Annotated in this window: 101 protein-coding genes, 1 other RNA gene and 2 pseudogenes (2 of these 104 cut by a window edge); 58 read left to right on the top strand and 46 right to left on the bottom strand. The window is 67.9% G+C overall.

Annotated elements, in window-relative coordinates; translation table 11 throughout:
- The 11 genes from QFZ47_RS09015 to QFZ47_RS08965 all read right to left on the bottom strand — a co-directional run.
- Positions 1-795, bottom strand: the 5' portion of a protein-coding gene (locus QFZ47_RS09015) for a TRAP transporter large permease (protein WP_307655318.1). The gene continues 504 nt to the left of window position 1, outside the view; the window shows 795 of its 1,299 coding nt (coding positions 1-795); the start codon lies at positions 793-795; its stop codon lies off the left edge, out of view.
- A complete protein-coding gene (locus QFZ47_RS09010; protein ID WP_307655317.1) occupies positions 792-1,376 on the bottom strand; it encodes a TRAP transporter small permease in 585 nt (194 codons plus the stop codon). The genes QFZ47_RS09015 and QFZ47_RS09010 overlap by 4 nt, the downstream gene beginning before the upstream one ends.
- 110 nt (positions 1,377-1,486) lie before the next feature.
- Complete coding sequence (locus QFZ47_RS09005) at positions 1,487-2,485, bottom strand: Bug family tripartite tricarboxylate transporter substrate binding protein (RefSeq protein WP_307655316.1); 999 nt, start codon at positions 2,483-2,485, stop codon at positions 1,487-1,489.
- A gap of 63 nt (positions 2,486-2,548) precedes the next feature.
- Positions 2,549-4,525: an acyl-CoA synthetase gene (locus QFZ47_RS09000; RefSeq protein ID WP_307655315.1), complete on the bottom strand. Its 1,977-nt coding sequence runs from the start codon at positions 4,523-4,525 to the stop codon at positions 2,549-2,551.
- Between the two features lie 46 nt (positions 4,526-4,571).
- Positions 4,572-5,570 carry a Bug family tripartite tricarboxylate transporter substrate binding protein gene (locus QFZ47_RS08995; RefSeq protein WP_307655314.1) on the bottom strand — a complete coding sequence of 333 codons (999 nt, stop codon included), beginning with the start codon at positions 5,568-5,570 and terminating at the stop codon, positions 4,572-4,574.
- Positions 5,571-5,603: 33 nt separating this feature from the next.
- A complete protein-coding gene (locus tag QFZ47_RS08990) occupies positions 5,604-6,812 on the bottom strand; it encodes a CaiB/BaiF CoA transferase family protein (RefSeq protein WP_307655313.1) in 1,209 nt (402 codons plus the stop codon).
- 73 nt (positions 6,813-6,885) lie between these two features.
- A complete protein-coding gene (locus QFZ47_RS08985) occupies positions 6,886-7,701 on the bottom strand; it encodes an oxepin-CoA hydrolase, alternative type (protein WP_307655312.1) in 816 nt (271 codons plus the stop codon).
- Positions 7,698-8,840, bottom strand: a complete 1,143-nt coding sequence (locus QFZ47_RS08980; protein ID WP_307655311.1) for an acyl-CoA dehydrogenase family protein — start codon at positions 8,838-8,840, stop codon at positions 7,698-7,700. The genes QFZ47_RS08985 and QFZ47_RS08980 overlap by 4 nt, the downstream gene beginning before the upstream one ends.
- Positions 8,841-8,850: 10 nt before the next feature.
- Complete coding sequence (locus QFZ47_RS08975) at positions 8,851-10,059, bottom strand: acyl-CoA dehydrogenase family protein (protein ID WP_307655310.1); 1,209 nt, start codon at positions 10,057-10,059, stop codon at positions 8,851-8,853.
- Positions 10,060-10,069: 10 nt separating this feature from the next.
- Entirely contained in the window at positions 10,070-11,260 is a 1,191-nt protein-coding gene (locus QFZ47_RS08970) for an acetyl-CoA C-acyltransferase (protein ID WP_307655309.1), read from the bottom strand.
- A 29-nt stretch (positions 11,261-11,289) separates the two neighbouring features.
- The gene (locus tag QFZ47_RS08965; RefSeq protein WP_307655308.1) at positions 11,290-13,425 is read right to left on the bottom strand and encodes a 3-hydroxyacyl-CoA dehydrogenase NAD-binding domain-containing protein; all 2,136 of its coding nucleotides are present in this window, start codon (positions 13,423-13,425) and stop codon (positions 11,290-11,292) included.
- A gap of 151 nt (positions 13,426-13,576) precedes the next feature.
- Between QFZ47_RS08965 and QFZ47_RS08960 the strand changes: the two genes are divergently transcribed.
- Complete coding sequence (locus QFZ47_RS08960) at positions 13,577-14,509, top strand: LysR family transcriptional regulator (protein WP_307655307.1); 933 nt, start codon at positions 13,577-13,579, stop codon at positions 14,507-14,509.
- On the opposite strand, the gene QFZ47_RS08955 is transcribed toward QFZ47_RS08960, so the two are convergent.
- Positions 14,494-14,733 (bottom strand): hypothetical protein, encoded by a 240-nt coding sequence (locus tag QFZ47_RS08955; RefSeq protein ID WP_307655306.1) that lies wholly within the window; start codon positions 14,731-14,733, stop codon positions 14,494-14,496. The two genes, QFZ47_RS08960 and QFZ47_RS08955, sit on opposite strands and share 16 nt — an antisense overlap.
- Positions 14,734-14,780: 47 nt before the next feature.
- Complete coding sequence (locus QFZ47_RS08950; RefSeq protein WP_307655305.1) at positions 14,781-15,350, bottom strand: YbhB/YbcL family Raf kinase inhibitor-like protein; 570 nt, start codon at positions 15,348-15,350, stop codon at positions 14,781-14,783.
- Positions 15,351-15,457: 107 nt separating this feature from the next.
- Between QFZ47_RS08950 and QFZ47_RS08945 the strand changes: the two genes are divergently transcribed.
- The gene (locus QFZ47_RS08945; protein WP_307655304.1) at positions 15,458-15,967 is read left to right on the top strand and encodes an ureidoglycolate lyase; all 510 of its coding nucleotides are present in this window, start codon (positions 15,458-15,460) and stop codon (positions 15,965-15,967) included.
- Here QFZ47_RS08945 and QFZ47_RS08940 read toward each other — a convergent pair.
- From QFZ47_RS08940 to QFZ47_RS08910, 7 genes are all read right to left on the bottom strand, one after another.
- Entirely contained in the window at positions 15,964-16,419 is a 456-nt protein-coding gene (locus QFZ47_RS08940; protein ID WP_307655303.1) for a TfoX/Sxy family protein, read from the bottom strand. The genes QFZ47_RS08945 and QFZ47_RS08940 overlap by 4 nt on opposite strands.
- Positions 16,388-17,569, bottom strand: coding sequence for an amidase (locus QFZ47_RS08935; protein ID WP_307655302.1), 1,182 nt, complete (start codon positions 17,567-17,569; stop codon positions 16,388-16,390). Before QFZ47_RS08935 ends, QFZ47_RS08940 begins: the two co-directional genes overlap by 32 nt.
- A gap of 34 nt (positions 17,570-17,603) precedes the next feature.
- On the bottom strand, positions 17,604-18,593 hold the full coding sequence (locus QFZ47_RS08930; RefSeq protein WP_307658909.1) for an ABC transporter ATP-binding protein: 990 nt from the start codon (positions 18,591-18,593) through the stop codon (positions 17,604-17,606).
- 52 nt (positions 18,594-18,645) lie between these two features.
- A complete protein-coding gene (locus QFZ47_RS08925) occupies positions 18,646-19,683 on the bottom strand; it encodes an ABC transporter ATP-binding protein (protein ID WP_307655301.1) in 1,038 nt (345 codons plus the stop codon).
- 376 nt (positions 19,684-20,059) lie between these two features.
- Entirely contained in the window at positions 20,060-20,968 is a 909-nt protein-coding gene (locus QFZ47_RS08920) for an ABC transporter permease (protein WP_307655300.1), read from the bottom strand.
- Between the two features lie 5 nt (positions 20,969-20,973).
- Positions 20,974-21,927, bottom strand: a complete 954-nt coding sequence (locus QFZ47_RS08915; RefSeq protein ID WP_307655299.1) for an ABC transporter permease — start codon at positions 21,925-21,927, stop codon at positions 20,974-20,976.
- Entirely contained in the window at positions 21,927-23,585 is a 1,659-nt protein-coding gene (locus tag QFZ47_RS08910) for an ABC transporter substrate-binding protein (protein WP_307655298.1), read from the bottom strand. Before QFZ47_RS08910 ends, QFZ47_RS08915 begins: the two co-directional genes overlap by 1 nt.
- 98 nt (positions 23,586-23,683) lie before the next feature.
- Here QFZ47_RS08910 and pyrC point away from each other — a divergent pair, with 98 nt between their 5' ends.
- The 4 genes from pyrC (at position 23,684) to htpX (ending at position 27,306) form a co-directional block, all read left to right on the top strand.
- Complete coding sequence (gene pyrC / locus QFZ47_RS08905) at positions 23,684-24,715, top strand: dihydroorotase (RefSeq protein ID WP_307655297.1); 1,032 nt, start codon at positions 23,684-23,686, stop codon at positions 24,713-24,715.
- Complete coding sequence (locus tag QFZ47_RS08900) at positions 24,712-25,542, top strand: NYN domain-containing protein (protein WP_307655296.1); 831 nt, start codon at positions 24,712-24,714, stop codon at positions 25,540-25,542. The genes pyrC and QFZ47_RS08900 overlap by 4 nt, the downstream gene beginning before the upstream one ends.
- On the top strand, positions 25,539-26,279 hold the full coding sequence (locus tag QFZ47_RS08895; protein WP_307655295.1) for a DUF3025 domain-containing protein: 741 nt from the start codon (positions 25,539-25,541) through the stop codon (positions 26,277-26,279). The genes QFZ47_RS08900 and QFZ47_RS08895 overlap by 4 nt, the downstream gene beginning before the upstream one ends.
- Positions 26,280-26,430: 151 nt before the next feature.
- Positions 26,431-27,306, top strand: coding sequence for a protease HtpX (gene htpX, locus QFZ47_RS08890; protein WP_307655294.1), 876 nt, complete (start codon positions 26,431-26,433; stop codon positions 27,304-27,306).
- A gap of 99 nt (positions 27,307-27,405) precedes the next feature.
- Here htpX and QFZ47_RS08885 read toward each other — a convergent pair whose 3' ends face one another.
- From QFZ47_RS08885 to cysK, 4 genes are all read right to left on the bottom strand, one after another.
- Positions 27,406-28,215 (bottom strand): ProQ/FINO family protein, encoded by an 810-nt coding sequence (locus tag QFZ47_RS08885; protein WP_307655293.1) that lies wholly within the window; start codon positions 28,213-28,215, stop codon positions 27,406-27,408.
- A gap of 55 nt (positions 28,216-28,270) precedes the next feature.
- Positions 28,271-28,894: a flavin reductase family protein gene (locus QFZ47_RS08880; RefSeq protein WP_307655292.1), complete on the bottom strand. Its 624-nt coding sequence runs from the start codon at positions 28,892-28,894 to the stop codon at positions 28,271-28,273.
- Positions 28,895-28,911: 17 nt separating this feature from the next.
- Positions 28,912-30,564, bottom strand: a complete 1,653-nt coding sequence (locus QFZ47_RS08875; protein ID WP_307655291.1) for an NAD(P)/FAD-dependent oxidoreductase — start codon at positions 30,562-30,564, stop codon at positions 28,912-28,914.
- A gap of 72 nt (positions 30,565-30,636) precedes the next feature.
- Complete coding sequence (gene cysK / locus QFZ47_RS08870) at positions 30,637-31,557, bottom strand: cysteine synthase A (RefSeq protein WP_307655290.1); 921 nt, start codon at positions 31,555-31,557, stop codon at positions 30,637-30,639.
- Between the two features lie 104 nt (positions 31,558-31,661).
- On the opposite strand from cysK, the gene rnpB reads away from it, so the two are divergent.
- Positions 31,662-32,009, top strand: an RNA gene (rnpB, locus tag QFZ47_RS08865) — RNase P RNA component class A.
- 38 nt (positions 32,010-32,047) lie between these two features.
- Here rnpB and QFZ47_RS08860 read toward each other — a convergent pair.
- From QFZ47_RS08860 to QFZ47_RS08850, 3 genes are read right to left on the bottom strand one after another with little or no spacing between them, the layout of a single operon-like run.
- The gene (locus tag QFZ47_RS08860) at positions 32,048-32,596 is read right to left on the bottom strand and encodes a hypothetical protein (protein ID WP_307655289.1); all 549 of its coding nucleotides are present in this window, start codon (positions 32,594-32,596) and stop codon (positions 32,048-32,050) included.
- 58 nt (positions 32,597-32,654) lie between these two features.
- Entirely contained in the window at positions 32,655-33,365 is a 711-nt protein-coding gene (locus tag QFZ47_RS08855; protein ID WP_307655288.1) for an RNA pseudouridine synthase, read from the bottom strand.
- Positions 33,362-35,035, bottom strand: coding sequence for an MBL fold metallo-hydrolase (locus QFZ47_RS08850; protein ID WP_307655287.1), 1,674 nt, complete (start codon positions 35,033-35,035; stop codon positions 33,362-33,364). Before QFZ47_RS08850 ends, QFZ47_RS08855 begins: the two co-directional genes overlap by 4 nt.
- 119 nt (positions 35,036-35,154) lie before the next feature.
- Here QFZ47_RS08850 and QFZ47_RS08845 point away from each other — a divergent pair, with 119 nt between their 5' ends.
- On the top strand, positions 35,155-36,198 hold the full coding sequence (locus tag QFZ47_RS08845) for a Bug family tripartite tricarboxylate transporter substrate binding protein (RefSeq protein WP_370880575.1): 1,044 nt from the start codon (positions 35,155-35,157) through the stop codon (positions 36,196-36,198).
- Here QFZ47_RS08845 and QFZ47_RS08840 read toward each other — a convergent pair.
- On the bottom strand, positions 36,185-37,141 hold the full coding sequence (locus QFZ47_RS08840) for a DMT family transporter (protein ID WP_307655286.1): 957 nt from the start codon (positions 37,139-37,141) through the stop codon (positions 36,185-36,187). The two genes, QFZ47_RS08845 and QFZ47_RS08840, sit on opposite strands and share 14 nt — an antisense overlap.
- A gap of 138 nt (positions 37,142-37,279) precedes the next feature.
- Between QFZ47_RS08840 and QFZ47_RS08835 the strand changes: the two genes are divergently transcribed.
- The 5 genes from QFZ47_RS08835 to QFZ47_RS08815 all read left to right on the top strand — a co-directional run bounded on the left by QFZ47_RS08835 (position 37,280) and on the right by QFZ47_RS08815 (position 42,570).
- Positions 37,280-38,482 (top strand): amidohydrolase family protein, encoded by a 1,203-nt coding sequence (locus QFZ47_RS08835; protein WP_307655285.1) that lies wholly within the window; start codon positions 37,280-37,282, stop codon positions 38,480-38,482.
- Between the two features lie 142 nt (positions 38,483-38,624).
- Positions 38,625-38,909 (top strand): hypothetical protein, encoded by a 285-nt coding sequence (locus QFZ47_RS08830; protein WP_307655284.1) that lies wholly within the window; start codon positions 38,625-38,627, stop codon positions 38,907-38,909.
- A gap of 54 nt (positions 38,910-38,963) precedes the next feature.
- Complete coding sequence (locus QFZ47_RS08825; protein WP_307655283.1) at positions 38,964-39,707, top strand: hypothetical protein; 744 nt, start codon at positions 38,964-38,966, stop codon at positions 39,705-39,707.
- Between the two features lie 253 nt (positions 39,708-39,960).
- Entirely contained in the window at positions 39,961-40,188 is a 228-nt protein-coding gene (locus QFZ47_RS08820; RefSeq protein ID WP_307655282.1) for a hypothetical protein, read from the top strand.
- Between the two features lie 45 nt (positions 40,189-40,233).
- Complete coding sequence (locus QFZ47_RS08815; protein ID WP_307655281.1) at positions 40,234-42,570, top strand: phosphocholine-specific phospholipase C; 2,337 nt, start codon at positions 40,234-40,236, stop codon at positions 42,568-42,570.
- An 18-nt stretch (positions 42,571-42,588) separates the two neighbouring features.
- Here the strand turns inward: QFZ47_RS08815 and QFZ47_RS08810 are convergent, their stop codons facing one another.
- A complete protein-coding gene (locus QFZ47_RS08810) occupies positions 42,589-43,533 on the bottom strand; it encodes an alpha/beta hydrolase (protein WP_307655280.1) in 945 nt (314 codons plus the stop codon).
- Between the two features lie 222 nt (positions 43,534-43,755).
- Between QFZ47_RS08810 and QFZ47_RS08805 the strand changes: the two genes are divergently transcribed.
- Positions 43,756-44,121, top strand: a complete 366-nt coding sequence (locus QFZ47_RS08805; protein ID WP_307655279.1) for a hypothetical protein — start codon at positions 43,756-43,758, stop codon at positions 44,119-44,121.
- 270 nt (positions 44,122-44,391) lie between these two features.
- Positions 44,392-46,527, top strand: coding sequence for an alpha/beta hydrolase domain-containing protein (locus QFZ47_RS08795; protein ID WP_307655278.1), 2,136 nt, complete (start codon positions 44,392-44,394; stop codon positions 46,525-46,527).
- Here QFZ47_RS08795 and QFZ47_RS08790 read toward each other — a convergent pair.
- Complete coding sequence (locus tag QFZ47_RS08790) at positions 46,490-47,431, bottom strand: LysR family transcriptional regulator (protein ID WP_307655277.1); 942 nt, start codon at positions 47,429-47,431, stop codon at positions 46,490-46,492. The genes QFZ47_RS08795 and QFZ47_RS08790 overlap by 38 nt on opposite strands.
- Before the next feature lie 56 nt (positions 47,432-47,487).
- Between QFZ47_RS08790 and QFZ47_RS08785 the strand changes: the two genes are divergently transcribed.
- From QFZ47_RS08785 to QFZ47_RS08755, 7 genes are all read left to right on the top strand, one after another.
- Positions 47,488-47,865, top strand: coding sequence for an I78 family peptidase inhibitor (locus QFZ47_RS08785; protein WP_307655276.1), 378 nt, complete (start codon positions 47,488-47,490; stop codon positions 47,863-47,865).
- 38 nt (positions 47,866-47,903) lie between these two features.
- On the top strand, positions 47,904-48,788 hold the full coding sequence (gene dapF / locus QFZ47_RS08780) for a diaminopimelate epimerase (RefSeq protein WP_307655275.1): 885 nt from the start codon (positions 47,904-47,906) through the stop codon (positions 48,786-48,788).
- Complete coding sequence (locus QFZ47_RS08775) at positions 48,785-49,483, top strand: DUF484 family protein (RefSeq protein WP_307655274.1); 699 nt, start codon at positions 48,785-48,787, stop codon at positions 49,481-49,483. The genes dapF and QFZ47_RS08775 overlap by 4 nt, the downstream gene beginning before the upstream one ends.
- Entirely contained in the window at positions 49,480-50,118 is a 639-nt protein-coding gene (locus QFZ47_RS08770) for a YdcF family protein (protein WP_307655273.1), read from the top strand. Before QFZ47_RS08775 ends, QFZ47_RS08770 begins: the two co-directional genes overlap by 4 nt.
- Positions 50,102-51,145: a tyrosine recombinase XerC gene (locus QFZ47_RS08765; protein ID WP_307655272.1), complete on the top strand. Its 1,044-nt coding sequence runs from the start codon at positions 50,102-50,104 to the stop codon at positions 51,143-51,145. Before QFZ47_RS08770 ends, QFZ47_RS08765 begins: the two co-directional genes overlap by 17 nt.
- On the top strand, positions 51,142-52,362 hold the full coding sequence (locus tag QFZ47_RS08760; protein ID WP_307655271.1) for a class I SAM-dependent rRNA methyltransferase: 1,221 nt from the start codon (positions 51,142-51,144) through the stop codon (positions 52,360-52,362). The genes QFZ47_RS08765 and QFZ47_RS08760 overlap by 4 nt, the downstream gene beginning before the upstream one ends.
- Before the next feature lie 109 nt (positions 52,363-52,471).
- On the top strand, positions 52,472-53,518 hold the full coding sequence (locus QFZ47_RS08755) for a CobW family GTP-binding protein (RefSeq protein WP_307655270.1): 1,047 nt from the start codon (positions 52,472-52,474) through the stop codon (positions 53,516-53,518).
- Positions 53,519-53,587: 69 nt separating this feature from the next.
- Here QFZ47_RS08755 and QFZ47_RS08750 read toward each other — a convergent pair whose 3' ends face one another.
- Positions 53,588-55,060 carry a YdgA family protein gene (locus QFZ47_RS08750; protein WP_307655269.1) on the bottom strand — a complete coding sequence of 491 codons (1,473 nt, stop codon included), beginning with the start codon at positions 55,058-55,060 and terminating at the stop codon, positions 53,588-53,590.
- A 708-nt stretch (positions 55,061-55,768) separates the two neighbouring features.
- On the opposite strand from QFZ47_RS08750, the gene dksA reads away from it, so the two are divergent.
- The 22 genes and pseudogenes from dksA to QFZ47_RS08635 all read left to right on the top strand — a co-directional run bounded on the left by dksA (position 55,769) and on the right by QFZ47_RS08635 (position 80,389).
- Positions 55,769-56,440 carry an RNA polymerase-binding protein DksA gene (dksA, locus tag QFZ47_RS08745; RefSeq protein WP_370880574.1) on the top strand — a complete coding sequence of 224 codons (672 nt, stop codon included), beginning with the start codon at positions 55,769-55,771 and terminating at the stop codon, positions 56,438-56,440.
- A gap of 79 nt (positions 56,441-56,519) precedes the next feature.
- A complete protein-coding gene (locus QFZ47_RS08740) occupies positions 56,520-58,160 on the top strand; it encodes an STAS domain-containing protein (RefSeq protein WP_307655268.1) in 1,641 nt (546 codons plus the stop codon).
- Between the two features lie 77 nt (positions 58,161-58,237).
- Positions 58,238-58,783, top strand: a complete 546-nt coding sequence (gene hslV / locus QFZ47_RS08735) for an ATP-dependent protease subunit HslV (RefSeq protein ID WP_026283873.1) — start codon at positions 58,238-58,240, stop codon at positions 58,781-58,783.
- A gap of 2 nt (positions 58,784-58,785) precedes the next feature.
- Positions 58,786-60,114 carry an ATP-dependent protease ATPase subunit HslU gene (hslU, locus tag QFZ47_RS08730; RefSeq protein ID WP_307655267.1) on the top strand — a complete coding sequence of 443 codons (1,329 nt, stop codon included), beginning with the start codon at positions 58,786-58,788 and terminating at the stop codon, positions 60,112-60,114.
- Between the two features lie 269 nt (positions 60,115-60,383).
- Complete coding sequence (gene mraZ / locus QFZ47_RS08725; protein ID WP_307655266.1) at positions 60,384-60,812, top strand: division/cell wall cluster transcriptional repressor MraZ; 429 nt, start codon at positions 60,384-60,386, stop codon at positions 60,810-60,812.
- Positions 60,813-60,820: 8 nt separating this feature from the next.
- Positions 60,821-61,744 carry a 16S rRNA (cytosine(1402)-N(4))-methyltransferase RsmH gene (gene rsmH / locus QFZ47_RS08720; protein WP_307655265.1) on the top strand — a complete coding sequence of 308 codons (924 nt, stop codon included), beginning with the start codon at positions 60,821-60,823 and terminating at the stop codon, positions 61,742-61,744.
- 1 nt (position 61,745) lies between these two features.
- Positions 61,746-62,093: a cell division protein FtsL gene (ftsL, locus tag QFZ47_RS08715; RefSeq protein ID WP_307655264.1), complete on the top strand. Its 348-nt coding sequence runs from the start codon at positions 61,746-61,748 to the stop codon at positions 62,091-62,093.
- Positions 62,094-62,115: 22 nt separating this feature from the next.
- Positions 62,116-63,864, top strand: coding sequence for a peptidoglycan D,D-transpeptidase FtsI family protein (locus tag QFZ47_RS08710; RefSeq protein ID WP_307655263.1), 1,749 nt, complete (start codon positions 62,116-62,118; stop codon positions 63,862-63,864).
- A 2-nt stretch (positions 63,865-63,866) separates the two neighbouring features.
- The gene (locus QFZ47_RS08705) at positions 63,867-65,441 is read left to right on the top strand and encodes a UDP-N-acetylmuramoyl-L-alanyl-D-glutamate--2,6-diaminopimelate ligase (RefSeq protein WP_307655262.1); all 1,575 of its coding nucleotides are present in this window, start codon (positions 63,867-63,869) and stop codon (positions 65,439-65,441) included.
- On the top strand, positions 65,438-66,880 hold the full coding sequence (locus tag QFZ47_RS08700) for a UDP-N-acetylmuramoyl-tripeptide--D-alanyl-D-alanine ligase (protein ID WP_307655261.1): 1,443 nt from the start codon (positions 65,438-65,440) through the stop codon (positions 66,878-66,880). The genes QFZ47_RS08705 and QFZ47_RS08700 overlap by 4 nt, the downstream gene beginning before the upstream one ends.
- Before the next feature lie 15 nt (positions 66,881-66,895).
- Positions 66,896-68,074 carry a phospho-N-acetylmuramoyl-pentapeptide-transferase gene (gene mraY, locus QFZ47_RS08695; RefSeq protein WP_145740656.1) on the top strand — a complete coding sequence of 393 codons (1,179 nt, stop codon included), beginning with the start codon at positions 66,896-66,898 and terminating at the stop codon, positions 68,072-68,074.
- 19 nt (positions 68,075-68,093) lie between these two features.
- Positions 68,094-70,221, top strand: a pseudogene (murD, locus tag QFZ47_RS28880) (UDP-N-acetylmuramoyl-L-alanine--D-glutamate ligase).
- Positions 70,218-71,516: a putative lipid II flippase FtsW gene (gene ftsW, locus QFZ47_RS08680; protein WP_370880573.1), complete on the top strand. Its 1,299-nt coding sequence runs from the start codon at positions 70,218-70,220 to the stop codon at positions 71,514-71,516. The pseudogene murD and the gene ftsW overlap by 4 nt, the downstream one beginning before the upstream one ends.
- A 76-nt stretch (positions 71,517-71,592) precedes the next feature.
- Positions 71,593-72,657: an undecaprenyldiphospho-muramoylpentapeptide beta-N-acetylglucosaminyltransferase gene (murG, locus tag QFZ47_RS08675; RefSeq protein WP_307655259.1), complete on the top strand. Its 1,065-nt coding sequence runs from the start codon at positions 71,593-71,595 to the stop codon at positions 72,655-72,657.
- Complete coding sequence (gene murC / locus QFZ47_RS08670; protein ID WP_307655258.1) at positions 72,654-74,111, top strand: UDP-N-acetylmuramate--L-alanine ligase; 1,458 nt, start codon at positions 72,654-72,656, stop codon at positions 74,109-74,111. The genes murG and murC overlap by 4 nt, the downstream gene beginning before the upstream one ends.
- Positions 74,108-75,079: a D-alanine--D-alanine ligase gene (locus QFZ47_RS08665; protein WP_307655257.1), complete on the top strand. Its 972-nt coding sequence runs from the start codon at positions 74,108-74,110 to the stop codon at positions 75,077-75,079. Before murC ends, QFZ47_RS08665 begins: the two co-directional genes overlap by 4 nt.
- 2 nt (positions 75,080-75,081) lie before the next feature.
- Positions 75,082-75,873: a cell division protein FtsQ/DivIB gene (locus QFZ47_RS08660; protein ID WP_307655256.1), complete on the top strand. Its 792-nt coding sequence runs from the start codon at positions 75,082-75,084 to the stop codon at positions 75,871-75,873.
- A 23-nt stretch (positions 75,874-75,896) separates the two neighbouring features.
- A complete protein-coding gene (gene ftsA / locus QFZ47_RS08655) occupies positions 75,897-77,126 on the top strand; it encodes a cell division protein FtsA (RefSeq protein WP_013539446.1) in 1,230 nt (409 codons plus the stop codon).
- 169 nt (positions 77,127-77,295) lie between these two features.
- On the top strand, positions 77,296-78,519 hold the full coding sequence (gene ftsZ, locus QFZ47_RS08650; RefSeq protein WP_307655255.1) for a cell division protein FtsZ: 1,224 nt from the start codon (positions 77,296-77,298) through the stop codon (positions 78,517-78,519).
- Positions 78,520-78,724: 205 nt separating this feature from the next.
- Positions 78,725-79,648: a UDP-3-O-acyl-N-acetylglucosamine deacetylase gene (lpxC, locus tag QFZ47_RS08645; protein ID WP_307655254.1), complete on the top strand. Its 924-nt coding sequence runs from the start codon at positions 78,725-78,727 to the stop codon at positions 79,646-79,648.
- Between the two features lie 14 nt (positions 79,649-79,662).
- Entirely contained in the window at positions 79,663-79,839 is a 177-nt protein-coding gene (locus QFZ47_RS08640; protein WP_307655253.1) for a hypothetical protein, read from the top strand.
- Between the two features lie 67 nt (positions 79,840-79,906).
- Entirely contained in the window at positions 79,907-80,389 is a 483-nt protein-coding gene (locus QFZ47_RS08635) for a hypothetical protein (RefSeq protein WP_307655252.1), read from the top strand.
- A 12-nt stretch (positions 80,390-80,401) separates the two neighbouring features.
- Here the strand turns inward: QFZ47_RS08635 and QFZ47_RS08630 are convergent, their stop codons facing one another.
- The gene (locus QFZ47_RS08630; RefSeq protein ID WP_307655251.1) at positions 80,402-81,361 is read right to left on the bottom strand and encodes a LysR family transcriptional regulator; all 960 of its coding nucleotides are present in this window, start codon (positions 81,359-81,361) and stop codon (positions 80,402-80,404) included.
- A gap of 112 nt (positions 81,362-81,473) precedes the next feature.
- Between QFZ47_RS08630 and QFZ47_RS08625 the strand changes: the two genes are divergently transcribed.
- On the top strand, positions 81,474-82,799 hold the full coding sequence (locus tag QFZ47_RS08625) for an alpha-methylserine aldolase (RefSeq protein ID WP_307655250.1): 1,326 nt from the start codon (positions 81,474-81,476) through the stop codon (positions 82,797-82,799).
- A 4-nt stretch (positions 82,800-82,803) separates the two neighbouring features.
- Here the strand turns inward: QFZ47_RS08625 and ruvC are convergent, their stop codons facing one another.
- The 8 genes from ruvC to QFZ47_RS08585 all read right to left on the bottom strand — a co-directional run bounded on the left by ruvC (position 82,804) and on the right by QFZ47_RS08585 (position 90,857).
- Positions 82,804-83,352 carry a crossover junction endodeoxyribonuclease RuvC gene (gene ruvC / locus QFZ47_RS08620; protein WP_145740669.1) on the bottom strand — a complete coding sequence of 183 codons (549 nt, stop codon included), beginning with the start codon at positions 83,350-83,352 and terminating at the stop codon, positions 82,804-82,806.
- A gap of 1 nt (position 83,353) precedes the next feature.
- Positions 83,354-84,343, bottom strand: coding sequence for a phosphatidate cytidylyltransferase (locus tag QFZ47_RS08615; RefSeq protein ID WP_307655249.1), 990 nt, complete (start codon positions 84,341-84,343; stop codon positions 83,354-83,356).
- 354 nt (positions 84,344-84,697) lie between these two features.
- Positions 84,698-85,603 carry a 1-acyl-sn-glycerol-3-phosphate acyltransferase gene (locus QFZ47_RS08610; protein ID WP_307655248.1) on the bottom strand — a complete coding sequence of 302 codons (906 nt, stop codon included), beginning with the start codon at positions 85,601-85,603 and terminating at the stop codon, positions 84,698-84,700.
- Positions 85,604-85,642: 39 nt separating this feature from the next.
- Positions 85,643-86,386: a monofunctional biosynthetic peptidoglycan transglycosylase gene (gene mtgA, locus QFZ47_RS08605; protein ID WP_307655247.1), complete on the bottom strand. Its 744-nt coding sequence runs from the start codon at positions 86,384-86,386 to the stop codon at positions 85,643-85,645.
- Complete coding sequence (gene aroE, locus QFZ47_RS08600) at positions 86,383-87,240, bottom strand: shikimate dehydrogenase (protein WP_307655246.1); 858 nt, start codon at positions 87,238-87,240, stop codon at positions 86,383-86,385. Before aroE ends, mtgA begins: the two co-directional genes overlap by 4 nt.
- Before the next feature lie 21 nt (positions 87,241-87,261).
- Positions 87,262-88,113 carry an energy transducer TonB gene (locus tag QFZ47_RS08595; protein ID WP_307655245.1) on the bottom strand — a complete coding sequence of 284 codons (852 nt, stop codon included), beginning with the start codon at positions 88,111-88,113 and terminating at the stop codon, positions 87,262-87,264.
- A 25-nt stretch (positions 88,114-88,138) separates the two neighbouring features.
- Positions 88,139-90,199 (bottom strand): ribonuclease catalytic domain-containing protein, encoded by a 2,061-nt coding sequence (locus tag QFZ47_RS08590; RefSeq protein ID WP_307655244.1) that lies wholly within the window; start codon positions 90,197-90,199, stop codon positions 88,139-88,141.
- 64 nt (positions 90,200-90,263) lie between these two features.
- Positions 90,264-90,857 carry a YqiA/YcfP family alpha/beta fold hydrolase gene (locus QFZ47_RS08585; protein WP_307655243.1) on the bottom strand — a complete coding sequence of 198 codons (594 nt, stop codon included), beginning with the start codon at positions 90,855-90,857 and terminating at the stop codon, positions 90,264-90,266.
- Between the two features lie 298 nt (positions 90,858-91,155).
- Between QFZ47_RS08585 and QFZ47_RS08580 the strand changes: the two genes are divergently transcribed.
- The 6 genes from QFZ47_RS08580 (at position 91,156) to QFZ47_RS08555 (ending at position 98,446) form a co-directional block, all read left to right on the top strand.
- A complete protein-coding gene (locus tag QFZ47_RS08580) occupies positions 91,156-91,893 on the top strand; it encodes a response regulator transcription factor (RefSeq protein WP_307655242.1) in 738 nt (245 codons plus the stop codon).
- Positions 91,894-91,898: 5 nt separating this feature from the next.
- A complete protein-coding gene (locus QFZ47_RS08575; RefSeq protein ID WP_307655241.1) occupies positions 91,899-93,755 on the top strand; it encodes a sensor histidine kinase in 1,857 nt (618 codons plus the stop codon).
- A gap of 32 nt (positions 93,756-93,787) precedes the next feature.
- Positions 93,788-94,942 (top strand): rod shape-determining protein RodA, encoded by a 1,155-nt coding sequence (gene rodA, locus QFZ47_RS08570; protein WP_307655240.1) that lies wholly within the window; start codon positions 93,788-93,790, stop codon positions 94,940-94,942.
- A gap of 112 nt (positions 94,943-95,054) precedes the next feature.
- Positions 95,055-96,515, top strand: coding sequence for a metalloprotease TldD (tldD, locus tag QFZ47_RS08565; protein WP_307655239.1), 1,461 nt, complete (start codon positions 95,055-95,057; stop codon positions 96,513-96,515).
- Between the two features lie 47 nt (positions 96,516-96,562).
- Positions 96,563-97,102 carry a hypothetical protein gene (locus tag QFZ47_RS08560; RefSeq protein WP_307655238.1) on the top strand — a complete coding sequence of 180 codons (540 nt, stop codon included), beginning with the start codon at positions 96,563-96,565 and terminating at the stop codon, positions 97,100-97,102.
- Between the two features lie 225 nt (positions 97,103-97,327).
- Entirely contained in the window at positions 97,328-98,446 is a 1,119-nt protein-coding gene (locus tag QFZ47_RS08555) for a 3-deoxy-7-phosphoheptulonate synthase (RefSeq protein WP_307655237.1), read from the top strand.
- Positions 98,447-98,452: 6 nt separating this feature from the next.
- Here QFZ47_RS08555 and QFZ47_RS08550 read toward each other — a convergent pair whose 3' ends face one another.
- Together QFZ47_RS08550 and mpl are read right to left on the bottom strand one after the other, a co-directional pair.
- Positions 98,453-98,962 carry a cupin domain-containing protein gene (locus QFZ47_RS08550; RefSeq protein ID WP_307655236.1) on the bottom strand — a complete coding sequence of 170 codons (510 nt, stop codon included), beginning with the start codon at positions 98,960-98,962 and terminating at the stop codon, positions 98,453-98,455.
- On the bottom strand, positions 98,959-100,371 hold the full coding sequence (mpl, locus tag QFZ47_RS08545; RefSeq protein ID WP_307655235.1) for a UDP-N-acetylmuramate:L-alanyl-gamma-D-glutamyl-meso-diaminopimelate ligase: 1,413 nt from the start codon (positions 100,369-100,371) through the stop codon (positions 98,959-98,961). The genes QFZ47_RS08550 and mpl overlap by 4 nt, the downstream gene beginning before the upstream one ends.
- Positions 100,372-100,475: 104 nt before the next feature.
- Between mpl and QFZ47_RS08540 the strand changes: the two genes are divergently transcribed.
- From QFZ47_RS08540 to QFZ47_RS08510, 7 genes are all read left to right on the top strand, one after another.
- Positions 100,476-101,075 carry a hypothetical protein gene (locus QFZ47_RS08540; RefSeq protein WP_307655234.1) on the top strand — a complete coding sequence of 200 codons (600 nt, stop codon included), beginning with the start codon at positions 100,476-100,478 and terminating at the stop codon, positions 101,073-101,075.
- Positions 101,076-101,621 (top strand): TlpA family protein disulfide reductase, encoded by a 546-nt coding sequence (locus QFZ47_RS08535; protein ID WP_307655233.1) that lies wholly within the window; start codon positions 101,076-101,078, stop codon positions 101,619-101,621.
- 100 nt (positions 101,622-101,721) lie between these two features.
- Positions 101,722-102,180: an acetyl-CoA carboxylase biotin carboxyl carrier protein gene (gene accB, locus QFZ47_RS08530; RefSeq protein WP_307655232.1), complete on the top strand. Its 459-nt coding sequence runs from the start codon at positions 101,722-101,724 to the stop codon at positions 102,178-102,180.
- Positions 102,181-102,300: 120 nt separating this feature from the next.
- Entirely contained in the window at positions 102,301-103,650 is a 1,350-nt protein-coding gene (gene accC, locus QFZ47_RS08525; protein WP_307655231.1) for an acetyl-CoA carboxylase biotin carboxylase subunit, read from the top strand.
- 15 nt (positions 103,651-103,665) lie between these two features.
- Positions 103,666-104,550 carry a 50S ribosomal protein L11 methyltransferase gene (gene prmA / locus QFZ47_RS08520; RefSeq protein ID WP_307655230.1) on the top strand — a complete coding sequence of 295 codons (885 nt, stop codon included), beginning with the start codon at positions 103,666-103,668 and terminating at the stop codon, positions 104,548-104,550.
- 43 nt (positions 104,551-104,593) lie between these two features.
- Entirely contained in the window at positions 104,594-105,898 is a 1,305-nt protein-coding gene (locus QFZ47_RS08515) for a zinc-ribbon and DUF3426 domain-containing protein (protein WP_307655229.1), read from the top strand.
- A gap of 58 nt (positions 105,899-105,956) precedes the next feature.
- A complete protein-coding gene (locus QFZ47_RS08510; RefSeq protein ID WP_307655228.1) occupies positions 105,957-106,859 on the top strand; it encodes a carbohydrate kinase family protein in 903 nt (300 codons plus the stop codon).
- A gap of 80 nt (positions 106,860-106,939) precedes the next feature.
- Here QFZ47_RS08510 and QFZ47_RS08505 read toward each other — a convergent pair whose 3' ends face one another.
- The 4 genes and pseudogenes from QFZ47_RS08505 to ampD form a co-directional block, all read right to left on the bottom strand.
- Entirely contained in the window at positions 106,940-107,473 is a 534-nt protein-coding gene (locus QFZ47_RS08505; RefSeq protein ID WP_013539474.1) for a histone H1-like DNA-binding protein, read from the bottom strand.
- A 192-nt stretch (positions 107,474-107,665) separates the two neighbouring features.
- A pseudogene (locus QFZ47_RS08500) lies at positions 107,666-108,839 on the bottom strand (ribonucleotide-diphosphate reductase subunit beta).
- Between the two features lie 179 nt (positions 108,840-109,018).
- On the bottom strand, positions 109,019-111,934 hold the full coding sequence (locus tag QFZ47_RS08495) for a ribonucleoside-diphosphate reductase subunit alpha (RefSeq protein ID WP_307655227.1): 2,916 nt from the start codon (positions 111,932-111,934) through the stop codon (positions 109,019-109,021).
- A 350-nt stretch (positions 111,935-112,284) separates the two neighbouring features.
- Positions 112,285-112,537: the final stretch of a 1,6-anhydro-N-acetylmuramyl-L-alanine amidase AmpD gene (ampD, locus tag QFZ47_RS08490; RefSeq protein WP_307655226.1), read on the bottom strand. Its footprint extends 365 nt past the window's final position; the window shows 253 of its 618 coding nt (coding positions 366-618); its start codon lies off the right edge, out of view; it ends in the stop codon at positions 112,285-112,287.

Below are 112,537 nucleotides of genomic sequence, written 5' to 3'. Positions count from 1 at the left end.
GATGGTCCGGTGAATGCACATGCCCACGAACAGGCCGTAGAACACCGCCACCACCGCGGCTTCGGTGGGCGTGAACCAGCCCGCGCGCATGCCGCCCAGGATCAGCACCGGCGCGGCCAGGCCCCAGATCGCTTCGCGAAAACTCTTCCAGAACGGCGGGCGCGGCAGCGTCGCTTCGAGCGCGCCCATCTTGTGCTGGCGGGCCAGCAGCACGGCCGGGATCATCAGCGCCAGGCCGGCCATCACGCCCGGGATCATGCCGGCCGCGAACAGCGCCGGCACCGAGGCGCCGGGCACCAGCACCGAGTACACGATGAACGCGACCGACGGCGGAATCAGGATGTCGGTGGCCGCCGCGGCGCCCACCACGCTGGCCGAGAACGCGGCCGGGTAGCCCGCGCGCGACATGGCCGCGATCATCACCGCGCCCACGGCCGCGGCATTGGCCGGGCCCGAGCCCGAGATGCCGCCGAGGAACATCGCCACTGCAATGGCCACCAGCGGCAGCATGCCGGGCCCGCGCCCGACGATGGCGACCGCAAAGTTCACGAGCCGCAGCGCCACGCCCGATCGATCGAAGATGGAGCCCACCAGCACGAACATCGGAATGGCCAGCAGCGGGTACTTGCCGAGCCCGGCATAGAAGTTCTGCGGCACGGCCAGCAGGCCGAACCACTGGGCGTCGCTGTTGGCCAGCGCGATGCAGGCGGCGCCGGCCAGGCCCAGCGCGGCGCCGATGGGCACGCCCACCAGCATCATCGCAACGAAGGCGACGAAGAGCAGGGTGGGGATCACGATGCGTCGCCCTTGTCGCCGAGGTTCTTCGTGTCGTTGCGGTATGCCTTGCGGCCGCGGCGGACCATCAGGCCCACCGCGCGCAGCGCGATGGCGAAGGACACGATCGGCAGCCAGATCGAATACCACCAGGCCGGCAGGCCGATGCCCGGCGTGGTCTCGTCGAAGCGGTAGTCGTCCCACACCATGCGGATGCTGAGCGCGCCGATCAGCGTGAACAGGATGGCGATCATGAGCGCGCCGAACTGCGCGAGCCGCCTGCGCCGCGCCATGGAGCCGCTCTCGGAAAAATATTCGATGCGGATGTGCCGGTCGCGCGCCACCGCGGCCGAGCCGGCCACCAGCGCCAGCATGATCATCAGGAAGACCGAGAACTCTTCGGTCCACGCGAACGAAGAGTCGGTGAAGTAGCGCACCAGCACGTTGGCAAAGGTGATGAGCGCCAGCGCGCCCATGATGATGACGGTGAGCCAGTCTTCGATGGCGAGCGGCACCCGGGTGGGCTCGTCGGCGGCTTCGATATCTGGGGGAAGGGGGCTGGCGGCGTCCAGCAGGGGGCCGGACTCGTTGGGAGTGGTCATCGAGAGGGGAAGGGAAGCAGCCAAGGATGGTAACGATTCATGTCCGGCCCGTTCATCGGGGTTTTCCTAAACTGCGGCCCCGTTCCCCGCCCTCTCCGAGGCCCGGGCAGCTATTCGAGCTTGGCGCCCGAATCCTTGATCAGCCGCTCCCAGACCGGGCTTTCCTTCTTGTAGACGGCGGCAAAGGCCTCGGGCGAGCTCTCCTTCAGGTCGAAGCCCATCGCCGCCACGCGCGCCTGCACGTCAGGCTGGCGGGTGGCCTTGCCCACTTCCTCGGCAATGCGCTGCACGATTGGCTTGGGCGTGCCGGCCGGCATGGCAATGGCGAGCCAGCCCGTCACGCGGTAGGCCTCGTCGTCCAGGCCCTGCTCGGCCAGCGTGGGCACGTTGGCGAGCGTGGCCATGCGGCGCTCGCCGCTCACGCCGATGGCCCGGAGCTTGCCGGCTTCGATGTGGGGCTTGGCCACCAGCGCGCTCGCAAAGGCCATCTGGATCTGGCCGCCGATCAGGTCCTGCAGCATCGGCGACTCGCCCTTGTAGGCGACGTGGTTCATCTCGGCCTTCTGCGTGAGGCTCATGTGCGCGCCGGCCAGGTGCGGGTAGGCGCCCACGCCGTATGAGCCGTAGGCCACCCTGCCCTTGTTGGCGGCCACGTACTTCAAAAGCTCGGGCCCGCTCTTCACTGGCACGCTGGGGTGCACCACCAGCACCAGCGGCGCAGTGGCGATCTGGTAGACCAGCGTGAGGTCGCGCTGCGTGTCGTAGGGCAGCTTCTGATAGAGGAACTGGTTGGTGAGAAGCGAATTGCTCAGCGCCAGCACCAGGGTGTAGCCGTCGGCCGGCGCCTTGGCCACCGCATCGGTGCCGATGATGCCGGCGGCGCCGGGCTTGTTGTCGATGATCACGGGCTGGCCCAGGCCCGCCGCCATCTTCTCGCCCACCACGCGGGCCAGCACGTCGGTGGCGCCGCCCGCGGCAAAGGGCACCACCATGCGGATCGGCTTGGTCGGGTAGGTTTGCGCCCAGCCGGTCGTGGTGGTCGTGAGCGCGAGCGATGCAATGGCCAGGCCGTGCAAGGCTCGGCGGGTGGTGAATGCGGCGTTGTTCATGTCTCGATGTCTCCGATGGTTGATCTTTTTTTGTGTGCGTGCCGCCAGCCTGATGGTGCCGGACTATTCGGTCAGCACCTGGGTCTTGAATGGCAGTGGCGCCAGCGCCGTTTCGATCTGCTGCCGCAGCGGGGCTGCAAGCGCGCCCACGGCGGCGGCATCGATGCGAACCTGCACCAGGCGCTCTCCCTGATGGGCGACACGCGGCATGGCTCCTGCGTTGACGCCAAGCTCGCCGCAGACCTGCTCGACGGCCGCGGCCACCACACGGCTCGCCGCCATCGCGCGAAGCTCGGGCTTGTAGATCTTGCCGACGTTGGTCATCGGCATGTGCTCGATGACGATCACGGACTTGGGCTTGGCCGGCGCCTCGTCGACGCGCGCGGCGGTGAAGGCCAGCAGTTCGTCTTCGGTGGCCGAGGCGCCCGGCACCAGCGTTGCGAAGACCACCGGCAGCTCGCCCGCATACGCATCGGGCGCGCCCACTGCGGCGCACAGCTGCACCGCGGGATGCGCGCCCAGCGCGTCCTCGATCACCTTCGGGTCGATGTTGTGGCCGCTGCGGATGATCAGGTCCTTCGAGCGGCCGCTGAGGTTGAGCCTGCCGTCGCTGTCGATCCAGCCCAGGTCGCCGGTCGCGAGCCAGCCGTCGGCGGTGAAGGCCTTGGCGTTGTCGGCCGGATCGACGAAGCCCGAGAACAGGTTGGGCGACTTGAACAGCACCATGCCCTGCTCGCCGGGCGGCAGCTCGCGCTCGCTGGCGTTGCCGTTCTCGTCGAGCGCGACGATGCGCATCTGCATGTAGGGCAGCGCAAAGCCGACGCAGCCCGCGGGCCCGTCCACGCCCGGCGGCGTGATGGTCGAGATGCCGGCCATCTCGGTCATGCCCAGGCTCTCGTGCACATGCAGGCCGAACAGGCGCTCGAAGCGCGCGGCCAGCTCGGGCGAGAGCACGGCGGCGCCGGTGCGGCAGTAGCCGATCGACGAGATGTCGGCGCCATTCAGCGGCACGTTCGCCAGTGCGGCAAGCACGGTGGGCACGGCCGAGAGCGAGGTCGGCCGGTACTTTTCGACCAGCTTCCAGTAGTTGGCGAGCACCTCCTTGTTGCGCAGCAGCGAGGTCGTCGGAATGATCACTTCCATGCCCGCCGAGAGCGATGCCAGCGAGGCCGGCAGCACGCCCGCCACGTGAAACAGCGGATAGCCGTTGATCGAGATGCCCTCTTCGTTCATGCCCGCGACCTGCACGCTGGCCCAGGCCGTGAACACCTGCGCGCCGTGGCTGTGGCGCGCGAGCTTTGGCGCGCCGGTGGTGCCGCCGGTGTGGAAGTAGGCGGCGATGTCGGTGGGCGCGATGTCGCGGCCGCTCACGAGCCGGTCGGCCGGCTGGGCGGCGCGCAGCGCGTCGAAGTCGGCCACGCCCGGCAGCGCGCCAGTGCTGCCCGATCCTGCTTCGGGCAGCGTGCCGGCCGCGCCGGGCGCTTCGTCGTGCGGCGCCACGCGCAGCACCGTGGTCAGTGTCGGCACCTGGCCGCGCAGGCGCATCGCCTTCGACCACATGCCCGATTCGCTGTCCGAGCCGTAGGCGATCAGCACCTTGGCGCGGCCGGCGGTCATCAGCGCCACCAGCTTCTCGTCGGTCAAGAGCGGGTTCAGCGGCTGCACGATGCCGGCCGCCTCGCCGCCCCAGAGCGCGAGGTGGTATTCGAGGCAGCCCGGCAGCAGCACCGCCACCGCGTCCTGCGGGCCCACGCCCAGGGTGTGCAGCATGTTCGCGGTCTGGTGGATGCGCGCGAGCAGCTCGGCGTACGACCAGCGGATCGGCGCGTCGGCCGGGTTGCCGGTGCGAAGAAAGGTCAGCGCGGTCTTGCCGCCGAAGGCCGCGCCCGCGTTGCGGAAGATCTCGTAGGTGCTGCGAACCGTCAGCGCTTCGTCGAGCGGCGTCTCTTCGAGCTTGCGGATGTCGGCAAGGCTGCGGACCGGCAACAGCGGGCGGAACGGCGCGCCGCCCGTATTGATCTTCTTGTCGTTGCCTGTCATGTCGTCTCCTGGATATTGTCTTGCCGGCCGCGCGCGAAGCGCTGTTTTACTGGTTCGTGATCTTGTTGTCGCGAATGACCTTGCCCCAACGCTCGAAGTCCTGGCGCATGCGCACGCCGGTCTGCTCGGCCGTGCGGTAGGCCGCGAAGGAGCCGACGCCCTCGAGCTTGTCCTGCACTTCCTTGTCGGCCAGCGCGGTCTTCAGCTCGGCGCTCATGCGATCGACCACGTCCCTGGGTGTGCCCGCCGGCGCCAGCAGGCCGCCCCAGGAAGTGGCATCGAAGCCCGGGAAGCCCTGCTCGGAGACCGTCTTCACATCCGGCAGCAGGCTCACGCGCTTGCCCGAGCCGACCGCGATGGCGCGCAGCGTGCCCGAGCGAATGTGCGGCATCACCGCCACCAGGTCCGAGAACATCGCAGGCACCTGCCCGCCGATCAGGTCGGTCACGGCCGGCGCGCTGCCGCGGTAGGGCACATGCTGCATCTCGAACTTGCCGATGTTCTTGAGCTGCTCGGTCGTCAGGTGGCCGAAGCTGCCGGCGCCGGCGGTCGTGTAGTTGAGCTTGCCGCCCTCGGCCCTGGCCTTGGCGATCAGGTCCTGCAGGCCGTTCACGCCGGGCAGCACCTTCGGGTTCACCACCATCACGATCGGCAGGTCGTACACCGTGCCCACGGGCGTGAAGCTCTTGAAGATGTCGTAGGGCGTCTGGCCGTAGAGGTGCGCGGCCAGCAGCGTGGGCGTGGCCAGCATCACGAAGGTGTAGCCGTCGGGCGCAGCCTTGGCGGCCACCGCCGCGCCGATGGTGCCCGAGGCGCCGCTGCGGTTGTCGACGAGGATGTTCTGCTTCAGGCCCTGCGACATCTTCTGCGCCACGATGCGCGTGGCGACGTCGGTCGGGCCGCCGGGCGGAAAGGGCACGACGAATGTGATCGGCTTGGACGGCCAGGCCTGCGCGAAGGCGGCACCGGCCAGGAGCGGAAGGGCCAGGGCAAGGAGTGCGCGGCGTGCGGGATTGCGAAGGGAGCGGGAAGAAGGAAATGCCATGGACTTGTTCGAGAGATCGGAAGATGGGCGCCTTCAGACGACGCCGTTCGTTTTCAGTTGCGCGAGCCTGTCGTCCGACAGGCCGAGCAGGGACTGCAGCACCTCGTGCGTGCCTTCGCCCAGTTGCGGCGGTGCGCTGCGCACGGGCAGGCGCTCGCCGTCGAAGCGGTAGGGCGGCGCCAGCACGTTGACCTTGCCGGCGACCGGATGCGGCTGCGTCGTGACCAGGCCCGCGTCGGTCGCGCGCTTGGAGTTGAGCGCCTCGAGCAGGCCGAGCACTTCGCCGCAGGGAATGCCCGAGGCGCTGAGCCTGGCCAGCAGGTCGGCGCGCTGGCGCCTGGCGAGTTCCGCGTGCAGCTCGGGCAGCAACACCGCGCGGTTCGCCGAACGCAGGATGTTGGTCTTGAAGCGCTCGTCGGCCGCGAGGTCGGGCCGCTCGATCACCTCGGTGCAGAAGCGCGCGAACTGCGCGTTGTTGCCCACGGTGATCACGAGCGGGCCGTCGGCCGCGTCGAACACGCCATAGGGCACGATCGACGGATGCGAGTTGCCGTAGCGCGGCGGGTCTTCGCTCATCAGGAGCGCTTCGAGGCCGTAGTAGGCCGTGATCATCAGGCCGCAGTCGAAGAGGGCCATTTCCACATGGCGGCCCTTGCCGGTCTTCTCGCGCTGGTAGAGCGCCGCGAGCACGGCCTGCGCCGAATACATGCCGGTGAACAGGTCGACCATGGCCACGCCGAACTTCAGCGGCGGCTGGCTGGCCTCGCCGTTGAGCGCCATCAGGCCGGCCTCGCCCTGCACCACGAGGTCGTAGCCCGGGCGCGCGGCCTCGGGGCCGGTGCGGTCATAGCCCGAGATCGAGCAGTAGATGAGGCCCGGCTGCTCCTTGCTGAGCTGTTCGTAGCCCAGGCCCAGCTTGTCGATGCCGCCGAACTTGAAGTTCTGGATCACCACGTCGCACTGCTTTGCGAGGTCGCGCGCGATCTGCTGGCCTTCGGGCGTCTGCAGGTCGAGCGTGACCGAGCGCTTGTTGCGGTTCACGCTGTTGAAGTAGGCGGTCTCGGTCTTGCCGACGCGCAGGCCCCAGTCGCGCGTGTCGTCGCCGCGGCCCGGGTGCTCGACCTTGATGACCTCGGCGCCCATGTCGGCCAGCACCATGCCGCACCAGGGGCCCGCGAGGATGCGGGACAAATCGAGGACGCGCACGCCGGCGAGCGGCAGCGAGGAATTCAGCATGGGCATGAGAGCAGCTCCCTTGAAACGAGAAAGCCCCGCAGCGTGCGCGAGGCGTGAAGATGGGTGAGTGCGGGCGGCGTCAGGGCGCGTCCTGCTTCTTGCGGTGCAGCGCGGCGAAATCGGCCTTGCGCTTGCCGAGGAAGGCGCCGATGCCTTCGGCCGCTTCGGCGTCGGCCTGCGACTCGACCATGTACACGGCCTCGGCCTCGAGCTGCTGCTCGAGCGTGGCGCGGTGCGCCTGGCGGCACAGCGTTTTGATGCGTGCGCTTGCGCGCTGCGGGCCGTCGGCCACCTTGGCCGCGAGCGCGATGGCCTCGGCCAGTGCGGCGCCCTTGTCGGTCAGCCGGTTGACCGCGCCCAGCGCATGCAGGCGCTCGGCCGGCATGCGGTCGCCGGTCAGGCACATCTCGGTCAGCACCTGGCGCGAGACGAATTCCGCAAGGAAGGCCGTGGCGCCGCCGTCGGGCGTGAGGCCGACCTTGACATAGGCCACCGTGTAGAGCGCATCGCGCGCCGACACCAGCATGTCGCAGGCCAGCGCCATCGAGAGGCCCGCGCCCGCTGCACCGCCTTCGACGGCCGCGATGACCGGCTTGCCGAAATCGCGGATGTCGCGGATCAGGTCGTGCAGGCCTTCGAGCTTTTCGCGCCGCTCCGAGGCGGGCAGTTCGCGGCGCCTGGCCAAAAGGTTGAGGTCGCCGCCGGAGCAGAAGAAATCGCCCGCACCGGTGAACACGACGGCGCCGACTTCGGGGTCGTTCGCCGCATCGGCGAGCGCGGCGCGCAGCTCCGCGTAGAGCGTCGGCGTGATCGCGTTGCGTGCGCCGGGGTTGCTGTTGGTCAGGATGCGCACGGCGCCTTGCTGCGAGATCAGGACGGTCTTGTCGTCGCTCATTGAACAGCCTCCTGGCCCAGCGCGATGTAGCGCTGCAGGTGGTGGTCTTCGTCGCCGAACTGGTGGTCGATCATCACGAGCCGCTTGGCGTAGTGCGGCAGCGGCAGCTCCCACGTCATGCCGATGCCGCCGTGCATCTGGATGCTCTCTTCGGCCACCAGCGCGCCGATGCGCCCGATGCTGAACTTGGCCGCCGACAGCGCGCGCTCGCGCGCCACGCGGTCCGTGCCGTCGATGGCGGCTGCGGCATTGATCACGGCCGAGCGGGCCTGTTCGATCTCGAGCAGCAGGTCGGCCATGCGGTGCTGCAGCGCCTGGAAGCTGCCGATCAGCGTGCCGAACTGCTTGCGCGTGCGCAGGTAGTCGAGCGTGGCGGTCTTGGCGGCTTCCATCGCGCCGAGCGCTTCGGCGCACAGCGCGAGCACGCCGCGGCCGATGGCGCGTTCCAGTGTGGCGTGTCCCTGGCCTTCGGTGCCGAGCAGCGCGTCGGCGCCGAGCTTCACGCCGTCGAGCGTGAGTTCGGCGACGCGGCCGCCGTCGATGGCGGGGCAGCCGCGCACCGTGAGGCCTGCCGTCTTCGCGGGCACGAGGAACAGCGAGATGCCGGCTTCGTCGTCGAAGCTGCCCGAGGTGCGGGCCGAAACCAGGAACAGGTCGGCCTGCTCGCCCTGCGGCACGACAGCCTTGGCGCCGTTCAGCACCCAGCCATCGCCAGTGCGTTCGGCGCGGGTCTGCACACGCGTGCGTTCGTAGTGCGTATCGGCCTCGTCGTGCGCAAAGGCCGCGACGGTCACGCCGTTGATGATGTCGCCGATCTTTTCCTTCTGCGCATCGCTGCCGGCAGCGCTGAGCGCCTCGCCGACCATCACCGCGCCCAGCAGCGGCTCGACCACGAGCCCGCGGCCCAGCGCCTCGAAGACCACGGCGATGTCGAAGCCACCCCCGCCGAAGCCGCCATCGGCTTCGCTGAACAGCGCGCCGATCACGCCCAGTTCGGCGAAATTCTGGAAGATTTCCTTGCTGAAACCGTGCGCGGACTTTGCGATGCGGTCACGCGCATCGAAGGCGTACTGCTCGGCGATGAAACGGTTCAGGCTGTCGGCGAGCATGCGCCGGTCTTCGGTGTGTGCGAAGTTCATTCCGTTCCCCTTACAGACCCAGAATCATTTTTGAAATGATGTTCTTCTGGATTTCATTGGAGCCGCCGAAGATCGACAGCTTGCGGTTGTTGAAGTAGCGCGCGGCGGCAGCCGATGCGTAGGCCGGACCGAAGGTCTCGCCGTCGAAGCCGTCGTGCAGCGCTTCCTCCACGAAAGGCCGTCCATAGACGCCCATCGCGCGGCGTGCCAGCGACGAGATCTCCTGGCGAATCTCGGTGCCGCGGATCTTGAGCATCGAGCTCTCCGCACCCGGCACGCCGCCGCCGGCCACGGCCGCAATCACGCGCAGGTTCGTCGTCTTCATGTTCTCGAGATCGATCTCGACACGCGCCATGCGTGCGGCAAACGCCGGATCTTCGGCCAGCGGCTTGCCATTCTTCGTCTGCGTCGCGGCAATGCCCTTGAGCTGTTCGAGCGCCGCCACCGAGAAGCCCACGCCCGCGATGTTGGTGCGCTCGTAGGTCAAGAGGTACTTGGCACAGGTCCAGCCCTTGTTCTCTTCGCCGACGAGGTTTTCGGCCGGCACGCGCACGTCGGAGAAGAACACTTCGTTCACCTCGTGCTCGCCGTCGAGCGTGATGATCGGCCGCACTTCGACGCCGGGCGACGTCATGTCGATCAGCAAAAAGCTGATGCCTTCCTGCTTCTTCGCCTCGCGGTTGGTGCGCACCAGGCAGAAGATCATGTTGGCGTGCTGGCCCAGCGTGGTCCAGGTCTTCTGGCCGTTCACGATGTAGTGGTCGCCCTCGGCGTCGATGCCGCGCACGGCCGAGGTCTTCACGGCAGCCAGGTCGGAGCCCGCGCCCGGTTCCGAATAGCCCTGGCACCACCAGTCGTCGCCGTTCAGGATGCGCGGCAGCCAGTGCTTCTTCTGCGCCTCGTTGCCGTACTTGATGAGCACCGGTCCGAGCATGTTCACGCCGAAGGGCACGATGCGCGGCGCGAAGGCCAGCGCGCATTCGTGTTCGAAGATGAACTTCTCCACCGCCGTCCAGCCCGGGCCGCCGTACTGCTCGGGCCAGTGATTGGCGAGCCAGCCGCGCTCGTTGAGGATGGCGTGCCATTCCTCCATGTCGGCCTTGGCGAGGATCTTGCCGCTGCTGACTTTTGCCGAGAGCCGCGCGGGCAGCTTGTCGGCGAGGAAGGCGCGCACTTCTGCGCGGAAGGCTTCTTCTTCGGGGGTGAAGTTCAGGTCCATCGCGCGCTCCTCAGTAAATTTCAAACAGGCCGGCCGCGCCCATGCCGCCGGCAATGCACATCGTGACGACCGCGTACTTCGCACCGCGGCGCTTGCCCTCGATCAGCACGTGGCCCGTGAGGCGCGCGCCGGTCATGCCGAAGGGGTGGCCGATGGAGATCGCGCCGCCGTTCACGTTGAGCAGCTCCGACGGGATGCCCAGCTTCTCCTGGCAGTAGATCGACTGCGAGGCGAAGGCTTCGTTGAGTTCCCACAGGCCGATGTCCTCGACCTTGAGGCCGTGGCGCGCGAGCAGCTTGGGCACGGCGAAGACCGGGCCGATGCCCATCTCGTCGGGCTCGCAGCCGGCCACCGCAAGGCCGCGGAATGCGCCCAGCGGCTTGAGGTTGGCGCGTTCGGCATCCTTCGCTTCCATCAGCACGCAGGCCGAGGCGCCATCGGACAGCTGCGAGGCGTTGCCGGCGGTGATGAACTTGTCTTCGCCCATCACCGGCTTCAGCTTGGCGAGCGCCTCGTAGGTGGTGCCGCGGCGGTTGCAGTTGTCTTCGGTGGCGGTGACCTCACGGTAGCTGACTTCCTTGGTGTCCTTGTCGGTCACGGCCATGGTGGTGGTGCAGGCGACGATCTCGTCCCTGTAGCGTCCGGCCAGTTGAGCCTCTTCGGTCTTGCGCTGGCTCTCGGCCGAGAAGCGGTCCTGCGTCTCGCGGCTGATGCCGTAGCGCTGGGCGACGATGTCGGCCGTTTCGATCATGGCCATGTAGAGCGCGGGCTTGTGCTCGACGATCCACGGGTCCATGGTGAGGTCGCCGCCGTCGCCAGGGCTGCGGCCGCGGATCTGGGAGATGCTCTCGACGCCGCCCGCGATCATGGCCGGCGCGCCGTCCACCACGATGCGGCCCGCGGCCATGGCGATCGCCTGCAGGCCCGAGGCGCAGAAGCGGTTGACGGTGGTGCCGGCGATCGAGATCGGCAGGCCTGCGCGGATGATGGCCTGGCGCGCGATGTTGCGCCCGGTCGTGCCTTCGGGGTAGCCACAGCCGAGGATCGCGTCCTCGATCAGCGCGGGGTCCAGGCCCGAGCGCTCGACCGCCGCCTTCACCGCGAAGGCCGCGAGCGTGGGGCCCGGGGTGATGTTGAATTCACCGCGGTGCGCCTTGGTGAGCGGGGTGCGGGCGGTGGAAACGATGACGGCTTCGCGCATGGGATTGGCTCCTGGACGGCTGGCTCTGATTACTCGGATTGATTGAGGCTCGCGAAATCGGCGCCTTGTGCGACCAGTTCGACCAGCAGCGGCGAAGGCTTCCAGAAGATCGGGTCTTCCTTCGCGAACTCGCGGATGTCGGCCAGCACCTTCGGCAGGCCCACGGTGTCGGCGTACTTCATTGGGCCGCCGCGGTGCCGCGGAAAGCCGTAGCCGTAGAGAAAGGTCACGTCCACGTCGAGCGGCCGCAGCGCGATGCGCTGGAGCACCACGTTGGCGCCTTCGTTGATCATCGCGGCCATGTAGCGGCGCATGATTTCTTCTTCGGTGAAGGCCCGCGGCGCGATGCCCGCGCGCTCGCGCTCGGCGTCGATGATGGCCAGCACCTCGGGGTCGGGCTGGCCGGTGCGTGCGCCTTCGGGGTACAGGTAGTAGCCGCGCTGCGTCTTCTGGCCGAACCAGCCGCGCTCGCAGATGCGGTCGGCCACCTGCACGTAGCGCGCCTGCGGGTCGCGCGTGGCGGCCTTGCGCTTGCGCGTGGCCCAGCCGATGTCGCCGCCCGCGAGGTCCGACACCTGGAACGGCCCCATCGGGTAGCCGAAGTTGTGCACCGCTTCATCGATCTGGTAGGGCGACGCGCCGTCTTCCATCATGTGGTCGGCGGCCTGGCGGTACACCGCGAGGATGCGGTTGCCGATGAAGCCGTCGCACACGCCCGCGCGCACCGGCACCTTCTTCAATTTCTTCGCGAGCTCGAAGCCGGTGGCAACCACGTCGGCGCTGACCTTGTCGGGCACCACGATCTCGAGCAGCTTCATGATGTTGGCGGGCGAGAAGAAGTGCAGGCCCACCACGTCCTGCGGACGCGAGATGCTGGCCGCGATCTCGTCGATGTCGAGGTACGAGGTGTTGGTGGCCAGCACCGCACCGCGCTTGCACACGCGGTCGAGTTCGGCGAATACGGCCTTCTTCACGCCCATGTCCTCGAACACGGCTTCGACCACGATGTCGACCCGCGCGAGCGCGTCGTAGCTCGTGGAGCCCGAGAAGCGCGCCATCACTGCGGCCTTGGCCTCGGGCGTCATGCGGCCCTTCTTGATCAGCCCGTCGTACACCTTCTCGACATGCTGGCGGCCGCGCGCGAGGCTGGGCTCGTCGCGCTCGATCATGGTCACAGGCAGGCCCGCGTCGAGCATGGCCACCGCGATGCCCGCGCCCATGGTGCCGCCGCCGACGATGCCGGCCGATTCGAGTGCGCGCGGCGCGGCGGATCGGGTCTCGGGCGCCTTCAGCACTTCGCGCTCGGCGAAGAAGGCGTGGATCAGGCCGGCGCGCTGCGGGCTGTCGATGCATTGCAAAAACAGCTTGCGCTCCAGCGCCATGCCTTCATCGAAAGGCAGCTTGAGCGCGGCCTCGACGGCTTCGATGATCTTCATCGGCGAGAACAGGCCGCGGCTCTTTTTTGCGGTGTCGGCGCGCGCGGCTTCGAGGGCGGCGCGGCTGGCTTCCTTGTCGGCCAGGCCGGCAGCTTCACGCGTGCGGCGCACCGGCGCCTTGGCGGCGACCAGTTCCTGCGTGTAGGCCAGGCCTTCGGCGCGCGCGTCGGCGTCGTGGCCGAGCCGGTCCACCAGGCCGAGCGACAGCGCTTCCTTCGCGCCTGCATGGCGGCCGCTCAGCATCAGTTCGAGCGCGGGCTTCACGCCGATCAGGCGCGGCGCACGCTGCGTGCCGCCCGAGCCGGGCAGGAGGCCGAGCTGCACTTCGGGCAGGCCCAGCTTGGCCGACGGTGCGGCCAGGCGGTAATGCGCCGACAGCGCCACTTCGAGCCCGCCGCCGAGCGCGGCGCCATGAATTGCGGCGACCACCGGCTTCGTGCAGTTCTCGATCTTCAGGCACACCTCGGGCAGCGAGGGCGGCTGCGGCGTCTTGCCGAATTCGCGGATGTCGGCTCCGGCGATGAAGTTGCGGCCCGCGCCGACGATCAGCACCGCGGCAGCGGCGCTGTCGGCCTCGGCCGCCTCGATGGCGGCCACGAGGCCGCGGCGCACATCCACGCCCAGGGCGTTGACGGGCGGGTTGTCGATGGTCACCACGAACACGTCGCCAAGACGCTCGAAGGTGACGGGACCGGAAGGCGTGGAAGGGCTGGAGGTTGTGGTGGCCATGTGCTTGTCTTGTCTCTTGCGTGGCGGGCCCTGCAAACGCGAGGGGCCCGAGGCTCTGGGGTGAACCCCGCATTCTTGGCCCGCGCCGGTGCTTTGACAATTGCATAGACCGTTGACAGACTGTCAAAGATTTTTTGACACAATCCCCTGCATGGACCTCCAATCGCTCACCCTGCTGGTGGAAATCCTCGACGCCGGCAACCTGAGCGCGGCGGCGCGCCGGCTCAAGATGAGCCGCGCCAACGTCAGCTACCACCTGAACCAGCTGGAGCGCTCGGTCGGCGTGCAACTGGTGCGCCGCACCACCCGCCGCGCCGAACCGACCGAGATCGGCCTGCGCCTGTACCAGCACGGCGTGGCGATCCAGACCGAGCTGCTGGCCGCGAAGGAATCGGTCACCACGCTGGGCCAGGGCCTGCAGGGCCGCGTGCGCCTGAGCGTGCCCAGCGGCTACGGCCAGCTGGTGATGGCCGGCTGGCTGATCGACTTCAAGCGGCAGTACCCCGGCATCGTGCTCGACGTGGTGTTCGAGAACCGCATCGAGGATTTGCTGCGCGACGAGGTCGACATTGCGATCCGCGTGATCCCCGAGCCGCCGCAGAACCTGGTGGCGCGCGAGATGGGACCGGTGCGCTACGTGGCCTGCGCATCAAGCGACTACGCCAGGAAGCACCCGCTGCCGGTGCAGCTCGACGAACTGCAGGGCGCACCGGTGGTCACGGCCGCCGTCATCGGCCGGCAGCTGCGCGTGTCGGCCTATCAGGGCCAGAATCTGGGAGAGGTGCGGCGCGAGGTGATCCTGGAGCCCACGCTGATCTCGGAGAACTTCCTGTTCCTGCGCCAGGCCATCCTCGCGGGCCTGGGCATCGGCCTCGTGCCCGACTATGTGGTGCAGGAGGATGTGCGCAAGGGCGACGTGGTGACCACGCTCGACGACTGGCGACTTTCCATCTTCGGCACGCAGATGTTCATGCTCTACATGCCGAACCGGCAGCACACGCGCGCGATCCGCACCTTCATCGATTTCATCCTGGAGCGGGTGCGGGTGCCCGAAGCGAAGCTGGACGATCAATCGCAGCGGTAGATGACTTCGCCTGCCGGGACTTGCGCGGCCGGAACCTCCGACCCTTCGGCGCTCAGGAAGCGCATGGGTGCACCGAAGTTGCGGCAGTAGTTTTCCGCGTCCTGCGCGGTGGGCGACTTGAGCACGCCGTCGTTCAGAAATGTGATGCGGGGCGCGGGCCGCGACGCGCAGCCTGCGGCCAGCGCGGTGGCAATGAGAAGGAGAAGGGCGGCGGAGCGGCGCATCGCAGAGGCGCATCGCTGCGCACGAGGTGAAGGGAGAACCCGCAACTTCAGCGGCCGTAGAGCCCGACCACGCTCTGCCCGCCCAGCGCATGGCCCTTGAGTGCGGCGAGTAGGGCGTCGCGCGCCAGGCCGGCCGGCAGCGCGTCCGGCGCCAGATCGGACGCGACCACGGTCAGCGTGTAGTGGTGCGGCCAGTCGCCGACCGGCGGGCACATGCCGCGGTAGGCCGCGGCGCCTGCCACGTTCGGCCCCATGGTGAAGCCGGCCGTCTCGCCCGCCTTGAGCTGGCCGCGCTCGGCAGGGATGTTGTAGGCCACCCAGTGCGAAACGCCGAGGCCCAGGGCGCCGTCCGGGTCCGACAGCAGCACGGCGACCGACTTTGCCCTGGCGGGCAACTGGGTCCACGCCACCGGCACGGACACGTTCTTGCCGCCGCAGTCGCCGACGCCGCCGTGCTCGGCCGGAATGGTGGTGTTGTCGGCAAAGGCGCTGGACGTGACTTTCATCCCCGTCGCGGCCTTGCCGCCGGTGGCGGGCTGCATGGCGGTGCAGCCCGACATGAGGGCCGCGAAGGCGACGGCCGGGATCGAGAGGGGGCCGAGGCGAAGGGTGCGCATGTGTTCTCCAGGGGTGGTTGTCGTCGCGGCAGAGCGTAGCCAAGGTTCAGGCGCTCCGCAATGCAGCATTGCATGGCCACCGGCATGTTTTCTGCTGTACTCGCCGCATGACCGATGCCGCTCCCCACGTCCTTGTGCCCCAGCCGCTGACACCGCAAGCCTTCGCGCCCTACGGCACGGTGCTGGCCTTTCCCGGGGCCGCAGGGCGGTCGATCAATGGCGGCAATGCCGAGCGCTTCGACCTCGTCGGCGACCTGCAGCTCGGCGCGGAAGGCGGCTGGCCGATGCTCGCGCTGTTCCGCGCGCAGGCCAGGCGCTTCCCGCACGAGGTCACGGAGATGGAGCGCCACGCGCTCGGCAGCCAGAGCTTCGTGCCGCTGGGAGCGCGGCGCTTCGTCATCGTCGTGGCGCCGGCCGGCAATGCGCCCGAGGCCGAGGCGCTCGCTGCGTTCGCCACCGACGGGCTGCAGGGCGTGACGCTCGCGCCCGGCACCTGGCACCACGCGCTGCTCGCGGTGGATGCGGGCGACTTCGTGGTGGTGGAGCGGGCGGCGGCGAATGTCGATTGCGATACCTGCGCGCTGGCGGCGCCGGTGGTCGTCGACTGGCAAGGCTAGGCGCGCTTGCCGGCCGGCTTCCTCTTCAGGTTTTGCGCGACCAGAACGGATTCCCTTGCCAAGGCCGCCAGCGCCTCGTGGTCTTCGATGATCTCGATGGGGACCTCGAAGTACTTCCTGACCTGGACGCGCCGGGCCTTCGTGTCGTAGGCAAAGCATTTGCTGCCCAGCTTCTCGTATTTCGGCCGCGTGTCCTTGTCCACGACGAAGTACACCGTGCTGCCCATGATCATCGCGAACTGCGTGGCGTCGGCCGAGAGGCCCGTGCCGCCAAAGAAACGGGTCCTCGCGATGCGCGGGATTCCGGAGAGCCGGTCAATGATGAAATCGACGAACTGCGACGATGCTTCCGACATGATGCTGCTGGCGCCGGGCGCTGGATGGAAAGCGTGCAGTGTCGCCGAGTCCAGCCATGCCGCGTCAGCTCCCGGCCATGCGCTGCGCCAGCGCAATCAGCGACCGGTCCGACCCCGCCGGCCCGAGCAGCGACATGCCGAGCGGCGCACCGTGGCGCTGCGCGAGCGGTATCGACAGCTGCGGAAAGCCTGCAAGGCCCGCGATGCACAGCATCTGGATCGCGCGGTTGCGGTAGTCCTCGAGGCCAGCCTCGCCCTCGCTGCGCAGCGGCGCGATGTCGGGCATGGTCGGCATCAGCAGCACGCCGTCGCTGCCGAGCAGCTTGGCAAGGTGGCTGCGGAAGGCGGTGCGGAAGGCGCGGCCCGCGACGATCTGCGCATCGGTCACGCCGCGCGACCAGGCAAAGCGCTCGGCCACGCCCGGGCCCAGCGGCGGTGCGTAGCGCTCGATCAGCGGACCGTCCGTGAGCCAGGCCTCGTGCGCCTGCACGTAGCGGAAGTTCCAGTACATCGCATCGAAGGAGTCGAGCGCGACGGTGATGCCTTTCGCTTCGCCGAGCACATCCTGCACGCGCGCGGCGGCATCCGCGAGCGCGTCCGCCGCGGCCGGCACTGCGAGCGACCACACATCCTCGGCGCGCAGCAGCCGCACGCGCGCGGGCAGCGCGGCCGTGTCGGCGCCCAGCAGCACGTCGGCGACGCGCGCGAAGGTGCCGATGTCGCGTGCGAACCAGCCGCAGGTGTCGAGGCTGGGCGCGAGGTCCAGTGCGCCTTCGAGGCTCACACGGCCATGCGTGGGGCGCAGGCCGTACAGCCCGCAGTGGTTGGCCGGTGCGCGCACCGAGCCGCCGGTGTCGGTGCCGAGCGCGAAGTCGCACAGGCCCGACGACACGGCCGAGGCCGAGCCGGAGGACGATCCCCCGGTGATGCGGTCCTTCGCGGCACCGTTGATCGGTGCGCCGAAGTGCGCGTTGTTGCCGTTCATCGAGAACGCGAGTTCGTCGGTCACGGTCTTGCCCACGAAGCGCGCGCCCGCATCGAGCAGCTTCTGCACGGTGGGCGCGGTGCGGGTCTTGATGCCCGACATCGCCAGCACGATCGGGCTGCCGCCGCCGGTGGGATAGCCGGCCACGTCGAACAGGTCCTTGGCTGCAAAGCTCAGGTCGGCCAGCGGACCGGTGGGCGCATGCGGCACCGGCGCGTCGGGGTACGGAACGAAGGCATGGGCGGGGTCGTGCAGGGGCATGGCGTGCTGTCGTTGTGTGTGCTGCAGGTGCGGATCAGGCGACCAGCGTGGGTGCGATGGCGGCGGCGGCTTCGGTATGGATGCAGCGCGCGCGATGGTTCGGCGCGAGCTCCACCACCGGCGGCTGCGCGGCGCGGCAGGCATCGCTCGCGAGCGCGCAGCGTTCGGCAAAGGCGCAGCCGGGCGGCATCGCCGAGAGATCGGGCGGCGCGCCGCCGATGGTCTCCAGCCGTGCGCCGCGCGCCAGTGCGCCATGCGCGCGGCTCTTGAGCAGCGCGATGGTGTAGGGGTGGCGCGGCGAGCGGATCAGCTCGCGCGCGGTGCCTTCCTCGACGATGCGGCCGGCATACATCACGGCGATGCGGTCGGCCACCTCCACGGCCGCGCCGATGTCGTGCGTGACGAAGATCACCGACAGCCCGAGGTCGCGCTGCAGTTCGCGCAGCAGCAGCAGGATCTGGATCTGCACCGTGGCGTCGAGCGCGGTGGTCGGCTCGTCGGCCAGCAGCAGCTGCGGCTTGCAGGCGAGTGCGAGCGCGATCATCGCGCGCTGGCGCATGCCGCCCGACATCTCGTGAGGGTAGGCCGAAAGGCGCCGCTCGGGGCTCGGGATGCGCACGCGCTCGAACAGCGCGAGCGCACGCTGCTGCGCCTCGGCCTTGCTCATCGACTCGTGGCGGCGGATCGACTCGACGATCTGCGCGCCCACCGAATACACCGGATCGAGCGCGAGCAGCGGCTCCTGGAAAATCATCGAGGCGACCTTGCCGCGGAAGTCGTCGAGTTCGCGCGCGGGCATCGCGAGCACGTCGCGCCCCGCCACCTGCACCTGCCCGCCGATGCGCGTTCGGCGTTCGGGATGCAGGCGCAGCAGCGTGCGCATGGTCACGCTCTTGCCGGAGCCCGATTCGCCGATCAGCGCCACCACCTCGCCGCGCTGCACCTCCAGGCTCACGCCGCTGACCGCATGCACGGGCTTGCGGCCGCCGCTGAAGCTGACGCTGAGGTCGCGCAGGCGGACCATCGGCTCGGAAGAAGGGGGTGGGTTGTTCATCGTCGTCGTGGTCATCATGCGTTCATGCCGCCCTGGCCAGCGGCACGGCCATCGGATGTCCGCTGCCGGGCTCGTGGACCAGGCAGCTTGCCGCATGCCGCTCGCCGGTGGCGATGGGCTCGGGCGCGACCTGGCTGCAGACCGGCGCGGCCAGCGCGCAGCGCGGATGGAAGCGGCAGCCCGTGGGCGGGTTGATCGGGTTCGGCGGGTCGCCCGCGAGCGGCGCTTCCTCGGTGCGGTGGTCGGGGTCCATCGAGGGCATCGACGAGAGCAGCGCGCGCGTGTAGGGATGCGCGGGCGCATCGTAGAGCGCGTCGGCCGGCCCGATCTCGGCCACCTGGCCCAGGTACATGACCATCACGCGGTCGCTCATGTAGCGCACCACGTTGAGGTCGTGGCTGATGAAGAGATAGGTCAGGCCGAACTCGGCCTTGAGATCGAGCAGCAGGTTGATGACCTGCGCCTCCACCGACTTGTCGAGCGCCGACACGGCCTCGTCGAGGATCACCATGCGTGGCTGCAATGCGAGCGCGCGCGCGATGTTGACGCGCTGGCGCTGTCCGCCCGACAGTTCGTGCGGATAGCGTTCGGCAAAGCGCTGCGGTTCGAGCCCGACGCGCGCGAGCAGGTCGCGCGCACGCGCCACGGCCTCGCGCCGGCCGACGCCGTGCACCTGCGGGCCGAAGGCGACGGAGTCCTCGATGGTCAGGCGCGGATTCAGCGAGGCGTAGCTGTCCTGGAACACCATCTGCACCTGGCGCCGAAATTCTTTGAGCGGCAGCTCGCGCCCGCCGACCTCGCGGCCGTCGAAAATCACTTCGCCCCGGGTTGGTGCGATCAGCTGCATCAGCAGCCGCGCGGTGGTCGACTTGCCGCAGCCCGATTCGCCGACCACGCCGAGCGTCTCGCCCTTGAGCACTTCGAAATCGACCCCGTCGACCGCGCGCACCACGCCGCCGCCGCGGCCCAGAGGGTCCTTCTTGAGCGGGAAGTGCTTGACGAGTCCTGTGATGGTGAGAAGCGGTTGTGCGGGGCCGCCGATGTCTTTCATTGCGTCCATGGGGTCATGCTCCTTTGTTGCTTTTGTTCTTGGCGCTGATGTTCTTGGCGCTTTTGTTCGGGGCGCTTTTTTTTCAGGGCGCGTGCACAGGCCACCGGGTACTCCCCTCCGCGAATGTCCCCCGGCCTGCGGCCTCCTCCTTGATTTCGCTGCGGGGAGCACCCGATGCCCTGTGCACCTGGGCACGCTGCTGGTAAACGGCTGATCAACGACCGCTGCGCATAACGCTCCCGTCGATGGGGTGCCTTGCGCAGCGAAATCAAGGGGGAGGCCGGAGGCCGGAGGACATTCGCGGAGCAAGGTACCCCGTCGGCGGGAGCGCGCCCCGAACGAAAAGCCTCAAACACAACGCGGCGAACAAAAAGAGACGCCATCCCTATCCCTTGTTGTCCATCGCCGACCGCAACCCATCGGACAGAAGATTGAAAGAGATCGACGTAATGAAGATCATCGCCCCCGGCAACGCAGCCACCCACGGCTGCACATAGATCGCTGTGCGCAGCGTGTTGAGCATCAGGCCCCACTCCGGCTCCGGTGGCTTCACGCCCAGGCCCAGGAACGAGAGGCCCGAGGCCAGGATCATCGACACCGCGATCAGGCTCGTGGCGTAGACGAAGATCGGACCGAGCACATTGCCCAGCACATGCACCCGCACGATCGTGAACGGGTTCGCGCCCGAGGCGCGCGCCGCCTCCACGTAGTCGCGCGTGCGCACCTGCGTGGTCACGCTCTCGGCCACGCGCGCGATCTGCGGAATGAACACGATGGTCAGCGAGATCAGCGAATTGACCACGCCCGCGCCGAGCGTGCCCGACAGCGCGATCGCCAACAGCACCGACGGAAACGCGTAGAACACGTCGATGGTGCGCATGATCAGCGTGTTGGTGAAGCCGCCCGCGTAGCCCGCGACGATGCCGATCACCGTGCCGAGCACGAAGGCGCAGACCACCGGCGTGATGCCGATGAACAGCGACAGCCGCGCGCCGACGATCAGGCGCGACAGCATGTCGCGGCCCAGCTCGTCGCTGCCCAGCGGCAGGCCTGCGGTGCCGATCGGCTTGAGCCGCTTGAGCATCGAGGAGGCATAAGGATCGGCCGGCGCGAGCCAGGGGCCGAACACGGCGAGGCCGATCAGCAGCAGCACCACGAATGCGGCACCCATCGCGACCGGATCGCGCGTGAAGCGCAGCAGCGCCGAGGTCCAGTAGCCGCGCGAGCGCTGCATCGGCAGCAGCGGCTTCAGGTCGGCAGCGCCGGCAGCAGAGGAGATGGGCAGTGCGCTCATGGTCGTCAGGCCCGCGCGATCCGCGGGTCGAGCAGCGTCTGCAGCACATCGACCAGCAGGTTGAGCAACACGAAGAACAGCGCCAGCACCAGGATCGTCCCCTGCAGCAGCGGCAGGTCGCGCTGGAAGATCGCGGAGTTCAGCAGAAAGCCGGTGCCGGGCCACGAGAACACCGTCTCGATCAGGATCGAGCCGCCGAGCAGGTAGCCCAGCTGCAGGCCCATCACCGCGAGTGCCGTAGGCGCCGCGTTCTTCACCATGTGGCGGAACACGCCGACATGCGTGAGGCCCTTGGCGCGCAGCCCGACGATGAATTCCTGGTCGAGGATGTCGGCCACCAACGCACGCACGGTGCGCGCGATGATGCCCATCGGGATCACCGACATCGTGAGGGCCGGCAGGATCAGGAACTGCAGGTGCTCCCAGTCCCAGTCCCAGTCGCTCGAGCCGCCCGGGCCCGCGCCGGTGGCCGGCAGCCACATGAGCTGCGACGAGAACACGATCACCATCACCATGCCCAGCCAGTAGTGCGGCACGCTCACGCCCAGCACCGACAGCATCGAGGCGAAGCGGTCGAGCCACGAATTGCGGAAGTAGCCCGCCACGAAGCCGAACAGGCAGCCCAGCACGAAGCCGATAAAGGTCGCCACCACAGCGAGCCGCAGCGTGTTGCCCACAGCCGTGAGCACCTCGCCTGCGACCGCGCGGTTGCTCGCGATCGAAACGCCCAGGTCGCCATGCAGCGCGCGCCAGACCCACATCGCGAACTGCTCGGGCAGCGAGCGGTTGAAGCCGTAGAGCTCCCGCAGCTGTGCCTGCAGGTCGGCCGAGGCGTCGGGCGGCAGGATCGACACCAGCGGATCGCCGGGCGCGATGTGCACGAGCAGGAAGCACACGAGCGCCACGCCGATCATGATCGGCACGGCGTAGACCACGCGGCGCAGCAGATAGGCGAGCATCAGTCCATCGTCATGGTTGCGATGTCGATGAACCAGCTTTTCGGCTGCACCACGTTCTTGACCTTGGCCGACAGCGCGCGCGGACCCACGTCGTGCGCGATCCACACGAACGGCGCGTCGTCCACGATGTGCGCATGCAGCCTGGCGAGCGCGGCGTCGCGCGCCTTGTCGTCGAAGCTGGTGCGCGCATCGGCCACCAGCTTGTCGACCTCGGCGTTGCCGTAGTAGCCCCAGTTGTTGGACACGGGCGGGAAGGTCTTGGTGCTCACGAAGCGCACCATCGCGAAGAAGGGGTCCATCGCCGCGAAGCTCACGTTGGTTGCGTTGGCGCCGTTGGCCGACGGGTCCTTCACGCCCTTGCGCCAGTTGGTGAAGAGGGTGTTCCATTCGATCACGTCGAACTCGACGTCGAAGAAGCACTGCTTGAGCGACTGCTGCGCGAACTCGTTCATCGGCAGCGGCTGCATCTGGCCCGAGCCCGAGGCCGAGATCTGCACCTTCACCTTGATCGGCTTGGCGGCCGAGTAGCCGGCCTGCGTCATCAGCGCCTGCGCGGCCTTCACGTCGTACCTGATGTCGAACTTGGGGTTGCCCCACCACGGATGGCCGGGCGGCACCGTGCCCTTGGGCTCGGCCATCATGCCGCCGAGCAGCTGCTTCATGCCGCCGCGGTCGATGCACAGGTTGGCGGCCTGGCGCACGCGCTTGTCGAGCCAGGGCGAGCCTTCGGCGAACGACAGCTGCCACGGCCACACATGCGGCTGCGCGTTGGAATAGATCTTGAAGCCGCGCTGCGTGATTTGCGGCATGGCGTCGGGCGCGGGGGCCTCGATCCAGTCGACCTGGCCGCCCAGCAGCGCGGCGGTGCGCGCGTTGGCCTCGGGCATCGGCAGCATCACGACCTTGTCGATCTTCGGCACGCGCTTCGCGTCCCAGTAGGCCTTGTTGGCGGCCAGCTCCAGGCGCTCGCGCGCCACGAAGCGCGTGACCTTGAACGGGCCCGAGCCCGCGGGGTCGGCCGCGAAGGCGGTCCAGGCGGCCTTGGACTTGTCGGCGGGCGTGGCGCCGGCCGCGGCGTCGAACTTCTTCTGCCACTGCGCGGGCGAGGCCATGAACAGATTGGTCAGATTGATCGGCAGGAAGGCGTCGGGCTCGCTGGTGCTGAGCTCGACTGTCAGGTCGTCGATCTTGCGCGCGGTGCGCAGCGTGGGCATGCGCGAGGCGGTCACGCCGACCTGGCTCGGGTCGAACTGCGGGGCGTCCTTGTCGAGCACCTTCTGCACGTTCCAGATGACGGCATCGGCATTGAAGGCCGAGCCGTCGTGGAACTTGACGCCGGGGCGCAGCTTGAAGACCCACTTCGTCTTGTCCTTGGCATCCACCGCCCACGAGGTGGCGAGGCCGGCAATCAGCACGCTCGGCGCATCGGCCTTGGAGAGGTCCCATTGCGTGAGCGAGTCGTAGATCGGGATGCCGGTGAAGCGGTTGCCCTCGAAGCCCTGGTCGGGCTGGCCCAGCGTGCGCGGAATGTCGGCCGCGGTCATGGCGATGCGCAGCGTCTTCTCCTGGGCCAGGGCCGGCGTCGCGAAGGCCAGGGCGGCGAGCGCCGCGCAGGCGGCCAGGGGTTTCAGGGACAGGGCAGGGGCAGCACGCTTCACATGGAACTCCGGTGTAGATGGCAAAAGAGCGAAAGAAACGCTCAAGCACGACATGTGCCAACCAGCGCCCAAAGCAGCGATGCGACAATTCCCATGCCATGACAGACACCCTCACGATCACCCGCCCCGACGACTGGCACCTGCACGTGCGCGATGGCGCCGCCCTCGAAGCCGTCGTGCCCCACAGCGCGCGCCAGTTCGGCCGCGCGCTGGTCATGCCCAACCTGCGCCCGCCCGTGACCACCGCGGCGCAGGCCATGGCCTACCGCGACCGCATCCGCGCGGCGGTGCCGCAGGAGACGGCCTTCGAGCCCGTGATGTCGCTCTACCTGACCGACAGGCTCCCGCCCGAGGAAGTCGCGCTGGCCGCCGCTGCCGGCGTGCGCGCGCTCAAGCTCTACCCGGCCGGTGCCACCACCAACAGCGATGCCGGCGTGACCGACATCCGCCACACCTACAAGACGCTCGAAGCCATGCAGAAGCACGGCCTGCTGCTGCTGGTGCATGGCGAGGTCACCGACCCGGCCGTCGACCTGTTCGACCGCGAGGCTGTCTTCATCGATCGCGTGATGATTCCGCTGCGCCGCGATTTCCCCGAGCTCAAGGTGGTGTTCGAGCACCTCACCACCCAGGAGGGCGCCCACTACGTGCGCGATGCCGGCCGCTTCACCGCAGCCACCATCACCGCGCACCACCTGCTCTACAACCGCAACGCCATCTTCACCGGCGGCATCCGCCCGCACTACTACTGCCTGCCCGTGCTCAAGCGCGAGACGCACCGCGTGGCGCTGGTCCAGGCGGCCACCAGCGGCAGCGACCGCTTCTTCCTGGGCACCGACAGCGCGCCGCACCCGGCCCACCTGAAGGAGCATGCGCTCGGCTGCGCCGGCTGCTACACCGCGCTGACCGCCATCGAGCTCTATGCCGAGGCCTTCGACAACGTGGACGCGCTCGACAAGCTCGAAGGCTTTGCGAGCTTCCACGGCCCCGACTTCTACGGCCTGCCGCGCAACAGCGGCACTATCACGCTGAAGCGCGAAAGCTGGACCCTGCCCGAGACCGTGCCCTACGGCGACGCCACGCTCAAGCCGTTGCGCGGTGGTGAAACCATCGCCTGGAGACTCGCATGACACCCACCCCGCGTGTGATGCTGCTGATCGATGCCGACAACGTCTCGGCCGACGTGATCGAGCAGGCCGTGCAGCGGACCCTGGCCGAGCACGGCGCGGTCCATGTGCGCCGCGCCTACTGCAACGCCGAAACGGCGCTCAAGCAGCAGGCGCTTTTCAAGCGGCTGTCGGTGCGGCCGATGGTCAATCTCTCGGCCGGCAAGAACAGCACCGACATCGCGCTGGCGGTCGATGCGCTCGACCTCGTGATTGCCGAGCGCCCCGACGTGGTGGTGCTGGTGTCTTCCGATTCCGACTTTGCGCCGCTCGTGATCCGCCTGCGCGAAAAGGGCTGCCGCGTCTGCGGCCTGGGCCAGCAGGGCAAGACCGGCGAAGAGACCGTGGCGGTCTACGACGAGTTCACCGACCTGCAGCATCACGGCGCGCCGATCGCGCCCCGCACCGCGCCGGCAAGGAAGGCCGCGGCCAAGGTGGCCGCGAAGCGTGCGCCGGCCAAGACGCAGAAGACCGACGAGAGCGCGGCCACCCCGGCCCGCAAGACCGCTGCCAAGACGCCCGCCAGGGCCCCGGCCCGAAAGACCGCCAAGGCAGCGAAGCCGCCACAGGCGCAGCCGCCTTCCGAGGCCGCCGAGTTCATCCTGCGGGCGGCGCCTGCGCTGCGCAGCGGTGCCGACGTGCCGCTCAACGACGTGGCCCAGGCCCTGCGCGCGGCCGGGCTGCTCGGCAAGCACGGCAGTTCGCTCAAGCTGTTCGACAAGCTCCCGGCGGAGTTCGCCGTGCTGCAGCACCCCGACCGCATCCGCTGGACCGGAGCCGCCGCGCCTTGAGCCTGGCGGCGATCGACTGGGCGCAGCCCTGGTTCGCGCCTTATCGCGCCATCGGCCAGGCGGCGGCGCAGGCGGCGCTCCACACCTCGGTCGCAGCCGCGCTGCAGCAGGAAGCGGCGCCAGGTTTCAGGCCCGCCTTTGTGCCCCAGTCGGAGCTGCCCGCGGGACAGGCCTATGAGGCCCACATCTTCCAGACCGGCACCGTGCCGACGCGCGACAACCTGCACGACTTCTTCAACGGCCTCGTCTGGCTCGCTTTTCCGGAGGCCAAGCGCCGCCTCAACGAACTGCAGGCCGCCGAGATCGCCCGCGCGGGCGTCGGCGCCACGCGCGGCCCGCTGCGCGACGCGCTCACGCTGTTCGACGAGAACGGCGCCGTGCTCGACGCGCCTGAGCCGCTGTGGCGGGCGCTGGCCGCGCGCGACTGGCACACCCTTTTCGTGGCGCAGCGCACGTTGTGGCCCGAGGCGCGCCTGTGGGTGTTCGGCCATGCGCTGCTCAAGAAACTCGCGACCCCGCGCAAGGCGCTCACCGCGCATGTGCTGCTGCTTCCGCCGCCGGCTGCCGGTGGATCGGCGGCGTTCGACGACCGGGCGCTGGCGCGCAGCCTCGTGCCGGAATACCTGGCGCAAAAACCCTTTGTTCCGCTGCCGGTGCTCGGCGTGCCGGGCTGGTGGGCCGGCAACGCGGCGGCGAATTTCTACGACGATTCCAAGGTCTTCAGGCCCGGCCCGTAGAACTTTTGCTCCTATCATCGCTCTACCCGCGAGCCGCGGTGCGGCTCCTCCAGAACCCGAACGACACAGGAAGAGCACCATTTTCTGCACGGCTTGAAGGGGGCCATCCGGTCCTCATCTATGCGGCAGCATTCCCCACGGAGAATTCAACTTGAAACGTATCCTTCTGTTCGTTTTGACCAATGTGATGGTCGTTGCAGTGCTCGGCATCGTCGCCAGCCTGCTCGGCGTCAACCGCTTCCTGACGGCCAACGGGCTGAACCTCACGGCACTGCTCGGCTTCGCGCTCATCATGGGTTTCGGCGGCGCGATCATTTCGCTCTTGATCAGCAAGCCCATGGCCAAGTGGACGACCAAGCTGCACATGATCGACAACCCCCAGTCGCCCGATGAGGCCTGGATCGTCGGCACCGTGCGCAAGTTCGCCGACAAGGCCGGCATCGGCATGCCCGAGGTCGGCATCTTCGAGGGCGAGCCCAATGCCTTCGCGACCGGCGCCTTCAAGAACTCGTCGCTGGTGGCGGTGTCCACCGGCCTGCTGCAGGGCATGACGCGCGAAGAAGTCGAGGCCGTCATCGGCCACGAGGTGGCACACATCGCCAACGGCGACATGGTCACCATGACGCTGATCCAGGGCGTGATGAACACCTTCGTCGTGTTCCTGTCGCGCGTGATCGGCTATGCGGTCGACAGCTTCCTGCGCCGCGGCGACGACCGTTCGTCGGGCCCGGGCATCGGCTACTACGTGAGCACCATCGTGCTGGACATCGTGCTGGGCTTTGCCGCCGCCATCGTGGTGGCGTGGTTCTCGCGCCAGCGCGAATTCCGCGCCGATGCCGGCGCGGCCGCGCTCATGGGCCAGAAGCAGCCGATGATGAACGCGCTGGCCCGCCTCGGCGGCCTGCCGGCCGGCGAGTTGCCCAAGGCGGTGGAAGCCATGGGCATCACGGGCAGCATCGGCAAGCTCTTTGCCACGCACCCGCCGATCGAAGAGCGCATTGCGGCGCTGCAGAACGCACGCGGCTGATCGATCGATCCGCGCTGCAACGGCAAAAAAAGCCGCCACGGTTCGCCGTGGCGGCTTTTTCTTTGGGCCGGCGCGGGCGCGGGCGCGACGGCCGGGCGATCAGGCCGCCGGAGGCGCCGGCTGCCGGTCGGCCCGTGCGCGTGCGAGCGTGCGGCCCACTTCGTCGGCATCCATGCCGTACATCTCGGCGAACTCGTGCTCGCTGCTGCGGCCGCTGGCCTCGAAGGCGCGCAGCAGCGCTTCGCGCTTGGCGGCCTGCCGGGCCAGTTCGGCCAGCGCCTCGTCGAGCACGGCGTTGGTTTCTTCGTCGCGCGAGCGCACCAGCACCGCATAGGCCTCGCGGTCGAGGCCCGAGGCTTCGACGGCGCGGGCGATGCGCGCCACCAGCTGCGGGCGCAGGTCTTCGCCGCTGCGCTGGGCGCGGCGGCGGTGCAGCTCGAGGATGGCGTGGTGCACATGCTCGGGCGCAACCGGCTCGACCACGTTGCCGTCGAGATCGTGGCGCGCAAGGCCCGCCGCCACTGCTTCGAGGTAGCGCGTGGAGCGTGCGTGCAGGCCCAGGGCGACCTTCAGGTCGTCCTTCTTGAAATCGTCCGGGTGCTTTTCGAGCAGGTCCTGGAACACGCCGAGCTTCAGCGGCAGAAAGCGCGCGCCGAACATGTTCGGATACAGCTCGAACAGTTTTTCCAGCGCGGGGTGCACCTTGCGCGCGCGCTGCGGCTGTTGCTGCTGCGCCGCCTGCTTCGGCTTCTGCTGCTTTTGCTGCTGCTGCCGTGGCTGGCGCGGCGCGCGCGGCGACCGGGGCGGTCGCCCATCGGCGTTCGGCTGCTGCTGCTGCGGGGCGGCGCCCTCGGCTTCCGCCGGCTGGACTTCCTGGATTTCTTCTTGGGGCGTGGCGGTGTCGGTCATCGGTCGGTTCTTGTCAGGTTGGCTGGCAGCGGCGGGAAAAAAAGATTCCGCGCGTTCAGCGCGGGCGGAACATCTTGAACAGATTGTCGGGGCTGATCTCGAAATAGTCGGCCGGGCCGCCGCCGCGCAGGATGGGCTGCGCCGCGGCGGTGTCGTAGATGCCGTTCTTCAGCAGGTGCCGCGCGATGTGCACGCCCACCACTTCGCCGAGGATCAGCCAGGTGGGTACCGGCACGCCGTCCACGCCTTCGAGCTGCAGCAGCTGCGTGAGCCGGCATTCGAAGGACACCGGGCTCTCGGCCACGCGCGGCACCGCGATGTGGCGCGACGCCGCGGGCGTGAGGCCGGCAAGCTCGAACTCGTTCACCTCGGGCGGCACGGCCGCGCACGACCGGTTCATCTGCTCGGCCAGCGGCCGGGTGGCCAGGTTCCAGCCGAACTCGCGCGTCTGGCGGATGTTGTGCAGGCTGTCCTTGGCGCCGATGCTCGCAAAGCCCACGATGGGCGGCGTGTAGTTGAAGGCGTTGAAGAAGCTGTAGGGCGCAAGGTTGAGCGCGCCGTTCTCGTCCTGCGACGAAATCCATCCGATCGGCCGCGGACCGACCATCGCATTGAACGGATCGTGCGGCAGGCCGTGGCCCTTGGCGGGCTCGTAGAAGTGGAAATCGTCGTTCGGCACGGGTCGTGGCTCCTTGTTTATGTCCCGGTGACGCTGCGCGCCACCGCTTCGGCCACCTTGATGCCGTCGACGCCGGCCGACAGGATGCCGCCCGCATAGCTCGCGCCTTCGCCGGCGGGGTAGAGGCCGCGCACGTTGAGGCTCTGGAAGTCATCGCCGCGCGTGATGCGGATCGGCGAGGAGGTGCGCGTTTCCACGCCCGTGAGCACCGCATCGTGCAGGTCGAAGTCCTTGATCTTGCGACCGAAGGCGGGAAAGGCTTCGCGCATCGCCTCGATGGCGTAGGCCGGCAGCGCCTGGTGCAGGTCGGTCGGCGTGACGCCGGGCTTGTACGACGGCACCACGCTGCCGAGCGCGGTCGAGGGCTTGCCCGCGATGAAGTCGCCCACCAGCTGGCCCGGCGCGCGGTAGTCGCCGCCGCCGAGCACGAAGGCGTTGGATTCGAGCTCGCGCTGCAGCGCAATGCCAGCGAGCGCATCGCCCGGCGTCTCGGGCGTCCATCCGGGAAAGTCGCGCGGATCGATGCCCACCACGATGCCCGCGTTGGCGTTGCGCTCGTTGCGCGAATACTGGCTCATGCCGTTGGTGACCACGCGGCCCGGCTCGCTGGTGGCCGCGACCACGGTGCCGCCCGGGCACATGCAGAAGCTGTAGACCGAGCGGCCGTTGCTCGCGTGGTGCACCAGCTTGTAGTCGGCCGCGCCGAGCAGCGGATGGCCCGCATGGCGGCCCCAGCGCGCGCGGTCGATCAGGCCCTGCGGATGCTCCACGCGAAAGCCGATGGAAAAAGGCTTGGCCTCGATGTGCACGCCGCGCGCGTGCAGCATCGTGAAGGTGTCGCGCGAGCTGTGGCCGAGCGCCATCACCACGTGGTCGGCGCGCAGTTCGCTGCTCGTGCCGGTGGCCTGGTCGAGCACGGTGAGGCCGCGAAGATGTTTGCCGTGGGGGCCGTCTTCGATCTGCACATCGGTCACGCGCTGCTCGAAGCGGATCTCGCCGCCCAGCGCGACGATCTGCTCGCGGATGTTCTCCACCACTTTCACCAGCTTGAAGGTGCCGATGTGCGGATGCGCGACGTAGAGGATTTCAGGCGGCGCCCCGGCCTTCACGAACTCTTCCATCACCTTGCGGCCGAGGAAGCGCGGGTCCTTGATCTGGCTGTAGAGCTTGCCGTCCGAAAACGTGCCGGCGCCGCCTTCGCCGAACTGCACATTCGACTCGGGGTTGAGCACGCTCTTGCGCCACAGGCCCCAGGTGTCGCGCGTACGCTGGCGCACGGTCTTGCCGCGTTCGAGCACGATGGGCCTGAAGCCCATCTTCGCGAGCATCAGCGCCGCGAAGATGCCGCAGGGGCCGAAGCCGATCACCACCGGCCGGGGCGCGCCTTCGGGCGCATGCGCGGGCGGCGTGTAGCGCATGTCGGGCGCGAGCTGCATGTGCGGATGGCCGGCATGCCTGGCGAGCAGGGCGGCTTCGAGCCCGGCGTCGGCCAGTTGCACGTCGACGATGTAGACCTGCAGCAGCTGCGGCTTGCGCGCGTCGAAGCTGCGCTTGAACACCTTGAACTCGCGCACGCTGGAAACCGGCGTGTCGAGGGCGGTGGCAATGGCTTGGGGGAGCGCCGCGTCGTCGTGGTCGAGCGGCAGTTTGATTTCGGAAATTCTCAGCATGTCGGTGTGGCTTGTGGTTATCAAGCAGACCGCAGATTTTACGCGCCCAGGGCGCTATGAAAGAGATAGCTGTCAGTTCGGGAGGAAGCCTTCAACCGAGAGGTAGCGCTCGCCGGTGTCGTAGTTGAACCCCAGCACCACCGCATCGGCCGCCAGCGTGGGCAGCTTCTGCGCGATGGCCGCGAGCGTGGCGCCGGAGGAAATGCCCACGAGCATGCCTTCCTCGACCGCGCAGCGGCGGGCCATCTCGCGCGCCGGTTCGGCGTCGACCTGCAGCACGCCGTCCAGCAGCGAGGTGTCGAGGTTCTTCGGGATGAAGCCCGCCCCAATGCCCTGGATCGGGTGCGGCGAGGGCTGGCCGCCGGAGATGACGGGCGAGGCCACCGGCTCCACCGCGAACACCTGCAGCTTCGGCCATTTCTTCTTGAGCACCCGCGCCACGCCCGTGATGTGGCCGCCGGTGCCCACGCCGGTGATCAGCACGTCGATGCCTTCGGGAAAGTCGGCCGCGATTTCCTCGGCCGTGGTGCGCATGTGCACGTCGATGTTGGCGGGGTTGTTGAACTGCTGCGGCATCCACGCGCCCGGCGTGCCGGCCACGATTTCCTCGGCGCGCGCAATGGAGGCCTTCATGCCGCCCGCGCGCGGCGTCAGGTCGAAGGTGGCGCCGTAGGCCAGCATGAGGCGGCGGCGCTCCACCGACATGCTGTCGGGCATCACGAGGATCAGTTTGTAGCCCTTGACGGCCGCGACCATCGCCAGGCCGATGCCGGTGTTGCCCGAGGTGGGCTCGACGATGGTGCCGCCGGGCTTCAGCGCGCCGGATTTCTCGGCGTCTTCCACCATCGACAGCGCGATGCGGTCCTTGATGGAGCCGCCGGGGTTCGCGCGCTCGGACTTGATCCACACCTGCTGCTTCGCATTGCCGAACAGGCGGTTGATGCGGATGTGCGGCGTGTTGCCGATGGTCTGGAGGATGTTCTGGGCCTTCATGGGATCTCCTTGGGCTTTTATCGGGGCAGGGCGGGTCGGTCGAAGCGCCATTGTGGAGCGGACGGCCGGCGCTCGCGAGGGTATCGAGCGATAATCCCCTGCGTGAAGCACGCCAGACCGCCGCTGGTGCAAGCCCGCAAGGGGCGACGCCGCAAGGCGCCGCGTCGAAAGACCGCACTGGAGGAACGTCCGGACTGCACAGGACAGCGCAGGAGTTAACGACTCTCCACCGTGAGGTGAGGATCAGAGCAACAGAGACGAGCCGATTGAGTTCGGGTGAAACGGGCAATCTCTGCGCGCAGCAACACCAAGTAGGCCAGTATCGAGGTGGTTCCGCTGAGCTGGCGGGTAGGTGGCATCGAGCCGTTTGGCGACAAGCGGCCCAGAGTAATGGCGGTCACGTTGGGGGCAACTCCAACGCACAGAATCCGGCTTATCGGCGGGCTTCACACTTTTTTCTTTCCCTGGCGGCCGCGGGCCGCCAGCGGGCTCAGCGCGTGAAGAGCCAGCCGCCCCTGGGCTGGCGCATCAGTTCATGCCGCCGGACCGAGCGTTCCTCGCCGTCGTCGCCCACGTACACCACGTCGAAGCGCAGCAGCTTCGGCGAGACCATCTTCCAGTTCTGGATGCGCTTGACGGTCACGCAGGCGGTCTTGTCGTGGTACTGCATCTCCGCCATCGGCCCGCCCTGGAAGCCGGTGCCGTCGAACAGCCGCCCCGGCGCCGCGAATGGGTTGAGCACGGCGCCGTTGCGCGCGGTGATGCAGGCTTCGGTGCGCACGAAGGATTCGATGGTGGGCGCGGCGCTTCGCACCACCTTGGCCACGGCCGGCGAAGGCGGCTTGGTGACGATGGCCTCGCGGATGCGCTCCACCTGCTCCTCGGTGATCGGCGCGAGCCCGCTGGGCGACACGATCGGCGGCGCAGCCGCGGGCGGCGGCGGCGTGTAAGAGGGCAGCAGGGGTGCCAGATAGCTGCAGCCCGCCAGCGCCAGAGGGGCGATGCAGGCGAGTGCGGCAATCCTGGTTCCGAACTTCATGGTTGTGTCTCCTGTCGTCGATTCCTCTTCGGGCCTCTTTCGTGCCTCTTCTTCGATGTCAAAAGCGTTCGTGCGGCGAAAGATAGCGCCACTGGCCGGGCTCCAGCCCCGCCAGCGGCACGCGGCCGATGCGGATGCGCCGCATGGCCAGGATGCGCAGGCCGGCTTCGTCGCACAGGTGCGCGATCTGCCCGGGCCGCGCGCCCTTGAGCGCAAAGCGCAGGCCGGTCTGCTCGTCGGCCTGGCGGCCGATGCTCACGCGCGCGGGCGAACGCTCGAAGCGCACGAGCTGCTCGGGGCTGACCTTGCCGGCCACGTCGACCATCACCTCGTGCTCGAGCACGCCCGCGTCCTCTTGCAGCTTGCGCTCGATGCGCCATTCCTGCGTGTAGACCACGAGCCCGCTGGCGCCGGTTTCCAGCGGCGTCATGCAGCGCTGCGCCTTGGCGTGCACCGGCAGGAAGCGCATGCCCGCGCGCTCGGGTTCGTGGTGGTTGGCGGCCACCAGCAGCCGGTGCGCGGTGTCGGTGGCCATGCCGGCGGGCTTGTGCAGCAGCAGGGTGACGGGCACCACCGGCTCGGGCTTGGCGCCGGCCTCGATCTCGACCTTCTGCTGGTCGTGCACGCGCGACTGCGGCAGCAGCGCCGGCACGCCGTCGACGCGCACCGCGCCGTTCTCGATCAGCAGTTCGGCCTCGCGCCGCGAGCAGCCCGCGAGCGCGGCCACGCGCTTGGCCAGGCGGATGCCTTCGTCGGAAGCGCCGCTCATGGCGCAGATTCCAGTTGCCGGATGCGCGCCACGTGCGCGGCCAGCGACCGGGCCGCCACCGGCCACATGCGCTCGGGCACGTCGTCGTAGGCCAGCGGCAGCCAGTCTTCCGGCGTGCCCTGGGGGAGCCTCTGCATGGCCGCGGCGATCTTGGCTTCGCGCTTCAGGCGGTGCGCCTTCAGTTGCGCGATGGCGCTGCGCGCGCTGCCGATGACATGGCCGTGCGCGGGCAGGATGAAGTCGATGCCGCCGGCCGCGCAGGCCGCATCGAGCTTGTCGAGCGAATCGAGATACGCGTTCATGTTGCCGTCGGGCGGGTCGACCACCGTGGTGCTGCCGTTCAGGATGTGGTCGCCGGAGAACAAGAGCCCGTCTTCCTCGAGCACCAGGCAAAGGTGGTTGGCCGCATGGCCCGGCGTGTGGATGGCGCGCAGCGTGTGGGTGATGGGCGTTCCTTCGGCCGTGGTGCCCGAGAGCACCAGGCGTTCGCCGTCGCGCAGTTCGCGCTCCGCGGCAAAGCGCGCCGATGAACGCGCGGTGGGCGCCGAAGAGAGCCCGAGGATCGGCGGCTTCGTCTTGCACAGCGCCTGCAGCGGTGCCGCGCCGGGCGAATGGTCGGCATGCGAATGGGTGCACACGATCATGCGGATGTTTCCTTCGGTGGCGCGCCGGAGCCGGGCGATGTGGCCCGCGTCGTTCGGGCCCGGGTCGATCACGAGGTAGCCCGTGGCCGGGTCGCCCACGATGTAGCTGTTGGTGCCCGGGCCGGTCATGGCGCCGGGGTTGGGCGCGGTCAGGCGCTGCACGTTTTTGAGCAACGGCACGGCGCGCTCGCTCTGCCAGTCGAGCGCATGCAGCAGCTGCCCGTCGGGGCAGACCAGCGCGAGTTCGCCGTAGGGCGAATCGCTTTCCATGTAGCGCGCGTCCTGGCCGCCGAGCAGGCCTGCGCGCGGGCAGCTGGTCCACAGCGGCTGTTCAGTGCCGCCCTGGGGAGCGCAGGCCTGCAGCACCGCGTCCACGCTGGCATAGGCCGCGAGCCGCTGCAGCGTGCGCACCGTCGGAAAGATCATGAAGAAGCTGCCCGCCGCATGGCGTGCCAGCGCATCGGCCGGCCGCACCCAGCAGGGCTCGAACTGCTCGCTCTCGTCGGCCGTGGGCGTCTGGCCCTCGGGCATGCGCGCCACCAGAAAGGGCACGTCGAAGCGCTTGGGCAGGTCGCGGTCGGTGATCCAGTGCGCGAGGCTGAACACCTGGTCGCAGGCAAGCACCAGCCCGCGCGCGGCACATTGTTCGGCAAAGGAAACGGGCGACGTGGTGCTGCGGTCCATCGATGCGATGTCCTCCGCAGTCACGGGCCGGCCGTCGGCATGGCGCGCGAGCAGCACGCCAAGCTCCTCGAAGCCTTCGCGGATCGCGGCAATGGCCTGCGTCAGCTGCAGGCTGCTTTGGGTGGGCCGGCGTGCGGCAATGCGGCTGGCGGCTTCGTCGGCTGCGTCGATCAGCCCGCCGGGGAACACATAGGCGCCTGGCGCGAAGCTTGCAGTGCCGGAGCGGCGCGTCATCAGCACTTCGATGCCGGCCTCGGAATCGCGCAGCAGCAGCACGGTGGCTGCCGCGCGCACGGGCGCGGGCTCGCGTGCGGGGTGGAGTTGTTGGGTGGGGCGGACCATGCGGCGATTATGGAGAGATCGTTCGATGCGGTTGCGCGCCGCATAAGCTCATACCGGATCGGGCATGAACCGCGCGCCACAATCCCGGGCTGCACCGCCCGCATCGAGGAAAGACAGTCATGATCCATTCTCCCTTTTCGCACCACCTGAGGTTCTCGTCGTCGTTCTTCGCGCGGCGCTTCCGCCCGATGCTGCTGCTGGCGGGCGCCGCCCTCGGTGCGGCCGCATCGTCCGCTGCCTTTGCGCAGGGCGACTGGCCGCAACAGCCGGTCACGCTGATCATGGGTTTTCCGGCCGGCTCGGGCGTCGACGTGGTGGCCCGTGCCATCCAGGAGCCGCTCGCCCGGCAACTCGGAAAGCCCGTGATCATCGACTACAAGTCGGGCGCGGCCGGCAACATCGCGAGCGAGTACGTGGCCCATGCCAAGCCCGACGGTTACACGCTTTCGTTCGGCACCGCCGCCACGCATGGCAGCAACGCCGCGCTCTACAAGAAGCTGCCGTTCGACGTGGAGGCCGACTTCGTGCCTGTGGCGCCGGTGCTCGACGTCTCGAACGTGCTCACCATCAACCCGGACGTGATCAACGCCAGGACCTTGAAGGAGTTCGTCGAACTCGTCAAGGCCAACCCCGAAAAGTACAACTATGCGTCTACAGGCAACGGCGCCGGCACGCACATGGCCTTTGCCGAATTCAATTCGCGCCTCGGCCTGAATATGGTGCACGTGCCCTACAAGGGCGGGCCCGAGGCCATCACTTCCGTGGTGCGCGGCGAAACCTGCTGCATCATGAACCAGGTGCAGACGGTGCTGCCGCACTACAAGGCCGGCAAGGTGCGCCTGCTGGGCTTGACCACCGCGGCGCCGGTGGCCGCGGTCAAGGAGGTGCCCACCATCGCCTCCAGCGGCCTGCCCGGCACCAAGGGCTTCGACAGCTCGATCTGGTTCGGCATCTTCGCGCCCAAGGGCACCGATGCGCAGATCGTCGACAAGCTCAACGCTGCGGTGAAGGCGGTGCTCGAGCAACCCGAGATCCGCGAGCGCTTCGAAAGCCAGGGCAACACCGTGCGCATCGAATCGCCCGCGCAGTTCAGGAAGACGGTGCATGACAACCGCGTGAAGTGGGCCGAGGTGGCCAAGGCCGCGAACATCAGCATCGACTGAGGGGCCGTTTCGGCTGCGGACTCGAAGGGCCGCGGCGCGCGGGCACTGTCATCGCGACCACGCCCGCCATGATGCACGCGAGCCCGGCCCACGCGGTGGGCGAAAGCGCCTCGCCGAGGAACACCACGCCAATCATCACGCCGACGGGCACGCGCAGGTAGGCCTGCGCGGCGGTCGACATCGGCCCGAGCGTCTTGATCAGCCGGAAGTAGATCGTGAAGGCAAGGGCCGTGGAGAGCACCGCGAGCGCCAGCACGGCCATCATCGACGCGGCCGAAGGAGCGAGCGTCCACGGCCTGTCGAACGCGAGGCTCGCGGGCAGCAGCATCGCCGCGCCGCAGAGCAGCGAACCCGCAGCGGGCACCATCGGGTCCAGCCCCTTGAACACGCGGCCGAACATCGCGGCGCAGCCATAGCAGACGGCCGCCGCCACCAGCCCGATCTGCGCGAGCAGCGAATGCCCGAGCCCGTGCAGCGCCTCGAAGCCGACGATCAGGCAGATGCCCGCCAGCCCCGCGCCCACGCCGAAGAGCCGGCGCAGCGTCGGCTTCTCCGCGCCGCCCATGCCGAGGCCAAGCAGGAAGATGAAGATCGGCGAGGTCGAGTTGAGGATGGTGGCGAGCCCGGCATCCACGCTGCGTTCCGCCCACGCGATGAGCGTGAACGGCAGCACGCTGTTGAGGCAGGCCTGCAGCGCGAAACGCCCCCACATCGCGGGTTCTCTGGGCAGCCGCACGCCGCGCAGGCGCAGCAGCGCGAGCAGCAGCAGGCCGGCAATCAGCGTGCGCGCCGCGATCAGCGTCACGGGCGGCAGCGTCTGGACGCCGATCTTGATGAAGGTGTACGAGGCGCCCCAGCAGGTGGCGAGCAGTGCGAGCAATGCCCATTCGAAGGAAACGTGGGGAGCGGGCTTGCCGGCCGTGGCGAGTGGGGTCGTGTGCATGGTGCGCCGATCATCGAGAGTTCGCGGGGCGGACACTTCGGCCGGCAACGAAACGTGCGCGTGATGACCAGAGGTCCGAATCTGGGTACGCTGCACACGGCCCTGCTCCCGACGCATTCAAAGATCGATCGAACTTCCATGCCCTCGCTCCTGATCCGCAACGTGCGCCCGCTGGGCGCTCCCGCTGTCGATGTGCTGGTGCGCGATGGCCGCATCGCGCAAACCGGCGCTGCGCTGTCCGCGCCCGCCGATGCCGCGGTCGAGGAGGGCGCCGGCGCCTTGCTGCTGCCCGGCCTGGTCGAAGGCCACACCCACCTGGACAAGACGCTGTGGGGCATGGACTGGTACCGCAACGAGGTCGGCGCCAGCCTCGTCGACAAGATCGAGAACGAACGCGCCTTCCGGCATGCGAGCGGACACGACGCGGCCGCGCAGTCGCTGGTGCTGGCCAAGGCCTTTCTCGCGCTCGGCACCACGCGGCTGCGCACCCATGTCGACATCGATACGCAGGCCGGGCTGCGCCATCTCGAAGGCACCTTGCGCACGCGGGAAACCCTGCGCGACGTGCAGCAGATCCAGGTGGTCGCGTTCCCGCAGTCGGGCCTGCTGGGCCGGCCGGGGACGGCCGAGTTGCTCGGGCAGGCGCTCGCGCAGGGCGCCGATGTGCTTAGCGGCCTCGACCCCTGCGCCATCGACGGCGACCCGGTGCGCTCGCTCGACCTGCTCTTCGGCATTGCCGACAGGCACCAGCGCCCGCTCGACATCCACCTGCACGAGCCCGGCGCCATGGGCGCGTTCTCGCTCGATCTGATCCTGCAGCGCACCGAAGCGCTGGGCATGCAGGGCAAGGTCGCTGTAAGCCACGGCTTCTGCCTTGGCGACGTGAGCGAACGCGAGCGCGACGCACTGCTCGCGCGCATGGCCAGGCTCGGCGTGGTGCTGATCACCAGCGCGCCGCCATCGCGCAGCGTGCCGCCGCTCATGGCCTGCCGCAAGGCCGGCGTGACGGTGCTCGGCGGCAACGACGGCATCCGCGACACCTGGTCGCCCTACGGCAACCCAGACATGCTGGAACGCGCGATGCTGATCGGTATGCGCTACAACCTGCGCCGCGACGACGAGATCGACCTGGCGCTCGACACCGTCACCCACGCCGGCGCGCGCGGCTGCGGCTTCGAGGCCTATGGCCTGGAAGCGGGCTGCCGCGCCGACCTGGTGCTGGTCGATGCAGAGACGCCGGCGCAGGCCGTGGTCTCGCGGCCGGTGCGCAAGCTGGTGGTGGCGGGCGGCCGTGTCGTGGCGCGCAACGGCGTGCTGCAGGCCGACGTGGCGTCGTTGTAGCCCGCGCCTTCAGCAACAACGAAGCAGGGCGCCGCCGTGTGCGCCCTCGGCCTACGCGAAAGCCCGCTGCCGGCTGTAGAGCGCGGGCCCGCAGCCAGGAGAGGCTTCGCCGCAGATTCAATCTTCGAACGAAAGGCTTTCCATGCGCGCCCACGACAAATCGCTGTCCGGACCCGTCGCCGATGAACTGACGCCGCTGGAAATTTCCCAGGCCGTCCTCCAGGGCGAAGAAAACCCGAACATCGCGCGGCCGCTCACGCCGCTCGAGCAGGCCGCCACGGGCATGGGATCGGACACCGGACAGCGTTCATCGCTGGGCCGCATCCTGTGCAGCCCCGCGGTGGCCTGGGGTGCCGCGGCCGTGACGGGCCTGGGCCTGCTCGCGGCGCTGGCCTATGCGAAGCGGGAGCCCACGCTCAGGCCCTGAGGCCGCCGGCGGCGAAGGCGGGCATGCGGAACCCGCCTCACTACACTGCTGCGGATGAGCCTTTCCCCTCGACCGCATCGCGCGCGAGAAGACCGCCTTGTTTCCTATTTCCGAAGCGACGATGCCATGCGCAGCCGCAGCGTGAGCGATGTCGTGCTCTCAGGCGCGGTCGATATGCCTGTGCCTCCCGCACGCCTGATTGCAGATTGGGAACGCGAGGTTTCTTCGCGCCTGGCGCTCGAACCCGGTGACGTCGAGCCCTTGCCCTTGGCGCGGGCGCGTGCGCGCTGGCCGGACTACAGGCGCTGCGTGCAGGAGGTGTCCGACTGGACGCGCACGCTTGGATTGCCCGAGGTGCTTGCGTCGAGCGAGGTTGCCCTCATGGCCTGCCGCGGCGCGAGATACCACCACGATGGCGCGCAGTATGGCGGCGCGGCATTCTGCAATCTGTTCCTCTGCGAAGACAAGGAACTGGACGTGCACTTTCCCTCTACGGGCCATCGCATCCCCCTTGCCCGCGGCACGATCCTGATATTCGATACGGGCCAGCCGCACGCCGTGATCCGGCGCCGCAGCAGCGGCTTCGATGCGGCCGACTTCGCGCCCGGCCAGGATTGCACCCAGGTGTTCCTGACCTGGGAACTCCCCATTGAAGATGCGCATGTGGCGCGCGCACTTCGTATCGCCTTCGACATCGACGCGCCGACCGCATCGCAAGTGGATGAAGAGCAGGTTCGCATGAACGGCGAACGGGCCAGCGTGTGCCCGGCCTCGGGCGAGTGGCGCCGGGCCGGTTGAGCATCAGGCCACCAAGCGCCTTGCCAGCGCGAGTTCGACTGCAGCTTTTCGTAGTCATTCCACGCGAGCTTTAGAACGTTTGGACTCGGCGGGTTTTCCTTGTAGACGATGCAGGCGCCGAGCGAAGAGACTGCGCCCGCACGTACGAAGGGCAGGCCTGCACGCCGTCATCGCCGCTACATCGCGATGTCACAGCTCTTTCTTACGCTGGAGGCCATTCAACCGCCTCGAGAAAAAAGGAGTGTCTCCATCCATGCATCCACGATTCATCCTGCGCGCGCCGCTCGCGCTGTCGGTACTGGCCTTTGCATTGACCGCCTGCGGCGGCGGTGACGGCGGGGGCGGCAGCGGCTTCAGCGGCGCTGCCGCCACTTCGGGCAACGCACTCGGCTCGGACCCGGCCAATGCGAACACGGCCGGCAAGGCCGATGCGGCCTCGTCCGGCGCGGGCAGCGAGCCCAGCGTGAGCTACGCGCCCTGACGCGCCATCGCGTCCCAACATTCTCAAGATCAAGAACAAACCCCCATGACCACACGCCGCAAGTTTCTCCAGACCGCCACCGGCTCCGGCATTGCCGCCGCCACGCTGGCCACCTTTCCGCCCAGCATCCGCCGCGCGCTGGCCATTCCCGCGCACCGTGAGACCGGCACCATCAAGGACGTCAAGCACGTGGTGCTGCTGATGCAGGAGAACCGCTCCTTCGACAGCTATTTCGGCACCTTCAAGGGCGTGCGCGGCTACGGCGACCGCTTTGCCGTACCGGCGCCCAACGGCAAGACCATCTTCCACCAGACCTACACCAAGACCGCGCCGCCCAGCAGCTACACGCCCTACCGCCTCGACGAGAGCAAGGGCAACGCGCAGCGCGCAGGCAGCACGCCGCACGGCTGGTCCGACTCGCAGGCCGCATGGGACCACGGCCGCATGTTCAAGTGGCCGGACGTCAAGAACCTGCTGTCGATGGGCTACTACGACACCGCCGAAGTGCCGTTCCAGCGCGCGCTGGCCGAGGCCTTCACGCTGTGCGACCACTACCACTGCGGCATGCACACCGGCACCATCGCGAACCGCCTGTTCTACTGGAGCGGCACCAATGGGCCCAACGGCATCAGCCCCGCCGATGGCAGCAAGGTGCAGCTCGCGGTGCTCAACAACCAGTTCAACGCCGGCAACGACATCGGCGCCTCCACCGAAGGCTGGACCTGGACCACCTATGCCGACCGGCTCGAGAAGGCCGGCGTGAAGTGGAAGGTCTACCAGAGCCTGATCGACAACTTCGGCTGCAACGAGATGATGAGCTTTCGCCACTGGCGCAGCGCCGTCGAGCAGATGCCGGCGGCGCGCCGCCCCGTCTACGTCCCCGCGACCGACATCACGCAGCCGGTGACCGCCGCCGGGCCGTTCTACGACCCGGCCATCGACGATGCGCTCAGCCCGCTGGCCAAGGGCTTCGGCAACACCATGCCGCAGGGCTTTCTCGAAACCTTCCGCGAGGACATCCGCAACGGCACCCTGCCCGCGGTGTCGTGGATCATCTCGCCCTCGGCCTATAGCGAGCACCCTGGACCTTCGAGCCCGGCCAAGGGCGGCTGGTACGTGCAGGAAGTGCTGGACGCGCTCACTGCCAACCCGGAGGTCTGGAGCAAGACCGTGCTGATCATCAACTTCGACGAGAACGACGGCTTCTTCGACCACCTGCCGTCGCCCGCCGTGCCGTCGCGCAACCCCGACGGCTCACTGGCCGGCGCCACCACGATGGCCGAGGCCGACGTGGCCGTCGAATATCACAACTACACGCCGGCCACCCCCAAGCAGCCCGCCACGGACGGCCGCCCCTACGGCCCCGGCCCGCGCGTGCCGATGTGGGTGGTCTCGCCCTGGAGCCGCGGCGGCTGGGTCAACTCGCAGGTCTGCGACCACACCTCGACGCTCATGTTCCTGGAGAAGTGCTTCGGCGTGGCCGAGCCGCAGATCGGAAAGCACCGCCGCGCCGTCTGCGGCGACCTCACCAGCGCCTTCAACTTCGAGCGCCCCAACGACGAGCCGCTGCCCACGCTGCCCGGGCGCAAGACCAAGGCCGAGGCCGATGCGCTGACCGCCGCGCAGGAGACGCTGCCGAAGATCGTTCCGTCGGCCGACGCTGACCTGCCCGTGCAGGCCACCGGCGTGCGCCCTTCGCGCGCGCTGCCCTACGAGCTGCACACCAGCGCGCGCAGCGACGCGCTCAACGGCCGCGTCCAGCTGCTGTTCGCCAACAGCGGCCAGGCCGCTGCCGTGTTCCACGTCTACGACAAGCTGCACCTGCCCGACCGCCTGCCGCGCCGCTACGTGGTGGAGCCCGGCAAGCAGCTCGACGGCCACTGGAACGCCATGAGCGACGATGCCGGCCTGTACGACCTGTGGGTGCTCGGCCCCAACGGCTTTCATCGCCAGTTCAAGGGCGACCTGAACCGGCTGCGCGCCGGCAGCGCGCCCGCGCCCGAGATCCGCGTGGGCTACGACGCGCGCCGCGGCGACCTCTACCTGCAGATGCGCAACGACGGCCGGCGCGATTGCCGCTTCACCGTGCAGCCCAACAAGGCCTATCCGCGCCCCGACGCCTACCAGGCCGGCGGCCGGGACCGCAATGGCAACGACGACAACGGCACCTATGGCCACAACCCCGACGGCTCATGGAGCATCCGCGTCAAGGGCGGCGGCGAAACCGGCATGCGCTGGAACCTGGACGCGAGCGGCCAGTGGTACGACTTCGTGGTCACCTGCGATGCCGACCCTTCGTTCTACCGGCGCCTTGCCGGCCGTATCGAGACCGGCCGGCACTCGGTGAGCGATCCGGCCATGGGGCTGCAGGACCGCTTCTGAGCTGGCAAGGGGCCGCTGCTACGGCAGCAGCCTGGCGACCGCATCGGCGAACGACGGAATGTCGGTCTGGGTGTGCGTCGTCGAGTAGGTGGTTTCGGTGATCGACAGGCCCGGGTAGCCGCGAGCCACAAGCCGCGCGTGCATCCGGCCCACCGGATCGAAGTTGCACTCGTTCGGGTTGTCGCAGCGCGTGAGAACCAGCGTTGCAGGCAGGGGCCGGTCGCCCAGCGCATCGTGCATTCGCTGCTCGAGGTCTTCGTACTCGGCCGTCTGGAAGGCGAACGCGGCTTCGAACGCCAGGAAGTGCGAGAACGCCAGGCTGCCCGCCGCGCCTTCGAGGAACAGCGCAATGCCGGCCATACTCCCGCTCAGCGACAGGCCGGCCAACAGGCGCCTTTTCGCATCGGCGCGGTACTTCGCCTCGATGAACGGCACCAGTTCGAGCACAAGGAAGTCGTGGTACGGCACGGCGCCCGGCATCGTGTAGTCCTGCTCGCGGCGGGCCGTGCCGCCGATGCCGACCAGGATTGCCTCGGTGCGGCGCTGCTCGAGGATGTCCTTGAGATTCGAGAACCGAGTGCCGGGCGGATTGAAGATGCCGTCGCCGTCCATCGCATAGATGACCGGATAAGCCGTCGAACCGCCGTCGTAGGAGGCCGGCAGGTAGATCTCGAGCGCGTAGCTTGCGCCCGTCTTGGCCGAGGTGATGGTGTCGGAGACGACGCGGCTCGCGGCAGGAGCTGGTTCGGCGGGTGGCGCGGGCTCGGCTGGCGTGGCCGGCGCATCGGGTGCGGGCGGCGTGGCCGGCGCATCGGCCGGCGGTGCAACGGTGGCCACCGGCACAACCGGCAGGAAAGCGCCGCTACCACCTCCGCCACCACCTCCGCCGCAACTCCACATGCCGAGCACGAGCGCCCAGCTACCGACGACTACGAACGCGCGCATCCTTTGCCCAAGCTGCATCGGAGTTCCTCGAACGTTGGGGTTGAAGAGGCGCATCGGGCGCTCGTTGGAAGCGCGCGCGCCGGGCAGATATGGCCCTTTTCAGAATGCCACGGAAAGCCGTGGTTCAGGTGCCGTTCAGGGTAGAACAAAAACGAAAAAGTCGTATCAGCCAAGCTCCTGCCGATCCCGCGCACACAACGCGCGCCGTTTTCTCGTTTTGGAGGCACTTACACTGCGGCCATGAGAAGAACCGGGGAAGTTCAATGCGGCCTGCAGCCCGTGGTGGAGTTGCGGAAAGAGGCTGCGTCGTACGCTTACTCCGTTCGCGCGCCGCGTTCCAAAGGCGTGATCCCGCCCAGCTCCTACAGCAACGGCGGCTTCGCGACGCTCGCCGATTGCCTGCTCGACGTGGCGCGCGCCCTCGGTGGCGATTTCAAGCGCATCTACGTGCGTCTCGACGGCTACTGCGTCGGGGAGCGTGACGTCGTCGAATTGCGCCGTGAGCCGCAAGAGGTTGCGGCCGCATTGAAGGCAGCTTGCGAAGCGGCAGCGGGGGCCGCTGCGGCTGGTACCGCCGCATCAGACACCAACGACAACGACCCCTGAGTTCGCCGCCGGCACGCGATGCGAGCCCGCGCCGTCGCATCGCCGCGCCTCGGTCGAGCGCCGCGATCCGCGCCATCTCCGCATCCGCCAGCTTCAGCTGCCGCGCCTTCAGGTTGCTCTGCAGGTTCGAACTCCGCCACCTTGCGGGGCTGCAACTTAACCATCGGTTAAGACCAGCTAAACAAGACGCGAATTGCCGGCACACCTTCGAATCGTGAGGATGCAGAGCGCCGACGCCGTCGGATCCGCACACATAAGACAGGAGACAGCATGCACCCCAGAAGCCCGACCGGGCGCCAGTCGCACCTGCCCGGGCTCGCGGCGGCGATGTCCGCGGCGGCGATCGTCGTCGCTGCCGCGCCGGCCGAGGCCCGCGTCACCCGCATCGTGATCGACAGTATTGCGCCGCTCGCGGGGCAGCCGATGCCGTACGAGCAGATCCGCGGCCGCGCTTTCGGCGAACTCGATCCGGACGATCCGCACAACAGCGTCATCACCGACATCAGGCTGGGAGCGGACGCCGATGGCAAGGTGCGGTACGAAACCACCTTCAATCTGGTGAAGCCGGTCGACATGAACCGCGCGAGCGGCTTCCTGTGGCACGACGTGCCCAACCGCGGCGGCGCCGGCACCATCGCCGTGGAAGAGCGCGAGCTGGGCGACATCGGCCTGCGCAGCGGCTGGCAGGCAGACAACGCCGGCAACACGGGCGTTCCCGTCAACCGTGCTTCGGGTACCAATCACTGGGTGGCGGCGCCCATCGCCAAGGTCGACGGCGTGGCCGTCACAGGCAAGGTGTTCGCGCGAATCGTCAACCAGAGCGGCGCGGATTCCAAGCCGTTGATGGTGCAGACGAACCCTGTGCCCTACCTCCCCGCCACGCTGGACACGACCAAGGCGACGCTGAAGACGCACACCAGGGAAACCGTCGATGGCGTCGTCACCGAGGGACCAGCCATCGCCGCGGGCGACTGGGCGTTTGCGAAATGCGATGCCGGCCATCCGTTTCCCGGCACGCCGATCGACAACAACCCCGCCAACGCGCCCGGCAACCTGCCCGTGCACATCTGCCTGCGCAACAGCTTCGATCCCACGCTGCTGTACCAGGTGGTGTACCCGGCACACAACGCCTACATCCTGGGCGTGGGCATGGCGGCGTTCCGCGACGTCGGGGCCTTCTTCCGCTACGAGGCGGCGGACGATTTCGGCATGCGCAATCCGCTTGCCGGCGTGGTCAAGGGCACGGCCGTGCGGGGTGTGTCGCAGTCCGGAAACATGGTGCGGCAGTTCATCTTCATGGGGCTGAACCAGGACGAGCGCAACCGCAAGGTCTACGACGGGGCGTGGCCGATCATCGCGGGCCGCCGGGTGGCCGCCAACTCGCGCTGGGCCCAGCCGGACGGCGTGCTGGAGCTCTACCAGCAGGGCAGCGAAGGCCCGCAGTGGTGGGTCGACTGGCCAGACCCGGTGCGCAAGCAGCCCACCGGCAGCATCTTCTCGCGCTGCGGCGCGAACGACACCTGCCCGAAAGTGATCGAGCATTTCGGATCGGCCGAGGTGTACGCACTGAAGCTGACGCCCGAGTGGATCGGCACGGCCGGCGACGCGGACATTCCGCTGCCGCGCAACGTCCGGCGCTACTACGTGCCGGGCAGCCACCACGGCGGCGGCGCGGGCGGCTTCACGCACATGCCCGCGGCCACCGCCGGACCCACCTGTCCCGGCAACAGCTTCGGCCGCGGCACGCTGGCGGCCAACCCGGTGCCGCACACGGAAATCACCAACGTGCTGCGCTTGGGCCTGCGCGAATGGGTGCTGAACGGCACGCCGCCGCCACCGAGCCGGTGGCCCACGCTCGCGGGCAAGACGCTGGTCGACGCGAACAAGGAGGCGATGGGATTTCCGAGCGGCGTGCCCGGCGTTCCAGACTCGATCTTCCTGCCGCAGAACTTTGCGTTTCCGGTGCTCGACTACGACTGGGGCCCGCAATTCAACCATGCGGAAGCCTCCGGCGTACCCACCAAGGTGCCGCCGATCATCAGGAAGGTGATCCCGATGAAAGTGCCGAAGGTCGATGCCGACGGCAACGAGATCGACGGGGTTCCCACGGTGCTGGTGATGGCGCCGCTGGGCACCTACCTGGGCTTCAACGTCACTGCCGAGGGCTTCCATCGAGGCCAGGTGTGCAACTACGTGGGCGGCTACGTGCCGTTTGCGCGAACGCGTGCCGAGCGTACCGCGAGCGGCGATCCGCGCCTGTCGCTCGAGGAGCGCTACGGCAGCCACGAGGGCTACGTCGCCGCGGTGCAGGCCGCCGCCGGGAAGGCCTTCGCCGAAGGCTTTCTTTTGCCCGCGGACCGCGACCGCCTCATCCGGCAGGCTTCGGAGAGTGCCGTGCTGCGCTGAACGGCGCCGCACTTTCCTCGATCATTTCCACCAGGGCGGCCGCTGGTCCCGAGAGTTCCGATCGGCTGCGCATGGCCAGCAGCAGCACGCGTTCCATCTCGATGCCTTCGAGGCCGATCTGCACGAGGCCGAGCGCCTGGGCATAGAGCGCGGCCGCCGCGCGCGGCAGGATCGCCAGGCCGAGCCCGAACGAGACCATGCGGCACATCGAATCGAAGCTGCGCACCTGCACCCGGATGCGGGGCGTGCGCTTGGCCGCGTCGGCCGCCGCCATCACCTTGCGCGTGAGCGATGCGCTCCGTGCCAGCGTGACCAGGTCGTGCTCGAGCACGTCCGCGAGGCAGGCGTTCTGCCGGCCGTCCAGCAGGTGGCCCGCCGGCACCAGCAGCACCAGCTGGTCGACATTGCAGACAAGGGTCTCCAGGCCTTCGTGCGGCACGTTGTCGCCGATGACGGCCAGCTCCGCCGTGCCCTTCTGCACGGCGCGGATGCCGTCTTCGCTCAGGGCATCTTCCATGTCGATCACCACGTGCGGATAGCGGCGGGCGTACTCGGCCAGCACGCTGGGCAGGAAGCCGCCGAAAGCGGAAGGATTGGCACACAGCCGCAGATGGCCGGTGGCGCCCGAGTGCAGGTCGTCGACGGCCTGCACGAGCTGTTCCAGGCGCGCGATCACCTCGATCGCGTGCCGGTGCAGGGTCTGTCCCTCGGGCGTGGCGGTCACGCCGCGCTGGCCGCGCTGGAGCAGCGCCATGCCGCAATGCCGTTCGAGATCGGTGATGCGCTTGCTGGCCGCCGGAAGCGATACGCCGAATCGGTCTGCACCCGCGGTCAGGCTTCCACCATCGACAACCGCGACAAAAAGTCGCAGCGAGGTGAGATCGAAACGATTCAGATTGATCATGGCGGGTGGATTTGACCATCGCCGGCGCTACGATCCATTGAAAGACGCAAGACACCATGCCTATCCTCCATCGACCCGGTTTCATCTTTTCTCCGCGTGCGCGCGGCACCATGGCGGCCGCCCTTTGCGCGGCATCGCTCTTCATGGCGGGCTGCGAAACAAAACCCGAATTCCGCCCGCTCACCTCCGAGGTGCCGCCGCCGCCCACTTTCGTGACCGTGCCGAGCGAAGAAACCTGCCAGGCCGTGGAGGCGCGCTATGCGCTCGGCCAGGCCCTCGATCCGCTGCTGCTGGAGCAGATGCGCACGCGCACCGGTTCCAAGTCCGCACGCACTTCGGCCGTCGGCGCGCCGCTGCCGTCTCCGGCCGATCCGGGGCGGCTCAATGTGGACGTCGATCCGCAGGGCCGCATCAGCGGCGCGCGCTGCGGCTGAAGTCGAACGCCACCATTCCAGGGGCGGATAATCGCCCAATGCGAATCCGCTTTACCAAGATGCAGGGTGCCGGCAACGATTTCGTCGTGCTGGACGAAACGCGCGGCACGCTGGGCCTCACGGCCGCGCAGTACCGCTTCCTGGCCGACCGCCATTTCGGCGTCGGCGCCGACCAGATCCTCACGGTGCGGCCTCCCTCCAAGGGCGCGGCCGAGGGGGTCGATTTCCAGTACGTGATCCACAACGCCGACGGCGGCGAGGTGGAGCAGTGCGGCAACGGCGCGCGCTGCTTCATGCGCTTCGTGCGCGAGCACCACCTGACCGACAAGGACACGGTGCGCGTCGAAACGCTGGCCGGCATCATCGAGCCGCGCATGAGCGAGGACGGCCGGGTCACGGTCGACATGGGGCCGCCCATCTTCGAACCCGCGCGCGTGCCCTTCGACACCGCCGGCCTCGATTCGCAGCCCGACGGCGCCTGGCACAGCTGGCACCTGGCCCTCGGCACGCATGCCGAATCGGCCATTGTTTCGCTCGCGGTGCTGTCGATGGGCAACCCGCATGCGGTGCAGGTGGTCGACAACGTCGACACCGCGCCCGTGGCCCGGCAGGGCCCGCAGATCGAGCACCATCCGCGTTTTCCGCAGCGGGTGAATGCCGGCTTCATGCAGGTGGTCGACCGCTCGCACATCAAGCTGCGCGTGTTCGAGCGCGGCGCCGGCGAAACGCTGGCCTGCGGCACCGGCGCCTGCGCGGCGGTGGTGGCGGGCATCCGGCTCGGGCTGCTGGAGCACCGGGTCGACGTGCAGACGCATGGCGGCGTGCTCACGATCGGCTGGGAGGGCGAGGGGAACCCCGTGCTCATGACCGGCCCGGCCACCACGGTTTTCGAGGGGGACATCGAGGTGCCCGAGCTGCCATGACCAACTTCAGAAACAACAAAGACGACGCCATGAACCCGATCACCGAAGACGACATCGCCAACTACCTGGCGAACACGCCCGACTTCTTCGAGCGGCACGCCCAGTTGCTGGCGCAGGTGCAGCTCACCAGCCCGCACGGCAACCGCGCCGTGAGCCTGCAGGAGCGCCAGGCCGAGATGCTGCGCGAGAAGATCAAGGCGCTGGAGCATCGCCTGATGGACATGGTGCGCCACGGCACCGAGAACGTGGTCATCGCCGACCGCCTGCAGCGCTGGACCAGCGGCCTGCTGACCACGCGCGATCCGCGCAGCCTGCCGTACCGCATCGCGGTCGACCTGCAGTCGCTGTTCCTGGTGCCGCAGACCGCCATCAAGGTGTGGGACTGCGGCGCCGACTACCTCAACGAGGCCTATGCGCAGTGGGTGAGCGACGACGTGAAGGCGCTGGCCACCTCGCTGACCTCGCCCTACTGCGGGCTCAATTCGGGCTTCGAGGCGGCCAACTGGCTGCCCGAGCCGGCCGGTGCGATGTCGATCGCGCTGATCCCGCTGCGGCCCGATGCCGAGTCGCCGGCCTTCGGCCTCTTGGTGCTGGCCTCGCCGGACGCGCAGCGCTTCAACGCCGAAATGGGCACCGACTTTCTCGAACGCATCGCCGAACTGGCTTCGGGCGCGCTGTCGCGGCTGCGGCCTTGAGCGGGCAGCGCCGGTCCTGGCGGGCCGCCGCCCGGCCCGTGCTGTGGACGGTGCTGCTGGCCGCGCTGCTGGCCTACCTCGCTATCGCCGCGGTCATCTGGCGGCGCGCGGTCGAGGCGCTTGCCAATCCCCCGCAACGGCCGGCCGACGCCGCGCTGGTCCTGGGCAACCGCGCATTTCTCGATGGCAAGCCCAATCCCTGCCTGACGGGCCGGGTCGACACCGCCATTGCGCTGGCCGATGCGGGCCTTGCGAAGCAGCTTGTGCTGTCGGGTGGCGTCGACAAGGAGGACGGCCGCATCGAGGCCGAGGTGATGCAGCGGCATGCGCGGGCCCAGGGCTACGCCGGGCCGCTGCTGCTGGAGCCGGCATCGACTTCGACCCGCCTGAATCTCGCGATGTCGCGTCCGATGCTGCAGGCGGCGGGCATCCACGGCGTGATCGTGGTGTCGGAGCCCTACCACCTCTGGCGCGTGGAGCGCCTGGTGCGGGCCAGCGGTTTCGACAAGGACTTCGACGTTCAGTACGCCGCCGCAAGCACGCGCTGCTGGCGCCGCTGGGGCATGGTTTTCAAGGGTGCGTTGCGCGAGCCTCTGGCTGTCGTGAACAATGCGTTCAATGGCTATCTCCACTGAGACGGCGGGGACCGGCTGGGTCGACAGGTACCTGCAGCACGTGCGCGTCGAGCGCCGGCTGGCGGCGCGCACGGTCGAGCTCTACGCCATCCATCTGCAGGCGCTCGCGGCCAATGCCGCCGAGGCCGGGCTTGCGCTCGACCGCGTGCAGACCGCGCACATCCGGCGCTGGATGGCCCAGCTGCACGGCGCGGGGCGCGAGCCGCGCGGCATTGCGCTGGTGCTCTCGTGCTGGCGCAGTTTCTACCGCTGGCTCGGCAACGAAGGGCTGGTGGGCTTCAACCCCGTGAAGGACGTGCATGCGCCCAAGGCCGCACGGCCGCTGCCCAAGGCGCTGGCGGTCGACGATGCGGTGCGGCTCGCCGAAATGTACGACCCCGAGGCCGACCCCTGGACCGAGGCGCGCGACAGCGCCATCGTCGAGGTGCTCTACGGCTGCGGCCTGCGCGTGAGCGAGCTCACCGGCCTCGATGCGCGCGCCAGCCACACGGCCCGCGGCTGGGTCGATCTCGATGCGCTCGAAGCCAACGTGCTCGGCAAGGGCAGCAAGCGGCGCATCGTGCCGATCGGCAGCAAGGCGGCCGAGGCGCTGCGCGACTGGTTCGCGGTGCGCGGCGACTGCGCGGCGCTGGCCACGGCCGCGCTGCGCGACCCGGCAGGCGCGGCGGCGCTCTTCATCAGCGGCAAGGGCGTGCGCATGTCCTCGCAGGCGGTGTGGAAGCTGCTGCGCGAGCGCAGCCTCAAGGCCGGCCTTGCGGCGCCGGTGCATCCGCACATGCTGCGGCATTCGTTCGCGAGCCATGTGCTCCAGTCGAGCAGCGACCTGCGCGCGGTGCAGGAACTGCTGGGCCACGCCAACATTTCCACCACGCAGGTCTATACGCGGCTGGACTTCCAGCATCTGGCCAAGGTCTACGACGCGGCACACCCGCGCGCGCAGGCGCGCCCCGAAGGCTCGCGTGCGCAGACGCGCCCCGAGGGTGCGCGGGCCAAGCCGAAGAACGACAACAACAAGCCAACAAAATGAAAACCCTCCGCCTCAAGCCCGGCAAGGAGCGCTCGCTGCAGCGCCGCCATCCCTGGATCTTCGAATCCGCCATCGCGCGCGGCGGTGCCGATTCGGGCGAGACGGTGCGCATCGAATCCCACGACGGCGTTTTCCTGGCCTGGGCCGCCTTCAGCCCGGTGTCCAAGATCCGCGCGCGGGCCTGGAGCTTTGTCGAAACGCAGCGCATCGATGCCGCCTTCCTGGCCTCGGTATGCGCCCGCGCGGTGGCGGGCCGGGCGCTGTTCGACCTGCAGAGCGACGGTGTCCGGCTGGTCCACGGCGAGGCCGACGGGCTGCCGGGCCTGATCGTCGACCGCTACGGCGACACGCTGGTCGCGCAGTTCCTGTCGGCCGGCGTCGAGCGCTGGAAGGCCGCGATTGCCGATGCGTTGCTCGCGGCGACCGCCCTGCACAAGCTCTACGAGCGCTCCGACGCCAGCGGCCGCGAGCGCGAAGGCCTGAAGCCGGTCACGGGCTGGCTGCGCGGGGAGGGCGCCACCGAGATCACGATCCGCGAGCACGGCTGGCAGCTCTCGCTCGACATTGCGACCGGCCACAAGACCGGCTTCTACCTCGACCAGCGCGACAGCCGCCAGCGCTTTGCCGAGCTGGCGCAGCATCGGCGCTTTCGGCGCGTGCTCAATTGCTTCTGCTACACCGGCGGCTTCACGGTGGCCGCGCTTGCGGGCCTGCGTGCAGCCGGGGCGGAGGAGGGCGCGGAACTGGTGTCGGTCGATTCGTCGCAGCCGGCGCTCGAGCGGGCGCGGGCGAACCTGGCGTTGAACGGCTTCGGCGGCGAGGGTTCGGGCCTGAAGACGGAATTCCTGGACGCCAATGTCAACGCCGTGCTGCGCGAATTCATCGAGCAGGGCCGAAGCTTCGATGCCATCGTGCTCGATCCGCCCAAGTTTGCGCCCACCGCGGCCCACGCCGAGCGCGCCGCCCGCGCCTACAAGGACATCAACCGCCTCGCGCTCAAGCTGCTGGAGCCCGGCGGCGTGCTGCTGACCTTTTCGTGCTCGGGCGGCATCAGCGCCGATCTTTTTCACAAGATCATCGCTTCGGCCGGCATCGATGCGCAAGTGGACGGCTACATCAGCGAACGGCTGGGCGCGGCGCCCGACCACCCGATGACCATCGAGTTTCCCGAGGGCGAATACCTCAAGGGCCTGGTGGTGGTGAGAAAGCCGGCCTGAACCCTGTTCCCGGTGCAGGCTTGACCCCGTACCAACGCAACTGAGTGGCATTGGCTAAACTGCCGGCCCCTTCCCTTTTCTTCCTGTTTTCCGTTTCCGGAGCACACCCATGGCCCTCATTCCCGCCACCATCCTCACCGGCTTCCTGGGCTCGGGCAAGACCACGCTGCTCAAGCGCATCCTGACCGAGGCCCATGGCCAGAAGATCGCGGTGATCGAAAACGAGTTCGGCGAAGAGAACATCGACAGCGACATCCTCGTGACCGAGTCGAAGGAGCAGATCATCCAGATGAGCAACGGCTGCGTCTGCTGCACCATCCGCGAAGACCTGCGCGAGGCGCTGCAGCTTCTGGCCGCCAAGAAGCGCCAGGGCCTGCTCGACTTCGACCGCGTGGTGATCGAGACCACCGGCTTGGCCGACCCCGGCCCCGTGGCGCAGACCTTCTTCATGGACGACGAGATCGCCGAGAGCTACCTGCTCGACTCCATCCTCACGCTGGTCGATGCCAAGCACGCGCCGCAGCAACTCAACGACCGCCAGGAAGCGCGCCGCCAGGTGGGCTTTGCCGACCAGATCTTCATCAGCAAGAGCGAGCTGGTGTCGGCCGAGGAGACCGAGGCGCTGATTCATCGCCTGAAGCACATGAACCCGCGCGCGCCGCAGCAGAAGGCGCATTTCGGCGACGTGCCGCTCAAGGACATCTTCGACCTGCGCGGCTTCAACCTGAACGCCAAGCTCGACATCGACCCCGACTTCCTCAAGGAAGAAGAGGCGCACGACCATGACCACGCGCATGGCGAGCATTGCGACCACCCCTCGCACAAGGATGAGGGCCACGGCCACCATCACCACACCGACGACGACGTCAAGAGCTTCGTCTACAAGGCCGACCGTCCCTTCGATCCGGCCAGGCTGGAAGACTTCCTGGGCGCCATCGTCAACATCTACGGCCCGCGCATGCTGCGCTACAAGGGTGTGCTGAGCATGAAGGGCACCGAGCGCAAGGTGATCTTCCAGGGCGTGCACCAGCTGATGGGCAGCGACCTGGGCCCGGAGTGGGGCAAGGACGAAGTCCGCCAGAGCCGCATGGTGTTCATCGGCATCGAGCTGCCGCGCGAAATTCTCGAGCAGGGGCTCGAGCAGTGCCTGGTCTGACAAAGCACCGACCGCATAGGAAAAAAGGCGCTGCCCCCGAAAGGGCAGCGCCTTTTTTCCTATGCGGTCTTACTGGCCCGGTGCGCCCAGCGGCTTGCCGTTGAGCTTCAGGCTGCCCTCGGCATATTCGATCTGCGCGGTGACGTCGTCGCCCTCGCGCTTGACGAAGCCCTTTTCCTCGCCTTGTGCGACCAGCCCCGCCATCATTTCGGGCGGCGGCGTCTGGCCGCTCTCGGCGCCGGTGGCAGCAATCTGCTCCAGCCATTGCATCGGCAGCCGCGCGCTGGCCTTGAGCACGCCGCGCTTCATGAGCAGCGCCATGCCGGGAGCCTGCAGGTCTTCGTCGGTCACGCCGGCCATGCCGGCCGTGTAGCTGATCTCGCCGCGCTTGCCGCCAATTTCGACCAGCATCCTGTCGAGCCCGATTTCGGGGCTGTACTTGGCCATGGCCTTGAGGTCGGGCGCCAGTTGGTCGAACAGCACCTTCATTGCGGCCTGCGAGGCCTTGCCGCCGCCCTTGCCGCAGCCGTTGGCGGCACTCGACTGCATCCAGGCATCGGCCAGCTTCTTGTAGCCGGCGGCGTGGATGCGGCGCCCGCCGCTGCTCATCTCGAACTTGTCGATCTTCGTGTCGCCGATCTTGCCGGTGCCCTTGAAGGTGCCGGTCGATGCGTAGAGCCCGTCCGCGATGGTGGCTTCGGCGACTATGTCGATGTCCTGCAGCAGCACCGCCGGCACGGCCTTGCCTTCGCCGCCCGCGGCGCCGCCCAGGCCCTTGGGGGCCGCGAACTCGAGGCTGTCGAGCCGGGCTTCGGTCTTGCCCGTGGCCAGGATCCAGCCCGCGCTCTTGTCCATGTCGGCCTTGCTGGTCAGCTTGCCCATCTTCAGCGTGGCGCCGGTGCGCGCGTCGCCGACATCCAGCCCCGGCATCGTCAGGTCGTAGCGCACATGGGTCCGGGCGCCGTTCGTCTCGATGCGCAGTTGCGCGCCTTGCCAGGCGAACCGGGCCTTGCCTTCCTCGGCCAGCCCGGCGGGCGCCACCGCCAGGTCGGTGGTGTAGGCGCCGTCGAATGCCATCTTGGTATGCGCCGTCAGGGGCTTGGCCTTGCCGAAGATCTGTTCGGCCTTGGCCTGGCCCTTCACGTCGAACACCAGTTCGCTGTCGATGGTGGCTGCCGCCAGCGTGCCGCCGGCGAACGGGCCGTGGCGGATGGTGTCGCGGAAGGTGATGCGCACCGCCTTGAACGGCGTGGCGGTTTCTTCCTCTTCTTCTTGGTCCTTCTCCGCGGCGGGCTTGACGGCAGGCACCTGGAGCGCGGCATCGGCTGCGCAGCCGAGCTCGAGCGTCACTGTGCTGACGGCGCCGAAGAAGCCGCGTTCGTAGCTGCGTTCGACCACGCGCACCAGCGCGGTCTGCTTCGGCACCTCGTCCAGCGCGGCCTCGTAGCTGGATTTGACCTTCGAGCCGGCCAACCACGTGCCGCCTCCATAGGCAAGTGCGATGGCCGCAGCCAGCGTGCCCAAAACTGCTTTTTTGCTCAAGATTGATTTCTCTTTTGTATGAATGGGATCGACCCGCACCGCTCCCTCGGCGATTTCGGCAAGTCTTGCTGCCCCCTCCGGCAACGCCGGCGATGCTACCGGAGGCAAGGGGGTTGCAGGCACATCACCCTTCATTTCGAGTTCTCTATACAATCGCGCGCCTGTTCCGGCAGCCATGCCTTCGTCCGATGGACGGGATGTGGCTTACGGCATGGGGCGCCGCAGGTTTCTGGCGGGCTTTCGGGGGTATAACCCCGGGGTTCGTCACTGCGAGCACTCCGACGAGTGGAGTCCGCGCGGCTTGAAACCCGCCGTGGTTCCCTTGGGAGGAGACACCCAGTGAAAGCGCGTTCCAGTTCGTTCAAGGAGCCAGTCACCGTGAAGAAACCCGCCGCCAAGGCCACGCCAGCAACCAAGCCCGCTGCAAAGAAAGCAGCGGCTGCCAAGCCGGCTGTACCCGCGGCAAAAAAGAGTTCTTCCGCTGCAAAGGCCCCGGCCACGAAACCAAAAAGCGCTCCAAAGAAGCCAGCAACGCCATCGGCCAAGGCCGCGACCGTTGCAAAGAAGCCCGTCAAGCCTGCAAAGTCTGCTGCGCCGCCGGTGGCATCCGCCCCGGCCAGGAGTGCAACCAAAACTGCAGTTGCGGGTCAACCGCCATCCAAAACCGTCGGCCGCACTGCTGCCGTTCCTTCTGCCCCTCCGATCCCAATGAAAAAAACGGCTGCCGCCTCTTCTTCCGCCACGGCGACACCTTCGATGCCCGCTCAGACCGCTGCACCCGCCCCCGCGCGAGGCGGCCGCGTGTCCCGGCTGTCGCAGCTGACCGTGCCTTCCATGCCGCAATCGGTGGCTTCCACCGCTGCCAAGTCTTCCTTCTCGCAGGCGCCTTCCAATGCGCTGGTGCCGCCGCCGCCCGTGGCGGTGAAGAAAGACCCGAAGCTCGCCAACAACTGGAAAGCCAAGTCGGCTGCCGAGCTGACCGATGCCGAGGTGATCGCCATGCCCGACACCGAGTACATGAACGAAAAGCAGATGGCGTTCTTCCGCCTGAAGCTCGTGGAACTCAAGCGAGGCATTCTCGAAAACGCCGGCGAAACCACCGAGCACCTGCGTGAAGACACCGTGGTGGTGCCCGATCCGGCCGACCGCGCGACCATCGAGGAAGAGCACGCGCTCGAACTGCGCACGCGCGACCGCGAGCGCAAGCTGCTCAAGAAGATCGAGCAATCGATCCAGCGCATCGATGCCGGCGACTACGGCTACTGCGACGAAACCGGCGAACCCATCGGCGTCGGCCGCCTGCTGGCGCGCCCCACCGCCACGCTGTCGCTCGAAGCGCAGCAGCGCCGCGAGCTCAAGCAGAAGATGTTCGGGGACTGATCGGCCGAAGAGAAAGAACCTGTTCGCCTCGAAATCCTCGTCGATGCCAAAGGAAGAGTCGGGCCGCCTTTTTTCCAAGGTGGCAAAGTTCGTCCGCAATCCGCTCAAGGATTGGTCCGAGCTGAATGCGACTGCGGATTCCACGCTGCCCGAGCAGGCCTACAGCCGTGAAATGCTCAAGGAGATGATCGAGCGGCGCCAGCGCAACGACTTCGTTCGCCGGCGCGAGTTCGACATGCTGCGCAAGCTTCGCCAGCGCGAAGCCGCGGCCCACGCCTTCGAAGGAACGGTCACGCCGTCTTCCTTCAACCTGAACAGCACCACGGAAAAATCCGAGGGGCGCGCGCTCACGCTCAAGAAGATCGACGAGATCGAGGAGCAGATGTCGCAGCAGTGGTGGAAGGGCCGCGGCCCCAATGGCGAGGTGCTGTCCAATGCGCCGCCCGACGCTGGCGCCGAAACCCTGCCGCCGCCCGTGGATGCGGACGAGCTCGCCAGCCTGCTTGCCGCGCCGGCCTACGGACCTGCGCCCGCGCCTGCCGTCGTCCCGGCGCCGGCAGTGGTTGCCGCCGCTGCGCCCGCTGCGGGCAGCCCGGCGGCGGTCAGCGGCGCCTCGCTGCTGTCGGCACGGCTCGCGCGCGACGGCGCGCTCGAGGAAGCCGTGATCCGCTTCGCGCATGGCGACGATGCCGGGGCCGAGGCGATCCTTCTTCAGGCCCTGGCCTCCGAGAGCGTAGCGGCCGAGGGCGACCACGCCACCGCCGAGCGCGACGACGCGCGCTGGCGTGCGTTGTTCGACCTCTACCGCGCCACCGGCGACGCCGCCAGGTTTGCCGCCGCCCGCATGCGCTATGCGCAGCGCATGAAGCGCATGGGGCCCGACTGGGTCTCGCTCGACGAACTGGCGCGCAACGTGAAGGCGGTGGCCGCCAGCGAACTCGCCGACCTGGCGCCGGCCGGCGCCGACTGGGCCAGTCCGGCACGCCTGGCGCGCGACGGATTGATCCAGCTCACGCGGGCGCTGTCGCAGGCCGGCTCGGTCTGGACCCTCGACTGGCGCGCGCTGGCCGCCGTCGAGGCCGCTGCCGCCGCGCCCCTGCGCGTGCTGTTCGCCCATTGGGCCGACTCGCCAGTTCAGCTGCGCTTCATCGGGGCCGCGAAATTGCTGGCCGTGCTGGCCGAGGCAACGCCCAACAACGAGCGCGGCACGCAGGACGTCTGGTGGCAGCTGCACCTGGCTGCGCTGCGCATGATGAACATGCCCGACGACTTCGAACTGGTGGCGCTCAACTACTGCATCACCTACGAGGTCTCGCCGCCGGCCTGGCAAGACCCGAAGGGCGCCTGCGCTTCGGTGGCCGCACCGGCGGCAAGCCACTCGGGCTCCGTGTGGTCGCTGCTCTCGGTCCATGGCGAATCGGAGAGCTTTCCCTCCACCGACACCGGCTTTGCCGCGCTGGCCGGCGATCTGCGCGGCGAGGCGCATTCGAGCCTGCAACGGCTGGATACCGACCTGCGCAACACCACGGCGCCCGTCATTTCGTGCGCCGCACTGCTGCGCATGGACCTGGCCGCCGCCGGCACGCTGCTCGGCTGGGTGCGGGCGCGCGACGCCCAGGGCGAGCGGGTCCAGTTCGTGGACGCCCACCGCCTGATCGCGGCGCTGTTCGATCTGGTCGGCATTGCCGACCATGCGACAGTGGCCGTCCGGAAGAACTAGGCCTGTCAACAGGCCCTGGCCACATTCGGTAGCAGGCGCGGGGTTGCATTGCCTTGCGGCATCCCCAGATGGCTTCGATGGAACAGTTTCACGGCACCACCATCGTGAGCGTGCGCCGCAAGACCCCCCAGGGCGACCAAGTCGCCATTGGCGGGGACGGGCAGGTCACTCTCGGCAACATCGTCATCAAGGGCACCGCGCGCAAGGTGCGGCGGCTCTATCACGGCAAGGTGCTCGCGGGCTTTGCCGGCGCCACGGCCGACGCCTTCACGCTCTTCGAGCGCTTCGAGGCCAAGCTCGAAAAGCACCAGGGGCACCTGACCCGCGCCGCCGTCGAACTCACGAAAGACTGGCGCACCGACCGCGTGCTGCGCAAGCTCGAAGCCATGCTGGCCGTGGCCGACGCCACCACCTCGCTCATCATCACCGGCAACGGCGACGTGCTGGAGCCCGAAGACGGCGTGATCGCCATCGGCTCGGGCGGCGCCTATGCGCAGTCGGCGGCCAAGGCGCTGATCGACAACACCGACCTCACGGCCGAGCAGATCGTGCGCAAATCGCTGGCGATAGCGGGCGAAATCTGCATTTACACGAACATGAACCACACGGTGGAAGCGCTCTGACCATGTCCATGACCCCGCAGGAAATCGTCTCCGAGCTCGACAACCACATCGTCGGCCAACCGGGAGCCAAGCGCGCCGTGGCCATTGCGTTGCGCAACCGCTGGCGCCGCCAGCAGGTCGAGGAGAAGCTGCGCGCCGAGATCACGCCCAAGAACATCCTCATGATCGGCCCCACGGGCGTGGGCAAGACCGAGATCGCGCGCCGCCTGGCGCGGCTGGCGGATGCACCGTTCATCAAGGTCGAGGCGACCAAGTTCACCGAGGTGGGCTACGTTGGCAAGGATGTCGACTCGATCATCCGCGACCTGGCCGAAATCGCCGTCAAGCAGACGCGTGAGGCCGAAAGCGCCAAGGTGCGCGCGCGTGCCGAGGATGCCGCCGAGGACCGCATCCTCGACGTGCTGCTGCCGCCCGCGCGCGGCGCCGACGGCGCAACCCCCGCGCTGGACGGCCCCAATCCCACCCGGCAGGCCTTTCGCAAGAAGTTGCGCGAGCACCAGCTCGACGACAAGGAAATCGAGCTCGACCTGGCCGAAGCCCGCGCGCCGCTCGAGATCATGGGGCCGGCCGGCATGGAGGAAATGACCGAGCAGCTGCGCGGCATGTTCGGCCAGTTGGGCGGCGGCAAGCGCAAGACGCGCAAGCTCAAGATCGCCGAGGCGCTGCGCCTCCTGATCGACGAGGAAGCGGCCAAGCTGGTCAACGAGGACGAGATCCGCGCGCAGGCCATCACCAATGCCGAGCAGAACGGCATCGTCTTCATCGACGAGATCGACAAGGTCGCCACGCGCAGCGAGGCCCAGGGCTCCGACGTGTCGCGCCAGGGCGTGCAGCGCGACCTGCTGCCGCTGGTCGAGGGCACGGCCGTGAGCACCAAGTACGGCGTGGTGCGCACCGACCACATGCTGTTCATCGCGAGCGGCGCCTTCCACCTGAGCAAGCCGAGCGACCTCATTCCCGAACTGCAGGGGCGCTTTCCGATCCGCGTCGAGCTGCAGTCGCTCTCGGTGTCCGATTTCGAGAGCATCCTCACGCAGACCCGCGCCTCGCTCGTGAAGCAGTACCAGGCGCTGCTCGCCACCGAGGGCGTCACGCTCGAATTCACACCCGAGGGCGTGAATCGCCTGGCCACCATCGCCTACGAGGTCAACGAGCGCACGGAGAACATCGGCGCCCGCCGCTTGTCGACCGTGATGGAGCGTTTGCTGGATGAGGTAAGCTTCGACGCGACCCGTATCGAGGGGCAGACCATCCACATCGATGCCGCTTATGTCGACGAGCGCCTTGCGGCACTAAGTCACGACGAAGACCTTTCGCGCTTCATTCTCTGAAGCTGCCTTGCGGCCCCTGTAACGGCGGCCGCGCTTCACGCATCACATTCATTGCGTGAGCTAAGTGCTTAATTCTCAACGGAATTCGCCGATTTTCAGCTTTGGAAATCGGCGCTAAGTCGTTGATTCCATTACAAAAAATACCACCAACGGCCAGTTGCGTCCCAAGTGTTTCCTGCTACAGTGCAAAAAAGTGCAGTTAAGTGGGAAAAAGTGCGGATGGTGCCTCTTTCGGGTGCCGCGGCATTCCCAATACAGGGGTTCTGGTCGTGTTTCAAGGCGCTTCATCGCTCAGTCTGGATGCCAAGGGGCGGCTCTCCGTGCCGACCCGGCATCGCGACGTCCTGAGCGCCACGGCGGGCGGCCAGCTCACGATCACCAAGCATCCGCACGGCTGCCTCATGGTGTTCCCGCGTCCCGAGTGGGAGAAATTCCGCGAGCGCATCGCCGCGCTGCCGATGTCGGCACAGTGGTGGAAGCGAGTCTTCCTGGGCAACGCCATGGACGTGGAGATGGACGGCACCGGGCGCATCCTGGTGTCGCCCGAACTGCGTGCCGCCACGGGCATCGTGCGCGACACGCTGCTCCTGGGCATGGGCAACCACTTCGAACTCTGGGACAAGGCCAGCTACGAGGCCAAGGAGGCCGAGGCCACCCAGGGCGAGATGCCGGATGTGTTTCAGGACTTCGCGTTCTGAGGACCCACGTGAACACTCCATGGATTCATACCACCGTCTTGCTGAACGAAGCGGTGGAAGCCCTTCTTTCAGGCAGCACGGCGGCGGCCGGCACCTACGTGGATGCGACCTTCGGGCGCGGAGGGCATGCGCGCGCGATCCTCGCGCGGCTGGCACCGGAAGGCAGGCTGATCGCATTCGACAAGGATGCGGAAGCGGTGGCCGAAGCAGCGCGCATCTCGGATGCGCGTTTTTCCATCCGGCACCAGGGATTCCGTTCGCTGGGCGAATTGCCCGATGCCAGCGTGGCGGGTGTGCTGATGGACCTGGGCGTGAGTTCGCCGCAAATCGACAACCCGATGCGCGGCTTCAGTTTTCGTTTCGACGGTCCGCTCGACATGCGCATGGACACCACGCGCGGCGAGAGCGTGGCCGATTGGCTGGCAACGGCCGAACTTCAGCAGATTGCAGAGGTGATCCGTGACTATGGCGAAGAACGGTTTGCTGTTCAGATTGCAAAGGCGATTGTTGCTCGCAGACAAGAACGGGGCGCAATTTCAACCACCACCGAACTGGCCGAGCTCGTGGCTGGCGCGGTCAAAACCCGCGAGCCGGGCCAGAACCCTGCAACGCGCACATTTCAGGCTTTTCGGATTTTCATCAACGCCGAGCTTGAAGAGCTGCAACAGGCGCTAGAGGCGAGCCTCTCGGTGCTGCAGCCCGGGGGCCGGCTCGCGGTGATCAGCTTCCACTCGCTGGAAGACCGCATCGTGAAGCAGTTCATCGCCAGGCACTCGAAGGAGGTGTACGACCGCCGCGCGCCGTTCGCCGCCCCGAAGGCCATGAAGCTGCGTGCGCTCGAGCGCATCAAGCCCTCGGCCGCAGAGGTGAGCGGCAATCCGCGCTCGCGCAGCGCGATCCTGCGCGTGGCCGAGCGCACCGGAGTCCGTTGACGTGGCACGGCTGAACCTGCTCCTGTTGCTCGCGGTGGTCGCCTCCGCGCTCTACCTCGTGCACACGCAGTACCTGTCGCGACAGCTCTACACCGAGCTCGACCGCACCCAGCAGGAAGCCCGGCGGCTCGAGCTCGACCACGACCGGCTGCAGGTGGAAAAGCGCGCGCAGGCCACGCCGCTGCGCGTGGAGAAGCTGGCCAAGGAGCAGCTGCAGATGCGCACCACCACGCCGGCCATTACGCAGTACGTGCGGCCCGACGGCACGGTGATTCCGGCCGTGGTGGCGCCGCCGCCCGCGCCGCCCGCGGGTCCGGCGCCCAAGCCTGTCGCGAGGGCCCAGCGATGAGCGCCGCGCCAAGGATGCACCAATGAGCCGCCGCAGCGTCCGCTACACCACCAGTCCCTTGCTCGCGAGCAAGACACCGGTCTGGCGCAGCAAGTTCATCGTCGCCGGCATCGCCTTCGGCTTCGTGGTGCTGGCGGGCCGGGCTGCCTATGTGCAGGTGTTCAACAACAGCTTCTTCCAGCGGCAGGGCGAAGTGCGCTTTGCGCGCACGCTCGAGCTGCCGGCCAACCGCGGGCGCATCCTCGACCGCAACGGCCTCATCCTGGCCTCCAGCGTGGTGGCGCCGAGCATCTGGGCCATTCCGGAAGACGTCGAGCGCGACGACCCCGAGGTGCGGGCCAAGCTCAAGCAGGTGGCCAAGCTGCTCGAGATGCCGCAGAAGGACTTCGACAAGAAGCTCGAGGACGAGGACAAGACCTTTGTCTGGATCAAGCGCCAGGTGGACGAGCCCATTGCCAAGCAGATTGCCGCGCTCAACCTCAAGGGCATCTACCAGCGCAAGGAATACAAGCGCCAGTACCCCGAGGGCGAGGCCGCGGCGCACGTGGTGGGCTTCACCAACGTGGAGGACAACGGCCAGGAGGGCATCGAGCTCTCGTTCAATAAGGAACTGGCCGGCAAGGCCGGCTCGCGCCGCGTCATCAAGGACCGCCTGGGCCGCGTGGTCGAGGGCGTGGGCGAGCAGGTGCCGCCGGTCGACGGCAAGGACATCCAGCTCAGCGTCGACAGCAAAGTGCAGTTCTTCGCCTACCAGAAGCTGCGCGACGCCGTGACCGCGCGCCGTGCCAAGGCCGGCAGCGTGGTGGTGCTCGACGCGGTGACCGGCGAGGTGCTGGCGCTGGCCAACTACCCGAGCTACGTGCCCGACAAGCGCCAGAACCTCACCGGCGAACAGCTGCGCAACCGCGCGCTCACCGACACCTTCGAGCCCGGCTCGACCATGAAGCCGATCACCGTGGCCATGGCGCTGGAGGCCGGCCGCGTGAAGCCCTCGACGCTGATCGAGACCTCGCCGGGCCGCTTCCAGCTGGGCGGCTTCACCATCAGCGACACGCACAACTACGGCACGCTCACGGTCGAGGGCGTGATCCAGAAGTCGAGCAACGTGGGCGCGCTCAAGATCGCGCAGAAGATGACCCCGCACGAGATGTGGGACACCTACACCGCGCTGGGCTACGGCCAGAAGCCGCAGATCCAGTTCCCCGGCGCCGTCACGGGGCGGCTGCGTCCCTGGAAGACCTGGAAGCCGGTCGAGCAGGCCACCATGGCCTATGGCTACGGCCTGTCGGCGTCGCTGTTCCAGATGGCGCATTCGTACACCGCCTTTGCGCACGACGGCGCGATCATTCCCGTCACCATCCTCAAGAACACCGAGTCGCCCGTGGGCGTGCGGGTGTTCTCGCCGACGAATGCGCTGGCGGTTCGCAAGATGCTGCAGATGGCGGCGGGTCCGGGCGGCACCGGCACGCGCGCGCAGACCATCGGCTATTCGGTCGGCGGCAAGTCGGGCACCGCGCACAAGCAGGTTGGTAAAGGTTACGCGAGCAACAAATATCGCGCTTGGTTCACCGGCATGGCACCGATCGAAAAGCCGCGGATCATCGTCGGCGTGATGATCGACGAGCCGAGCGATGGCCAGTATTTCGGCGGCGTGGCCGCCGCGCCCGTTTTCAGCGAGGTCGTGCAGCAGACCCTGCGCATGATGAACGTTCCGCCCGACCTCGCGGTCAAACCGCTGGTGGTGACGCAAGGCGTCGACGAGAGCTTCTGAACATGCTCACATTCACCTCCCCCTCACTCGCCGCGCTCTGGCTCAAGGAGCGCGTGCAAGGCGGCGCGCTGCATGCGGACAGCCGGCCGCTCGGCGCGGGCGACGGCTTCATCGCCTGGCCCGGTGCCGCCACCGACGGACGCAGGCACGTGGCCTCCGCGCTGGCGCAGGGGGCGGCGGCCTGCCTGGTCGAACACGAGGGCGTCGACGCCTTCGGCTTCGACAAGGGCGATTTCAGCGACCGCATTGCAAGCTACCCCGGGCTCAAGGCCGCCACCGGCCCGATCGCTTCGGCCTTCTACGACAACCCCTCGGCCGCGCTCGAACTGCTGGCCGTGACCGGCACCAACGGCAAGACCTCCACCGCATGGTGGCTCGCCGAATCGCTCTCCACGCTGGCCGTGCCCGGCGGCGTTCGCGCACCGCGGCTCGACGGCAGCAACGAACGCGGCGCGCCTTCGCCGTGCGCAGTCATGGGCACGCTGGGCATCGGCGTGCCGCCGGAGCTCACTTACACCGGCCTCACCACGCCCGATCCGGTGATGATGCAGCGCGAATTGCGCTCGCTCGTCGAGCGCGGCTTCGGCGCCTGCGCCATCGAGGCCTCGTCGATCGGCATCGCCGAACGCCGGCTCGACGGTGCGCGCATCGCGTTGGCGGTGTTCACCAATTTCACGCAGGACCATCTCGACTACCACGGCAGCATGGAGGCCTACTGGCAGGCCAAGGCCGAACTGTTCCGCTGGCCCGGCCTGCGCGCCGCGGTGATCAACATCGACGACGTGCACGGCGCCAGCCTGTGCGCGAACCTGCTCGAAGCCGGCATCGGTGCGCTCGACGTCTGGACCGTGTCGGCCGCCGGCGCGCCGGCGCGGCTCATGGCGCGCGACGTCGGCTATGACGCGCAGGGCCTGCAGTTCTCGGTGGCCGAACACGATGGCGGCGCCGTGGAGCGCATGTCGACCGGCTTGATCGGCCAGTACAACGTGGCCAACCTGCTGGGCGTGCTCGGCGCGCTGCGGGCGCTGGGGCTTTCGCTGTCGCAGGCCGTGGCGGCCTGCGCCAACCTCACCAGCGTGCCGGGCCGCATGGAGCGCGTGGGCGCCGCCGATGCGGGCGCGGGTGCGCCGCTGGCGGTGGTCGACTACGCCCACACGCCCGATGCGCTCGACAAGGCGCTGGCCGGCCTGCGTCCGCTCGCGCAGCAGCGCGGCGGCGCGCTCTGGTGCGTGTTCGGCTGCGGCGGCGATCGCGATCCGATCAAGCGCCCGATGATGGCCGCGGTGGTCGAGCGCCGGGCCGACCGCGTGATCGTGACGAGCGACAACCCGCGCAGCGAGAACCCCGACGCGATCATCAGCCAGGTGCTGCTCGGCCTCTCGCGCCCCGAAGCGGCCCAGGTGCAGCCCGACCGCGCGGCCGCCATTGCCGACGCCATTGCGCAGGCCGCGCCGCAGGACGTGGTGCTGCTCGCCGGCAAGGGCCATGAAGCCTGGCAGGAAATTGCCGGCCAGCGCATTCCGTTCTCCGACCGGGTCCATGCGCTCGATGCGCTTGCCAAGCGGGGTGGCGCATGAGCAATTCGCCGCTGATGTTCACGCTGGCCCAGGCGCAGCAATGGATTCCCGGCGCGCGCCTGGTGGGCGACGGCGCCACTGCCATTGCCCGCGTCCACACCGACACCCGCACGCTCGCCGAGGGCGACCTGTTCGTGGCGCTCAAGGGCGAACGCTTCGATGCCAACGAATTCCTGGCCGATGCCAAGGCGCGTGGCGCCGCCGCTGCCATTGCGCACGGCAGCCTCGAAGCGGCCGGCCTGGCAGGCCTCGAGGTGCCCGATTCGCTGGCCGCGCTCGGCGCGCTCGCCGCGGGCTGGCGCGCCCAGTTCGATCTGCCGCTGATCGCCGTGACCGGCAGCAACGGCAAGACGACAGTCACGCAGATGATCGCGGCCGTGCTGGTTGCCTTCAGGGGCGACCGCGCACTCGCGACGGCCGGCAATTTCAACAACGAGATCGGCGTGCCGCTGACGCTGCTGCGCCTGCGTGCCAGGCACCAGCATGCGGTGGTCGAGCTGGGCATGAACCATCCGGGCGAGATCGCGCGGCTGGCGGCCATTGCGCGTCCGACCATCGCGCTGGTCAACAACGCGCAGCGCGAACACCTGGAGTTCATGGCCACCGTCGAGGCAGTGGCGCTCGAGAACGGCGCGGTGTTTTCCTTCGTGCCCGAGGGCGGCACCGCGGTGTTCCCGCACGCCGACGAGTTCACGCCGCTGTGGAACGACATGGCGCGCGAAGGCGCCACGCGCCGCTGCATGACCTTCGGCGAGCATGAAGATGCCGACATCTCGCTGGTTGGCGCCGAGTGGCAGCAGGGCGCATGGCAAGCGCGCATCCGCACGCCGCTGGGCGATTTCGATGCGCAGCTGCACATCGCGGGCCGGCACAACGTGGTCAATGCGCTGGCGGCCACCGCCTGCGCGCTCGCCGCCGGCATTCCGCCCGAGGCCATTGCCCGCGGCCTCACGGCCTTCGAGCCGGTGAAGGGCCGCTCCAAGGCGAGCGAGGTCGTCCTGCCCGGCGGGCATTCGCTCACGCTGGTGGACGACAGCTACAACGCCAATCCCGATTCCGTGCGCGCCGCCATCGACGTGCTCGCGGCCTTGCCCGGCCCGCGCCTCTTGGTGCTCGGCGACATGGGCGAGGTCGGCAACCGCGCACCCGAATTCCATGCCGAGGTCGGCGACTGGGCGCGGCAGCGCGGCATCGAGGCGGTGTACGCGCTGGGCGCCGAAACCGCGCACAGCGTGGCCGCCTTCAATGGTGGCAACAACGGCGGTGACGACGGCCGCCATTTCCCGGACATCGAGGCGCTCGGCGCCGCGGTGCTGGCGCGGCTGCCCCGGGTGGGCAGCGTGCTCGTCAAGGGCTCGCGCTTCATGAAGATGGAGCGCGTGGTGCGAGCGATCGAGCAATCACAACAACAACAAAAGGAGGCCGGTCATGACGCATGAGCCGCGCGACACCACATGCTGATGAGCCTGGCCCAATGGCTGCAGACACTTTCGCCCGAGTTCGGGTTCTTGCGCGTTTTCCAGTACCTCACGTTCCGTGCGCTGATGGCTGCGCTGACGGCGCTGGTGGTCGGCCTGGTGGCCGGCCCCTACGTGATCCGCCGCCTGGCCGCGCTCAAGATCGGCCAGCCGGTGCGCGGCTACGGCATGGAAACGCACCTGACCAAGAGCGGCACGCCCACCATGGGCGGCGTGCTGGTGCTGTTCGCGATCGCCTTCGCCACGCTGATGTGGTTCGATCCCTCCAACCGCTTCGTCTGGATCGTGCTGTGGGTCACGCTGGGCTTCGGCGCCATCGGCTGGGTCGACGACTGGCGCAAGGTGGTGCGCAAGGACCCGGAGGGCATGCGCTCGCGCGAGAAGTATTTCTGGCAGTCGGTGGTCGGCCTGATCGCCGGCTTCTACCTGCTCTTCAGCATCTCGGAAAGCTCGAACTGGCGCGTGCTGCAGCTGTTCTTCGCCTGGGTGCAGTCGGGCTTCGACCTCGACTTTCCGCCCAAGATCAACCTCCTGGTGCCCTTCTTCAAGGAAGTGAGCTATCCGCTCGGCGGCATCGGCTTCGTGATCCTCACCTACCTGGTGATCGTGGGCGCGAGCAACGCGGTCAACCTGACCGATGGCCTCGACGGCCTGGCGATCATGCCGGTGGTGATGGTGGGTTCGGCGCTGGGGGTGTTCGCCTACGTCACGGGCAGCGCGGTGTATTCCAAGTACCTGCTGTTCCCCAACATTCCTGGCTCGGGCGAACTGCTGGTGTTCTGCTCGGCCATGGCCGGCGCGGGCCTCGCGTTCCTCTGGTTCAACACCCATCCGGCGCAGGTCTTCATGGGCGATGTGGGCGCGCTCGCGCTCGGCGGCGCGCTGGGCACCATCGCGGTCATCGTGCGCCAGGAGATCGTGTTCTTCATCATGGGCGGCATCTTCGTGGTCGAGGCGATCTCGGTGATGGCGCAGGTCATGTACTTCAAGTACACCAAGAAGCGCTACGGCGAAGGCCGCCGCGTGCTCAAGATGGCGCCGCTGCACCATCACTTCGAGAAGAGCGGTTGGCGCGAGACGCAGGTCGTGGTGCGCTTCTGGATCATCACGATGCTGCTGTGCCTCGTGGGCCTTTCGACGCTGAAGCTGCGGTGAGAAGAAAAAGCAAAAGCACATGCGGCATCTGAAAGACCTCCCCGTCCTGATCCTCGGCCTCGGTGCGTCCGGGCTGGCGATGGCGCGCTGGTGCGCGCGCCACGGCGCGGTCGTCACGGTGGCCGACACGCGCGAAGCGCCGGCGCTGCTTGCGACGCTGCGCGCGGAGTGGCCCGGCGCGGCGTTCGTCGGAGGGCCGTTCTCGGCCGCGCTGGTCGAGGGCACGCCGATCCGCGCCGTGTACCGCTCGCCGGGGCTGTCGCCCGCCACCATCGCGCCGGTCGTCGATGCGGCGCGGGCCGTGGGGCTGGCGGTCGGCGGCGAACTGGATCTGTTCGCGCGCGCGCTGCTGGACCTGCGGACCGTCGAAGTGCCGGTGGTGGAAGCGGCGCCTGAACTGCAGGAGGAAGAGCCTGCGGTGGAGCTGCCGGCGGAGCCCGAAGCGCAAGGCGAATTGCCGCTCGGTGGTGGAACGGCGGAAGTGGTGGACGGCGCGGCCGCCGACGCGTCGCACGAGCCGGCAACGCCCGAGACGCCGGAAGCGGCCGAGCCCGTCGCCGATACCGCTGCCGATACCGATAGCGCTGTCGCTGTCGACGTGCCAGAAACCGAACCCGTGCTCCCCGCGCAGGCCGAAGCCATGCCGCGTGACCCGTCGCTGAGCGTTCCCGCCGCGCCGCCGCCCGAAGAAGAGCAACAGCCAGCGCAGGAAGAGGCGCCCGCGGCCGAGACGCAGGGCGCCCCCGCGCCAGCGCCGGCCTCCGCCACCGTGTCGCGTCTGCCGACCCCTGGCCAGCCCTACGTCCCCACGGCCGCCAGGGAGGCTGCCGAATTCGTCGCCAAGATCGCCGAACTCTCCGCCACCAACCCGGCGTCCGCCGCGGTCGAGGAAGAGGACACGCCCGCAGCTCAAGCTCGTGCCGATCGAGGAGCCGCCGGCGCCCAAGGGCTACACCCCCGCCGTGCTCGCCGTCACCGGCACCAACGGCAAGACCACCGTCACCGCGCTCACCGGCCAGCTGGTCGAGCGCGCGGGCAAGAGCGTGGCCGTGGCCGGCAACATCGGCCCGACGCTGCTCGACACCCTGGCCGCGCACATCGACGCCGAAACGCTGCCCGAGGTCTGGGTGCTCGAACTCTCGAGCTTCCAGCTCGACGGCGTGCAGGGTTTCGAGCCGACTGCCGCCACTGTGCTCAACCTCACGCAGGACCATCTCGACTGGCATGGCGACATGCCGGCCTACGCCGCGGCCAAGGCGCGCATCTTCGGCTCCAAAGGCCTCATGGTGCTCAACCGCGACGACCCGGGCGTGATGGCCATGCTGCCGCCGCCCGTCAGGGTGAAGCTGCAGCGCCCGCAGGTCCGCGCCCATGTCACCTTCGGCGCCGCGATGCCGCTGCGTCCCAGTGACTACGGCATCGAGCGCGTCAACGGCATGGCCTGGCTGGTGCGCGCGCTCGAAGCCGACGAAACGCAGAAGCGCAAGCGCGGCGCCGTGGTCGAGGAAGAAATCTTCCTGCAGCGCCTGCTGCCGGCCGACGTGCTGCGCATCCGCGGCCGCCACAACGCCATGAACGCGCTGGCGGCACTCGCGCTGGCCAGCGCCGCCGGCTGCCCGCTCGGCCCCATGCTCTACGGCCTGCGCGAGTACCGCGGCGAGCCGCACCGCGTGGAGCCGATTGCCATCGTCGACGAGGTCGAGTACTTCGACGACAGCAAGGGCACCAATGTCGGCGCCACGGTCGCGGCGCTCAACGGCCTCGGCGAGGACCGCCGCGTGGTCGTGATCCTCGGTGGCGAGGGCAAGGGCCAGGACTTCGAACCGCTGGCCGCGCCCGTGGCGCAGTACGCGCGTGCCGTGGTGCTCATCGGCCGCGATGCACCATTGATCGAACAGGCGCTGGCCGCCACCGGCGCTTCGCTGATGCATGCGGGCTCGATGGAAGAGGCCGTCCAACTGGCCGCCGCACGCGCCAATCCCGGCGATGCCGTGCTGCTGTCCCCGGCCTGTGCGAGCTTCGACATGTTCAAGGACTACGAGCACCGCGCGGCCGTGTTCCGCGAGGCCGTGCAGGCGCTGGCGGACAACCCGCGCGAAGCGGCTTCGTCGAACGATGCCGATTTTTCTTCAGGAGACCCGGTGTGAGCACCACAGCTGCCGGCGCCACGCCCAACGCAAAGACCAGCCGTTTCGGCGGCTGGTTCAGGCGCGCGCGCACCGGCATCGATTCGCTGCCCGTGCACCTGCCGGTGCGGCTGGGCGGCGCCGGCGTCACGCAGACCAAGGCCGCGCCGATGCGCGTGCTGGGCTTCGACCAGGCGCTGGTCTGGGTCACCGTCGCGTTGCTCACCTGGGGCCTGGTGATGGTGTATTCGGCCTCCATCGCGCTGCCGGACAACCCGCGCTTCGCCCGTGCGGGCTACAGCGCGTCGTTCTTCCTCACGCGGCACGCGGCCTCGGTGGCGTTCGCGTTCATCGCGGCGCTGCTGGCCTTCCAGATTCCCATGAAGACTTGGGAACGCGCCGCGCCTTGGCTCTTCGTGGCCTCGCTGCTGCTGCTGGTGGCGGTGCTCATTCCGCACATCGGCATCAACGTCAACGGCGCGCGGCGCTGGCTGCCGCTGGGCTTCATGCGCTTCCAGCCGTCCGAGCTCGCCAAGCTGGCGATGGTGCTCTACGCCGCCAGCTACATGGTGCGCAAGATGGAGATCAAGGAGCGCTTCTTCCGCGCCGTGCTGCCGATGGGCATTGCGGTGGTGGTGGTCGGCATGCTGGTGATGGCCGAGCCCGACATGGGCGCGTTCATGGTGATTGCCGTGATTGCCATGGGCATTCTGTTCCTGGGTGGCGTGAACGCGCGCATGTTCTTCGTGATTGCGGCGCTGGTGGTGGTGGCCTTCGGCACCATCGTCGCCTCCAGTTCGTGGCGCCGCGAGCGCATTTTTGCGTACCTCGATCCATGGAGCGAGGAGCATGCGCTGGGCAAGGGCTACCAGCTGTCGCATTCGCTGATCGCCATCGGCCGCGGCGAGATCTTCGGCGTGGGCCTGGGCGGCAGCGTCGAGAAGCTGCACTGGCTGCCCGAGGCGCACACCGACTTTCTGCTCGCGGTGATCGGCGAGGAGTTCGGCCTGGTCGGCGTGCTGCTGATCATCGGCATGTTCCTCTGGCTCACGCGCCGCATCATGCACATCGGCCGCCAGGCGATTGCGCTCGACCGCGTGTTCTCGGGCCTCGTGGCCCAGGGCGTGGGCGTGTGGATCGGCTTCCAGGCCTTCATCAACATGGGCGTGAACCTTGGCGCGCTGCCGACCAAGGGGCTGACCTTGCCGCTGATGAGTTTCGGCGGTTCGGCCATCCTGATGAACCTGGTGGCGCTGGCGGTGGTTTTGCGCATCGATTACGAAAACAGAGTTCTCATGCGCGGAGGCCGCGTATGAGAACTCTGTTTCGCCAAAACCGGGTCAGCGCGCAGCGCTGCGGCGCGGATGCGCCGCTCATGCGGGGGGGTCGCGTATGACGGCGCGCACCGCACTCGTCATGGCCGGTGGCACCGGCGGCCACATCTTCCCGGGACTCGCGGTCGCCGAGGCCCTGCGCGAGCGCGGTTGGCGCGTGCACTGGCTGGGCGTGCCCGGCAGCATGGAAGAAAAGCTCGTGCCGCCGCGCGGCTTCGCCTTCGAGCCGGTGCAGTTCGGCGGCGTGCGCGGCAAGGGGCCGCTCACGCTGTTCCTGCTCCCGCTGCGGCTCTTGCGCGCGTTCTGGCAGAGCATCGGCGTGGTGCGCCGCGTCAAGCCCGACGTGGTCGTCGGCCTGGGCGGCTACATCACCTTTCCGGGCGGAATGATGAGCGTGCTGCTCAACAAGCCGCTGGTGCTGCATGAACAGAACTCGGTGGCCGGCCTCTCCAACAAGGTGCTGGCGGGCGTGGCCGACCGCGTGTTCACGGCTTTCCCCCATGTGCTGAAGAAGGCGCAATGGGTGGGCAATCCGCTGCGCGCGGCGTTCACCTCGCAGCCCGAGCCGGCCGTGCGCTTCGCGGGCCGCAGCGGCCCGCTCAAGCTGCTGGTGGTTGGCGGCAGCCTGGGTGCCAAGGCGCTCAACGCCGTGGTGCCGCAGGCGCTGGCGCGCATCGAACCGGCCACGCGCCCGCAAGTGCTGCACCAGAGCGGCGCCAAACAGATCGACGAGCTGCGCGCCAACTACGCGGCAGCCGGTGTCGAAGGCGAACTCACGCCGTTCATCGAGGACACCGCGCAGGCGTACGCCGACGCCGACATCATCGTCGCGCGCGCCGGTGCCAGCACCGTCACAGAAATCGCGGCCGTCGGCGCAGCAGCGCTGTTCGTGCCTTTTCCCTCGGCGGTCGACGACCACCAGACCACCAACGCGCGCTTCCTCGTTGACGCGGGCGGCGGCTGGCTGGTGCAGCAGGCCGACCTCACTCCTGAATTGCTGGCTGATTTGCTACAGAAAACCGGGCGCAACGCGCTGATCGAACGGGCCGCCAAGGCCAAGACCATGCAGAAGACCGAAGCCGTCGAGGCCGTCGTCCGCGCCTGCGAGGAGCTCACCAGATGAAGCATGCGATTCATCACATCCATTTCGTGGGCGTCGGCGGCTCGGGCATGAGCGGCATCGCCGAGGTGCTGTTGAACCTGGGCTACCGCATCACCGGCTCCGACCTGGCCGACAGCGCCACCTTGCGCCGGCTCGCGAGCCTGGGCATCGGTACCTTCGTGGGCCACGCCGCCGCGCACATCGACGGTGCGGATGCGGTCGTCACTTCCACTGCGGTGCAGTCGGACAACCCCGAGGTGCTTGCCGCGCGCGAGAAGCGCATTCCGGTGGTGCCGCGCGCGCTGATGCTGGCCGAGCTGATGCGGCTCAAGCAGGGCATCGCGATTGCGGGTACGCACGGCAAGACCACCACCACCAGCCTGGTGGCGAGCGTGCTCGAAGCCGCCGGGCTCGACCCGACCTTCGTGATCGGCGGGCGCCTCAACAGCGCCGGCGCCAATGCGCAGCTCGGCAGCGGCGACTACATCGTGGTGGAAGCCGACGAGTCGGACGCCTCGTTCCTGAACCTGCTGCCCGTCATGGCGGTGGTCACGAACATCGATGCCGACCACATGGAAACCTACGGGCACGACTTCGCGAAGCTCAAGAAGGCTTTCGTCGACTTCCTGCACCGCATGCCCTTCTATGGCGTGGCCATCCTGTGCACCGACGATCCGGCGGTGCGCGACATCGTGGCCGAAGTCACCTGCCCGGTCACGAGCTACGGCTTCGACGAGGGCGCCCAGGTGCGCGCGATCGACGTGCGCGCGGTGGGCGGCCAGATGCATTTCACGGCGCAACGGCGCAACGGCGTCACGCTGCCCGACCTGCCCATCGTGCTGAACCTGCCGGGCGAGCACAACGTGCGCAACGCGCTCTCGGTGATCGCGGTGGCGGTGGAGCTCGGCATTGCCGACGAAGCGGTGCAGCGCGGCCTGGCCGGCTTCAAGGGCGTGGGCCGCCGCTTCCAGAGCTATGGCGACGTGGCCGCGCAGGGGCAGCCGGCGGGCAGCTTCACCGTGATCGACGACTACGGCCATCACCCGGTCGAGATGGCCGCAACCATTGCCGCCGCCCGCGGCGCGTTCCCGGGACGCCGGTTGGTGCTGGCTTTCCAGCCGCACCGCTACACCCGCACGCGCGACTGCTTCGAGGATTTCGTCAAGGTCATCGGCAACGCCGACGCGGTGCTGCTGGGCGAGGTCTACGCCGCGGGCGAGCCACCCATCGTGGCGGCCGACGGCCGCACGCTGGCGCGTGCATTGCGGGTGGCGGGCAAGGTGGAGCCGGTCTTCGTCGACGACATCGGCGCGATGCCGCAGGCCATCCTGGACAACGCGCGCGCCGGCGACGTGGTGCTTTGCATGGGTGCGGGCTCCATTGGCGCCGTGCCGGGCAAGGTGGTTGAAATTGCAGCAGCCGCGGCGTTGCCGCCGCAGACAACGCGCACCAAGCGCAAAGGGGAGGCATCGTGAGCCTTCAGGATCCAAAACAATTCGGCAAGGTGGCCGTGCTGTTCGGCGGCAGCTCCGCCGAGCGCGAAATCTCGCTCTTGTCCGGCAACGGCGTGCTCGAGGCGCTGCGCTCGCGCGGCGTCGATGCGCATGCCTTCGATCCTGCCGAGCGCGACCTGGTCGAGCTGCGGCGCGAGGGTTTCGCGCGTTGCTTCATCGCACTGCATGGCCGCCATGGCGAGGACGGCACGGTGCAGGGCGCGCTCGAACTGCTCGGCATTCCCTACACCGGTTCGGGCGTGATGGCTTCGAGCGTGGCCATGGACAAGGTCATGACCAAGCGCATCTGGCAGGCCGACGGCCTGCCGACGCCCAGGTACGTGCGCCTGGCCTTCGACCAGCAAAGCCGCGAGCAGATCCGCGCCGTGCCCGACGTGCTCGGGCTGCCGCTGATCGTGAAGCCGCCGCGCGAGGGCTCGTCGATCGGCGTGACCAAGGTCGAGGGCTATTCGCAGATGCAGGACGCCGTGGCGCTGTCGGCGAAGTACGACGCCGACGTGCTGTGCGAGGAATTCATCGAAGGCGAGGAAGTGACCTGCGCCGTGCTCGGCAGCGGCCTCGAAGCCCTTGCGCTGCCGGTGGTGCGCATTGCCGCACCCGAAGGCGCCTACGACTACCAGAACAAATACTTCACCGACGACGTGAAGTACCACTGCCCGAGCGGCCTGCCCGAAGCCGAGGAGCACGAGATCCAGCGCATCACGCTGGCCGCGTACCACACGCTCGGCTGCCGCGGCTGGGGCCGCGCCGACGTGATGATCCGCGCGAGCGACCGCAAGCCTTTCCTGCTGGAGATGAACACCTCGCCCGGCATGACCAGCCATTCGCTGGTGCCCATGTCGGCGCGCGCATCGGGCATTGCCTACGAAGACCTGTGCCTGCGCGTGCTGGCCTCGGCTTCGCTGGATGCCGCGGGGGGAGCGCAATAGCCATGGCCGACAGCATCCCTGTTCCGTTTGACGTCAAGCTCATGAACATCGTCTCGAACCTGGCGTTCGTGGTGGTGGCGCTCATGCTGCTGGCGGCGGGCGCATGGTGGGTGCTGCGCCAGCCGTTCTTTCCCATCGGCGGCATCAAGGTCGACGGCGACGTGACGCACAACAACACGGTGACGCTGCGCGCGAACGTCGCGCCGCAGCTCGCAGGCAACTTCTTCACCGTCGACCTGGCGCGTGCGAGAAGCGCTTTCGAGTCGGTGCCATGGGTGCGCAAGGCGGTGGTGCGGCGCGAGTTCCCGAACAAGCTGCGCGTGACGCTGACCGAGCAGGTGCCGGTGGCCAACTGGGGCGACGATGCCGGATCGAAGCTGATCAACGGCTTTGGCGAGGTGTTCGAAGCCAACGTGGCCGAGGTGGACGACCGGCTGCCGCGGCTCGACGGTCCCATCGAGCAGGCCGGGCAGGTGCTTGGCATGTACCGCGTGATTGCGCCGCTGTTCCAGCCCTATGACTTCAGCGTGGAAGAACTCACGCTGTCGAGCCGGGGCAGCTGGAAGGTGGTGCTGGACACCGGCGCCGAGATCGAACTGGGCCGCGGCCAGCCCGAGGAAGTGACGGCCCGCACGCAGCGTTTCCTGAAGACCGTGACCCAGGTCGCGGGCCAGTACCGCCGCACCGCGGCGGACGTCGAGGGGGCCGACCTGCGGCACAACGACGCCTATGCGCTGCGTCTTCGCGGCGTCACCACGGTCGTCGTTGCCGACCCCAAGACCAAGAAGAAATAGATAGCGAATACCGAGGACATTCAATGCCCAAAGAATACAAAGACCTGGTTGTCGGACTCGACATCGGAACCGCCAAGGTGATGGTGGTGGTGGCCGAGGTGCTGCCCGGCGGCGAACTCAAGCTCGCGGGGCTCGGCATTGCGCCGAGCAATGGCCTGAAGCGAGGCGTGGTGGTGAACATCGACGCCACCGTGCAGAGCATCCAGCAGGCCTTGAAGGAGGCCGAGCTGATGGCCGACTGCAAGATCAGCCGCGTCTACACCGGCATCACCGGCAGCCACATCCGCGGCATCAATTCGAGCGGCATGGTGGCGGTGAAGGACAAGGAAGTCACGCCCGCCGACGTGGCCCGCGTGGTGGAAACCGCGCGCGCCATCAACATCTCGAGCGACCAGCGCCTCTTGCTGGTGGAGCCGCAGGAGTTCGTGATCGACGGCCAGGACGTGAAGGAGCCGATCGGCATGAGCGGCATGCGCCTGGAGGCCAAGGTGCACATCGTGACCGGCGCGCAGAGCGCGGCCGAGAACATCATCAAGTGCGTGCGCCGCTGCGGCCTCGAGGTCGACCAGCTGATGCTCAACCCGCTGGCCTCGAGCCAGGCGGTGCTGACCGAAGACGAGCGCGAGCTCGGCGTGGTGCTGGTCGACATTGGCGCGGGCACCACCGACGTGGCCATCTTCACCAACGGCGCGATCCGCCACACGGCCGTGATCCCGATCGCGGGCGACCTCATCACGAGCGACATCGCGATGGCGCTGCGCACGCCCACCAAGGACGCGGAAGACATCAAGGTCGAGAGCGGCTATGCCAAGCAACTGCTGGCCGACCCCGACCAGCAGGTCGAAGTGCCGGGCCTGGGCGACCGCGGCCCGCGCATGCTGAGCAAGCAGGCGCTGGCCGGCGTGATCGAGCCGCGCATCGAGGAGATTTTCTCGCTGGTGCAGCAGGTGGTGCGCGAGTCGGGCTACGAAGAAGTGCTGTCCTCGGGCGTGGTGCTCACGGGCGGCAGCGCGGTGATGCCAGGCATGGTCGAGCTCGGCGAGGACATCTTCCTGAAGCCGGTGCGGCGCGGCATTCCGAAGTATTCGAGCGCGCTCTCCGACATGGTGGCGCAGCCGCGCGCGGCCACCGTGATGGGCTTGCTCGAGGAAGCACGCTTCGCACGCATGCGCGGCTTCAAGGTCGCGCAGAAGAACGGATCCGTAAAGACTGCGTTCGGACGTTTCAAGGACTTCATCGTGGGGAACTTCTGACCATGAACCACTCCCCACTCTGGCTTGCGCGCGGCGGTCCGCCCTTGCATTTCAACGAGCGATGGCGGCGCACAGGTCCACCGCCGCGACGACAGCTTCGTTGAACTCGTCAAGACACCAGAAAAATTCATAGATACACAACGGCAACTGCAAATTCAAGGAGTAAGAAATGACCATCGAAATGATCGAAGTCGAAGAATTCAACCAAGGCACCCAGATCAAGGTGATCGGCGTCGGCGGCGGCGGCGGCAATGCTGTCGCGCACATGATGGAGCGTGGCGTGCAGGGCGTGCAGTTCGTTTGCGCCAACACCGACGCGCAGGCGCTCCAGCGCAGCAACGCGCACAAGATCATCCAGCTGGGCACCAGCGGCCTGGGCGCGGGCAGCAAGCCCGACAAGGGCCGTGACGCGGCCGAAGCCGCGGTGGACGACATCCGCGCGGCCATCGACGGCGCGCACATGCTCTTCATCACGGCCGGCATGGGTGGCGGCACCGGCACTGGCGCCGCACCCGTGATCGCGCGCGTGGCCAAGGAGATGGGCATCCTCACCGTGGGCGTGGTGACCAAGCCCTTCGACTGGGAGGGCGGGCGCCGCATGACCAACGCCGATGCTGGCCTGGCCGAGCTCGAGGCCAACGTCGACTCGCTGATCGTGGTGCTCAACGAGAAGCTGCTCGACGTGCTGGGCGAGGACATCACGCAGGACGAAGCCTTCGCGCATGCCAACGACGTGCTCAAGAACGCCGTGGGCGGCATCTCGGAAATCATCAACGAGTACGGCGGCGTGAATGTCGACTTCGAAGACGTGCGCACCGTGATGGGCGAGCCCGGCAAGGCCATGATGGGCACGGCCGCCGCCGCCGGCCCGGACCGCGCGCGCATCGCCGCCGAACAGGCCGTGGCCTGCCCGCTGCTCGAAGGCATCGACCTCTCGGGCGCCAAGGGCGTGCTGGTGCTGGTGACCGCATCGAAGGGTTCGCTCAAGCTCAACGAGTCGAAGCTCGCGATGAACACCATCCGCGCCTACGCCTCGCCCGATGCGCACGTGATCTACGGCGCGGCCTACGACGAAAGCCTGGGCGACCAGATGCGCGTGACCGTGGTGGCCACCGGCCTGTCGCGCGCCGATGCGCGCCGCCAGGCCCCGACGCTCGAAGTGATCCGCACCGGCACCGACAACATCCCGTTCAACGTGCCCACGCTCGGCGCTGGCCATGCGGGCCACGCCGGCCACGGCGGCGGCAACCACCAGCCGAACTACGACGGCATGGCCGTTCCCAGCGTGTGGCGCACCAACCGCACCATGGCCGCGGCCAAGGTGGATGCGCTGTCGTCGGGCGGCATGGACGACTTCGAGATCCCGGCATTCCTGCGCCGTCAAGCGGATTGACGGCAAGGCAACCGAACGCAGAGGGCACGAAGGTTCGCAAGGGGTACGGGGAAGACCTGAAAGGGACTTCCGCCGACTCTAGGCGCTGCGTCCGCTTCGTGCCCTTTGCGTCCATCGCCGGTCGCCTGGCATAGAACCCATGTCTATCGCTGCCATAGCGAGGGGAATAGGGCGGCATGGCCGCCGCGCGCCTAAAATCTTCGGCGTGCTGCAACAACGAACCCTCAAGTCGATCAGCCGCGCCGTGGGCGTGGGGCTACACAGCGGCCAGCGCGTGGAACTCACGCTGCGCCCCGCTCCGGTGGACACCGGCATCGTGTTCCGGCGCGTCGACCTGCCCGAGCCGGTCGACATCCGCATGACCGCCGAAGCGGTGACCGACACGCGCCTGGCCTCCACCGTCTCGACCGGCGGCGCCAAGGTGCAGACGGTCGAGCACCTGATGTCGGCCTGCGCGGGCCTGGGCATCGACAACCTCTACATCGACATCACGGCCGACGAAGTGCCGATCCTCGACGGGTCGGCCTCGTCCTTCGTGTTCCTGCTGCAAAGCGCGGGCATCGAGCTGCAGAAGGCGCCGCGCCGCTTCATCCGCGTGACGCGCAAGGTCGAGGTGCGCGAAGGCGAGGGCGCCAACGAGAAGTGGGCCAGCCTGGAGCCCTACCACGGCTACAAGCTCAGCTTCGAGATCGACTTCGACCACCGCGTGGTCAACTCCACCGGCCAGCGCGTGGAGTTCGATCTGGGCACCGGTTCCTACAGCCGCGACATCGCACGTGCCCGCACCTTCGGCTTCACCAAGGAAGTGGAATACATGCGCAGCAAGGGCCTGGCGCTCGGCGGCGGCCTGGACAACGCCATCGTGATGGACGACACCAAGGTGCTCAATGCCGGAGGCCTGCGCTACGACGACGAGTTCGTGAAGCACAAGATCCTCGACGCCATGGGCGACCTGTACATCATCGGCAAGCCGCTGCTCGCGGCGTACACCGCGTTCCGCTCGGGCCACGCGCTCAACAACAAGCTGCTGCGCGAACTGCTGGCCCACAGCGATGCCTACGAGGTCGTCACCTTCGAAGACGAAAAGCGCGCACCGCGCGGTTTCGGCGAAGTGGCGCGGGCCTGGTAGGCAGCGTTCGGGCGATGCTTCTCTTCCGCTGGGCCATCCTGCTGCTTCTGCTGGTGGCGGGCGTGTTGTTCGCGTTCTATGCGGGAACGGGCCAGGTCAAGTACCGGCGCATCGGGTGGATCGTGCTCAAGTGGACGCTGCTTGCGGCGTTCGGCTTCTTCGCCGTGCTGATCGCTGAACGGGTGGCGTAGCTTTCTCCTGCGTTCGCATGTCCGGAAACGGCATGCCAGGCGAAAGGTGCAGGCGCACGATGGCGCCATGAACACACACCCTGAACAACCCACGAGGAATCCGTTCGGCGTCCAGGATGCCCCGGACCCGGACGGCCTCGACGTGGACGAATTCGCCGACGGCGTCGAGCTGGGCGGCGGCGCCGACGACCCGAATGCGCAACGCTGGGGTTCGATCATCGAAGAGGTTCCGGATTCGATTGCAGGCGCGTGGTCCAGTCGATGGAATGGCGGCGCGGACCCGACCATTCCGGGCGACACCGCGCAGGCCTGGAAGGAAGGCAAGGCGGTCGTCAAGGCGGCCGGCAGCCGCTTCTACCTGCTGTTCGACTGGGACGGCGGCAAACGGCAGGCCCTGCTCGACGTCCGGTACATCGCGCCCGACAGGCTGGTCGGCCGCTACATCAACCTGGGCAGCCCGGACATCACGCGGCCCTGGGTCGGCCTGATCGTCGACGATCGGCGGATCGACGGATGCTGGACGAACGGGCGGCTGAACTTTCGAAGGTAGCAGTCCGCGGCCTCAGCCCGCAGCCAGCGCCTGCAACGCCTGCACCTGCTGCGCCAGCAGCGGTCCCTTGCGGTGCGCGGGCACCAGCAGAACGAGCGTGTCCCCCAATACCTTCGGCCGCCCCCAGGGCGCATGCAGCCTGCCCTGCGCGAGCAGCGGCGCCACCAGACGTTCGCGGCCCATGAGCACGCCTTCACCGTCGAGCGCCGCCTGCAGCGCGAGGCCATAGAGCGAGAAGTCCGGGCCGGCGGCCAGTGTGTCGGCCTCTGCCGCGGTGGTGCCGGGACGCACGGCCTGCAGCCAGCGCGCCCAGTCGTCGTGCCACACGGTGTCGTGCAGTCCGCCGCAGCGGGCCAGCACATCGAACAGGTCGTCGAGCGGGCGCGGACGGCCGCTTGGCAGCGGCTGCTGGATGCGCGGGCTGCACACCGGCACGAGCCGGTCGCGTGCGAGCACCATGCCCTGCGCGCCGACGGCCGTTTCGATGCGATCGCCGGCGCGTGCATAGAACAGGCCGAGGTCGAAGGGTTCGCGGCGGAAGTTCGGCGGCTGCTCGAGCGCCGTCACGGACACCTGCACGCCGGGCAGCGCCGCCTTCAGCCGCGAAAGCCGCGGCGACAGCCACAGCTGGGCCATCGCCGGCAGGGCCGCGACCTGCAGCGTGCTGCGGCGCGCGGCGGTCTGCGTCTCGTGCCGCAGTGCCTGCACCGCGAGGCCGAACTGGTCGACCGCGGCGCTGAGCGCGGGCAGCGCGCGCCGTCCATGCGCGCTGAGGCGGATGCCCTGGCTGTGGCGCTCGAACAGCGCGCCGCCGGCCCAGGTCTCCAGCGCCTTGATCTGGTGCGCGACGGCAGCCGGCGTGACGAACAGCTCTTCGGCCGCGCGCGCGAAGCTGCAGTGGCGTGCGGCAGCCTCGAAGGCGCGAACGGCCGTGTGCGGAGGCAGGCGAGGGCGGGGTGGTGCAAGCGGCATGCGATGTGGACCCCAAGTTTTTCTATGGCTCGGGCCCAGATTATCCGTGTTGCCCGCAGTGATGGCGCAAGCGACCATGCGGCCACCTGCCACTTCCAACGAGATACGCCGCATGCCCGCCGCCCTTCAACGCCGCTCCTGGGTTCCCGCCGCCAGCGAAGACCATGTGCTCGCCATCGCTGCCGATGCCGCCGCGCGCGATGCAGCGGGCATCGCCGCCGAGATCGAAAGGCTCGCGGACGACAACCACCGCATCCATGACCGCGAGGGCCTGAACCTCAACCCCGCCACCAACGTGATGAACCCGGCCGCCGAGGCGCTGCTCGCGCGCGGCCTCGGCTCGCGTGCCTCGCTGGGCTACCCGGGCGACAAGTACGAAGTGGGGCTGGAGGCCATCGAGCGCATCGAGGTCATTGCGGCCGAGCTGGCCGCCGAGGTGTTCGGCTCGAAGTTTGCCGAAGTGCGCGTGAGTTCCGGTGCGCTGTCGAACCTCTATGTGTTCATGGCGACCTGCCAGCCCGGCGACACGATCATTGCGCCGCCGCCGGCCATCGGCGGCCACGTCACGCACCATGCGGCCGGCGCGGCCGGGCTCTATGGGTTGAAGACGGTGTCCGCGCCGGTCGATGCCGATGGCTACACGGTCGACGTGGCTGCGCTGGCAAGGCTGGCACGCGAAGTGAGGCCGAAGCTCATCACCATCGGCGGCAGCCTGAATCTCTTTCCGCACCCGGTGCCGGCGATCCGCGAGATCGCGGACAGCGTGGGCGCCAGGCTGCTGTTCGATGCTGCGCACCTCTCGGGCATGGTGGCCGGCAAGGCCTGGCCGCAGCCGCTCGAGCAGGGCGCGCATGCGATCACCATGAGCACCTACAAGAGCCTCGGCGGGCCGGCGGGTGGATTGATCGTGTCGAACGATGCGGCGCTGATGGAACGCATCGACGCCATCGCCTACCCCGGCCTCACGGCCAACTCCGATGCGGGTCGCACCGCGGCGCTGGCGCGCGGGCTGCTCGACTGGAAGGTGCACGGCATGGCCTACGCCGCGGCGATGCGCGACACCGCGCAGGCGCTGGCACGCGCGCTCGACGCAGAGGGCTTGCCGGTGTTCGCCAAGGCACGCGGCTTCACGCAATCGCACCAGTTCGCGGTGGAGGCCGCGCGCTGGGGTGGCGGGCAGCGTGCCGCAAAGAAACTGGCGCAAGGTGGCTTGCTGGCCTGCGGCATCGGCCTTCCGATCGCACCGGTCGATGGAGACATCAACGGCCTGCGGCTGGGCGTGCCGGAGATCGTGCGGCTGGGCTTCACGCCCGACGACATGCCGCAGCTCGCGTCGTGGATCGCGCGTGCGCTGGATGGCGATGAGGCGTCCGTGGCGGCCGAGGTGCGCGAGCGCCGCACGCGGCTGGGCGGCCTGCTGCGCTACATCGTGCGCTGAGTCATCAGCGCGAGCGTCCCTGCCGGTAGGTGCCGGCGTGCGTCTTCGACAGCTCGGCCGCCTCGGCCAGCCGCGCCATCGAGCGGCCCACCTGCGCATGCGTGATGGCAATGCCCAGCGCGTCGGCCGCATCGGCGCCCGGCAGGCCCGGCAGGTCGAGCAGGCGCTTCACCATTTCCTGCACCTGCGCCTTGGCGGCCTGGCCGTGGCCGGCCACCGCCTTCTTCATCTGCAGAGCGGTGTATTCGGCCACCGTGAGCTTGCTGTTGACCAGCGAGGTCACGCAGGCGCCGCGCGCCTGGCCCAGCAGCAGCGTCGACTGCGGATTGACGTTGACGAAGATGATCTCGACCGCCGAGGCATCGGGCTGGTAGCGTGCGGCAATTTCCGCAATGCCGTCGAACAGCACCTTGAGCCGCGCCGGCAGGTTGCCGCTGCCCAGGTGGCGCGTGCTGATGGTGCCGCTGGCCACGTAGCGCAGTGCATGGCCGTCCGAATCCACCACGCCGAAGCCGGTGGTCAGGAGGCCGGGGTCGATGCCGAGAATGCGCATGTCAGAGGTTGAAGTACCAGCGGATCGAGTGAAAGAAGATCGGGGCGGCGAAGCACAGCGCATCGACGCGGTCGAGCAGGCCGTTGGCACCGGTCACGCCCGCACCCTTCTTGCCCCAGTTGGGAATGCCGCGATCGCGCTTGAGTGCCTTCATCACCAGGTGGCCCATGGAGCCCGCGATGCAGGCGATGACGGACACCGCGAGGGCCTGGCCGAACCTGAAGGGCGTGATGAACGAGAACAGCGCGCCCACCAGGCTGGCCACCACGATGCCGATGCCCCAGCTGGTCCAGTTGAAGCTGCGGCTCACGTTGGGCGCGAAGGGCTTGCGCTGCGTGCGGCGCGAGATCACGTGCTGCACCAGCACCGAGGTCTGCACCACGAACACCAGGAAGAACACGAGAAAGGCGCTCTTGCCCTCGTAGCCCGGAAAGCTCAGGAGCAGCAGCGCCGGCACATGGCTCATGCCGTAGACGCAGACCATGATGCCCCACTGCAGCTTGGCGTTGCGTTCGAGAAAATGGCTCGGGTCGTCGGCCAGTGCACTTGCGACCGGGATCGCGAGGAACACGTAGACCGGAATGAACACGGTGAACAGGTCGAAGCGCGCGGTGGCCACGAGCCAGAACTGGATCGGCAGCACCACGAAGAACGCGAGAATCAGGCTGCGATGGTCGCCGCGCCGCGTGGGCGAGAGCGTGATGAACTCGCGCAGCGCGAAGAAGGCAATCAGCGCGAAGAGCACGGTGGCCACCGTCTCGCCAAGGGCCCAGCCGACCCAGAACACGATCACCATGAACCAGGTGGTGCCCAGCAGCTTGCGGTAGTGCGCCAGCTCGGCCTGCCAGGTGGCGTCGTGCACGGGGTTGCGGCGTTCCTTGAAGCTCAGGAACAAGGCCGTGGTGCTCGCGATCATGAGCAGGCCGAAGACGATGAGGAACAGGGCCGCGACCTGCTGGGTCGGGGTGAGGCTGCGCAGGAACTGGTTCATGTCAGTTTTCCTCCGCGCGTTGTGTTTGTTGTTGGGTGTTTGCAGTGCAGGCGCTGTTGTTCAGGGCGCGTGCACAGGCCACCGGGTGCTCCCCTCCGCGAATGTCCCCCGGCTTCGCCTCCTCCTTTATTTCGCTGCGGGGAGCACCCGATGCCCTGTGCACCTGGGCACGCTGCTGGTGTGCGGCCGATCAACGACCGCTGCGCATGACGATCACGTTGATGGTGTGCTCTGCGCAGCGAAATCAAGGAGGAGCCCGAAGGGCGGGGGACATTCGCGGAGCAGAGCACACCATCAACGTGATCGCGCCCCGAATGACCCCCAATGCGACGAATGAAAAAACAGGGCTTCATTTCAGACGTCGCGCAATGCGATCACCGCGGCACGTGCGCGATCGAGGAAAGGGCGGCGCTCTTCGTCTTCTTCGACGCGGATCGGCGCACCGAAGGTCACGGAGCAAAGAATGGGCACCGGCACGATCTCGCCCTTGGGCATCACGCGCTGCACGTTGTCGATCCAGGCCGGCACCAGCACCACCTCGGGGAACATCGTCGCAAGCGTGTAGAGGCCCGACTTGAACTTCTGCGGCTCTCCCGTGTGGCCGCGCGTGCCTTCGGGAAAGATGATGATCGAGTCGCCACTGCGCAGCGCTTCCACCAGCGGCGCCAGCGGGTCGGAAGCGGGGGCGGCAGCGGGTGAGGGCGGCTCCGGTTCCATGACTGGCGGCGCAATGGGCGGTGAAACCGGCGGCAGAAGCGGCAGAGGCGGCGGAGCGGGAAGGTCGAGCCGCCCTTGCACTTCGTCGAACGCTTCGGGTGTGACATCGACGATAGGCGGTGCCATCGGCGTCATCGGCAGCAAGGGCTCCATCGAAGGCTCGATGCGCTCGGCTTGCGGCGCAGCGGCGGCGCGTACGGGCGGCGGTGGGGGTGCCTCGGGTTCTGCCGGTGCTGCCGGTTGCACGGCTGCGGCCGGCGCCGCGGCCGCACGCTCCACGTACACCGCGTTGAAAACCTCGGTCGTGATCCAGCGCTTGACCGGCGTATTGGCCCAGTAGTCGCGCGCCGCAATGGGCCGCGTGATGCTGCGCAGTTCCTCGGGCAGCGCGGCCCAGATCATCACCAGGTCGGCGTGGCTCTGGTGGTTGGCGAAGTAGATGCGCTGCTCGGCCTTCGGCGGACAGCCGTACCAGCGCGCCTGGGCGCCCGTGAGCAACCGGACGATCCCCAATAACAACCAACCCGTGAGCTTTGCCAGCATGGGCGCGATGATACGGGCCAGGCGGCGGCCGGCGTGCTTTCAGGGCAGTTCGGCCGCGGGCATCCTCGCCACGATGGTCGATGCCCGCCCGCTGAGGTAGGACGAACCGATGCGGCGCTCGAAGAACTTGGGGCTCGGCAGCATCACGGCAAGGCGCGCGGCCTCGGCTGCGCTCAGGCGCGAGGCGGGCTTCCTGAAGTAGTACTGGGCCGCCGCCTCGGCGCCGAACACGCCTTCGCCCCATTCGACATTGTTGAGGTAGATCTCGAGGATGCGCCGCTTGTCGAGCAGCACCTCGAGCGCCATCGCGAGCGCCAGTTCCTGGCCCTTGCGCAGCAGCGTGCGCTCGCCCGAGAGCAGCAGGTTCTTGGCAAGCTGCTGCGTGATGGTGGAGCCGCCGCGCAGCTGCACCGGCCGCACCGGCTTGCCGCGTGCGATCGCACGCGCCGCCCGCTTGGCCGCGAGCTCCTCGGCCTTGGCGTTGCGCTGGCGCGCACGCTCGATGGCTTCCCATTCCACGCCGTTGTGGTCGATGAAGTCGGCGTCTTCGCTCGCGATGACGGCGCGCTTGAGGTTGTCGCTGATCTGCGCGTAGGGCACCCATTCCTGGCGCCAGGCACCCTTGCGGCCCTGGTGGATGGCGATCTGCCAGGCCTCGCTGCGCTGGAACGCGGTGCTTTGCGGATCGATCACCGCCATGGCCGCAATGCGCCCCACGAAGAAAAGCTCCATTGCCACGCCCGCCACCAGCAGGCAGGCTATCAGCCGCAGCAGCCGCTTCATTGGCCGGTGGCGAGCGAGGCGCGCAATTCGGCCAGCACCTGCGCGGCGGGCGGCCGCACGCCGCGCCAGATCTCGAAGGCCTCGGCCGCCTGCTCGACCAGCATGCCGAGCCCGTCGCGCGGCACGGCGCCATGTGCTTCGGCCCAGGCCATGAAGCCGGCGGCCGCGGGTCCGTACATCAGGTCGATCGCGAGTGCGCCAGGGCGCAGCACCTGTGCGCGCACCGGCACCGCGTCGCCCGCGAGGCTGGAAGCCGTGGCATTGACCACCACGTCGAAATTGCCGGGCACCTCGTCGAGCGCCCAGGCTTCGAGGGTTGCGCCATGGCGCAATGCCAGTGCCGCATGACGCTGCACCAGCGCCATGGCCTTGCCGGCCGTGCGGTTGGCCACCACGATGCGCGAGGCGCCGGCGTCGAGCAGCGGCCCGAGCACGCCCGCCGCGGCACCGCCGGCGCCGATCAGCAGCAGCTCGCGGCCCGCCAGCGGCACGGCCGCATTGCGCACGATGTCGTTGACCAGCCCGATGCCGTCGGTGTTGTCGGCATGGATGCTGCCGTCGGCTTCGAAGCGCAGCGTGTTCACCGCCTGCGCCAGCACCGCGCGCTCGCTGGTGTGCTGCGCGAGCGCGGCGGCGTCGAACTTGAAGGGCACGGTCACGTTGCAGCCGCGTGCCGTGTCGCCGCGCTCGGCGGCTTCCCGGCGGAAGGCGGCCACGCCTTCGGCAAAGGCGCCGACCGGAACGAGCCGCCGGCTGTAGTCCATCTGCTGGCCGCAGAGTTCGGCAAACCGCGCATGGATGCGCGGCGAGCGGCTGTGCTCGACCGGGTTGCCCATTACGCAGTACAGGTCCATGGCGCGTGGATTCGCTGTTGGCTATTGGGAGGAGAGCTCGATGGTCTCGTCGCGCGTGAACTTGAAGCGCGACTGCAGCACGATCTGGTCGGTCTCTTTTCGCATTGCGTCGGTGAATTTTCCGAAGCTGCCGATGCTGTGGACGATGGCCTTGGCGCGGCGGTCGAGCATGGTGTCGCCCGAGCTTTCGTCGACCACGGTGTCGAGGATCTTGCCGTCGTGGTTGATGGTGATCGTCATCTTGAGTTCGCCGTAGAGCTTCTTGCCGGCGGCCGTGGGGAAGTTCTCGGTGCCCCGCAGCTCGATGCGGCGGCGCAGCGTGTCCACGTAGATGGCATAGGCCGCCTCGCGCGTGGCAGGGCTCAGGTAGCGCTTCTTGGGGCGCGCGTTTTCTTCGTTCACGCGCCGTTCGATCTCGGCCAGCAGTTCCACCATCTGGCGCCGCTTTTCCTCGCGGGCGACGGCCTCCTTCGGATCGCCCGAGGCGCGCGGGTCCGGCGCGGGCATGGCGGCCAGGTCGCGCTTGAGCTGCGCGAGCAGCTGCATCTGCTGGGCCTGCATGGCCTCGACCTGGCGCCGCGCCTCCTCGATCGAGTCGCCGACGGCGGTGAAGCTCGACGGCGGCAAGGGGCTGGTGGCGCGGCCGCGTTCGAGGTCGCCGCCGCCCGCGAGCGAGGTCTGCGCCATCACGCGGGTCCTGGCGTCGGGCTTGTCGTGGGTCTTGCTGTTGACCAGGATCACCTCGAGCGGCGTTTCGCTGAAGACCCGGTTGAACGATTCGGGATCGACGAAACGCACCGCAAGCAGCGCGGCGTGCGCAATGACCGACAGGCCGAGTGCGATCTGCAGCGTGCTCAGATCCCTGAAGTTCATGGAAGCTCCTCGCGGCTCATCGTGCTCATGCCGGCGTGTTTTCCGGGGCCGCCTCGCTGTCGCTGAGGTCGACCGCAATGGCGATGGGGCCGGCGACTTCTTCCGCTTCCTCGTCGCCGCCTTCCTCCTCGGCCGCCACATCCGCCTTGGGCGCGTCGAGGCGCTCGAGCACCGTGCCGTGCACGTCGAGCGCGATTTCGTCGATCTCGCCGAGCTTCACGCGCAGGCGTGCGCCGCGCTCCTGCTGGCCTGCCACCGGGAACACCAGCGGCAGGGTGTCCGCGCGCACCAGCGCGCCGTTGGGGATGTCCTTGATGACAGTGGCTTCGAGTTCGGTGATGCCTTGCTGCTCCAGGTACTTGAGCGTCCAGAAGCGTTCCATGCCGCCCTGGTAGGCGTTGTACGTGGCGTAGGCGGCGTCGAAGCCCGAGAGAATGGAGAACAGGTCCGCATCCTTGGGCTTGAACGGCGCGGCCAGCGCGGCGGTCTTGCCGTGGCGCGCGGCGGCAATGATCTGCCACTGGTTCACCAGGTCGGTGTAGCGGCGCAGCGGCGAGGTGCTCCAGGCATAGCTCTTCACGCCCAGGCCCGCATGCGGCAAGGCCCGCGTGCCCATGCGCACCTTGATGCCGGGCGCCAGGCTGGCCTGGCTGCGGTACAGCCCGGGCACGCCGAGTTCGCCGAGCCAGCCGCCCCAGCTGCTGTTGGCCAGGATCATGGCTTCGGACACGATCAGGTCGAGCGGCGCGCCGCGCTGGCGCGTGCTGATCTGCACCTGTTCGCTGCCGTTCGGTTCGCCGTCGCTGCCGACGAGGCGGAAGTTGTAGTCGGGCCGGTTGAAGTTCTCGGGCTTGCCGCGCACCACCTCGCGCTGGGCCTTCAGCTGCTTCGCGAGGCGGAACAGGAACGAGAGCGGCGCGCGCAGCTTCGCAGCGGCTTCGGGCGTGTTCTCGCCCGCGAACGAGGCATCTTCGAGCCAAGGCTGCGTGACGACACTGTCGAGCTGGTCGTGCCGCAGGTTGGCCACGATCGGCACGCGTTCGAGCTTGGTTTCGGTCGATTGCAGTTCGAGCGTGGCTTCGTCGAAGCGCGCATAGAGCGACACCGCGGGCCGGTCGCCGCCTTCGAGCAGCGTGTAGGTGCTCACGACATCGTCGGGCAGCATGGTGATCTTGTGGCCCGGCATGTAGACCGTGGACATGCGCGCGCGCGCCACCTGGTCAATGGCGCTGCCCGGCGTCAGCGCAAGGCCGGGCGCGGCAATGTGGATGCCGACCGTGACGGTGCCGCTCCCCAAGCCCTGCACCGACAGCGCGTCGTCGATTTCGGTGGTCTGCGAGTCATCGATCGAGAACGCCTGCACGCCGGCGGCCAGCGGCAGGTCGTCCACGATGGCCGGCGCGGTGAGCGCCGGAAAACCCGTGCCCTTGGGAAAGTTCTCGAACAGAAAGCGCCGCCAGTGGAACTGGTAGGGCGAGTCGATGGCGCCGGCGCGCTCCAGCAGCTCGAGCGGCGGACGCTGGGTGGCGCGCGCGGCGTCGACCACGGCCTTGTATTCGGGCGCGTTCTTGTCGGGCTTGAACAGGATCTTGTAGAGCTGCTCGCGGATCGGCTGCGGGCAGACGCCTTCGGCCAGCTGGCCGGCCCATTCGACGATCTGCGCCTGGACCACTTTCTTCTTCTCGATGGCGGCCAGCGCCTGCTGCAGGATTTCGGCCGGCGCCTTCTTGAAGCGCCCCTTGCCCGCGCGGCGGAAGTAGTGCGGCGCCTCGAACAGCGCGAACAGCGCCGCGGCCTGCTGCACGAGCGTGGGCTTGTCGCTGAAATAGTCGGATGCGAGATCGGCAAAACCGAACTCGCCCTCCGAGGCGAATTCCCAGGCCAGGTCGAGGTCCATCGTGGCCGCGAGCCCGCGCGCCTCGCCGATCAGTTCGGCCGGGGCCGGCTTCTCGAAACGCAGAACGATGTTGGCGCCCTTGACCTTGACGCGCTTGCCGGTGTCGAGCTCGACCTGCGCCGATGCTTCGGCCTCCGACAGCACGCGGCCGCCGAGGTACTTGCCGGCTTCTTCAAACAATACAAACATGCCCGGATTGTCCCAGACTTGGGGGCACGCCCGGCCTTGGCCCCCGCGCGATGTTTGCCGGGCTTCAGACGGGATTGATGAACGCGATCACGTCGTCGAGGTGGTTTTCCTCGAAATCGGACAGCGCATGGTCGCCGCCCTCGATCAGCTTGATGTTGCTGTCGGGGTAGCGCGCCGAGGTTTCGTGCCAGTCGAGCGCTTCGTCGCCCTTGGCAATGATGGCCAGCACGCGCTCGGGACGGGTGAGTGCGCCGACCTCCATGGTGCGCAGTTCCTGGATGTACTCGGGCCTGAAATAGAAGTGCTCGGCCAGGTCGTGCCAGGCGGTCTGGTCGCCGATGTGGCGCGCGAGGTCGCGCGCCGGGTGTACCGCGGGATTGAGCAGCACAGTGCGGCAGCGCGTCATGCCGGCCACGTAGGTGGCATAGAAGCCGCCCAGCGAGGAGCCGACCACGGCCATCGACTTGCGCGGCCAGTCCGCGATGCCCTTCATCACCATGTCGATGGCTTCGCGCGGCGAGGGCGGCAATTGCGGACACCACCACTGCAGGTCGGGGTGCTCGCGGGCCACGCGCGCTGCCATCAGCCGCGCCTTGGTGGAGCGGGGCGAAGAGCGGAATCCGTGCAGGTACAACAGATGAGTGGCTTGCGGGTCCATGCGGGGCGGAGACTGGAAGTGGTGCGGTCGACACAGCTCCATCGAAGGAGCCGGTTGATTTTGCATGAGGACCGTGCGCTCGACGCGGTCCCCGGCGCACCAGGCTTCGATATGAGGGCTTCCTGCACGGATATGTTGGTTTGCCACGGGTCTATGGGCGATGCCCGGAGGTCAAAAGTATTCAACTGACACGTGCGACCGAACTCGCAACTCAGGGCGAGTTTCAATGGCCTGCGCCGGTGTCCGCATCCCATGAAAACGGGAGGTCCGGCGGCCCTTTTGCCATGCGCCGAAGCTTATGCTCGAACCCATGAATATCGAGGCCATGCATCCCGGGAAAATGCACCGCTGGGGCGTGCTCGTGGTCGAGGACGACAGCCGCGCGCGCGCCTTCTTCGAGGCGAGCGTGCAGCGCAGCGCCAGCCTTTACTGGCTCGGAAGCGCCGGCACGGTGCACGAAGCGCTGGCGTGGATGGCCCAGACCACCATCATTCCCGACGTGCTGCTCGTCGATCTCGGCATGCCCGACGGCAGCGGGCTCGACGTGATCCGCGAGGCGGTGGCGCGCTTTCCCGGCTGCGAGCCGCTGGTGATCTCGGTCTTCGGCGATGAGGAAAACGTGCTTGCCAGCATCGAGGCGGGCGCCGTCGGCTACATCCACAAGGACGCCGCGCCGGAAGACATTGCCCAGACCATCGTGGAGATGAAGGCCGGTGCCTCGCCGATCTCGCCCATGATCGCGCGGCGGGTGCTGGCCAAGTACCGCAGCCTGCAGCTGGCGGGAACGCTCGCCGCCGCCCCGCCGGAGGCCGCCCTCGGCAACACCGCGCCCAGCCTGCTGTCCGCTCGCGAGCACGAGGTGCTGACCTTGATAGCGCGCGGTTTTTCCTACGCCGAGATTGCACGCCTCAAGGGCCTGAGCGTGCACACCGTGCAGACGCACATCAAGAATCTCTACGGCAAGCTGGCCGTGCACTCCAAGAGCGAGGCCGTGTTCGAGGCCACACGCCTCGGCCTGTTGTCCCACCCGGGGTGAGCCGCGTGGCCGGACGCATGTTCGGGCGGGCGGGCAAGGCTCTTGCTGCGCTGTGGCTCGTGGCAGCACTGATGCTGGCGGCGCAACCGGCCGGGGCCGCGCCGGCCGAGGGCGCGATCGAACTGCGCCGCGGCACCGTGTGGACCACCATCGACGGCGCCACGCACAAGGCGGCCGTCGAACTCTCCTACCACTGGGACCGCCAGCACGGCGGACGCCCCGGCTACGCGACCTTCGAGCTGCCGTTCGCCCTCGACGCCGAGCCCGAGGTGCCCTGGGGCATCTTCATTCCGCGCGCCGGCAATGTGCTGGAGGTCTGGCTCAACGACGCGCTGCTGCAGGTCTACGGCGACCCGGCCAGCGGCAACGGGGCGGACTACGCCAAGGCGCCGCTCTACGTGCCGGTGCCGGGGCACTTGCTGAAGGCCGGCGAGAACCGCCTGCAGGTTCGCATACGCGCCGACAGCGCCCGCAGGGCCGGGCTTTCGCGCGTGACCATCGGAGCCGCGACGCCGGTGCGCACCGATCTCTTCGAGAGCGCCTATGCCTGGCGCTTCACCGGCTCGGTGCTCCTGACCGCCTTCAGCCTGATCGTCGGCAGCATCGCACTGGCGCTGTGGCTCACGCAGGTGGACGCCGCCGCCACCGGATGGCGCCGGCGCGACAGCCTCTATTTCTGGGCCGCGCTGGCCGAGTTCTGCTGGGCGATCCGGGTGGCCGACGGCGTGATTGCCGAACCGCCGCTTCCCTGGGGTGCCTGGGGCGTGCTCATGGCCACCTGCTATGCGAGCTGGGCCGCGTCGGCCATGATGTTCTGCTATCACCTCGCGGGCTGGGACGGCAACCCGCGCATGCGCTGGCTGCGCTGGCCGACGGCAGGCATGGTGGCTGGAACCTTCGCGGCGAGTGCCATCGCGCTGCACCGCGAAGAGCCCTACTGGCTGACCGGCTGGCTCGCGCTGGAGATCGGGTTCGTTGCGCTGTTCGTCGGCGCCTTTGCCGTGGCCACCATCCGGCGGCCGAACGCGGGACGCCTGCTCGTGGCCGCGGCCGCGCTGGTGACGCTGGGCTTCGGCACCCGCGACTGGCTCGTGATCCGCCTGAGCGACGCCTACGGCGAGACCACCTGGGTGCGCTATTCCTCCGTGTTCTTCGGCATCGCGCTGCTGCTGATCGTCTTGCGGCGCTTCCACGCCGCGAGCGTCCAGGCGCGCGGCTCAGTCGCCGCCCTGGCCGAACGCGTCGCGCAGCGCGAGCGCGAACTCGCATCCACCTTCGCCGCGCTGGAACAGGTGGCGCGCGACCAGGCGCGCACCCACGAGCGCGAACGCATCCTGCGCGACATGCACGACGGCGTGGGCTCGCACATCAGCTCGGCCATCCGGCAGCTGCAATCGGGCCAGGCCAGTCCGGAGGAATTGCTGCGGACGCTGCGCGACTCGCTCGACCAGCTCAAGCTGGCCATCGACTCCATTCATCTGCCGCCGGGCGACGTCGGTGCGCTACTGGCGGCGCTGCGCTACCGGCTGGAGCCGCGCCTGGCGGCCGCGGGCATTCAGTTCGAATGGGCGGTAGAGGAAGTGCCCGAGGTGAAGCGGCTCGACGCGCAGGCCATGCGGCAATTGCAGTTCCTGCTGTTCGAGGCGATTTCCAACGTGCTGCAGCATGCCCAGGCGAAGACCCTCCGGATCGAAGCCGAAGCGGTGGCCGGCACCGTGCAGCTGCGCGTGATCGACGACGGCCGGGGCTTCGACGCGCTGCAGATGCCCCGGGCGCTTGCGGAGCGCGCCGCCGCCATCGGCGCCCGGCTGGCGCTCGAAAGCCGACCGGGGCGCACGGTCGTTCAGCTCGGCTTCGGCTGAGGTGCGCCGCGGGGCGCGGATAATCCGCCCCCATGTCCGCAGTGTTCAACCAGCCCTCCCTGGCGCGCCGGGTCGCGCCCATCTTCCAGGGCTTCGACGGCTTTCTGGCCTTCGCCGTGCTGCTGCTGGCCTTTGCCGGGCTGCTGACCATGTATTCGTCGGGCTACGACCATGGCTCGCGCTTCGCCGACCACGGCCGCAACATGCTGCTGGCGGGCTTCATCATGTTCGTGGTGGCCCAGGTGCCGCCGCAGCGGCTGATGCTGGCCGCCGTGCCGCTCTATACGATGGGCGTGGCGCTGCTGGTGGCGGTGGCGCTGTTCGGCATCACCAAGAAGGGCGCGCAGCGCTGGATCAACGTGGGCGTGGTGATCCAGCCGAGCGAAATCCTCAAGATCGCGATGCCGCTGATGCTGGCCTGGTGGTTCCAGCGCCGCGAAGGCCAACTGCGGCCGCTCGACTTCGTGGTGGCCACGGTGCTGCTGGCGGTGCCGGTCGGGCTCATCATGAAGCAGCCCGACCTGGGCACCTCGCTGCTGGTGCTGGCGGCCGGCATGGCGGTGATCTTCTTTGCCGGGCTGCCGTGGAAGCTGATCGTGCCGCCGGTGGTGCTCGGTGCCGTGGCGGTCACGCTGATCGTGGGCTTCGAGTCGCAGCTGTGCGCCGACGGCGTCGACTGGCGCGTGCTGCATGACTACCAGAAGCAGCGCGTGTGCACGCTGCTCGACCCCAGCAAGGACCCGCTGGGCAAGGGCTTCCACATCATCCAGGGCATGATCGCCATCGGCTCGGGCGGGGTCGGCGGCAAGGGCTTCATGCAGGGCACGCAGACGCACCTCGAATTCATTCCCGAGCGCACCACCGACTTCATCTTTGCCGCCTATTCCGAGGAATTCGGTCTGGTGGGCAACCTCACGCTGATCGCGGCCTTCATCCTGCTGATCTTCCGCGGGCTGGCCATCGCCGCCACGGCGCAGACCCTGTTCTCGCGCCTGCTCGCGGGCGCGGTCACGATGATTTTCTTCACCTATGCCTTCGTCAACATGGGCATGGTGAGCGGCATCCTGCCGGTGGTGGGCGTGCCGCTGCCGTTCATCAGCTATGGCGGCACCGCCATGGTCACGCTGGGGCTGGGGCTGGGCATCCTGATGTCGATCGCCCGGGCCCGGAAGCTGGCCCAGAGCTAATTCCAGAAACACCGAGGAACCGGCTTTGCCGGGCCTCTGGTGTTGCCCCCGGTAGGGGGTGGGCGAAAGCGACACGAAGTGCGCGAAGCCTGGGGGCGAGCAATAATCAGGCATGATCTCTCGCGAACCCACCATCGAGCGCCTCGCCACGGCGCAACAGCTCCTGCTCACGCCCTTCGGCCTCGACGAATCGCATTTGAGCAAGGCCCTGGCCGAGATCACCTCCCACCGGGTGGACGACGCCGACCTGTACTTCCAGTACACGCGCAGCGAAGGCTGGAGCCTCGAAGAGGGCATCGTCAAGACCGGCAGCTTCAGCATCGACCAGGGCGTCGGCGTGCGCGCGGTCAGCGGCGAGAAAACCGCCTTCGCCTATTCGGACGACATTTCCGAGGCCTCGCTGCTCGACGCGGCCCGCACGGTGCGTTCGATTTCTTCCGCCGGCCGCACCGGCCGCGTGAAGACGCCAGCCCGCAAGATCGCCTCGAGCCGTTCGCTCTACAACGGCGTCGACCCCATCTCCACCCTCGACAGCACGGCCAAGGTCAAGCTGCTCGAAAAGGTCGAGAAGCTGGCGCGTTCGCGCGATCCGCGCGTGGCGCAGGTCATGGCGGGCCTGGCGAGCGAGTACGATGTGGTGCTGGTGGCGCGCGCCGACGGCACGCTGGCGGCCGATGTGCGCCCGCTGGTGCGCCTGTCGGTCACCGTGATCGCCGAGCAGAACGGCCGGCGCGAGGTCGGCTCGGGCGGCGGCGGCGGGCGCTTCGGCCTCGCCTATTTCAACGACGCGCAGATCGCCGAATACGTCGACCAGGCCGTGAAGGCCGCACTGACCAACCTCGATGCCCGCCCGGCCCCGGCTGGCGAGATGACCGTGGTGCTCGGCTCCGGCTGGCCCGGCATCCTGCTGCACGAAGCCATCGGCCACGGCCTGGAAGGCGACTTCAACCGCAAGGGCTCGAGCGCCTTCTCGGGCCGCATTGGCCAGCGCGTGGCCGCCAAGGGCGTGACGGTGCTCGACGACGGCACCATTGCCGACCGCCGCGGCTCGCTCAACGTCGACGACGAGGGCAACGCCAGCCAGCGCAACGTGCTCATCGAGGACGGCATCCTCAAGGGCTACATCCAGGATTCGCTCAACGCGCGCCTCATGAAGGTCAAGCCCACGGGCAACGGCCGCCGCGAGAGCTATGCCCACGTGCCGATGCCGCGCATGACCAACACCTACATGCTCGGCGGCGACAAGGACCCGAAGGAAATCGTGGCCAGCATCAAGAAGGGCCTCTACGCCACCAACTTCGGCGGCGGGCAGGTCGACATCACGAGCGGCAAGTTCGTGTTCTCGGCCAGCGAGGCCTTCTGGGTCGAGAACGGCAAGATCCAGTACCCGGTCAAGGGCGCGACCATCGTGGGCAACGGCCCCGATGCACTCACCCGCGTGACCATGATCGGCAACGACATGGCGCTCGACTCGGGCGTGGGCACCTGCGGCAAGGAAGGCCAGAGCGTGCCGGTCGGCGTCGGCCAGCCCACCTTGCGAATCGATGGTTTGACCGTAGGCGGAACGGCCTGAGGGCTTGCTAAGCTGCGCTCCTCGATTTTTACAAAGAGGAGCATTCGATGACGAGGATCAGGATCAATTCGTCTGCGGCCCTGTGGGCCGTGACTGCCGCGGTGGCATTGTTGGCGACGGCGGGCTGCGCATCCCGCGGCGGTTCGGGCGGCAGCCAGCCCGCGGCGGCGCCTGCTGCCGCGCCGGCGGCACCGGCCCGCGGCGGCGCCAGGGCGGGTATAGATGCCCAGGGCAACGTGGTCGATTCCTCCAAGGTCGAAGCCGGCAGCGGCCGCACCGTCAAGGGCCTCAATGGCTACGAAGGCGAGATCACCGGCAACCCGGCGCGCAACAGCAGGTTCACCCGGCTGCAGATCGGCATGAGCGCCAGGCAGGTCACCGACCTGGCCGGCCCGCCGACCGACCAGGGCGCCTACGTGACGGGCAAGGCCTTCATCCCGTTCTATTTCGGCAGCGACCGCCACCGCTACGAGATGACCTACAAGGGCCAGGGCCGCTTGGTCTTCGCGGGCGGCGGCATGGGCGACTACTCCAGCGGCAACCTGATCTGGATCATTCACAACCCCAGCGAATCCGGCTATCGATGAGCCGTTCGTAGCCGGGCCTATGCCTGGCTTTTTGTTTTCCGTGCTACATTCCGCCCACATGTCCGCCCTCCGCGCTTATTTCTTTGCCTACTTTTGGTTCCCGGTTTCCGGCGGACGAGAGGCGAGCGCGTAAAGCAAACGAACACCCTCCCAAAACCGCCGGCGCCTCAAGCCCCGGCGGTTTTTTTATGCCCTGACGATATTCATTCAAACAAGGAAAGCACCATGAGCACGAACACTGCCCCCGCCAGCGACAACTGGTATGCGAGCGTCGAAAAAACCAGCAAGACCGACGACGAACGCATCAAGGACATCAACGTGCTGCCCCCTCCCGAACATCTGATCCGCTTCTTCCCGATTCGCGGCACGCCGGTCGAAACGCTGATTGAGGGCACCCGGCGCAGCATCCACAACATCATGGCGGGCAAGGACGATCGGCTGCTGGTGGTCATGGGCCCCTGCTCGATCCACGACCCGGCCGCGGCGCTCGAATACGCCCGCCGCCTGAAAGTGGAGCGCGAAAAATACGCCGGCACGCTCGAGATCGTGATGCGCGTGTACTTCGAGAAGCCGCGCACCACGGTCGGCTGGAAGGGCCTGATCAACGATCCGTACCTGGACGAGAGCTTCCGCATCGACGAGGGCCTGCGCATGGCGCGCCAGCTGCTGATCGACATCAACCGGCTCGGCCTGCCGGCGGGCAGCGAGTTCCTCGACGTGATCTCGCCGCAGTACATCGGCGACCTGATCGCCTGGGGCGCCATCGGCGCGCGCACCACCGAAAGCCAGGTGCACCGCGAACTGGCCTCCGGCCTTTCGGCGCCCATCGGCTTCAAGAACGGCACCGACGGCAACATCCGCATCGCCACCGATGCCATCCAGGCGGCGGCGCGCGGCCACCACTTTCTGTCGGTGCACAAGAACGGCCAGGTCGCGATCGTGCAGACCAACGGCAACCGCGACTGCCACGTCATCCTGCGCGGCGGCAAGGCGCCGAACTACGACGCCGCCAGCGTCGAGGCGGCCTGCAAGGACCTCGAAGCGGCCAAGCTGCCGCCCACGCTGATGGTCGACTGCAGCCACGCCAACAGCTCCAAGCAGCACCAGAAGCAGATCGATGTGGCGAAGGACATCGCCAACCAGATCGCCGCGGGCTCGAACCGCGTGTTCGGCGTGATGGTCGAGAGCCATCTGCAGGCCGGCGCGCAGAAGTTCACGCCGGGCAAGGACCAGCTCTCGGGGCTCGAATACGGCAAGAGCATCACCGACGCCTGCCTGGGCTGGGACGATTCGGTGCAGGTGCTCGACACGCTGTCGCAGGCGATCAAGCAGCGCCGGGGTTAACGGCCCCTAGAGCATCCCGGCCAGTTCGGGCCAGTGGTGCCGCATCGCTGCGGCCTCGTCGCTGTCCGGCGGCACCAGGGAGAAGTCGGCGAAGTCGAAGCCCGGACCGACCATGCAGGCGACCAGCGTGTAGTCGCCGCTCGTGTGGCCCTGGATGGGCCTGGCGGCCTGCCACTGGCCGGCCGGCACCACGTGCTGGGGGCGCGTGCCATGCGCGTCGACCGGGCCCAGCCGCACATGCGCCGGCGCCGTGCGCAGTGCGGCATCGCAGGTCCAGAGCGCCAGCGGCACGCCTTCGAGATGCACCCACACTTCATCCGAGAGCACACGGTGCCAGCGCGAATGCTGGCTCGCCTCGAGCAGGAAGTAGATGCTGGTGAGCGCGCTGCGCGGCGCGCGGCCGTCGGTAGGAACGACGCTCGCCGCCGAGCGGAAGACCTCGCTGTACCAGCCACCCTCGGGGTGAGGCTGGAGCTTCAGGCTCTCGATCAGTTCGCGGGCCCGCATGGCGGTCATGGTGCAGCGGTGGCGCGGAGTGCCGCAAGCAGCTTGTCGTGCACGCCGCCGAAGCCGCCGTTGCTCATGCAGACGATGTGGTCGCCGGGCCGGGCCGCCGCGACGATCTGCGCCACCAGCGGTTCGACGGCCCCGGCCACCTGCGCGCGGCCGCCCATCGGGGCCAGGGCCGCGGCGGCGTCCCAGTCGAGCCCGGCTGTGTGGCAGAACGACAGGTCGGCCGCTTCCAGGCTCCATGGCAGCTGTGCCGCCATGACGCCCAGCTTCATCGTGTTGCTGCGCGGCTCGAAGGCCGCGAGGATGCGCTCGTTTTGCTTGCCCGCGTCATCGAGCTTCCTGCGCAAGCCATCGAGCGTGGTGCGGATGGCCGTGGGGTGATGGGCGAAATCGTCGTAGACGGTGATCGCGCCGCCGCTGCGCTCGACCGCGCCGCGCAATTCCATCCGGCGGCGCACATTCCTGAAGCTGCCGAGCGCGCGGGCCGCATCGGCCGGGGCCACGCCCACATGCTCTGCCGCCGCGATGGCGGCCAGCGCGTTCATCTGGTTGTGCAGGCCCGAGAGTTCCCACTCGACCCGGCCGAGCGCTTCGCCCTGGCGCAGCACATCGAAGGCATCGTGCGTGCCGCGAGCTTGCCATTCGCTGTTCGGGCCGCCGGCGCCGAAGCGCGCGACCTCGCTCCAGCAGCCCTGGGCCAGCACGCGCTGCAGGCTTTCTTCCGTGGCGTTCACCACCAGCCGACCCGTGCCGGGGACGGTGCGCACGAGGTGATGGAACTGCCGTTCGATGGCGGCGAGGTCATCGAAGATGTCGGCGTGGTCGAACTCCAGGTTGTTGAGGATCGCCGTGCGCGGGCGGTAGTGCACGAACTTGCTGCGCTTGTCGAAGAAGGCCGTGTCGTACTCGTCGGCCTCGATGACGAAGGCCGAACTCTCGCCGAGCCGTGCGGAGACGCCGAAGTCCAGCGGGACGCCGCCCACCAGGAAGCCCGGTGCCTTGCCGCCTTGCTCGAGCACCCATGCCAGCATCGACGTGGTGGTTGTCTTGCCGTGGGTGCCGGCGACCGCCAGCACGTGGCGTCCGAGCAGCACATGCTCGGCCAGCCACTGCGGGCCGCTGGTGTAGGGCTTGCCGGCGTCCAGGATGGCCTCCATCAGCGGAAACTTGGGCGTGCCGTCGGGCAGCCGGGCCCTCGAAACCACGTTGCCGACCACGAAAACGTCGGGCGAAAGCGCGAGCTGGTCCGCGCCGAAGCCCTCGATCAGCTCGATGCCCAGCGATCGAAGCTGGTCGCTCATGGGCGGGTACACGCCGGCATCGCAGCCCGTGACCCGGTGGCCTGCCTCGCGCGCCAGGGCGGCCAATCCGCCCATGAACGTGCCGCAGATGCCAAGAATATGAATGTGCATCGGCCGATTCTAGGGACGCGGCGAGCGGTGCCCGCGCCCCCCGGTCCTCGTCCTTTGTACCGATGTTTGTGCGAGGGGCGCCGTACTGCGGGCAAAATGTATCGATGGACACGTCCACCAAGCGCGAGATTGCCGCCGCCGCAGCCCGCCTCGTCGTCGAGGAGGGGCTGGAGTACGGTCCGGCCAAGCGCCGGGCGCTGCGCGACCTGGGCCTGTCGTCGCGCACGGCGCTGCCGAACAACGACGAGGTGGAGGCCGAAGTCCGCGACTACATCGCGCTCTATTGCGCCGACACCCAGCCGCAGGAGTTGCGTGCGCTGCGGCAGCTCGCGCTCGAATGGATGGAGCGCATGGCGGCGTTCCGTCCGCACGTGGGAGGCGCGGTCTGGCACGGCACCGCCACGCGGCTGTCAGACATTTATATTCAGTTGTTCTGCGATGATTCCAAGTCGGCCGAGATTGCCCTGATCGATCACCACGTGGACTACGAGCCGCGGATGGTCACGGGCTTTCATGGCGAGCAGGTGGAAGCCCTGAGCGTTCATGCCGCAAGCCGTGCATTGGGCGAGGAAATCGGGGTGCACCTGCTGGTGTACGACCTTGACGACCTGCGCGGGGCACTCCGGTCCGACGCTCAGGGGCGGGCGCCGCGCGGCGACCTCGCGGCGCTGCGCCGGCTGATCGAAAGTGAAAAGGACAAGTGAATGACTTCTTCGCCCACACGGCGAGGCCTCCTCTATGGCGGCGTGGCAGTCGCGGCCGCTGCGGCCGGCCTGGGCGGCGCATGGTGGCGTGAGCGCGGCAGCGGCCCCCAGGGCGAAGTGCTGGAGGCGAGCTTCTGGAGCCAGCGTTTCGAGCGGCCGGAGGGCGGCGAACTGCTTCTTTCCGATTTGCGTGGCAAACCGCTGCTGCTCAACTTCTGGGCCACGTGGTGTCCGCCCTGCGTGGAAGAAATGCCGATGATCGATCGCTTCTTTCGCGAACATGGCGCGAACGGCTGGCAAGTGGTTGGCTTGGCGATCGATCAGCCCAGTGCGGTCCGTAAATTCCTGCAAAAGACGCCGGTCAGTTATCCCACGGGCTTGGCCGGCCTGCAGGGAACGGAACTGGTCAAGAGCCTGGGCAACACCGGTGGCGGATTGCCTTTCACGCTGGTCCTCAATGGCGCAGGTGCGGTGGCGGCTCGTAAAATGGGCAAGCTTGAAGCGGCCGACCTGGACGCTTGGCGGCGTGAACTGGTTCACGGTTAGAATCAGATACACAATCGGCATTTAGCCGCCAATCGCTATAAATCACCGATTTTTAGCCAAGTTACATCCTATTGACCGGCAAAGTCGGCACTGGAGCTCCATGGATCTGCGCAAACTCAAGACACTGATCGATTTGGTGTCGGAATCCAATATTTCCGAACTGGAAATCACCGAAACCGAAGGCAAGGTTCGCATCGTCAAGGGCGGCGGCGCTGCCCCGGTGCAATATGTACAGACCGTGGCGGCACCTGCTGCTGCTCCCGCTGGCGGCGCGCCGGCGGCACCCGCGCTCGCCAGTGCGCCAGCACCCGAAGCCGCACCGGCCGGCCACGCCATCAAGTCGCCGATGGTAGGTACTTTCTACCGCTCTTCCAGCCCCGGCGCCGCGGCTTTTGTCGAAATCGGCAGCAAGGTCAATGAGGGCGACACGGTCTGCATCATCGAAGCGATGAAGATCCTCAACGAAATCGAAGCCGACAAGTCCGGCACGATCACCCAGATCCTCGGCGAAAACGGCCAGGCGGTCGAATACGGTCAGCCGCTGTTCATCATCGAGTGACCATGTTCAAGAAGATTCTGGTTGCGAACCGGGGGGCTCGCGCCTCGGCGCGGACGGGCGAAGGCCGTCAGATTGCCCTGGCGCGCGCAGCGTGCGGGCGATGCAGCCGCGGGGGCGCACATGTTTAAGAAGATCCTGGTTGCCAATCGCGGCGAAATCGCCCTGCGGATCCAGCGCGCCTGCAGCGAACTCGGCATCAAGGCCGTGATGGTCTATTCCGAAGCCGACCGCGACGCGAAGTACGTCAAGCTCGCGCAAGAAGCCGTGTGCATCGGCCCGGCGCCGTCGTCGCTGAGCTATCTCAACATGCCGGCCATCATCTCGGCGGCCGAGGTCACCGACGCCGAGGCCATTCACCCCGGCTACGGCTTCCTGAGCGAGAACGCCAATTTCGCCGAGCGCGTGGAGCAGAGCGGTTTCCAGTTCATCGGCCCGACGCCCGAAAACATCCGTGTCATGGGCGACAAGGTCTCGGCCAAGCAGGCCATGATCAAGGCCGGCGTGCCGTGCGTGCCAGGCTCCGAGGGCGAGCTCTCGGATGACGCCGCCACCAACAAGCGCATTGCCCGCGCCATCGGCTATCCGGTCATCATCAAGGCGGCAGGCGGCGGCGGCGGCCGCGGCATGCGCGTGGTGCACACCGAGGCCGCGCTGATCAATGCGATCCAGATGACCAAGGCGGAAGCCGGCGCTGCATTCAGCAATCCGGCCGTGTACATGGAGAAGTTCCTCCAGAACCCACGTCACATCGAGATCCAGATCCTCGCGGACAAGCACAAGAATGCGGTCTACCTGGGCGAACGCGACTGCTCCATGCAGCGCCGCCACCAGAAGGTCATCGAGGAATCGCCGGCCCCCGGAGTTCCGCGCAAGCTGATCGAGAAGATCGGCGAGCGTTGCGCCGCGGCCTGCAAGAAAATTGGCTACCGCGGCGCCGGCACCTTCGAGTTCCTCTACGAAAACGGCGAGTTCTATTTCATCGAGATGAACACCCGTGTGCAGGTGGAGCACCCGGTGACCGAGTTCACCACCGGCATCGACATCGTGAAGACGCAGATCATGGTGGCGGCCGGCGAGAAGTTGCCGTTCACGCAGCGCCAGATCGAGATGCGCGGCCACGCCATCGAATGCCGCATCAACGCCGAAGACGCCTGGAAGTTCACGCCGTCGCCGGGCCGCATCACCATGTGGCATCCGCCGGGCGGCCCGGGCGTGCGCGTCGATTCGCATGCATACACCAACTACTTCGTGCCGCCGAACTACGACTCGATGATCGGCAAGATCATCGTCTACGGCGACACGCGCGAGCAGGCCATGGCGCGCATGCGCACGGCGCTGAACGAAACCGTGATCGAAGGCATCCAGACCAACATCCCGCTGCACCGCGAGCTGATGGTCGACGCCAAGTTCATGAGCGGCGGCACCAACATCCACTACCTCGAAGAATGGCTCGCAGCCCACAAGCGCTGAGCCCGCGCACCCGCCATGTTTGAACTTCGCCTCATGGCGCCGGAAGACCGGGTCGAAATGCTCGGCGATGCGCTCGACGCGCTCGATGCGCTGAGCGTGTCGGTGGAAGACGCCGATGCACAGACCGATGCCGAGCAGGCGCTGTTCGGCGAACCCGGCATGCCGCCGCCCAAGGAGGGCTGGCAGCGGTCGCGCGTGATTGCGCTGTTCGCCGACGAGGCCCTTGCGAACGAGGCCGCATCGGTGCTTGCGCTGCAGGACTTCTTCGAAGGCTGCGCGGTGCTCGGCGTGGCACCGGTGCCCGAGCAGGACTGGGTGCGGCTCACCCAATCGCAGTTCGCGCCGGTCGAGATCACGCCCGAATTCTGGATCGTGCCCACCTGGCACGAGCCGCCCGCGCAGGCGAAGCAGGTGATCCGGCTCGACCCCGGGCTTGCCTTCGGCACCGGCACCCATCCCACCACGCGCATGTGCCTGCGCTGGATCGCAAGGCAGGGTTCGTTCGCCGACCAGCGCGTGCTCGACTATGGCTGCGGCTCCGGCATCCTGGCCATTGGCGCGGCGAAGTTCGGCGCGCTCGACATCGATGCCGTCGACATCGACGAGGCGGCTGTTTCGTCGACCCGCCTCAATGCCGAGGCCAACGGCGTGCGCCTGAACGCCGGCCTGCCGGAAGCGGCCAAGGGCCGCTACGGCACCGTGCTGGCCAACATCCTGGCCTCGCCGCTCAAGGTGCTTGCGCCGCTGTTGCGCAGCCACGTGGCGCCCGGCGGCTCGCTGGTGCTGGCCGGCATCCTCGAGCGCCAGGCCGACGAGCTGAAGCAGGCCTATGCGCCCTATGCCGCGCTCGAAGTCAGCGACAGCGAGGACGGCTGGATCCTCATGACGGCGCGCTGCTGAGGGCGCGCGCCCGGCGAGGGCCCAACCCTACAATCGCCCCGTCATGAGCCTCGTCACGCGTTGCCCCGCCTGCGCCACCACCTTCAAGGTGGTGCGCGACCAGCTTCGCATTTCGGATGGCTGGGTGCGCTGCGGGCGCTGCAGCCACGTGTTCGACGCCACGCTCGATCTGCACGAGGCGCCCGACGGCGCCGCGGCCACGATCGCGCCGCCGGCACCGCCGCCCGCCGCATCGATCGGACCGTCGCCGGAGGCCGTCGAGGACGCGGATTTCTTCGACGACGAGCCTGAGGAGAAGAGCGAGGCCGCGCCGCTTCCCGAGGCCGAACCCACGCCCGCACCAACACCCGCATCGGCGCCTGCCTTCGCCTTGCCGGCGCACGGCATCGTCGCCGACGATCTGTGGACCGACTTCGAGGCCAGCGAGCCCGAATGGCGCCCGCCGGCAAGTACGCTGCCGCCGTTTCCGAACATCGACCTGAATCTGGCGGCGCCGCCTTCGCCGCCGCCGCCCCCGCCGCCTCCATTGCCGGCCCTGCGCCTCAAGGCGCGGGAAATGACGGCATCGGCCAGCGAAGAAGACGAAAAACACGAGCCCGTGCAAGACCGCGATCAGGTGCAGATGCAAAAGGCGCTGCGCCGGGCCCGCATCAAGTCGGCCAAGATCGCGAGCGCCAAAGCGCGCGACGAGCGCACCGCCGCAAAGATGCCGGCTTCGATGGTGCGGGAGGCGAGCGAGCCCGAGCCGGGCCTGCGTCCTTCGCCCCTGTCGTCGAACCGCGACGATGCGGAAGATTCGGAGCGGCTTCCCTTCTCCGATAACAGCGAAAGCGCACGCCGCGGCACTGCGGGTTTCTGGCAGCGGCCTGGGTCGCGGCGCTGGCTCTGGCTGCTGGCCGTGCTGGCCGTTCTGCTGCTGGTTGTGCAGGTCCTGCGCCACGAGCGCGACGGCATCGTCGCGCGCCAGCCGAACCTGCGTCCCGCATTCACGACGCTGTGCCGTGTGGCTGGCTGCGAGCTCACGGCGCTGCGGCAGATCGGCGACATCGTGATCGAGGGCGCGGCCTTCGCGCGCGAGAAAACCGGCAACAGCGACTACCGGCTCAGCTTCACGCTGCGCAATGGCGCGGCCGTTCCCCTGGCCATGCCGGCCGTCGAGCTTTCGCTGCTCGACACGCAGGAGCGCGCCGTGGTGCGCCGCGTGTTGATGGCTGCGGACTATGGCGCGCCGGCGGTGCTGGCGGCGCGCTCGGACCAGGCGGCCTCATTGCCGCTGAGCCTGTCCGCGACCGAAGCGGCCACGCTGCCGCCCATTGCCGGCTACCGCGTCGAAGCGTTCTATCCTTAGGCCTGGCTCGCGCCCGCCTTTTCATTTCATTCATCCATTCCTACCCAACGGCTCACCCATGGCAGCAGTGATTTGCGGTTCCCTCGCGTTCGACACCATCATGACCTTCGAGGGCCGGTTCGCCGACCAGATCCTTCCGGACCAGCTGCACATCCTCAATGTGTCGTTCCTGGTGCCGGGCCTGCGGCGCGACTTCGGCGGCTGTGCCGGCAACATCGCCTACAGCCTCAATGCGCTGGGCGGTGCCGCCTTGCCGATGGCCACCCTCGGCAGCGACGGCGCCGACTACCTGGAACGCATGCGCACGCTGGGCATCAGCACCGAGTTCGTGCGCCAGCTCGGCGACACCTTCACCGCGCAGGCGATGATCATGAACGACGTCGACAACAACCAGATCACCGCGTTCCACCCCGGCGCGATGCAGCAGGCGCACATCACCAAGGTGGCTGCGCGCGACGACATCAAGATCGGCATCATCGCGCCCGACGGCCGCGAGGCGATGCTGCAGCATGCGGAGCAGTTCGCTGCGGCCGGCATTCCGTTCGTGTTCGATCCGGGCCAGGGCCTGCCGATGTTCGACGGCGAGGCGCTCAGGCACTTCGTCGACCTGGCGAGCTGGGTCGTTGTCAACGACTACGAAGGAAAGATGCTGTCGCAGCGCACCGGCTGGAGCCTGGCCGAGATCTCCAGGCGCGTGCGCGGCCTGGTCGTCACGTTGGCCGCCGAAGGCTGCGAGGTCTGGATCGACGGGGAGCGCGAGCATGTACCGGGCGTGACGCCGGCCGCGGTGGTCGAGCCCACGGGCTGCGGCGATGCCTGGCGCGGCGCGCTGCTGTTCGGTCTGGAAAAGGATTGGCCGCTCGCGCAATGCGCGGCACTCGGCAACCGCATCGGGGCGCTCAAGATCGCGCAGCGCGGACCGCAGAACTACCAGATCGACCTGAAGGCGCTGGGCCTCTGAGCCGCCGCTTGTAGGCGCCCATAAAAAAAACCCGGCACCGTGAGGTACCGGGTTTTTTGCCGTCAAGGCCGCTGAGAAACTCAGGGCTTGCTGGCCGTCGGAAACGGCCAGGCTGCCTGGGGGTTCAGCGTCGTTTGCGCAGCAGGAGCAGGCGCTACGGCAGCCTTGGCGGGAGCCTTCGCAGCCTTCTTCGCAGCAGGCTTCTTGGCAGCAGCGGCAGGCTTGGCAGCGGGCTTTTTCGCGGCTTTCTTGGCCGCAGCCTTTTTGGCAGGAGCCTTCTTGGCGGCAGCCTTCTTCGCAGGGGCCTTCTTGGCAGCGGCCTTCTTTGCCGGAGCCTTCTTCGCCGCCGCCTTCTTGGCAGGAGCCTTCTTTGCTGCGGCCTTCTTCGCCGGAGCCTTCTTGGCAGCGGCCTTCTTTGCCGGAGCTGCCTTCTTGGCGGCTACCTTCTTCGCAGGCGCCTTCTTGGCGGCTACCTTCTTCGCTGCGACCTTCTTGGCCGGAGCCTTCTTCGCAGCTACCTTCTTGGCGGGAGCCTTCTTAGCGGCCGCGACCTTCTTTGCCGGAGCCTTCTTTGCAGCGGCTTTCTTAGCCGGCGCTTTCTTTGCAGTTGCCATTTCTATTTCTCCTTGATCAAGTTGAAAAAATCAACCTATTGAAGCACTCCACGCACGTTGGTAGCGTGAAGCGATTCATGGCGTTGGAATCTGAGCTCCAGCACCATGAACACCTGAGCCCTCATCCATGCCGCGCTCTTCGGCGCGATCGGTGGCAAGGGCAATTCTTGAATTCATTAATTCTTGTCGGATTCAATCCCAGGAGAGCGCACCACCCGACTGGTATTCGATCACGCGGGTTTCGAAGAAATTGCGCTCTTTCTTCAGGTCAATCATTTCGCTCATCCAGGGGAACGGGTTTTCCTCGTTCGGGAAGAGCGTTTCGAGGCCGATCTGCTGTGCACGCCGGTTGGCGATGTAGCGCAGGTAGCCCTTGAACATGGAGGCGTTCATGCCGAGCACGCCGCGCGGCATGGTGTCTTCGGCGTATTTGTATTCGAGCTCGACGGCCTTCATGAAGAGGGCCTTGATCTCGGCCTTGAACTCGTTGGTCCAGAGGCCGGGGGTTCTCGAGCTTGAGCTGGTTGATCAGGTCGATGCCGAAATTGCAGTGCATCGACTCGTCGCGCAGGATGTACTGGTACTGCTCGGCGGCGCCGGTCATCTTGTTCTGGCGGCCGAGCGCGAGGATCTGCGTGAAGCCGACGTAGAAGAACAGGCCTTCCATCAGGCAGGCGAACACGATCAGCGACTTGAGCAGCGTCTGGTCGGTTTCGTGCGTGCCGGTCTTGAAGAGCGGGTCGCTGATGGCGTCGATGAACGGGATCAGGAACTGGTCCTTCTCGCGGATCGAGGGCACTTCGTTGTAGGCGTTGAAGATCTCGCTCTCGTCCAGGCCGAGCGACTCGACGATGTACTGGTAGGCGTGCGTGTGGATCGCTTCCTCGAAAGCCTGGCGCAGCAGGAACTGGCGGCATTCGGGCGCCGTGATGTGGCGGTAGGTGCCCAGCACGATGTTGTTGGCGGCCAGCGAGTCGGCGGTCACGAAGAAGCCGAGGTTGCGCTTGACGATGCGGCGCTCGTCTTCGGTCAGGCCGTTCGGGTCTTTCCAGAGCGCGATGTCGCGCGTCATGTTCACTTCCTGCGGCATCCAGTGGTTGGCGCAGGTGGCGAGGTATTTTTCCCAGGCCCACTTGTACTTGAACGGCACCAGCTGGTTGACGTCGGTCTGGCCGTTGATGATGCGCTTGTCGGAAGCCTTGACGCGCTGCGCTGCGACGGGGGCCATGGGTTGTGCAATCGACGAAGTCGGAGCGTCCACCGATCGGCCTGCGGGCAAGCCGCTGGTCGATGCGTGGTGTTGCTGCAATCCTTGTTGCATATCCTTTGGTAAGGAGGGCTTGACTTCTTCGTCCCAGGTCAACATAGAAAAATCCAATGCTCGATTATCGGAGCAACGATGTGAGTTGCAAAGTGCTCGTTCACGTCGCGCTCCATTTATGTGGTTGTTATGTTGCTCTCATGCATCGCGCGATGTCAGTCGATGCCGTGATCGACTGAGAGTTTCGCGCGTCGTGCATGCACCTCTCTGACTTCACCCGCGCGTCATTGGCATGCTTCGCAGGTCGGATCGTCGACGCCGCAGAACGCGATGTCGGTGGCAGGCATCGCACTCATCTGCGCCTTTGCTGCGGTGGCCGCGGCCTCGAGCGCGCTCATGCCCGAAGAGGCTTCGCTGCCCGAAGACACCGCGTTGAGGCGGCCCGATTGCACGGTGGATTTCTCGGCGTGCGTCGCGCTCTGCGTGCGCAGGTAGTAGGTGGTCTTCAGGCCGCGCAGCCATGCGAGCTTGTAGGTGTCGTCGAGCTTCTTGCCCGATGCGCCGGCCATGTAGATGTTGAGCGACTGCGCCTGGTCGATCCACTTCTGGCGACGCGAGGCGGCTTCGACCAGCCAGGTGGTTTCGACTTCGAACGCGGTGGCGTAGAGCGCCTTCACATCCTGCGGCACGCGGTCGATCGGGCGCAGCGAACCGTCGAAGTGTTTCAGGTCCATGACCATGACGTCGTCCCACAGGCCCAGGCGCTTCAGGTCGCGCACCAGGTAGTGGTTGATCACGGTGAACTCGCCCGACAGGTTCGACTTGACCGAGAGGTTGCCGAAGCAGGGCTCGATGGAAGCGTCGACGCCGATGATGTTCGAGATGGTCGCGGTCGGAGCGATGGCCACGCAGTTGGAATTGCGCATGCCGTCGGCCTTGATCTTCTGGCGCAGCGCGTCCCAGTCGAGCGTGGCCGAGCGGTCGACCTCGACGTAGCCGCCGCGCGCCTGCTCGAGCAGGTCGAGCGTGTCGATCGGGAGGATCCCCTTGTCCCAGAGCGAGCCCTTGTAGCTCGAATACTTGCCGCGTTCGCGGGCCAGCTCGGTCGATGCCCAGTAGGCGTGGTAGCAGATGGCTTCCATCGACTCGTCGGCAAACTGCACGGCTTCCTGCGAGGCGTAGGGAATGCGCAGCTCGTACAGCGCATCCTGGAAGCCCATCAGGCCCAGGCCGACCGGACGGTGGCGCAGGTTGGAATCGCGCGCCTTCTTCACCGCGTAATAGTTGATGTCGATCACGTTGTCGAGCATGCGCATCGCGGTCGCGATCGTCTTCTTGAGCTTTTCCTGGTCGACCTTGCCGTCCTTCAGGTGCTGCAGCAGGTTCACCGAACCGAGGTTGCAGACCGCGGTTTCGGTGTCGCTGGTGTTGAGCGTGATCTCGGTGCATAGGTTCGACGAGTGCACGACGCCGGCGTGCTGCTGCGGCGAGCGCACGTTGCAGGCGTCCTTGAACGTGATCCACGGATGGCCGGTCTCGAACAGCATCGTGAGCATCTTGCGCCACAGGTCCGAGGCCTGGATGGTGCGCGCGGGCTTGATCTCGCCGCGGGCGGCCTTTTCTTCGTAGGCGGTGTAGGCCTTCTCGAAGTCGGCGCCGAACAGGTCGTGCAGGTCGGGCACGTTGGAGGGCGAGAACAGCGTCCAGGTGCCCTTTTCCATCACGCGGCGCATGAACAGGTCGGGAATCCAGTTGGCGGTGTTCATGTCGTGCGTGCGGCGGCGGTCGTCGCCGGTGTTCTTGCGCAGTTCCAGGAACTCCTCGATGTCGAGGTGCCAGGTTTCGAGGTAGGTGCAGACGGCGCCCTTGCGCTTGCCGCCCTGGTTCACCGCCACGGCCGTGTCGTTGACCACCTTGAGGAACGGCACCACGCCCTGCGATTCGCCGTTGGTGCCCTTGATGTGGCTGCCGAGCGCGCGCACGCGGGTCCAGTCGTTGCCCAGGCCGCCCGCGAATTTCGAGAGCAGGGCGTTTTCCTTGATCGACTCGTAGATGCCGTCGAGGTCGTCGGGCACCGTGGTCAGATAGCAGCTGGAGAGCTGCGAGCGCAGCGTGCCGGCGTTGAACAGCGTGGGCGTGCTCGACATGAAGTCGAAGGACGACAGCACTTCGTAGAACTCGATGGCGCGGGCTTCGCGGTCGATTTCACCGAGCGACAGGCCCATGGCCACGCGCATGAAGAACGCCTGCGGCAGTTCGATGCGCGACTTGCGCACGTGCAGGAAGTAGCGGTCGTACAAGGTTTGCAGGCCGAGGTAGTCGAACTGCAGGTCGCGCTCGGCCTTGAGCGCGGCGCCCAGGCGGGGCAGGTCGTACTGCAGCAGCTTCTCGTCGAGCAGCTCGTTCTCGACGCCCTTCTTGATGAACTGCGGGAAGTAGTCGGCGTAGGCCGTGGCGCGGTCGACCGGCATCACTTCGCGGCCGATGATCTCCTTGAAGATCGTGTGCAGCAGCAGGCGCGCGGTGGCGAAGGTGTAGTCGGGGTCTTTCTCGATCAGCGTGCGGGCCGCCAGGATCGAGGCCTTGTAGACCTCGTCGAGCGGCACGCCGTCGTACAGGTTGCGCATGGTCTCGGCGACGATCGGCTGGGCGGTGATGCTGTCGCCCAGGTTTTCGCAGGCCGATTCGATCAGGCCCTTGAGCTGGTTCAGGTCGAGCTCGACGCGTTCGCCGTTGTCCAACACGTGCAGCGTTTGCACGGCGGGCATGTCGTGTTCGCCCTGCTTGGAACGCTCCTGCGTGCGGCGCTCGCGGTAGAGCACATAGGCGCGCGCGATTTCGTGGTGGCCGCCGCGCATCAGGCCGAGCTCGACCTGGTCCTGCACGTCTTCGATGTGGAAGGTGCCGCCGCCCGGACGCGAACGCACCATGGCGCGGATCACGCCTTGCGTGAGCGCGTCGACTGTTTCGCGCACGCTGGCCGAAGCCGCGCCCTGGGTGCCGTGCACGGCCAGGAAGGCTTTCATCATCGCGATGGCGATCTTGTTGGGTTCGAAGGGAACCACGGCGCCGTTGCGGCGGATGATCTGGTAGTGCGCGAGGTTCTGGCCGGTGGGCGAGCCAGCGGTGTCCCGCTGCTGCTGCGACGGCGTGGAGGGAACGGCACGCGAGGTCGATGGGGTGTTCAGGGCTGTTTGCATTCGCTTCCTCTCGGTTGGCAATTCTTGTTGGATGGCAACACCTTGGTTGGGCGTTGCGCCGGCGTTGTTGACCGGACGGAAGACACTATATCTGGGGTCTGAGAGGTCTACAACCCACTAGATGTAGTGTTTTCCTTCGGATACAAGCCCCGCCGATACGTCTTTGGACATAGGGCACGGCCAGCGATACCGCGTGAATACTGGCCTATGGTCGCGCAAGCCGCATGAGGCTTGGCTTGCAAGACGATTTGGGCTTGCAAGGCGCATGGTTGCTGCGCTGCGCGTTTCCCGTTTCGGGTTTGCTGCGGCGCAAGAGCATCGCATCACGAGGCGCGGCGCGATTGAAAAAATTAGCGCTGCACCACCTGCTGGGGAAACATTTGTGGGCTCCAGCCCAGGTGCCCGCGCAGCAATTGCCAATCGAAGCCGGCGCCGGGGTCCTGTTTTCGGCCCGGCGCGATGTGTTCGTGGCCGGCGATGTACGCGATGGCGTAGTGCTGCGCGATGGCGGGGCAGAGGCTGGCCAGCGTCTCGTACTGCGCCTCCTCGAACGGCAGGCCTTCGAGGCCTTCGAGCTCGATGCCGATGGAGTCGTCGTTGCAG

Origin of the sequence: Variovorax paradoxus, assembly GCF_030815975.1 — a bacterium.
Classification (GTDB): Bacteria; Pseudomonadota; Gammaproteobacteria; order Burkholderiales; family Burkholderiaceae_C; genus Variovorax; species Variovorax paradoxus_N.
The sequence above is the reverse complement of the archived record's forward strand: the minus strand, read 5'-3'. Positions and strand labels throughout refer to the sequence as shown.

Excerpts from the sequence above, each read along its gene's own strand:
- QFZ47_RS08900 (WP_307655296.1), top strand. The coding sequence starts at position 24,712 with ATGACACCCACCCCGCGTGTGATGCTGCTGATCGATGCCGACAACGTC.
- QFZ47_RS08705 (WP_307655262.1), top strand. The coding sequence starts at position 63,867 with ATGCTCACATTCACCTCCCCCTCACTCGCCGCGCTCTGGCTCAAGGAG.
- QFZ47_RS08550 (WP_307655236.1), bottom strand. The coding sequence starts at position 98,962 with ATGACCGCCATGCGGGCCCGCGAACTGATCGAGAGCCTGAAGCTCCAG.
- ftsA (WP_013539446.1), top strand. The coding sequence starts at position 75,897 with ATGCCCAAAGAATACAAAGACCTGGTTGTCGGACTCGACATCGGAACC.
- QFZ47_RS08495 (WP_307655227.1), bottom strand. The coding sequence starts at position 111,934 with ATGCAAACAGCCCTGAACACCCCATCGACCTCGCGTGCCGTTCCCTCC.
- hslU (WP_307655267.1), top strand. The coding sequence starts at position 58,786 with ATGTCCATGACCCCGCAGGAAATCGTCTCCGAGCTCGACAACCACATC.
- QFZ47_RS08510 (WP_307655228.1), top strand. The coding sequence starts at position 105,957 with ATGGCAGCAGTGATTTGCGGTTCCCTCGCGTTCGACACCATCATGACC.
- QFZ47_RS08935 (WP_307655302.1), bottom strand. The coding sequence starts at position 17,569 with ATGCCCCTGCACGACCCCGCCCATGCCTTCGTTCCGTACCCCGACGCG.
- QFZ47_RS08915 (WP_307655299.1), bottom strand. The coding sequence starts at position 21,927 with ATGCTCGCCTATCTGCTGCGCCGCGTGGTCTACGCCGTGCCGATCATG.
- aroE (WP_307655246.1), bottom strand. The coding sequence starts at position 87,240 with ATGGACCTGTACTGCGTAATGGGCAACCCGGTCGAGCACAGCCGCTCG.
- QFZ47_RS08775 (WP_307655274.1), top strand. The coding sequence starts at position 48,785 with ATGACCAACTTCAGAAACAACAAAGACGACGCCATGAACCCGATCACC.
- QFZ47_RS08560 (WP_307655238.1), top strand. The coding sequence starts at position 96,563 with ATGACGAGGATCAGGATCAATTCGTCTGCGGCCCTGTGGGCCGTGACT.
- QFZ47_RS08580 (WP_307655242.1), top strand. The coding sequence starts at position 91,156 with ATGCTCGAACCCATGAATATCGAGGCCATGCATCCCGGGAAAATGCAC.
- QFZ47_RS08790 (WP_307655277.1), bottom strand. The coding sequence starts at position 47,431 with ATGATCAATCTGAATCGTTTCGATCTCACCTCGCTGCGACTTTTTGTC.
- QFZ47_RS08795 (WP_307655278.1), top strand. The coding sequence starts at position 44,392 with ATGCACCCCAGAAGCCCGACCGGGCGCCAGTCGCACCTGCCCGGGCTC.
- QFZ47_RS08585 (WP_307655243.1), bottom strand. The coding sequence starts at position 90,857 with ATGGACCCGCAAGCCACTCATCTGTTGTACCTGCACGGATTCCGCTCT.
- QFZ47_RS08945 (WP_307655304.1), top strand. The coding sequence starts at position 15,458 with ATGACCGATGCCGCTCCCCACGTCCTTGTGCCCCAGCCGCTGACACCG.
- mpl (WP_307655235.1), bottom strand. The coding sequence starts at position 100,371 with ATGCACATTCATATTCTTGGCATCTGCGGCACGTTCATGGGCGGATTG.
- QFZ47_RS08975 (WP_307655310.1), bottom strand. The coding sequence starts at position 10,059 with ATGGACCTGAACTTCACCCCCGAAGAAGAAGCCTTCCGCGCAGAAGTG.
- QFZ47_RS08610 (WP_307655248.1), bottom strand. The coding sequence starts at position 85,603 with ATGCTGGCAAAGCTCACGGGTTGGTTGTTATTGGGGATCGTCCGGTTG.
- QFZ47_RS08980 (WP_307655311.1), bottom strand. The coding sequence starts at position 8,840 with ATGAACTTCGCACACACCGAAGACCGGCGCATGCTCGCCGACAGCCTG.
- QFZ47_RS08710 (WP_307655263.1), top strand. The coding sequence starts at position 62,116 with ATGAGCCGCCGCAGCGTCCGCTACACCACCAGTCCCTTGCTCGCGAGC.
- dksA (WP_370880574.1), top strand. The coding sequence starts at position 55,769 with ATGAAAAAAACGGCTGCCGCCTCTTCTTCCGCCACGGCGACACCTTCG.
- QFZ47_RS08810 (WP_307655280.1), bottom strand. The coding sequence starts at position 43,533 with ATGCAGCTTGGGCAAAGGATGCGCGCGTTCGTAGTCGTCGGTAGCTGG.
- QFZ47_RS08635 (WP_307655252.1), top strand. The coding sequence starts at position 79,907 with ATGAACACACACCCTGAACAACCCACGAGGAATCCGTTCGGCGTCCAG.
- QFZ47_RS08990 (WP_307655313.1), bottom strand. The coding sequence starts at position 6,812 with ATGCCCATGCTGAATTCCTCGCTGCCGCTCGCCGGCGTGCGCGTCCTC.
- QFZ47_RS08625 (WP_307655250.1), top strand. The coding sequence starts at position 81,474 with ATGCCCGCCGCCCTTCAACGCCGCTCCTGGGTTCCCGCCGCCAGCGAA.
- QFZ47_RS08835 (WP_307655285.1), top strand. The coding sequence starts at position 37,280 with ATGCCCTCGCTCCTGATCCGCAACGTGCGCCCGCTGGGCGCTCCCGCT.
- QFZ47_RS08925 (WP_307655301.1), bottom strand. The coding sequence starts at position 19,683 with ATGGACGCAATGAAAGACATCGGCGGCCCCGCACAACCGCTTCTCACC.
- QFZ47_RS08840 (WP_307655286.1), bottom strand. The coding sequence starts at position 37,141 with ATGCACACGACCCCACTCGCCACGGCCGGCAAGCCCGCTCCCCACGTT.
- QFZ47_RS08970 (WP_307655309.1), bottom strand. The coding sequence starts at position 11,260 with ATGCGCGAAGCCGTCATCGTTTCCACCGCCCGCACCCCGCTCACCAAG.
- ruvC (WP_145740669.1), bottom strand. The coding sequence starts at position 83,352 with ATGCGCATTCTCGGCATCGACCCCGGCCTCCTGACCACCGGCTTCGGC.
- QFZ47_RS08830 (WP_307655284.1), top strand. The coding sequence starts at position 38,625 with ATGCGCGCCCACGACAAATCGCTGTCCGGACCCGTCGCCGATGAACTG.
- hslV (WP_026283873.1), top strand. The coding sequence starts at position 58,238 with ATGGAACAGTTTCACGGCACCACCATCGTGAGCGTGCGCCGCAAGACC.
- accC (WP_307655231.1), top strand. The coding sequence starts at position 102,301 with ATGTTTAAGAAGATCCTGGTTGCCAATCGCGGCGAAATCGCCCTGCGG.
- QFZ47_RS08760 (WP_307655271.1), top strand. The coding sequence starts at position 51,142 with ATGAAAACCCTCCGCCTCAAGCCCGGCAAGGAGCGCTCGCTGCAGCGC.
- cysK (WP_307655290.1), bottom strand. The coding sequence starts at position 31,557 with ATGAAGGCCCAGAACATCCTCCAGACCATCGGCAACACGCCGCACATC.
- murG (WP_307655259.1), top strand. The coding sequence starts at position 71,593 with ATGACGGCGCGCACCGCACTCGTCATGGCCGGTGGCACCGGCGGCCAC.
- dapF (WP_307655275.1), top strand. The coding sequence starts at position 47,904 with ATGCGAATCCGCTTTACCAAGATGCAGGGTGCCGGCAACGATTTCGTC.
- QFZ47_RS08955 (WP_307655306.1), bottom strand. The coding sequence starts at position 14,733 with ATGCGCCGCTCCGCCGCCCTTCTCCTTCTCATTGCCACCGCGCTGGCC.
- QFZ47_RS09000 (WP_307655315.1), bottom strand. The coding sequence starts at position 4,525 with ATGACAGGCAACGACAAGAAGATCAATACGGGCGGCGCGCCGTTCCGC.
- QFZ47_RS08590 (WP_307655244.1), bottom strand. The coding sequence starts at position 90,199 with ATGTTTGTATTGTTTGAAGAAGCCGGCAAGTACCTCGGCGGCCGCGTG.
- QFZ47_RS08920 (WP_307655300.1), bottom strand. The coding sequence starts at position 20,968 with ATGAGCGCACTGCCCATCTCCTCTGCTGCCGGCGCTGCCGACCTGAAG.
- mtgA (WP_307655247.1), bottom strand. The coding sequence starts at position 86,386 with ATGAAGCGGCTGCTGCGGCTGATAGCCTGCCTGCTGGTGGCGGGCGTG.
- QFZ47_RS08515 (WP_307655229.1), top strand. The coding sequence starts at position 104,594 with ATGAGCCTCGTCACGCGTTGCCCCGCCTGCGCCACCACCTTCAAGGTG.
- QFZ47_RS08535 (WP_307655233.1), top strand. The coding sequence starts at position 101,076 with ATGACTTCTTCGCCCACACGGCGAGGCCTCCTCTATGGCGGCGTGGCA.
- QFZ47_RS08845 (WP_370880575.1), top strand. The coding sequence starts at position 35,155 with ATGATCCATTCTCCCTTTTCGCACCACCTGAGGTTCTCGTCGTCGTTC.
- QFZ47_RS08855 (WP_307655288.1), bottom strand. The coding sequence starts at position 33,365 with ATGAGCGGCGCTTCCGACGAAGGCATCCGCCTGGCCAAGCGCGTGGCC.
- QFZ47_RS08785 (WP_307655276.1), top strand. The coding sequence starts at position 47,488 with ATGCCTATCCTCCATCGACCCGGTTTCATCTTTTCTCCGCGTGCGCGC.
- prmA (WP_307655230.1), top strand. The coding sequence starts at position 103,666 with ATGTTTGAACTTCGCCTCATGGCGCCGGAAGACCGGGTCGAAATGCTC.
- QFZ47_RS08875 (WP_307655291.1), bottom strand. The coding sequence starts at position 30,564 with ATGCTGAGAATTTCCGAAATCAAACTGCCGCTCGACCACGACGACGCG.
- QFZ47_RS09005 (WP_307655316.1), bottom strand. The coding sequence starts at position 2,485 with ATGAACAACGCCGCATTCACCACCCGCCGAGCCTTGCACGGCCTGGCC.
- QFZ47_RS08985 (WP_307655312.1), bottom strand. The coding sequence starts at position 7,701 with ATGAGCGACGACAAGACCGTCCTGATCTCGCAGCAAGGCGCCGTGCGC.
- QFZ47_RS08820 (WP_307655282.1), top strand. The coding sequence starts at position 39,961 with ATGCATCCACGATTCATCCTGCGCGCGCCGCTCGCGCTGTCGGTACTG.
- QFZ47_RS08505 (WP_013539474.1), bottom strand. The coding sequence starts at position 107,473 with ATGGCAACTGCAAAGAAAGCGCCGGCTAAGAAAGCCGCTGCAAAGAAG.
- QFZ47_RS08805 (WP_307655279.1), top strand. The coding sequence starts at position 43,756 with ATGAGAAGAACCGGGGAAGTTCAATGCGGCCTGCAGCCCGTGGTGGAG.
- rodA (WP_307655240.1), top strand. The coding sequence starts at position 93,788 with ATGTCCGCAGTGTTCAACCAGCCCTCCCTGGCGCGCCGGGTCGCGCCC.
- QFZ47_RS08860 (WP_307655289.1), bottom strand. The coding sequence starts at position 32,596 with ATGAAGTTCGGAACCAGGATTGCCGCACTCGCCTGCATCGCCCCTCTG.
- QFZ47_RS08995 (WP_307655314.1), bottom strand. The coding sequence starts at position 5,570 with ATGGCATTTCCTTCTTCCCGCTCCCTTCGCAATCCCGCACGCCGCGCA.
- murC (WP_307655258.1), top strand. The coding sequence starts at position 72,654 with ATGAAGCATGCGATTCATCACATCCATTTCGTGGGCGTCGGCGGCTCG.
- QFZ47_RS08850 (WP_307655287.1), bottom strand. The coding sequence starts at position 35,035 with ATGGTCCGCCCCACCCAACAACTCCACCCCGCACGCGAGCCCGCGCCC.
- QFZ47_RS08765 (WP_307655272.1), top strand. The coding sequence starts at position 50,102 with ATGGCTATCTCCACTGAGACGGCGGGGACCGGCTGGGTCGACAGGTAC.
- QFZ47_RS08615 (WP_307655249.1), bottom strand. The coding sequence starts at position 84,343 with ATGAACCAGTTCCTGCGCAGCCTCACCCCGACCCAGCAGGTCGCGGCC.
- QFZ47_RS08950 (WP_307655305.1), bottom strand. The coding sequence starts at position 15,350 with ATGCGCACCCTTCGCCTCGGCCCCCTCTCGATCCCGGCCGTCGCCTTC.
- QFZ47_RS08630 (WP_307655251.1), bottom strand. The coding sequence starts at position 81,361 with ATGCCGCTTGCACCACCCCGCCCTCGCCTGCCTCCGCACACGGCCGTT.
- QFZ47_RS09010 (WP_307655317.1), bottom strand. The coding sequence starts at position 1,376 with ATGACCACTCCCAACGAGTCCGGCCCCCTGCTGGACGCCGCCAGCCCC.
- QFZ47_RS08640 (WP_307655253.1), top strand. The coding sequence starts at position 79,663 with ATGCTTCTCTTCCGCTGGGCCATCCTGCTGCTTCTGCTGGTGGCGGGC.
- QFZ47_RS08595 (WP_307655245.1), bottom strand. The coding sequence starts at position 88,113 with ATGAACTTCAGGGATCTGAGCACGCTGCAGATCGCACTCGGCCTGTCG.
- QFZ47_RS08825 (WP_307655283.1), top strand. The coding sequence starts at position 38,964 with ATGAGCCTTTCCCCTCGACCGCATCGCGCGCGAGAAGACCGCCTTGTT.
- QFZ47_RS08755 (WP_307655270.1), top strand. The coding sequence starts at position 52,472 with ATGGCCCTCATTCCCGCCACCATCCTCACCGGCTTCCTGGGCTCGGGC.
- QFZ47_RS08700 (WP_307655261.1), top strand. The coding sequence starts at position 65,438 with ATGAGCAATTCGCCGCTGATGTTCACGCTGGCCCAGGCGCAGCAATGG.
- tldD (WP_307655239.1), top strand. The coding sequence starts at position 95,055 with ATGATCTCTCGCGAACCCACCATCGAGCGCCTCGCCACGGCGCAACAG.
- QFZ47_RS08660 (WP_307655256.1), top strand. The coding sequence starts at position 75,082 with ATGGCCGACAGCATCCCTGTTCCGTTTGACGTCAAGCTCATGAACATC.
- QFZ47_RS08540 (WP_307655234.1), top strand. The coding sequence starts at position 100,476 with ATGGACACGTCCACCAAGCGCGAGATTGCCGCCGCCGCAGCCCGCCTC.
- QFZ47_RS08815 (WP_307655281.1), top strand. The coding sequence starts at position 40,234 with ATGACCACACGCCGCAAGTTTCTCCAGACCGCCACCGGCTCCGGCATT.
- QFZ47_RS08555 (WP_307655237.1), top strand. The coding sequence starts at position 97,328 with ATGAGCACGAACACTGCCCCCGCCAGCGACAACTGGTATGCGAGCGTC.
- QFZ47_RS08965 (WP_307655308.1), bottom strand. The coding sequence starts at position 13,425 with ATGGCCACCACAACCTCCAGCCCTTCCACGCCTTCCGGTCCCGTCACC.
- accB (WP_307655232.1), top strand. The coding sequence starts at position 101,722 with ATGGATCTGCGCAAACTCAAGACACTGATCGATTTGGTGTCGGAATCC.
- QFZ47_RS08960 (WP_307655307.1), top strand. The coding sequence starts at position 13,577 with ATGGACCTCCAATCGCTCACCCTGCTGGTGGAAATCCTCGACGCCGGC.
- ftsZ (WP_307655255.1), top strand. The coding sequence starts at position 77,296 with ATGACCATCGAAATGATCGAAGTCGAAGAATTCAACCAAGGCACCCAG.
- mraY (WP_145740656.1), top strand. The coding sequence starts at position 66,896 with ATGCTGATGAGCCTGGCCCAATGGCTGCAGACACTTTCGCCCGAGTTC.
- pyrC (WP_307655297.1), top strand. The coding sequence starts at position 23,684 with ATGACAGACACCCTCACGATCACCCGCCCCGACGACTGGCACCTGCAC.
- QFZ47_RS08885 (WP_307655293.1), bottom strand. The coding sequence starts at position 28,215 with ATGACCGACACCGCCACGCCCCAAGAAGAAATCCAGGAAGTCCAGCCG.
- QFZ47_RS08930 (WP_307658909.1), bottom strand. The coding sequence starts at position 18,593 with ATGGTCCGCCTGCGCGACCTCAGCGTCAGCTTCAGCGGCGGCCGCAAG.